The organism is Mycolicibacterium lacusdiani (assembly GCF_021916785.1).
GTDB classification, from domain to species: domain Bacteria; phylum Actinomycetota; class Actinomycetes; order Mycobacteriales; family Mycobacteriaceae; genus Mycobacterium; species Mycobacterium lacusdiani.
In genome coordinates, this window is the sequence record NZ_JAKCFC010000004.1 from 504,149 (window position 1) to 596,067 (window position 91,919).

Annotated in this window: 90 protein-coding genes and 1 pseudogene (1 of these 91 cut by a window edge); 37 read left to right on the plus strand and 54 right to left on the minus strand. The window is 68.8% G+C overall.

Annotated features, from left to right (window positions below):
* Window positions 1-1,112, plus strand: partial view of a cellulase family glycosylhydrolase gene (locus tag LOK44_RS16080; protein ID WP_237571058.1) — the 3' portion only. The gene continues 13 nt to the left of window position 1, outside the view; 1,112 of the gene's 1,125 nt are visible here — the last part of the coding sequence; its start codon lies beyond the left edge, outside the window; its stop codon occupies window positions 1,110-1,112.
* A gap of 1 nt (window position 1,113) precedes the next feature.
* Here LOK44_RS16080 and LOK44_RS16085 read toward each other — a convergent pair whose 3' ends face one another.
* The 3 genes from LOK44_RS16085 to LOK44_RS16095 form a co-directional block, all read right to left on the minus strand.
* A complete protein-coding gene (locus tag LOK44_RS16085) occupies window positions 1,114-1,803 on the minus strand; it encodes an SDR family oxidoreductase (RefSeq protein WP_237571059.1) in 690 nt (229 codons plus the stop codon).
* A 103-nt stretch (window positions 1,804-1,906) separates the two neighbouring features.
* A complete protein-coding gene (locus tag LOK44_RS16090) occupies window positions 1,907-2,341 on the minus strand; it encodes a hypothetical protein (protein ID WP_237571060.1) in 435 nt (144 codons plus the stop codon).
* Window positions 2,342-2,343: 2 nt separating this feature from the next.
* On the minus strand, window positions 2,344-3,093 hold the full coding sequence (locus LOK44_RS16095) for a cutinase family protein (protein WP_283817826.1): 750 nt from the start codon (window positions 3,091-3,093) through the stop codon (window positions 2,344-2,346).
* Window positions 3,094-3,307: 214 nt separating this feature from the next.
* On the opposite strand from LOK44_RS16095, the gene LOK44_RS16100 reads away from it, so the two are divergent.
* Entirely contained in the window at window positions 3,308-4,123 is an 816-nt protein-coding gene (locus tag LOK44_RS16100) for a pyridoxal-phosphate dependent enzyme (protein ID WP_237571062.1), read from the plus strand.
* Window positions 4,124-4,216: 93 nt separating this feature from the next.
* On the opposite strand, the gene LOK44_RS16105 is transcribed toward LOK44_RS16100, so the two are convergent.
* The 4 genes from LOK44_RS16105 to LOK44_RS16120 form a co-directional block, all read right to left on the minus strand.
* Window positions 4,217-4,951 (minus strand): cutinase family protein, encoded by a 735-nt coding sequence (locus tag LOK44_RS16105; protein WP_372481251.1) that lies wholly within the window; start codon window positions 4,949-4,951, stop codon window positions 4,217-4,219.
* Between the two features lie 139 nt (window positions 4,952-5,090).
* Window positions 5,091-5,630, minus strand: a complete 540-nt coding sequence (locus LOK44_RS16110; protein WP_237571200.1) for a cytochrome b — start codon at window positions 5,628-5,630, stop codon at window positions 5,091-5,093.
* A gap of 8 nt (window positions 5,631-5,638) precedes the next feature.
* Complete coding sequence (locus LOK44_RS16115) at window positions 5,639-6,721, minus strand: catalase family peroxidase (RefSeq protein ID WP_237571063.1); 1,083 nt, start codon at window positions 6,719-6,721, stop codon at window positions 5,639-5,641.
* 102 nt (window positions 6,722-6,823) lie between these two features.
* Window positions 6,824-7,717, minus strand: a complete 894-nt coding sequence (locus tag LOK44_RS16120; protein WP_237571065.1) for a helix-turn-helix transcriptional regulator — start codon at window positions 7,715-7,717, stop codon at window positions 6,824-6,826.
* Between the two features lie 170 nt (window positions 7,718-7,887).
* On the opposite strand from LOK44_RS16120, the pseudogene LOK44_RS16125 reads away from it, so the two are divergent.
* The 6 genes and pseudogenes from LOK44_RS16125 to LOK44_RS16150 form a co-directional block, all read left to right on the plus strand.
* Window positions 7,888-7,986, plus strand: a pseudogene (locus LOK44_RS16125) (aldo/keto reductase); the annotation flags it as partial.
* A 43-nt stretch (window positions 7,987-8,029) separates the two neighbouring features.
* Window positions 8,030-9,019, plus strand: a complete 990-nt coding sequence (locus LOK44_RS16130) for an aldo/keto reductase (protein WP_237571066.1) — start codon at window positions 8,030-8,032, stop codon at window positions 9,017-9,019.
* A gap of 176 nt (window positions 9,020-9,195) precedes the next feature.
* Window positions 9,196-9,705 (plus strand): (2Fe-2S)-binding protein, encoded by a 510-nt coding sequence (locus LOK44_RS16135; RefSeq protein ID WP_249783658.1) that lies wholly within the window; start codon window positions 9,196-9,198, stop codon window positions 9,703-9,705.
* Between the two features lie 4 nt (window positions 9,706-9,709).
* On the plus strand, window positions 9,710-10,687 hold the full coding sequence (locus LOK44_RS16140) for an FAD binding domain-containing protein (RefSeq protein ID WP_237571068.1): 978 nt from the start codon (window positions 9,710-9,712) through the stop codon (window positions 10,685-10,687).
* On the plus strand, window positions 10,684-12,858 hold the full coding sequence (locus LOK44_RS16145; RefSeq protein ID WP_237571070.1) for a xanthine dehydrogenase family protein molybdopterin-binding subunit: 2,175 nt from the start codon (window positions 10,684-10,686) through the stop codon (window positions 12,856-12,858). The genes LOK44_RS16140 and LOK44_RS16145 overlap by 4 nt, the downstream gene beginning before the upstream one ends.
* Before the next feature lie 22 nt (window positions 12,859-12,880).
* Window positions 12,881-13,528, plus strand: coding sequence for a trimeric intracellular cation channel family protein (locus tag LOK44_RS16150; protein ID WP_237571071.1), 648 nt, complete (start codon window positions 12,881-12,883; stop codon window positions 13,526-13,528).
* Window positions 13,529-13,551: 23 nt separating this feature from the next.
* On the opposite strand, the gene LOK44_RS16155 is transcribed toward LOK44_RS16150, so the two are convergent.
* From LOK44_RS16155 to LOK44_RS16185, 7 genes are all read right to left on the minus strand, one after another.
* Entirely contained in the window at window positions 13,552-14,292 is a 741-nt protein-coding gene (locus LOK44_RS16155) for a glucose 1-dehydrogenase (RefSeq protein WP_237571073.1), read from the minus strand.
* A gap of 4 nt (window positions 14,293-14,296) precedes the next feature.
* Complete coding sequence (locus tag LOK44_RS16160; RefSeq protein WP_237571075.1) at window positions 14,297-15,514, minus strand: NADH:flavin oxidoreductase; 1,218 nt, start codon at window positions 15,512-15,514, stop codon at window positions 14,297-14,299.
* 43 nt (window positions 15,515-15,557) lie between these two features.
* A complete protein-coding gene (locus tag LOK44_RS16165; RefSeq protein ID WP_237571076.1) occupies window positions 15,558-16,736 on the minus strand; it encodes an MCE family protein in 1,179 nt (392 codons plus the stop codon).
* On the minus strand, window positions 16,729-17,775 hold the full coding sequence (locus LOK44_RS16170; protein ID WP_237571077.1) for an MCE family protein: 1,047 nt from the start codon (window positions 17,773-17,775) through the stop codon (window positions 16,729-16,731). The genes LOK44_RS16165 and LOK44_RS16170 overlap by 8 nt, the downstream gene beginning before the upstream one ends.
* Before the next feature lie 66 nt (window positions 17,776-17,841).
* Window positions 17,842-18,294 carry a GreA/GreB family elongation factor gene (locus LOK44_RS16175; RefSeq protein ID WP_237571078.1) on the minus strand — a complete coding sequence of 151 codons (453 nt, stop codon included), beginning with the start codon at window positions 18,292-18,294 and terminating at the stop codon, window positions 17,842-17,844.
* Window positions 18,295-18,376: 82 nt separating this feature from the next.
* A complete protein-coding gene (locus LOK44_RS16180) occupies window positions 18,377-19,630 on the minus strand; it encodes an NAD(P)/FAD-dependent oxidoreductase (protein WP_237571079.1) in 1,254 nt (417 codons plus the stop codon).
* A gap of 84 nt (window positions 19,631-19,714) precedes the next feature.
* Window positions 19,715-21,259 (minus strand): PucR family transcriptional regulator, encoded by a 1,545-nt coding sequence (locus LOK44_RS16185; protein WP_237571081.1) that lies wholly within the window; start codon window positions 21,257-21,259, stop codon window positions 19,715-19,717.
* A gap of 74 nt (window positions 21,260-21,333) precedes the next feature.
* On the opposite strand from LOK44_RS16185, the gene LOK44_RS16190 reads away from it, so the two are divergent.
* Entirely contained in the window at window positions 21,334-21,903 is a 570-nt protein-coding gene (locus LOK44_RS16190; RefSeq protein WP_237571082.1) for a TetR/AcrR family transcriptional regulator, read from the plus strand.
* A 5-nt stretch (window positions 21,904-21,908) separates the two neighbouring features.
* Here the strand turns inward: LOK44_RS16190 and LOK44_RS16195 are convergent, their stop codons facing one another.
* The 3 genes from LOK44_RS16195 to LOK44_RS16205 all read right to left on the minus strand — a co-directional run bounded on the left by LOK44_RS16195 (window position 21,909) and on the right by LOK44_RS16205 (window position 25,118).
* Window positions 21,909-23,156 (minus strand): DUF2252 domain-containing protein, encoded by a 1,248-nt coding sequence (locus LOK44_RS16195; protein ID WP_237571201.1) that lies wholly within the window; start codon window positions 23,154-23,156, stop codon window positions 21,909-21,911.
* A gap of 115 nt (window positions 23,157-23,271) precedes the next feature.
* Window positions 23,272-23,955, minus strand: coding sequence for a PAS and ANTAR domain-containing protein (locus LOK44_RS16200; protein WP_237571083.1), 684 nt, complete (start codon window positions 23,953-23,955; stop codon window positions 23,272-23,274).
* A gap of 143 nt (window positions 23,956-24,098) precedes the next feature.
* Window positions 24,099-25,118 (minus strand): nitronate monooxygenase, encoded by a 1,020-nt coding sequence (locus tag LOK44_RS16205; RefSeq protein ID WP_237571084.1) that lies wholly within the window; start codon window positions 25,116-25,118, stop codon window positions 24,099-24,101.
* Between the two features lie 193 nt (window positions 25,119-25,311).
* On the opposite strand from LOK44_RS16205, the gene LOK44_RS16210 reads away from it, so the two are divergent.
* Both LOK44_RS16210 and LOK44_RS16215 read left to right on the plus strand, forming a co-directional pair.
* Window positions 25,312-26,481: an acyl-CoA dehydrogenase family protein gene (locus LOK44_RS16210; RefSeq protein WP_237571086.1), complete on the plus strand. Its 1,170-nt coding sequence runs from the start codon at window positions 25,312-25,314 to the stop codon at window positions 26,479-26,481.
* Between the two features lie 7 nt (window positions 26,482-26,488).
* Window positions 26,489-27,592, plus strand: coding sequence for an acyl-CoA dehydrogenase family protein (locus LOK44_RS16215; RefSeq protein WP_237571087.1), 1,104 nt, complete (start codon window positions 26,489-26,491; stop codon window positions 27,590-27,592).
* 6 nt (window positions 27,593-27,598) lie between these two features.
* Here LOK44_RS16215 and cynS read toward each other — a convergent pair whose 3' ends face one another.
* The 3 genes from cynS to LOK44_RS16230 all read right to left on the minus strand — a co-directional run bounded on the left by cynS (window position 27,599) and on the right by LOK44_RS16230 (window position 29,813).
* Window positions 27,599-28,054 (minus strand): cyanase, encoded by a 456-nt coding sequence (gene cynS / locus LOK44_RS16220; protein WP_237571088.1) that lies wholly within the window; start codon window positions 28,052-28,054, stop codon window positions 27,599-27,601.
* Window positions 28,051-28,908 (minus strand): formate/nitrite transporter family protein, encoded by an 858-nt coding sequence (locus tag LOK44_RS16225; RefSeq protein WP_237571090.1) that lies wholly within the window; start codon window positions 28,906-28,908, stop codon window positions 28,051-28,053. Before LOK44_RS16225 ends, cynS begins: the two co-directional genes overlap by 4 nt.
* Window positions 28,909-29,039: 131 nt before the next feature.
* Window positions 29,040-29,813 carry an enoyl-CoA hydratase/isomerase family protein gene (locus tag LOK44_RS16230; protein WP_237571091.1) on the minus strand — a complete coding sequence of 258 codons (774 nt, stop codon included), beginning with the start codon at window positions 29,811-29,813 and terminating at the stop codon, window positions 29,040-29,042.
* A gap of 160 nt (window positions 29,814-29,973) precedes the next feature.
* Between LOK44_RS16230 and LOK44_RS16235 the strand changes: the two genes are divergently transcribed.
* Window positions 29,974-31,545, plus strand: coding sequence for an alanine/glycine:cation symporter family protein (locus LOK44_RS16235; RefSeq protein WP_237571092.1), 1,572 nt, complete (start codon window positions 29,974-29,976; stop codon window positions 31,543-31,545).
* A gap of 1 nt (window position 31,546) precedes the next feature.
* Here LOK44_RS16235 and LOK44_RS16240 read toward each other — a convergent pair whose 3' ends face one another.
* Window positions 31,547-34,084: a DEAD/DEAH box helicase gene (locus tag LOK44_RS16240; RefSeq protein ID WP_237571093.1), complete on the minus strand. Its 2,538-nt coding sequence runs from the start codon at window positions 34,082-34,084 to the stop codon at window positions 31,547-31,549.
* Between the two features lie 132 nt (window positions 34,085-34,216).
* Between LOK44_RS16240 and LOK44_RS16245 the strand changes: the two genes are divergently transcribed.
* Entirely contained in the window at window positions 34,217-34,795 is a 579-nt protein-coding gene (locus tag LOK44_RS16245; RefSeq protein WP_237571204.1) for a hypothetical protein, read from the plus strand.
* Window positions 34,796-34,869: 74 nt separating this feature from the next.
* On the opposite strand, the gene LOK44_RS16250 is transcribed toward LOK44_RS16245, so the two are convergent.
* Window positions 34,870-35,874, minus strand: a complete 1,005-nt coding sequence (locus LOK44_RS16250) for a mechanosensitive ion channel family protein (RefSeq protein ID WP_237571094.1) — start codon at window positions 35,872-35,874, stop codon at window positions 34,870-34,872.
* 206 nt (window positions 35,875-36,080) lie between these two features.
* On the opposite strand from LOK44_RS16250, the gene LOK44_RS16255 reads away from it, so the two are divergent.
* Complete coding sequence (locus LOK44_RS16255) at window positions 36,081-36,749, plus strand: DUF4396 domain-containing protein (protein WP_237571095.1); 669 nt, start codon at window positions 36,081-36,083, stop codon at window positions 36,747-36,749.
* On the opposite strand, the gene LOK44_RS16260 is transcribed toward LOK44_RS16255, so the two are convergent.
* Both LOK44_RS16260 and LOK44_RS16265 read right to left on the minus strand, forming a co-directional pair.
* Window positions 36,722-38,296: an FAD-dependent oxidoreductase gene (locus tag LOK44_RS16260; protein ID WP_308192755.1), complete on the minus strand. Its 1,575-nt coding sequence runs from the start codon at window positions 38,294-38,296 to the stop codon at window positions 36,722-36,724. The genes LOK44_RS16255 and LOK44_RS16260 overlap by 28 nt on opposite strands.
* Window positions 38,293-39,093: a carotenoid biosynthesis protein gene (locus LOK44_RS16265; RefSeq protein WP_237571097.1), complete on the minus strand. Its 801-nt coding sequence runs from the start codon at window positions 39,091-39,093 to the stop codon at window positions 38,293-38,295. Before LOK44_RS16265 ends, LOK44_RS16260 begins: the two co-directional genes overlap by 4 nt.
* An 88-nt stretch (window positions 39,094-39,181) precedes the next feature.
* Here LOK44_RS16265 and LOK44_RS16270 point away from each other — a divergent pair, with 88 nt between their 5' ends.
* On the plus strand, window positions 39,182-40,315 hold the full coding sequence (locus LOK44_RS16270) for a glycosyltransferase family 2 protein (protein WP_237571098.1): 1,134 nt from the start codon (window positions 39,182-39,184) through the stop codon (window positions 40,313-40,315).
* Window positions 40,312-41,856: a phytoene desaturase family protein gene (locus tag LOK44_RS16275; protein ID WP_237571100.1), complete on the plus strand. Its 1,545-nt coding sequence runs from the start codon at window positions 40,312-40,314 to the stop codon at window positions 41,854-41,856. Before LOK44_RS16270 ends, LOK44_RS16275 begins: the two co-directional genes overlap by 4 nt.
* On the opposite strand, the gene LOK44_RS16280 is transcribed toward LOK44_RS16275, so the two are convergent.
* Window positions 41,765-42,427, minus strand: a complete 663-nt coding sequence (locus tag LOK44_RS16280) for a CDP-alcohol phosphatidyltransferase family protein (RefSeq protein ID WP_237571101.1) — start codon at window positions 42,425-42,427, stop codon at window positions 41,765-41,767. The genes LOK44_RS16275 and LOK44_RS16280 overlap by 92 nt on opposite strands.
* A 45-nt stretch (window positions 42,428-42,472) precedes the next feature.
* Between LOK44_RS16280 and LOK44_RS16285 the strand changes: the two genes are divergently transcribed.
* The gene (locus tag LOK44_RS16285; protein WP_237571102.1) at window positions 42,473-43,285 is read left to right on the plus strand and encodes a YhjD/YihY/BrkB family envelope integrity protein; all 813 of its coding nucleotides are present in this window, start codon (window positions 42,473-42,475) and stop codon (window positions 43,283-43,285) included.
* A 19-nt stretch (window positions 43,286-43,304) separates the two neighbouring features.
* On the opposite strand, the gene LOK44_RS16290 is transcribed toward LOK44_RS16285, so the two are convergent.
* Together LOK44_RS16290 and LOK44_RS16295 are read right to left on the minus strand one after the other, a co-directional pair.
* On the minus strand, window positions 43,305-45,176 hold the full coding sequence (locus tag LOK44_RS16290) for a S9 family peptidase (RefSeq protein ID WP_237571103.1): 1,872 nt from the start codon (window positions 45,174-45,176) through the stop codon (window positions 43,305-43,307).
* Between the two features lie 92 nt (window positions 45,177-45,268).
* Window positions 45,269-45,850 carry a TetR/AcrR family transcriptional regulator gene (locus LOK44_RS16295; RefSeq protein WP_237571105.1) on the minus strand — a complete coding sequence of 194 codons (582 nt, stop codon included), beginning with the start codon at window positions 45,848-45,850 and terminating at the stop codon, window positions 45,269-45,271.
* A gap of 167 nt (window positions 45,851-46,017) precedes the next feature.
* Between LOK44_RS16295 and LOK44_RS16300 the strand changes: the two genes are divergently transcribed.
* Window positions 46,018-46,734 carry an NUDIX hydrolase gene (locus tag LOK44_RS16300; RefSeq protein ID WP_237571106.1) on the plus strand — a complete coding sequence of 239 codons (717 nt, stop codon included), beginning with the start codon at window positions 46,018-46,020 and terminating at the stop codon, window positions 46,732-46,734.
* A 10-nt stretch (window positions 46,735-46,744) separates the two neighbouring features.
* Here LOK44_RS16300 and LOK44_RS16305 read toward each other — a convergent pair whose 3' ends face one another.
* Together LOK44_RS16305 and LOK44_RS16310 are read right to left on the minus strand one after the other, a co-directional pair.
* A complete protein-coding gene (locus LOK44_RS16305) occupies window positions 46,745-48,169 on the minus strand; it encodes a sensor histidine kinase (protein WP_237571107.1) in 1,425 nt (474 codons plus the stop codon).
* On the minus strand, window positions 48,166-48,858 hold the full coding sequence (locus tag LOK44_RS16310; protein ID WP_237571109.1) for a response regulator transcription factor: 693 nt from the start codon (window positions 48,856-48,858) through the stop codon (window positions 48,166-48,168). The genes LOK44_RS16305 and LOK44_RS16310 overlap by 4 nt, the downstream gene beginning before the upstream one ends.
* A 129-nt stretch (window positions 48,859-48,987) precedes the next feature.
* Between LOK44_RS16310 and LOK44_RS16315 the strand changes: the two genes are divergently transcribed.
* Window positions 48,988-49,530, plus strand: coding sequence for a hypothetical protein (locus LOK44_RS16315; RefSeq protein WP_237571111.1), 543 nt, complete (start codon window positions 48,988-48,990; stop codon window positions 49,528-49,530).
* Window positions 49,531-49,537: 7 nt separating this feature from the next.
* Here the strand turns inward: LOK44_RS16315 and LOK44_RS16320 are convergent, their stop codons facing one another.
* Window positions 49,538-50,464, minus strand: a complete 927-nt coding sequence (locus LOK44_RS16320; protein WP_237571112.1) for an NAD(P)/FAD-dependent oxidoreductase — start codon at window positions 50,462-50,464, stop codon at window positions 49,538-49,540.
* 112 nt (window positions 50,465-50,576) lie between these two features.
* Between LOK44_RS16320 and LOK44_RS16325 the strand changes: the two genes are divergently transcribed.
* Window positions 50,577-51,419, plus strand: a complete 843-nt coding sequence (locus LOK44_RS16325; RefSeq protein ID WP_237571114.1) for a cutinase family protein — start codon at window positions 50,577-50,579, stop codon at window positions 51,417-51,419.
* 10 nt (window positions 51,420-51,429) lie between these two features.
* Here LOK44_RS16325 and LOK44_RS16330 read toward each other — a convergent pair whose 3' ends face one another.
* Window positions 51,430-52,524, minus strand: a complete 1,095-nt coding sequence (locus LOK44_RS16330) for a spore photoproduct lyase family protein (protein WP_237571115.1) — start codon at window positions 52,522-52,524, stop codon at window positions 51,430-51,432.
* Window positions 52,525-52,642: 118 nt separating this feature from the next.
* Here LOK44_RS16330 and LOK44_RS16335 point away from each other — a divergent pair, with 118 nt between their 5' ends.
* Window positions 52,643-53,329 (plus strand): GAF and ANTAR domain-containing protein, encoded by a 687-nt coding sequence (locus tag LOK44_RS16335; protein ID WP_237571116.1) that lies wholly within the window; start codon window positions 52,643-52,645, stop codon window positions 53,327-53,329.
* A gap of 7 nt (window positions 53,330-53,336) precedes the next feature.
* Here the strand turns inward: LOK44_RS16335 and LOK44_RS16340 are convergent, their stop codons facing one another.
* Together LOK44_RS16340 and LOK44_RS16345 are read right to left on the minus strand one after the other, a co-directional pair.
* Window positions 53,337-53,627 (minus strand): hypothetical protein, encoded by a 291-nt coding sequence (locus tag LOK44_RS16340; protein ID WP_237571117.1) that lies wholly within the window; start codon window positions 53,625-53,627, stop codon window positions 53,337-53,339.
* Window positions 53,628-53,631: 4 nt separating this feature from the next.
* Complete coding sequence (locus LOK44_RS16345) at window positions 53,632-54,348, minus strand: GAF and ANTAR domain-containing protein (protein WP_237571118.1); 717 nt, start codon at window positions 54,346-54,348, stop codon at window positions 53,632-53,634.
* Between the two features lie 159 nt (window positions 54,349-54,507).
* On the opposite strand from LOK44_RS16345, the gene LOK44_RS16350 reads away from it, so the two are divergent.
* The gene (locus tag LOK44_RS16350; RefSeq protein WP_237571120.1) at window positions 54,508-54,645 is read left to right on the plus strand and encodes a hypothetical protein; all 138 of its coding nucleotides are present in this window, start codon (window positions 54,508-54,510) and stop codon (window positions 54,643-54,645) included.
* Window positions 54,646-54,652: 7 nt separating this feature from the next.
* Here LOK44_RS16350 and LOK44_RS16355 read toward each other — a convergent pair whose 3' ends face one another.
* From LOK44_RS16355 to LOK44_RS16365, 3 genes are all read right to left on the minus strand, one after another.
* Window positions 54,653-55,813: an NAD(P)/FAD-dependent oxidoreductase gene (locus LOK44_RS16355; protein WP_237571121.1), complete on the minus strand. Its 1,161-nt coding sequence runs from the start codon at window positions 55,811-55,813 to the stop codon at window positions 54,653-54,655.
* A 56-nt stretch (window positions 55,814-55,869) separates the two neighbouring features.
* Window positions 55,870-56,160 carry a GlsB/YeaQ/YmgE family stress response membrane protein gene (locus LOK44_RS16360; RefSeq protein WP_237571123.1) on the minus strand — a complete coding sequence of 97 codons (291 nt, stop codon included), beginning with the start codon at window positions 56,158-56,160 and terminating at the stop codon, window positions 55,870-55,872.
* Between the two features lie 99 nt (window positions 56,161-56,259).
* On the minus strand, window positions 56,260-56,979 hold the full coding sequence (locus LOK44_RS16365; protein ID WP_237571124.1) for a TetR/AcrR family transcriptional regulator: 720 nt from the start codon (window positions 56,977-56,979) through the stop codon (window positions 56,260-56,262).
* An 80-nt stretch (window positions 56,980-57,059) separates the two neighbouring features.
* Between LOK44_RS16365 and LOK44_RS16370 the strand changes: the two genes are divergently transcribed.
* Both LOK44_RS16370 and LOK44_RS16375 read left to right on the plus strand, forming a co-directional pair.
* Window positions 57,060-57,323: a hypothetical protein gene (locus tag LOK44_RS16370; protein WP_237571125.1), complete on the plus strand. Its 264-nt coding sequence runs from the start codon at window positions 57,060-57,062 to the stop codon at window positions 57,321-57,323.
* Window positions 57,324-57,465: 142 nt separating this feature from the next.
* Complete coding sequence (locus tag LOK44_RS16375; RefSeq protein ID WP_283817829.1) at window positions 57,466-58,173, plus strand: cutinase family protein; 708 nt, start codon at window positions 57,466-57,468, stop codon at window positions 58,171-58,173.
* On the opposite strand, the gene LOK44_RS16380 is transcribed toward LOK44_RS16375, so the two are convergent.
* Complete coding sequence (locus tag LOK44_RS16380; RefSeq protein ID WP_237571126.1) at window positions 58,170-59,141, minus strand: DNA polymerase domain-containing protein; 972 nt, start codon at window positions 59,139-59,141, stop codon at window positions 58,170-58,172. The two genes, LOK44_RS16375 and LOK44_RS16380, sit on opposite strands and share 4 nt — an antisense overlap.
* Window positions 59,142-59,232: 91 nt before the next feature.
* Between LOK44_RS16380 and LOK44_RS16385 the strand changes: the two genes are divergently transcribed.
* The 3 genes from LOK44_RS16385 (at window position 59,233) to LOK44_RS16395 (ending at window position 62,719) form a co-directional block, all read left to right on the plus strand.
* Entirely contained in the window at window positions 59,233-61,446 is a 2,214-nt protein-coding gene (locus LOK44_RS16385) for a molybdopterin-containing oxidoreductase family protein (RefSeq protein ID WP_237571127.1), read from the plus strand.
* A gap of 71 nt (window positions 61,447-61,517) precedes the next feature.
* The gene (locus LOK44_RS16390) at window positions 61,518-61,844 is read left to right on the plus strand and encodes a pyridoxamine 5'-phosphate oxidase family protein (protein WP_237571128.1); all 327 of its coding nucleotides are present in this window, start codon (window positions 61,518-61,520) and stop codon (window positions 61,842-61,844) included.
* A 122-nt stretch (window positions 61,845-61,966) separates the two neighbouring features.
* Window positions 61,967-62,719, plus strand: coding sequence for an alpha/beta hydrolase family protein (locus LOK44_RS16395; RefSeq protein ID WP_237571129.1), 753 nt, complete (start codon window positions 61,967-61,969; stop codon window positions 62,717-62,719).
* Here LOK44_RS16395 and LOK44_RS16400 read toward each other — a convergent pair.
* The 6 genes from LOK44_RS16400 to LOK44_RS16425 form a co-directional block, all read right to left on the minus strand.
* A complete protein-coding gene (locus tag LOK44_RS16400; RefSeq protein ID WP_237571131.1) occupies window positions 62,691-64,481 on the minus strand; it encodes a BCCT family transporter in 1,791 nt (596 codons plus the stop codon). The genes LOK44_RS16395 and LOK44_RS16400 overlap by 29 nt on opposite strands.
* A 179-nt stretch (window positions 64,482-64,660) precedes the next feature.
* The gene (locus tag LOK44_RS16405) at window positions 64,661-65,455 is read right to left on the minus strand and encodes an IclR family transcriptional regulator (protein WP_237571132.1); all 795 of its coding nucleotides are present in this window, start codon (window positions 65,453-65,455) and stop codon (window positions 64,661-64,663) included.
* Between the two features lie 84 nt (window positions 65,456-65,539).
* A complete protein-coding gene (locus tag LOK44_RS16410) occupies window positions 65,540-66,715 on the minus strand; it encodes an aromatic ring-hydroxylating oxygenase subunit alpha (RefSeq protein WP_237571133.1) in 1,176 nt (391 codons plus the stop codon).
* Window positions 66,712-67,854, minus strand: coding sequence for an N-methyl-L-tryptophan oxidase (gene solA, locus LOK44_RS16415; RefSeq protein ID WP_237571134.1), 1,143 nt, complete (start codon window positions 67,852-67,854; stop codon window positions 66,712-66,714). Before solA ends, LOK44_RS16410 begins: the two co-directional genes overlap by 4 nt.
* Before the next feature lie 28 nt (window positions 67,855-67,882).
* Window positions 67,883-70,327 carry a GcvT family protein gene (locus tag LOK44_RS16420; RefSeq protein WP_237571135.1) on the minus strand — a complete coding sequence of 815 codons (2,445 nt, stop codon included), beginning with the start codon at window positions 70,325-70,327 and terminating at the stop codon, window positions 67,883-67,885.
* Between the two features lie 92 nt (window positions 70,328-70,419).
* Window positions 70,420-70,857, minus strand: a complete 438-nt coding sequence (locus tag LOK44_RS16425) for a VOC family protein (RefSeq protein ID WP_237571203.1) — start codon at window positions 70,855-70,857, stop codon at window positions 70,420-70,422.
* A gap of 125 nt (window positions 70,858-70,982) precedes the next feature.
* Here LOK44_RS16425 and LOK44_RS16430 point away from each other — a divergent pair, with 125 nt between their 5' ends.
* Window positions 70,983-72,098: an aldo/keto reductase gene (locus LOK44_RS16430; protein ID WP_237571136.1), complete on the plus strand. Its 1,116-nt coding sequence runs from the start codon at window positions 70,983-70,985 to the stop codon at window positions 72,096-72,098.
* 116 nt (window positions 72,099-72,214) lie between these two features.
* Window positions 72,215-73,093: an alpha/beta fold hydrolase gene (locus LOK44_RS16435; RefSeq protein WP_372481256.1), complete on the plus strand. Its 879-nt coding sequence runs from the start codon at window positions 72,215-72,217 to the stop codon at window positions 73,091-73,093.
* Here LOK44_RS16435 and LOK44_RS16440 read toward each other — a convergent pair.
* Entirely contained in the window at window positions 73,090-73,515 is a 426-nt protein-coding gene (locus LOK44_RS16440) for a cupin domain-containing protein (protein ID WP_237571141.1), read from the minus strand. The genes LOK44_RS16435 and LOK44_RS16440 overlap by 4 nt on opposite strands.
* Before the next feature lie 38 nt (window positions 73,516-73,553).
* Window positions 73,554-74,132: a sigma-70 family RNA polymerase sigma factor gene (locus LOK44_RS16445; protein ID WP_237571143.1), complete on the minus strand. Its 579-nt coding sequence runs from the start codon at window positions 74,130-74,132 to the stop codon at window positions 73,554-73,556.
* A 185-nt stretch (window positions 74,133-74,317) separates the two neighbouring features.
* Here LOK44_RS16445 and LOK44_RS16450 point away from each other — a divergent pair, with 185 nt between their 5' ends.
* Window positions 74,318-75,214, plus strand: coding sequence for a LysR family transcriptional regulator (locus LOK44_RS16450; protein ID WP_237571145.1), 897 nt, complete (start codon window positions 74,318-74,320; stop codon window positions 75,212-75,214).
* Here the strand turns inward: LOK44_RS16450 and LOK44_RS29985 are convergent.
* The 5 genes from LOK44_RS29985 to LOK44_RS16475 form a co-directional block, all read right to left on the minus strand.
* Entirely contained in the window at window positions 75,211-76,323 is a 1,113-nt protein-coding gene (locus LOK44_RS29985; protein ID WP_237571147.1) for a GGDEF domain-containing protein, read from the minus strand. The genes LOK44_RS16450 and LOK44_RS29985 overlap by 4 nt on opposite strands.
* A gap of 112 nt (window positions 76,324-76,435) precedes the next feature.
* Window positions 76,436-77,194, minus strand: coding sequence for a class I SAM-dependent methyltransferase (locus LOK44_RS16460; protein ID WP_237571149.1), 759 nt, complete (start codon window positions 77,192-77,194; stop codon window positions 76,436-76,438).
* Complete coding sequence (locus LOK44_RS16465) at window positions 77,187-78,173, minus strand: methylenetetrahydrofolate reductase C-terminal domain-containing protein (protein WP_237571151.1); 987 nt, start codon at window positions 78,171-78,173, stop codon at window positions 77,187-77,189. The genes LOK44_RS16460 and LOK44_RS16465 overlap by 8 nt, the downstream gene beginning before the upstream one ends.
* Window positions 78,161-79,030 (minus strand): SDR family NAD(P)-dependent oxidoreductase, encoded by an 870-nt coding sequence (locus tag LOK44_RS16470; protein WP_237571153.1) that lies wholly within the window; start codon window positions 79,028-79,030, stop codon window positions 78,161-78,163. Before LOK44_RS16470 ends, LOK44_RS16465 begins: the two co-directional genes overlap by 13 nt.
* Window positions 79,027-79,581, minus strand: a complete 555-nt coding sequence (locus LOK44_RS16475; RefSeq protein WP_237571155.1) for a hypothetical protein — start codon at window positions 79,579-79,581, stop codon at window positions 79,027-79,029. The genes LOK44_RS16470 and LOK44_RS16475 overlap by 4 nt, the downstream gene beginning before the upstream one ends.
* Window positions 79,582-79,718: 137 nt before the next feature.
* Here LOK44_RS16475 and LOK44_RS16480 point away from each other — a divergent pair, with 137 nt between their 5' ends.
* The 3 genes from LOK44_RS16480 to LOK44_RS16490 all read left to right on the plus strand — a co-directional run bounded on the left by LOK44_RS16480 (window position 79,719) and on the right by LOK44_RS16490 (window position 82,720).
* Window positions 79,719-80,867: a zinc-dependent alcohol dehydrogenase gene (locus LOK44_RS16480; RefSeq protein WP_237571157.1), complete on the plus strand. Its 1,149-nt coding sequence runs from the start codon at window positions 79,719-79,721 to the stop codon at window positions 80,865-80,867.
* A gap of 12 nt (window positions 80,868-80,879) precedes the next feature.
* Entirely contained in the window at window positions 80,880-81,365 is a 486-nt protein-coding gene (locus LOK44_RS16485) for a hypothetical protein (RefSeq protein WP_237571158.1), read from the plus strand.
* Window positions 81,366-81,568: 203 nt separating this feature from the next.
* Entirely contained in the window at window positions 81,569-82,720 is a 1,152-nt protein-coding gene (locus LOK44_RS16490) for an alpha/beta hydrolase (protein WP_237571160.1), read from the plus strand.
* Between the two features lie 12 nt (window positions 82,721-82,732).
* On the opposite strand, the gene LOK44_RS16495 is transcribed toward LOK44_RS16490, so the two are convergent.
* On the minus strand, window positions 82,733-83,185 hold the full coding sequence (locus LOK44_RS16495) for a Rieske (2Fe-2S) protein (protein WP_237571161.1): 453 nt from the start codon (window positions 83,183-83,185) through the stop codon (window positions 82,733-82,735).
* A gap of 198 nt (window positions 83,186-83,383) precedes the next feature.
* Between LOK44_RS16495 and LOK44_RS29990 the strand changes: the two genes are divergently transcribed.
* From LOK44_RS29990 to LOK44_RS16515, 4 genes are read left to right on the plus strand one after another with little or no spacing between them, the layout of a single operon-like run.
* Window positions 83,384-84,367 (plus strand): NAD-dependent epimerase/dehydratase family protein, encoded by a 984-nt coding sequence (locus LOK44_RS29990; RefSeq protein ID WP_237571162.1) that lies wholly within the window; start codon window positions 83,384-83,386, stop codon window positions 84,365-84,367.
* Window positions 84,367-85,512 (plus strand): flavin-containing monooxygenase, encoded by a 1,146-nt coding sequence (locus tag LOK44_RS16505; protein WP_237571163.1) that lies wholly within the window; start codon window positions 84,367-84,369, stop codon window positions 85,510-85,512. Before LOK44_RS29990 ends, LOK44_RS16505 begins: the two co-directional genes overlap by 1 nt.
* A 48-nt stretch (window positions 85,513-85,560) precedes the next feature.
* On the plus strand, window positions 85,561-86,052 hold the full coding sequence (locus LOK44_RS16510; protein ID WP_237571164.1) for a MarR family winged helix-turn-helix transcriptional regulator: 492 nt from the start codon (window positions 85,561-85,563) through the stop codon (window positions 86,050-86,052).
* A gap of 26 nt (window positions 86,053-86,078) precedes the next feature.
* Window positions 86,079-86,510 carry a DUF5313 domain-containing protein gene (locus tag LOK44_RS16515; protein ID WP_237571165.1) on the plus strand — a complete coding sequence of 144 codons (432 nt, stop codon included), beginning with the start codon at window positions 86,079-86,081 and terminating at the stop codon, window positions 86,508-86,510.
* A 7-nt stretch (window positions 86,511-86,517) separates the two neighbouring features.
* Here LOK44_RS16515 and LOK44_RS16520 read toward each other — a convergent pair whose 3' ends face one another.
* The 3 genes from LOK44_RS16520 to LOK44_RS16530 form a co-directional block, all read right to left on the minus strand.
* Window positions 86,518-88,710, minus strand: a complete 2,193-nt coding sequence (locus tag LOK44_RS16520; RefSeq protein ID WP_237571166.1) for an MMPL family transporter — start codon at window positions 88,708-88,710, stop codon at window positions 86,518-86,520.
* 89 nt (window positions 88,711-88,799) lie between these two features.
* The gene (locus LOK44_RS16525; protein ID WP_237571167.1) at window positions 88,800-90,389 is read right to left on the minus strand and encodes an acyl-CoA carboxylase subunit beta; all 1,590 of its coding nucleotides are present in this window, start codon (window positions 90,387-90,389) and stop codon (window positions 88,800-88,802) included.
* On the minus strand, window positions 90,382-91,919 hold a 1,538-nt coding region (locus LOK44_RS16530), incomplete at its 5' end, for an HNH endonuclease signature motif containing protein (RefSeq protein WP_237571168.1). The genes LOK44_RS16530 and LOK44_RS16525, both read right to left, overlap by 8 nt.

The window sequence follows — 91,919 nt, forward strand, 5'->3', positions numbered from 1 at the left end:
CAGCCCTCAAACTCCCGCTCATGGTCGCCGCCGGCGCAGCGCTGTCGAAGGTGCCGCGCGCGCAGGCCGAAGGCGTCCGGTGGACGGCCGAGCGCGCCAACACCTGGTATCAGGCCCAAGGTTGGCTGGTCGGCCCGAACTACATTCCCGCGACCGCGATCAACCAGCTCGAGATGTTCGGGCCCGGCACGTACGACCCGCAGCGCATCGACGCGGAGCTGCGCGTCGCCCAGCAGGTGGGATTCAACACCGTCCGGGTCTTCCTGCACGATCTGCTGTGGGCTCAGGATCGCGCAGGGTTTCAACGCCGTCTCGCCCAGTTCGTCACGATCGCGGCCAGCAAGGGCATCAAGCCCATGTTCGTGTTCTTCGACTCGTGCTGGAACCCGCATCCCAAGCTCGGACGCCAGACGGCACCGTGGCCAGGGGTCCACAATTCGGGCTGGGTGCAGAGTCCCGGCGCCGACCGCGTGGACGACCCCGTCTACGCAGCGACGCTGCGCGACTACGTCACCGGCGTCATGACCCAGTTCCGCAACGACCAGCGGGTGCTGGCGTGGGACCTGTGGAACGAGCCGGACAACCCGGCGAAGGTGTATCAGAAGTTCGAGCGCACCGACAAGGAGCGGGCCGTCGAGGCGCTACTGCCACAGGTCTTCCAGTGGGCCAGGGCGGTCGACCCCATCCAGCCCTTGACCAGCGGCGTCTGGCAGGGTAGCTGGGATCCCAAGCAGCGCAGCACCATAGCAGGCATTCAGCTGGACAACTCCGACATCATCACCTTCCACAGCTATGCGGATCCTGCGGACTTCGAGAAGCGGATCGCGGAGTTGGCCCCGCTGGGCCGACCCATCCTGTGTACCGAGTACATGGCTCGCGACGAGGGCAGCACCATCGAGGGCATCCTGCCAGTCGCCAAGAAGCACGACGTCGGTGCGTACAACTGGGGTTTCGTCGCGGGCAAGACGCAGACCTACCTGCCGTGGGATTCCTGGGACAAGCCGTACGAATCGGTGCCGAAGGTGTGGTTCCACGACCTGCTGCGGCCCGACGGCACGGCCTACCGCGACAGCGAGATCCAGACCATTCGCAAGCTGACCGGCAAGGTCTGACCTAGGCCGGTGCCGACAGGTTGGCCCTGGTGTTTCGGGTCAGGTCGTCGCCGAGGATCTCCGGCTCACCGGCGAACAGGCCGTCGAGCGCCTGCCGTGCGACTGCGCCCGGATCGGTCTTCTGGTCGGCGGGGATGTAACTGACCATGTCGGTGTCCATGTAGCCCACGTGCAGTGCAGCGACGTGAATTCCCCTCGGCGCGAGTTCGGTTCGCATCGCGTCTGTCAGCGCCCACGCCGCCGCCTTGGCAGCCGAGTAGGCACCGCTGGTCGGCGGATGCAGCCAGGACAGCACGGACAGGACGTTCAGAATGGCGCCACCGCCCGCGGCGGCACCGTTGCGCTCGATGACCGGCGCGAACGCCCGGATCATCTGCAGCGTGCCGAAGTAGTGCGTCTCCATCTCGAGCCGGACGTCGTCGAGGGATCCCTCGAGCAGATTGGCCCGGGTCGAGACGCCAGCGTTGTTCACCAGCACGTTGACGTCGCTGGCTTGCTCGGCTGCGCGGCGGATCGATTCGGGGTCGGTGATGTCGAGCGCGATGGGTACGACACCGGGGATGTCGATGGTCTCGGGCCTGCGCGCGGCGGCGTAGACCTTCGCTCCCCGAGCGACGAGTTGCTCGGCGAAGCGCCGACCCAATCCGCGGTTGGCACCGGTGACCAGTGCGACGACGTTGTCCGTATTCATGGCCGTTCCTCCTTCGGTCCGCCCCGTGCGGACTCACTGGACGGAACGCACCCCTGCCCGGGAGCAGTCCCCGATCGACCGAAGATTCCGGCTAGCAGGTATCTCAGGTGATGCCCAGTACCGCCCGGTTGCCGAGCGGTGCCCGCAGTGGAAGTTCCAGCGTGCCGGTCAGACCGATCGCGATGCAGGCCCGTCCGACGGCGTCGGGTCGCGTGCCTGTTCGCAGTTTCACTGCGACGACGTCGGTGGTTTCCTGGACGTCGGCGGTGGCGCCGTAGCACTCCGGCGTGCCGGTAGCGAAGTGCACGGCGATCGCGTCCTCGGTGGGTAGCCTGCTCCACGACTCGATGGTCTGAGGGCGGGCGTCGACGATCGCCGGGTCGTTGGTGAACGGCGTAGTGCCCGTGGGCGCCGGGCGCTCCGGCAAAGTCGTGACGACCGGCGGCGGGGGAGGTTCGGCCCCCGCGGTTCCCGAGGAGAGCAGCGGCGCCGCGGTACAGGCGGCGATGGCGACCGCGAGGGTCAGGCGGCATCGCACGGCTAGCCACCCGCCCGAGCGGTCGTCGCGTCCGAGCGGGACTTCGTCAACTTGCTCGCCACGTAGTCCGCCGCCTGATCGGTCAGCCCGGTGGCCATGTAGGCGCCGTGGGACCCGTTGTTGCCCCCGCCGCCGGGCGTGCAGACGGGGTCGCCGACGTTGCACAGATCGAGCGTCTTGCCCGCGTAGCGGGACCCGACCGTGATCGGCGGGGCGCCGGTGTAGATCATCTGGAGGAAGCCGCTCGACGGCTTGCCGAACAGTGCCACGGCGGCGACGTGATCGGCGACCGACGGCGGCATCGGGCCGGTCAGGCCCGGGGGCAGCGGGTAACCGACGGGGATCTCGTCGGCGGTGATGTAGGCCGCAACTGCCGCACCCTGGGAAAATCCGCCGAGCACGATGTCGGTGTCCGGGCACCTGGTCGACATGTCGCGCACGCGGTTGCTCGCGTCGATCACACCGTCGGCGGCCGTCGCGAAGTCAAGCGACGCAGGGTAGTTCACCGCGTAGACGTCCACCGAGCGGTCCACGGCACGCGCGCGCAGGGCGTCGACGAACGCCTGGCCGGTTCTGCCGATGCCGGGAGCCTCGAACGTCCCGCGCGCGAAGACGACCTCGACGTCGGGACAGGATGCCGGGGGTTCGGGTTCTGCTGATGCGGGCGCTGCGGTGAGGGAGGATCCCGCCATCATCACCGTTGCGATGCAGGCTGGCCCTGCGGCTGCCAACCACCGACCCATTCGCTTCATTCCATCCACCGATCTTCATCGTTGCGCCGGGGGCCGACACGAAGCTCCCCGACGAGCGGCGTGTGCCTCCCCGGGCGATCTCGTACACAACCGAGGAGTACTGAGGAGAATACTGCGCTCAGCGGGTAGACGACGACCCCACGATTTCCTCGAAGGGACCCGGATGCCTCAGACACCCACGCAGCGAACTACTCTCGCGACCTGGCCAACGCCGATGGAACCGGCACCGCGGCTCGCCGAGGCCGTCGGCCTGCGACCCGAGAACCTGTGGCTCAAGCGGGACGACCTCACCGGCCTGGCTGCCGGTGGCAACAAGATCCGCAAACTCGAGTGGACGGTCGGTGCGGCGGTCGCCGACGGCGTGGACACACTCATCACGACGGGTGCGCCGCAGTCCAACCACGCCAGGCTGACCGCCGCGGCCGCTGCGCGACTCGGCCTGGACGTGGTGCTGGTGTTCCCCGGTGCACGGTCGGCGCCGGAAGGTAATCTGCTGCTCGACGACTTGCTCGGCGCCGACGTCGTCTGGGCCGGGGAAGGATCCCTCGACGCCGTTGCCGCCGAGGCGGCCGACCGGTGCCGTGCGAGGGGCCGCCGGCCGAGCATCATCCCCTTCGGCGGATCCAATGCCGTTGGCGCGCACGGCTATCGGATTGCCGCCCAGGAGATCGTCGACGACCGTCCCGACGTCGACCACGTGGTCTGTGCGTTGGGCTCCGGTGGAACGATGGCGGGTCTGGTCGCCGGACTCGGGGCAGACCGCGTGCTCGGGGTGCACACCGGCGCGGTCTACGATCCCCGTGTCCAGGTGGCCGGGCTGTTGGCCGACATGGGAGAGGTCATCGACCCCGCGGCGCTGCGGATCCGTTCCGATCAGGTTGGGGACGGCTACGAGGTCCTCACCCCGGGCTGGTCGCACGCTCGTCATGGCAGCACGGTCCGAGGCGCTCGTCCTCGACCCGACCTACACCGCCCGTGCCCTCGCCGGACTCGTCGCGGCGGTGCGCGATGGCTCGATCGGTCCCGGTGAGGACGTCGTATTCCTCGTCAGCGGTGGGCTTCCCAGCCTGTTCGCCCACCCCGGCGTGGCCGGAGTGGGCGAAAGGCGGTGAGGCTGGCGTGTTTACGTGCTCGACGCCGACGTCAGCTGGTTGACCGCGAAGGCGGCCGCCTGGTCGGGCATGTCATTGGTCTTGTAGGCGCTGTGCGCGGAGCGATCCAGGCCGCCGGGTGAGCAGACCGGGTCGCCGGGCACGCAGAACTGCATGGTCTTGGCGGCGTACTGACTGCCGATCGCGATCGGCGGCGCGCCGCGGTCGACGAGGCCGAGGAACCACGGGTCCGGCGTGCCGAAGAGCACGACTGCCGACACGTGACTGGCGACGGCAGGCGGCATCGGACCGGAGATTCCCGCGGGCAGGTTGTAGTCGGCAGGCACCGTATCGGCGGTGGTGTAGCCGGCCACCGCGGCGCCCTGGGAGTAACCGCCGAGGATGATCTTCGTGCTGGGGCAGGTCGTGGCGATCGACTGAATCCTGTTGCTGGCGTCGACGATGCCGTCGGCGGCGCGCTGGAAGTCCAGCGATGCCGGGTAGTTCACCGCGTAGACGTCGACGCTCTTGCCGCCCAGCCGGTTGTTCAGCGAGTTGACGAATGACTGGCCCACGTCACCGACGCCGGCCTGCTCGAACGTGCCGCGGGCGAATACCACCTCGGCGTAGGAACAGGCGGGGTCGGCTTCTGCGGCGGCGACTCCCGTGGCCTGTGGGCCCAGTAGCGCGGTGACGGAGAGGACCGTGGCGGCGAGCCACCCGAACATCCGTGATCGGGACTTGGCGGGGGAGCCGGTGTTCTTCATGGTCGAACCTTTCCGAGAAGCTCTGTACGGGTGAGACAAGAGTCCCGTGGCGGCGGCTTCGGCACATCGGTGCTGGCACCGGGTACCAGCGACCGCTGCCGGGCACTGTGTGTACCTGCTAACCGGTAGAAGGTGATCTTCATTCCTTGGTTCGCGTGGCGGCGCGGCCGATCGTCATTCGCGACGCCATCCCGTCCCGCAGGGTCACCGTGTGCAAGATCACTGCGCTGACGTGCGCAGCGATGACGACGACCAATGCATAGGCGAGAACCGAGTGCAGCTGCCTCAGGAGGGAGTACGCGTCGGCGTCGAACGGCGCAATGCCGGGCAGCCGCAGAGCCCCGAACACGACGACCGGGCTACCCGCCGCCGACACCATGGCCCAGCCAATGATGGGCTGGGCCAGCAGCAGCGCGTACATCGACACCTCGGAGCCGATCATCATCCGATGTTCGAGGCGTCCGACCGTGTCGGGAAGTGGGGGCGTGCGGTGAGTGAACCGGTTGGCCACTCGCGCCACTGCGATCACCAGGATGGTGAGGCCCAGTGTCATGTGGATCGCGATCAGTGTGGCGTACGACCCGATCGAGTTGACCATCGCGAACCCGATCAGCAGTGTGCTGAACACCAGAACTGCGCTGAGCCAGTGCAGGATTCGCGTCCGCAGCGGATAGCGCACGCGGCTACTCACGGCGCCACCCGATCGACCTGGACCGCCGACGGCGACTTCGGCTCACCAGTACGTGCCCGGTAGGAGGCCGCGTACACCGACGAGCGCGCGCTGAGCAGTGGGTCGTCCGAGGGCTCGATGCCGTCGGGCAGGACCAGTGGGTCGAAGTTGACGTCCCTGGCGTTGCGCGGCCCTTCGGTGACGGCGGTGGTCAGCGTGAGGGTCCCCGCGTCGACGGCCCGCCGGTCCGCAGGCCACGGCAGCGTCGCGTCGGTCACCTGATCGGATGGTTCTCCGACGGTCAGGCGCAGCTGGTACCGCAGGGGTCCGGCGCGCATCTGCCGGACCAGTGCGTCGAACAACGCGTCGGCGCCCTCTGCCCTGGCGGGCATCGAGCCCTGCTGCGGGACGAACGCCCACCGCACCGGGGTGCGGTGACCGGCGCCGTCGACGAGGTAGAACGCGTTGAGGCTGGAGAAGGTGCTGTCTGCGAAACCCGCGGTCGGCGGGTGCTTCTTGATCAGGGCCATGGCGGCGGCGGTCTCCGGGTGCATCGAGAGGAAGCGCGCCATCGCCCCCGGATCGGGGGTGGTGGTGCCTGGGACTGGCTTGGACGCCAGCGTGCGCTCGTAGAAGCCGCGCGGTGAATTATCTGGAAAGACGGGCAGATTCAGGGTGGCGGTTCGCCACTGGTCGCGTCCAGGCAGGTCGAACGCCAACGCGAGGCCTCGAGCCGCCGAGGGGGTGTCGGTGACGTAGGGGTTGCCGCCGGTGAGGGAGAACCGCCCGAACACCGGGGTGCGACGAGCGGAGAGCACTGCGGCCGTAGACATCTCGCTCGCGTTGCCGGTGCCGTCGAAGTACCCGGTCACCGCGACGCCCTTGGCGTGGTTGCGGCGGAAGCCGGGGTGACTGCCGAACACGGTGCGGAAGCCGTCGAGGAACGTCTCCCGGGTGAACGCGTCGTTCCCCGCCCATCCGTTGGCATAGGCGACGGCGCCCAGGTCGATCGCAAGGAAGGCGCCCACGGCGCCGATGCCTCGGAGGATCGACCGCCGGGTCAGGTGGGTACCACGCCAGGACAGGCCATCGTCGGGCATGAATACGACTGTCGTCGCGGCGGAGGTCCGGGTCATTGGCGCTGGCGCCAGTCCGCGCGGCCGGTAGCCCTACCCGGTACTACCGGCTAGCAGGTATCGACGTCAGCCCGAGGTCGGGAGCTTCTCCGACGGCAGCGACTCCTGGCTGGCGGCCCAGGACGCCAGTAGGGCGAGACCGTCGGCGGTGGGGCTGCCCACCGGTGCGGTGTAGACGTTGAGCTGCAGACCCGGATCGCCGGGCAGTTCCATCGACTCGAAGTCGAGATCGAGTTGGCCGACGATCGGGTGGCGCAACCGTTTGCGTCCCGAGCGATGGAAGAGCACGTCCTGGGATGCCCAGCGCTGCCGAAAGAGTTCACTGCGCGTTGACATCTCGCCGATGAGGGCGATGAGTTCCTCGTCGTGCGGGTTGCGTCCGGCCTCGAGGCGGAGCATCGCCGCGGCGTCGCGGGCGATCTTGTCGTAGTCGACGAAGAACTCCTCGGCGGCCGCCGGATTCAGGTAGACGAACCGGGAGGTGTTGGCCGGACGGCGCGGGTCGGCCAGCACGGGGGAGTAGAGCGCGCGCGCAAGTTGATTCATCGCCAGCACGTCGTGGCGACCGTTGCGAATCCAGGCGGGGGCATGGGTGATGGCGTCGAGTACCTGTTGCAGGGCCGGTCGCACGGTCGCCGACGTCCTGCGTCGTCGCCGCGCGGGTTGCGGGCCAGATTCCCTGGCGAGGTGGAAGAGGTGATCGCGCTCGGCCTCGTCGAGCTGCAACGCGGCGGCGAGACCGTCGAGCACCCCGTCGGAGGCTCCGGCCAGGCTGCCCCGTTCCATCCGCACGTAGTAGTCGACCGAGACGCCGGCGAGCATCGCGACCTCCTCGCGGCGCAGGCCCTTGACCCGGCGGTTGCCCCCGTAGGCGGGCAGGCCGGCCTGTTCGGGGGCGATGCGCGCCCGCCGCGAACTGAGGAAGTCGCGGATCTCGTTGCGTAGATCCATCGTGGCCATCCCTCCACGGTAGGCACACCGCTCGGTGGGTGGGAGGTACTGCCGGTACCCCGCTGATCAGGCACTCCCAGGTGGCCGGAGCGCCGCCTACCGTCGTGGACATGAGCGTTCCCACCTTCACCCTGAACAACGGCGTCGAGATCCCCGCCCTGGGCTTCGGCGTCTTCCATGCCGCGATCGACGCGCTCGACACCGGCGTCCGTGGCGGGCCGGAGCCCGAGGCCATCACCCGCGAGAACTACGGCATCGACATTCCGGAAGCCGACTGATGAGCGCTTGCGCGAAGAAGAAAGAGAACTGAGGAGGCCCACAATGCACACACGCACACTCGGCCAGGGACTGAGCGTCTCGGCCATCGGCATCGGCGCGATGGGGATGTCGCAGAGCTACGGCCCCAACCCCGGTGACCGCGACGACATGATCGGCGTGCTTCGGTACGCGGTGGAGCAGGCGGGGGTCACGTTCGTCGACACCGCCGAGGTCTACGGGCCCTACGTCAACGAGGAACTCGTCGGCGAGGCGCTCGCGCCGCTACGCGGTCAGGTGGTGATCGCCACCAAGTTCGGCTGGCACATCGAAGACGGCAAGATGGTCGGCACCGACTCCCGGCCCGAGCAGATCAAGCGGGTCGCCGACGCATCCCTGCGTCGGCTCCGCACCGACGTGATCGACCTGTTCTACCAACACCGCGTCGACCCGAACGTTCCGATCGAGGACGTCGCAGGCACTGTCAGCGAGCTGGTCCAGGCGGGCAAGGTGCGCCACTTCGGGCTCTCCGAGGCCGGTGCCGCGACCATCCGGCGGGCGCACGCCGTCCATCCGGTCACCGCGCTGCAGAGCGAGTACTCGCTGTGGACCCGCGATCCGGAAACCGAGGTGCTGCCCACGTGCGCGGAACTCGGCATCGGGTTCGTCCCGTTCAGCCCGCTGGGCAAGGGGTTTTTGACCGGCACCGTCTCCAGCGCAACGGAATTTAGTACCGGCGACGTGCGGGCGACCATCCCCCGATTCGCCGGGGAGAACATCACCGCCAACGAGGCGCTGGTGGGCCAGGTCCGCGTACTCGCCGAGTCCAAGCGCGCCACCCCCGGTCAGATCGCACTGGCGTGGCTGCTCGCCCAGCAGCCTTGGATCGTGCCGATCCCGGGCACCCGTCGTCGTGAGCGGATCGACGAGAACAACGGTGCCACGCAGGTCGCGCTGTCGGCCGACGAGGTCGCCGACCTCGACGCGCTCGCGGCCCGCGTGGGCGTCCAGGGCGACCGGTACAACCCGGTCGGCATGTCGATGGTCGGGCTATGACCAAAGTGTGAGTTCCGTATGCGTTCCGAGCGTTGCGCCGATCGGCTACCTACGGTCGAGTCGAGTAACCACGAAAGGCGTGTGCCGTGACTGACCAAGACACCAGCTTCGAGGTGAACCGACGAACCTTCGTCGGAGCCACCGCAGTCATCGGCGGGGTGGTGGTGACGAGTTCGATGCTCGCCGGCTGCAGCGACGACGATGACTCCTCGCCCGATGCCGCCGAGTCGTCGACGGTGCGCCTGAAGATCAATGGCGAGGACCGCGAGATCGACGTGGACAACCGCACCTCGCTGCTCGACATGTTGCGTGAGCGCGCCGGTCTGACGGGCACCAAGAAGGGGTGCGACCAGGGAGCGTGCGGCGCGTGCACGATCCTCCTCGACGGTGTCCGCGTGAACTCGTGCCTCACGCTGGCCGTGATGCACGACGGCGCCGAGGTCGAGACCATCGAGGGTCTGGAGCGCGACGGTCGGCTGCACCCGTTGCAGCAGGCGTTCATCGACAACGACGGCTTCCAGTGCGGCTTCTGTACGCCGGGCCAGATCATGTCGGGCATCGGCTGCATCCGAGAAGGTCGCAACCGCACGCCTGAGGAAACGCGGGAGTGGATGAGCGGGAACATCTGCCGGTGCGGGGCGTACACCAACATCGTCACCGCCATCTCCGGCGTCAGGGAGGCCTGAGGTCGTGTTCCCCTTCACTTACACCAAGGCGGCCGACGAATCGGCCGCGCTGTCGGCGGGAGCGTCAGGCGCCAGGTACGTCGCGGGCGGTACGACTCTGGTCGACCTCATGCGCGAAACGGTCGAACGGCCGGGAGCGGTCGTCGACATCAACGCCCTGCCCTACCGCGGCATCGACTTGAACCGGTCCCTGCTGCGCGTCGGATCGCTGGTGCGAATGTCGGACCTTGCGGCCCACCAGGGCGTCCGCGAACAGTTCCCGGTGATCGTGCAGGCATTGGAACTCAGCGCTTCCGCACAACTTCGCAATATGGCATCCATCGGCGGCAACCTGCTGCAGCGACCCCGGTGCCTCTACTTCCGGGACGTGAGCGCCGCGTGCAACCGGCGATCACCCGGGGCGGGATGCTCGGCGGTCGGGGGACGCAATCGCACCCACGCCATCCTGGGAGCGAGTGACGCCTGCGTCGCGACCCACCCGTCGGACCTCGCCGTCGCCCTCACCGCGCTCGACGCTGCCGTCGTGCTGCGTGGGTCGGACGGGGAGACCAGGATGCCCCTCGCCGACTTCTATCGGCTGCCGGGAACCACGCCCGACCGCGAGAACAACCTGCCCGCGGGAAGTTTGATCACCGCCATCGAGGTACCCGTAACCGCCGAGGCACGTCGCTCCGGGTACCTCAAGGTGCGCGACCGCGAATCCTACGAGTTCGCCTTGACGTCAGTGGCCGTCGGCATGGACGTCCGCAACGGCGTGGTGCGTGCGGCGCGGGTCGCGGCAGGCGGGGTCGGAACGGTGCCCTGGCGGCTCCCCGCCGTCGAGCGCGCGCTGATGGGAAAGCCGGCCAACACCCGGAATTGGAGTGCCGCAGCAGCGTTGGCCGCAGAAGGCGCCCGCCCTCTGTCGGAGAACGGGTTCAAGGTGGAACTGCTCCGGCGAGCGGTCGAACGGCAATTGGCCACCGTGGCGGCACTACGATGACGTACCCCGCCGCGGCTCCCCGCTTCACCGGCCAACCCGTCACCCGCGTCGACGGACGGCTGAAGGTGACCGGTGCGGCGACGTACGCCGGGGACAACGGCTTCGCGGATCTGGCCCACGGGGTCCTGGTGTGCAGCACCGTAGGCGCCGGTCGCGTGGCAGGCATCGATTCTGCTGCGGCGCAGCGATACCCGGGAGTCGTACGCGTCATCACCGACTTCGGTGGCGTGACGCTCCCGTACGACCCCGCCCAGATCGCGGCCTTCGGTCAGCCGGTCGCCGTCGTCGTCGCAGACACCCTGGAGGCCGCGGCTCACGCCGCTGGGCTTGTCGACGTGCGCTACGACGCGACCGAGCCGACGACCGACATCGACTCCCCTCGCGCGATCGCCGAGCCTGGATCGTCGGCCCGGGTCGCCGACTACGAGCGCGGTGATGCGGACGTCGCACTGCGCGCCGCAGCAGTCGTCACCGATCTGGAGTACTCGCTCGCCCGGAACAACCACAATCCGATGGAGTTGCCCGCCACCGTCGCGCGCTGGGACGGCGACCGTTTGACGGTGTGGGACAAGACGCAGGGCATCACCTCGTCGCAGGGGGCCTATGCGAAGGCATTCGGGATGACGCCCGACCGGGTGCACGTCATCTCGCCCTTCGTCGGCGGCGCCTTCGGATCTGCCGGCAAGACCTGGCCGAACGCGCTGTTGGCTGCGTTCGCCGCTCGGCAGGTTGGACGCCCGGTGAAACTGACGTTGTCCCGCAAGCAGTTCTACAGCGTGGTCGGCTATCGCCCGGTGAGCAAGCACCGACTGGCCGTCGGAGCCGACCGCTCCGGTCGGATAGGTGCGATCGTGCACGAGGCACGCGTCGAGAATTCGCGCTACGACGGCTTCGAGGACAACGTCACCGAGGTGCCGCGGTTTCTGTACAGCTCGCCCAACATGCGGTCGGTCTACCGCTCGGTGCATCTCGACGTGAACCCGCCCACCTACATGCGTGGCCCCGGAACGACCAGCGGCGTCTTCACCATGGAGTCCGCCATGGACGACCTCGCCTTCCGGCTCGGCATGGATCCCATCGAACTGCGGCGGCGCAACGAGCCAGCTCGCGACGAATCGGAGGACCTCCCGTTCTCGACGCGCCGGCTCACCGAATGCTTCGCCCGGGGCGCTGACGTCTTCGGCTGGTCTCGGCGGAATCCGGTGCCCCGGTCGACTCGTGAGGGCGATCTCCTCATCGGAATGGGCACCGCTGCAGGCACTTACCACGCCCTGGCGAGTCCGTGCACCGTGTCGGTACGGATGAACCCCGATGGCAGCGCGGACGTGGCGACCGGAGCCAGCGACATGGGCCCGGGCACCTACACGTCGATGACGCAGGTGGCCGCCGATGCCCTGGGTCTGCCGATGCAACGGGTTCGGTTCTCCCTCGGCGACTCACGGATGCCGCAGGCGCCCATCCACGGCGGAAGCCAGACCATGGCCAGCGTCGGTTCCGGCGTCATGAACGCTGCCGCTATGCTCCGCGACCGGTTCGTCCGCACGGCAGTCGTCGACCCCGGTTCGCCGCTGTCCGGGCTGCGTCCCGACCAGGTCACGGTCGCAGACGGTCGCATGTACGCCACCGACGACCCGCGTCGCGGTGAGTACTACCGGGACATGTTGCGTCGCAAGGGGTGGGGACCGCTGGACGCCGAGGAGACCTGGACGCCGAACGACGCCGAACACGAACGATTCTCCATGCACGGCTACGGCGCAGTATTCGCCGAGGTCGCGGTCGACGAACGTCTCGGCACGACGAGGGTGCGGCGGATGTTCGCGGTGTACGACGCCGGACGGATCATCAACCCGATGCTTGCTCACAGTCAGGCGATCGGCGGCATGGTCGGCGGCATCGGAATGGCGTTGCTCGAGGCGACCGAACTCGACCATCGCGACGGGCGGATCGTCAACGCGAACATGGCCGACTACCTGGTGCCGGTAAACGCCGACATCACCGCACTCGACGCCGAGTTCCTCGCGGGGGAGGATCTCGTCACCGACCCGCTGGGGGTGAAGGGCCTCGCCGAACTCGTCTTCGTGGGCGTTCCCGCGGCGATCGCCAACGCGGTGTTCAACGCCACCGGGCGCCGTGTCACGGACCTGCCGATCACGTTGGACAAATTGCTCTGATCGCCGGGGTATAACCTGCCCCATGTCCACCGCTACGCCGCTGCTGCTGGTGCTCGACCTCGTCGGCATCTTCGCGTTCGCGCTCAACGGCGCGCTGGTGGCGGTGCGCGCCGAGCGGCTCGACGTCTTCGGCGTCGTCACGGTCGGCATGTTCACCGCGCTCGGTGGCGGGGTCATCCGAGACGTGCTGCTGGACGCACTTCCACCGGCCACGTTCGTCGACTGGCGGTATCTCGCGCTGGCAGCAGGAGGCGGGCTGATCGCGTTCGCAGTGGGTCACCTGCTCGAACGTCTCGGCCCGACCATCAACGTCCTCGACGCCATCGGGCTCAGCGTGTTCGCCGTGCTGGGTGCCTACAAGGCGCTCGATCTAGGGTTCGGTGCGCTGCAGGCGATCATCGTCGGGACGATCACCGCGGTGGGCGGCGGAACGATCCGCGACGTGATCATCGGCCGGGTCCCCACCGTGCTGCGCAGCGAGCTGTACGCCATCCCCGCCATGATCGGGGCGGGTTGTGCCGTCGCGCTGAACGCGCTGGACGTCTACGGTCTGCCCGCAACGCTGGGCGCGGCGGCAGTGTGCTTCGTCATTCGCATGGTCGGCGTTCGGTTCGACCTCAACGCCCCGCACCCGCGGCGAGCGGGCAACGGCACCGCCGACGAGCGATGAATGGTCAGAATGACCTGCGTCGGTCAGGACGTGCGGTGCGGAACCCCACTCAGTAGCCCGCCATCGACCACGAATTCCGAGCCAGTGCAGTAGGACGACTCGTCGCTCGCCAGAAACAGCACCATCGCAGAGACTTCGGCTGGGTCGGCGCCGCGACCCAGTGGAATCGAGAGGAAGTCCTCGGGGATGCCCGCGGTCATCGGCGTGCGGATGAACCCGGGGTGTATCGAGTTCACCCGAATGTTCTGCGATGCCAATTCCAGGGCCGCTGACTTTGAGAGTCCGCGGACCGCGAACTTGGTCGCGGTATAGCCGTGCAACCCCGGGCTGCCACGGAAGCCCTCGACGGACGACACGTTGACGATCGAGCCGCCACCCGAGGCGGCCATGGCGGTGACGCTGGCGCGGATTCCGAGGAATGTGCCGGTCAGGTTGACGTCGAGAATGGCACGCCATTGGGCCACGTCGTACTGGTGAATGAGGTTTCCGTTGACGATGCCCGCGTTGTTCACCAGGACCGAGAGCGAACCGTATCGGTCAACCGTTGCCTGGACCGCATTGGACCAACTGTGCTCGTCGGTCACGTCGAGGTGGACGTAGGTGGCGTGATCGCCGATCGCTTCCGCGACGGCGGCACCCTCGTCGTCGAGTACGTCCGCGATGACGACGGCTGCGCCTTCGGCCGCCAGGACACGGGCATGCTCCGCCCCCATCCCACGCGCCCCACCAGTGATGAGGGCAACCCGCCCGTCCACTCGGCCCACGAGATCAGCCTTCCTTCTCGACGTCGCGCTCGCGCAGCACGCACCGGGTGCCGTCGTAGATCGTCGCCATGCACTTCGTGCAATGCACGCAGAGTCCTTCGCGCGCCGACCCCTGCCGGAACTTCTCGACGAGCATCGGATCTCGGAGAAGCGCCCGGCCCATGGCCACGAACTCGAAGCCCTCGGCCATGGCGGTGTCGACCGTCTCCATCGTGTTCACACCGCCGAGGAGGATCAGCGGCATGGTCAATGCGTCCCGGAACTGGCGGGCCAGCGGCAGGAAGAAGGCCTCTTCGAACGGGTAAGTGCGGAACATGCGCGGGCCGACGATTCGTAGACCCAGGCCGACGATGGCCGGCTGAGAGGCGATGAACTCCGCCATCGGCACGTCGCCACGAAAGTAGTACATCGGGTTGAGCAGTGAACTGCCGCCGGTCAATTCGAGTGCGTCGAGATGACCGTCCGACTCCAGCAACCGCGCCGTCGGCAGGCTGTCGGTGAGCCAGAACCCGCCGCGAACACCGTCGTCCATGTTGAACTTGGCGGTCACCGCGACGCCGTCACCCGCCTCCCGGCGGACGCGTTCGACCACCCGCCGGGCGAGTTCGGCTCGACGCACGGTGTCGCCGCCAAACTGATCGGTGCGCTTGTTCAGGTTGGGGCTGAAGAAGGAACTCACCAGGTACCCGTGTCCCAGGTGGACTTCGATGGCATCGAAGCCGGCCTCGACGGCGTTGCGGGCGGCCGTGCCGAAGTCGTCGATCACCTCGGTGAGCTGTGCGACGGTGGCGGCACGGACCAAACCCATTGCCGGGGCGCTGATTCGAGTCGACGGCGCCAGGGTGGCCATTCGGTTCGATCGTGTATTGGCGACGAGGCCCGCATGCCCGATCTGCGCGCACACCAGCGTGTCCTCGGCGTGCACGGCGTCGGTGAGACGTTGCAGATCGCCGGCCCGCCGCCGGTCGAGCACCATCGTGTCGCGATGTACCCGCCCCCCGGGTGACACCGCGCAGTACGCCACCGTCGTCATGGCTGCGCCGCCGCGCGCCACCTCGAGGTGGAAGTCGACGAGGTCGTCGGTGACCTCGCCACGGGGCATCCGGCCCTCGAAGGTCGCAGCCTTGATGAAGCGGTTCTTCAGGGTGAGCGGGCCAAGCGTCGTCGGCGTGAAAGCCGCCGAAGCGGTGTGGGCGGTCTGCACTACGGTTTGCGGTACCATTGGTATCGAAATGTAGCACGTTGGTGCGCCCGCCAGGAGGGGGCTAGGGGCTCTCGTGCTGGGTGGCCGTTCCCGCGGGGATCTGGAAGGGGTCGGCGGCCTGGCCCGACAGGTTGGCCATGGCTCCGGTGAGGAAGTCCGGTGGGGTGACGACCTCGCTGAGGTGCTTCATGTTCGGGTCCAGTCCCAGTGACGACGTGAACAGCGACTCCCCGGTCCGCCGGACGGTGAGGTCGAACGTGGAGAACACGTTCAGGTAGTCGCCCCGGACCGCGTTGCGCAGGTACTCGTAGTGGAACGGGAACGTCGGCAACAGCTGCAGATCGTCGATCAGGTCGTCCGCATTGTCGTTGAACGCCTTGACGACCGGGAAGAGGTCCTTGAGGTCTGCGGCGAGATCGGTCTTCGTCTGGGCCAGCACCCGGGAGGCGACCGTTGCGAAACTGCGCAGCGCCGCGAAGGCCTCGACGATGGTGGCCCTGTTGGCATTCAGTACGCGAACTGCTTCGGGCAGCGTGGCCAGGGTTCGGCCGAGAGCGTCGCTGCTGCGGGCCAGGATGCCGGTGAATCGATCGAGGCCTGCCATGGCGGCGATGATGTCGACCGTTTGCCGATCGAGCGAACTCGCGAGTTCGGCGAGTCTGGGCACCAGGTCCGAGAAGCTGCCTGCCCGGCTCGCCACAGCGGCATACAGCTCGTCGGTGACGTCCTGGAGCGCGCCGAGATTGCCCTTGTTGACCACCACTCCTAGCGACGAGAGCACCTCCTCGGTGCTCGGATAGCGGCCGGCGCGACCGGCCGCGATGCGGGACCCGTCCGCCAGTCGACCCCGAGCCGTCTCGTCGGTCGGCGCGGACAGTTCGACGTGTTGGGAGCCGAGCAGGGAAGTCTGCGCGACGCGCGCGGTTGCGTTGGCGGGCAGCTCCACCTCGCCATCGAGCGACAGTCGAACTGCCGCGTAGATCGTGCTGTCAGGCCGCTGGACGACGTCGATACCCGACACGCTGCCTAAGGTCACGTCGTCGATCATCACGGGCGAGTTTTGCGGAAGCGTAGCGACGTCGGGCAATTCGATTATGACGGAGAAGGAACCCGGGCCGTGTCCGGCCGTCCCGGGGAGGTCGAGCGCGTTGAGGTCGCTCTGGCAGGCCGTGAGCACCGCGCAGGCACAGCCAATGGCGGCCGCACGCCGCGTGATTGGCGTCGCTCGGGGCTCACCCATTGTCCGAACACCGTCCGCGCGAAGGGTCCGGCGGCCCGCCGAATGGGATGAGTATGTCGCTGCCGGCCGGCCCGTTGATCTTGATCCTGGTGGAGCAGAAGTAGACGTTGAAGAACGATCCATATGCGCCAAGGGCGTTGAGCCGCAAATAGTTCTCGGCGAGGGGCTCGAGCACCTTGTTGACGTCTCCTCGGCGCTCGTCCAGGCGTTCGGCCAGGGGACGCGCGTTCTCGATCACTCCCTGCAGCGGTCGCCTCGCGCCCTGGAGCATCTCGGTGAGGTCGACCTCGGCCGCCGCCAACGGGTCGAGCGCGCCCGCAATCGGATCGCGGCCCGCCGCAAGGCCCGTCAGCAGCTGCTGGAGTTGGTCCACACTCGCGTCGAACTGCGCGCTCTTGTCGTCGACGGTGGCCAGCACCGCGTTCAGGTTGGTGATCACGCCGCCGACCAGTTCGTCGCGCGCGGCGAGTTCCTGGGTGAATGAGCCGGTACTGGCCAGCAACGTCGACAGCGCGCCGTCCTGCCCCTGCAGCAGCTCGATGACCGCATTGCTGACCTCGTTCAGCTTCGCTCCGTCGAGCCCCTTGAGCACCGGCCGCAAACCACCCAGCAGGGCATCGAGGTCCAACGCGGGTTCGGTGTTCTCCCGCGGGATGGTCGAGCCGGGTGGGAGTCTCCGCAGCTCGCCGGGGCTGAACTTCAGCTCCAAGTACCGGTCGCCGACCAGATTCTCGTATCGGATGAGCGCCTTGGTGGACGTATAGAGCTGGTAGCGGTCGCTCACGTCGAAGGAAACCGCGACGGTGTTGTCGGAGTTCAACGCGACCGACGTCACGGTTCCGACTGCCATTCCAGCCATCCGGACGTCTTGCCCGGCCTTCAGTCGCGCCGCGTCGGTGAACGTGGCGTTGTAGACATTGCCCGACGCGAAGCGGAATTGCCCGAAGACGACGATCAGCATCGCCCCCACCGTCGCCATCGCGACGGTGAAGATCGCTACCTTCCACGCGGTGGGGTTGCGTAGGTGTTCCGATGCCATTGGTATCGAAATGTAGCACCGGGTTCCGAGGGGCGGAAGGGAACCGGCCGGGCGTTTCTGGCGCAGCTAGACGTGCATCCCGTAGGGCACGGCCTTGAGCAGGGTCACCGGCATCGTTGCGCCACTGGGTACCGCGAACTCTCGTTGGTCGCCGACGCGTGCGCCGGCCAGCGCCGACCCCAGCGGTGACTTCACCGAGTAGACCTCGAGTTCGCCGTACTCAGCCCCTCGGACGCCGAGCAGGAAGGTCTCCTCGTCGCCGGTCGAGTCGAAGCGAACGGTCAGCACCATGCCCGGTTCGGCAACTCCGTCGTCGGGCGGGCATTCGTCGATGACGGCGCCGAGCAGCAGGTCGAGGATCTGTTGGACCCGGCTGCGACGGGCGCTCTGCACGGCCACCGAGTTCTCCTGGTCGTCGTCGGGCGCCGCGCTCGCGATGAGGGTGCGCAGCGTCGTCAGCTCATCCTGCAGGCGGCGGTACGCCACCGGCGTCATCCAAATCCGTTGTGCGGTAGTCATGGTCGTCCTTCCGGGTTGGGAGGGTCGTCGTCAGGGGCGGGTGTGGTGCCGCCGCCCCTGACGACTCGATGCGGGTCTGGGGTCAGCGCAGTGGGTCGACCGCACGCAGCGCGGCGGGTTGCTTGCCGGTGGTGATCTGCTCGGCGAGCAGTCGACCGGTGACCGGGCCGTGGGCCAGCCCCCACATCCCGTGGCCGCCCGCAACGAAGACATGGGGTGAGACGGCACCGATCAGCGGCCGACCGTCGGCGGAGACCGGTCGCGACCCCACCCACTCGTCGGTGCGATCGGTCCACCGCACGCCGTCGAGGAGTGGTCTGGCCGAGGCCACGATGGCGTGGACGCGTGCCGGAACCGCAGGCTCGTCGGGGCCGCGGAACTCCATCGTGCCCGCGACGCGCAGGCCGCCCTGATACGGCGTACACGCCACCCGTGCCTCCGGCAGGTACACCGGACCCGGCAGCGGCCGGTCGACCGGCACGGTGAACGAGTAGCCACGGCCGGCCCGCACCGGCGTACGGAGCTGCCTGCCCACGAGGTGCGACAGCCATGCGCCGGTGGCGATCACCACGGCGTCGGCCCGCAGCGGTTCTGCGGCATCGAGGTCCACCCTGGCGCCCTGCCCGTACCGATGAACGCCGACCGCGGCGGCGGTGTGGATCGTCGCGCCGCGCGACGTCACTGCGTGTGCCAGTGCATGCGTGAACCGCCCTGGGTCGACGAAGCGCTGACCCTCGACGCTGATCCCCACCGCCACTTCGTCGGAGGCCAGCGGAACACTCTGGCGCAGTCGGTCTCCCTCCAGGCGGCGATAGGACAGGACCTGTCCGAGTCGGCGCAGGCCCTCCAATTCGTCGACGAGGTGCGCCGCGTGGGGCTCGGCGGCGAACAGTGCGGTGATCGGCACGTCGGTGGTCGGCGCATCGACCCCATTCGCGGTCAGCACGTCGAACGCCTCGAGGCACTCCTCGTTGAAGGGGAGGTTGGCGGCGACGGCCCGGTCCCACGAGGACCGGCGACAATTGGCCGCGAAGCGGGTGAGGAACGACCACAGCTTCACGTCGGCACGGGCCGGAACGTGCAGCGGTGCGGCGGGGTCCGCCAGCGACTTCAGCCCGTAGGCCAGTACGGACGGCTGGTTCAGCGGGATGGTGAGCGCGGGCGCCACCCAGCCGGCGTTGCCCCACGATGCACCGGCGGCGACGCCGCCCCGGTCCACCACCGTCACGTCCACGCCGCGCTCCTGCAGGAACCACGCGGTGGAGAGGCCGACGATGCCGGCCCCCACCACGATCACCGAGCGCGGACCTCCGTCGAGCACATGGTCGTCGACCACTACGCCACCTCCTGAAGTTCGCGTGTCTTCATCGATGGTGGCGAAGGATCGGGTGCTAGCCGTTGCGCTGCCGGGCCAATCGGCCTACCGGAATTTGTCGTCTCCGAACAACGTGGTCATGTCGTCGTCGGTAGCGGCCAACTCGACCGTCATCGCCAGCCGTTTGCGCACGTTGGTCAGGTCGAGGACCGTGACCTCCGACATCTTCCGCAGGCGGTAGCGAACGGTGTTCTCGTGCACGCCGAGGCGCTCGGCCGCCTGATGCAGGTCGCCCTGAGCGGCCAGCCATGCCCGCAGCGTGTCGACGTAGCGGGTCGCATGATCGTGGTCGTGGCGCCGCAACTCGGCCAACGGTCCGCGGCTGGGCGCCCGTCCCACCCGGGCCGCGATCCGCAGCCGCCGCAGCACGATGTCATCCCACGACTCGTCGTAGGCAGGAGCATCGCCTGCCGCAGCCCGCAGCTCGTGCAGCGCCAGACATTCGTCGGCCTCGTCGCGAGCAGTACGCAGCTCCAGCACCGTCGCCGTGCTGCTGACGCCGGCCACGACGGTCGCCCGCTCCGGCAGTGCGGCCCGCAAGGCGTCGACCCAGCGCCGTGCCGTGGCCGCATCCTCGCTCGGCAACACGGTGTAGATCGTGGTGTCCGACAGTGTCGTACGCCCCGGTCGCGACCAACCGAAGCCCGTCGTCGCCTGCTCGAAGACGAGGAGCAGAGCGGCGTGCAACTCGTCGTCCAAGCGCGCCCGAACGGCGATCACGCGCAGGCCCGACGGCGGCAGCGCCAGCCTGCTCATAACCGTGCCCGCGTCGAGCGTGCCGTCGAGCAAGCCGATCACCAGATCAGACTCGACCTGCCGCTCGAGGTCTGCGCTCGCGCGGGAGCGCAGCAGGTGCAGCGCCACCATGCGGGCGCCGTCGGTCAACGCGCGCAGCGGCTCACCGTGCATCTCGTCGGCACACGCGACCCACACCGATCCGAGCAGTTCGCGACCCGCGCGGGCGGCCACCACCATCCGGCCCGCCAACCCCTCATCCCACGCGGCGGGCACGAACATCGGCGCGTCGGAGGAGGCCAGGTGCCTGACGACGCCGTGCGCGGTGAACAGAGCCCGCAGCCGCTCGGGCGCCTGCCTGCCCAGGATCGTCTCGGCGCGGGCCGCGTCGGCGTGCTGCTGCAGCCGCGAATACGCCAGCACGCGCCAGTGGCGGTCCTCGATCGTCACCGCGGCGCCCACGGCGTCGGCGAGGCTGTCGGCGAGTGCGAAGAGGTCGGTCGGGCCGCGGCCGGATTCGGTCTCCCGGCCTTCCAGGACCAGCCCGAACACGACGGCGGCCAGCTCGCTCCACGACACGTCGGGGTCCACCGTTAGCACCGCGGGACCGTCCGGGAAGGCGCCGTCGAACTCGTCGTCATCGCGCACCAGCACTGCCACCGCGCGTGCGGCACGTGCCCACTCGAGCGCGGTGGCGACCGAATCCGCGCCGACGGCGAGCAGCACGTCGCCGATGACCTCGCGGTTCTCGCGGAGGACGACCGAACGCAGTTCGCTCGAGCGCGGCACCGTGCCGACCTTGAGTCGGACGCCGTAGCCGCCGAGCACGTTGACGAGTCGGTCCAATGTGACCATCGAAGACTCCCCACGCCGGCCGTCGGGACTCAGCCTAGGGGACCCGACGGGACGGTCTGCTGTTGAATCGACGGGTGCAGGACAATAAGGCAGCGGGTCGACCCAGGGATCCCTCGATCGACGAGCGCGTCTTCTCGGTGACCCGTGAGCTGCTCGTCGAGATCGGCTGGGACGAACTCAGCATGCGGCAGATCGCCGCCCGGTCCGGCGTGAGCCGCTCGAGCATCAACCGGCGCTGGTCCTCCAAGGCCGAACTGGTCCTGCACGCGATCCTGGGCGCGACGCCCGATCTGGACCTGTTCGCAGGCACCGATCGGCGCGGCTGGGTCGACGGCGTCGTGCGAGGCAGCCGAGAGTTGTTCGCGCGTCCCGAAGTTCGCGCCGCGGTGCCCGGTCTGCTGCTCGCCATGTCCGAGAACGAGCAACTGCGGCAACGACTCTGGGCGGACTTCAGCGGACCCGCGGTCGGGTTGTTCACCGCCGAGTCCACCGACGGCACGGTCGGTGACGGGGATGCGCGGGCAGTCATCGCCATGGCGGCCGGCGCCGCGCTGTTCCTGAGCACCATCGCCGCCGAGGACGACACCGATGCGCTGCACGCCAGGATCGCCGAACTACTCACCCGGGCGGTGCTCGGAGGCTGACGAACTCAGGTCGCGCTGACGCCGGGTATCCGGCCTTCGCGGAACGCCTCGACGAAGTGCCGGTGATCGTCGCGCACGATCGCGGCGTAGTCCAGACCGAATGCGACCATGTCGGAGACGAACTCGGCATCGCGGTCGCCGATGACCCCAACTATGGCCTCCTCGGTCTGGAACGGAACCAGCGACTGGTCGCTGTCGGTGTCGCTGACGCAGTGCACCTTGGCGACCGCTCGGCCCAGCTGCTCGATGACCTCCACGAGTTCGTCCGGCTCGGTCAACTCGCTCCAGTCGAGATCGGCCTCGTACGGCGAGATCTCGCTGACCACGAAGCCGACGCCGTCGATGACGGTGTAGCCGAGAAGAGGATCGGCGTGGGCCTGCAGTGCTCGCTGCGACACCGCGGTGCGGTGCCCGTGATGCTGGAAGTACCGGTGGACTTCGGCGTCGTCGACCACGCGGCTGGGTGCGGCCACGTTGCCCTGCTTCATCGACAGCACCACGTCGTTGTCGAGCGCCTGGTTGTAGCCCTCGATCAGCACCGTGTAGGCGGGAAGTCCCGCGCTGCCGATGCCGAAGCCGGTCTTGGCGACGACGTCCTTGACGTCATAGGCGATTCCGCGGAAGCGCTGTGTGTCCGGGATGGTCTCGAGGTACTGGCCGAACGCCGCCTCCACCTTCTCCCGCTCCGCGTCGTCGAGGCGTCTGACACCGGACAGTTCGCGGAACCGACGGTCGTTCTCGCCGACGACGGTCATGCGGTCCAGCATTCCGGCACGGGTCGACAGCCGGGCCGACTCCAACGCCGTGAGCACCGCGCCGCGTGCGGTCAACAGGTTCAGGGAGAACGAGGAGTCGTCCTCGACGTCGACGAACCACCGCACCTGCTCCACGTAGGCCCGGACGAAGGCCTCGATCAGCGTGGTGATGGCGCCGTCGGAAAGCGCTTTCTGCCAACACATCAGCGCGATGCTCGCCGCGAACCGCTTCAGGTCCCAGGTGAAGTGCCCGACGTAGGCCTCGTCGAAGTCGTTGACGTCGAAGATCAGCACCCCCGCGCCGTCCATGTACGTGCCGAAGTTCTCCGCGTGCAGGTCGCCCTGGATCCAGACCCGGCTGGTGCGCTCGTCGGCCCACCGGTCCTCGCGAGCGGCGACGTCGGCGTAGAAGATGCACGCGCTGCCGCGGTAGAACGCGAACGGGTCGGCGGCCATCTTGCGGAACTTGGTGCGGAACGAATCGGGATCGGCCGCCATCAGATCCGAGAAGGCATCGACGAGGCTGGACACGATGAACGACTCGCGGTCGTTGCCCGACGGGTCGGTCAACGGTCACACCGGCGAGGAATCTGCATGCCCCACCTTACGGCGGTTACCCGCCATCGCCCTTCAACGTCATGAGGAGCCGGTTGATCGGGTTCTGGGCGTGATCACGGACGGCGAGCAACCCCGGCACCTGAGCGACCAGCTCGGTCGCGATGTCGTAGAGCTTCACGTTCATCTCCTGCGAGCGCCAGCGCATCACTTCGAACGCGGCGTCGTCGGAGATGTCGTAGATCGCCATGAGCATGCCCTTGGCCTGGTCGATGACGGCGCGGTGAGCCACGATGTTCTGCAGTTCGTCGGTGACGCCCTTCTGCACGTCCTCCTTCACCGCGGCGGTGACGTCGACGAAGAAGCCTCGTGTCGCGACGACCTCGCCGTCGTCGTCCTTGGCGACCTCGCCGACCACGACGACGTTGCGGATGTCACCGGCCTTGGTGACGATCCGATGCCTGCCGCTGAACGGAGCCTTCGTCTTCGTCAAGGAGGCGGTCACGTTCGCGACGTCCTCGGGGTGCCGGTGCCGGAGCATCAACTCCGTGGTCGGCTCCACTTCGCCCGGCTCATAGCCGTGCATGCGCGCCACGGCGTCCGACCACGTCCACGTGTCGGTGCCGTAGTCGTACTGGAACCGCCCTACCCGCTGAGACTTCCCGGCAAGGAGCGCTCGGTCCAGGTCGCCGGGAGCCTCGTCATCGGTGTCGCTATCGGGCGGCGAGAGATCGTCGTCCATGCTTCGCACAGTCAAAGATATAGCCGATGGCGCTGCTCACGTGGTCCGATGGTCATGATCGCGACGCCTTTCGACCTCGATCCGTGCGTCGAACGGCTTGACATTCGCATGTCGGACGGGGCTCGTGCGCCCGCCGGACCGCGTCACCCCGCCAGGCGGCTGAGGATCTGCTCCGTCGAGCCCTCGCGGGCATCGCGGTAACCGGTGCCGGCCCACAGGTGCACGAGGTCCGCCTCGCCGGCCGCCGCAGCGGCCTTGCGCAGCGGGCTGGTCAGGTGATGGATCGCCGGATAGCCCAGCGGTGCGGACAGGTGTTCGTCGATGAAGCGGTTGCGCAGGCCGCGTGCCGGTCGGCCGGTGAAGGCGCGGGTGATCGCGGTCTCGGTCCGAAGGGGATCGCGCAGCGCGGCGCGGTGGGTCGCGGACGCGCCACTCTCGTCGGCGAGCAGCAGCGCGGTGCCCACGGCGACGGCCTGCGCGCCGGCTCGGAGTGCGGCGGTGACGGCCTCGGTAGTGGACACCCCGCCCGCAGCCATCACCGGCAGCGATACGCCGTGGGTCACCTGCGCTACGAGTTCGACCAGATCGAGGGCTTCGACCGGGCGGTCCGGGGTCAGGGTGCCCGAGTGGCCGCCGGCCGCGCTGGCCTGCACGGCCAGCACGTCGACACCCGCCGCCTCGGCTCGTTCGGCCTCCAGGCGCGACGTGACGGTCTGCACGACGACGCTTCCCGCCCTGCGCAACGCACGGATGACGTCGGGCTCGGGAATGCCGAAGGTGAAGCTGACGAGCGGCACCGGGTCCGACAGGAGCAGCTCGATCTTGGCGTCGAACGAGTCGTCGTCGTCGACCGGCTCCGCGGGCACGACAATGCCGAATCGGTCCGCGGTGCGTTGCACGTCGTCGGCATACCTGCGGTAGTCGTCGAGTGCGATCGGGACCGGGTTGGGCGCGAAGACGTTGACGCCGAACGGAACCCGCGCCCGACGTACTGTCTCCATCTCGCTCTGCACGGCCGCGGGCGACTTGTAGCCTGCCGCCAGGAACCCGACACTGCCGGCCCCGGCTGCGGCAACCACCATGGCGGGCGTGGTCGGGCCTCCTGCCATCGGCGCGGCGAGCACCGGGTTGGTCACGCCGAGGTCCGCAAGGGGTGACGTCATGATTCCTCCTCGTCATCGACTCCTCCCAGTGCAACGATCGTGCGTCACGGAGCTTCCCCGCGCCCACGATCGACTTCCTTCCTGCTGGGAGGCGGTGGCTCGCACCGGTGAGGCGAACCTTCACGAGTGGCGTCGTGGGCGACGGGGTAGAACTGATCTCGCGCGGCAAACCCCGGAAGGATTGAGGTAGTCCATGAAGTTGGCCTTGAGCGACGACGACGTCGCATTCCGGGAGGAACTCCGTCGGTTCTTCAGCACCGAGATCCCGGCCGAGATCCGCGACCGGATGAAGGCCGGACACCCGGACTTTCCCGGTGACATGGTCACGACGCAGCGGATCCTCAACGCCAATGGCCTGGCCGTTCCCGGCTGGCCCAAGGAATGGGGTGGCCAGGACTGGTCGCCGCTGCGCAAGCAGATCTGGGCCGACGAGATGCAGCTTGCAGGGGTTCCCGAGCCACTGGCCTTCAACGCCAGCATGGTGGGCCCCGTGATCGCGCAGTTCGGCTCCGAGGAACTCAAGCAACGGTTCCTGCCGCCGACGGCCAACCTCGACATCTGGTGGTGCCAGGGTTTCTCCGAGCCGGAAGCGGGCTCCGACCTCGCCTCGCTGCGTACCACCGCCGTGCGTGACGGCGACAGCTACGTGATCAACGGCCAGAAGACCTGGACGACGCTCGGCCAGTACGCCGACTGGATCTTCGTTCTGGCTCGCACCAACCCCGACGCCCCGAAGAAGCAGGCCGGCATCTCGTTCATCCTGGCGGAGATGTCCACACCGGGCATCACACTGCGACCGATCAAGCTCGTCGACGGCAGCTACGAGGTCAACGAGGTCTTCTTCGACGACGTGCGGGTACCCGCCGACCAGCTGGTCGGCGAGGAGAACGCCGGATGGACCTACGCCAAGTTCCTGCTGAGCCACGAACGCTCCGGTATCGCCCGCATCGGGCTGACGAAGCGGTGGCTCGCCCAGGCCAAGCAGGCCGCGTCCAAGGTCGCCGTCGGCAACGGCACGCTGCTCGACGACCCGCTGTTCGCCGCGCGCGTCGCCGAAGTCGAGAACGAGGTGCTGGCGTTGGAGATCACCCAGCGGCGCGTCAGCGGCTCCGAGGCCGACGGCAAGCCCAATCCCGCGTCGTCGATCCTGAAGCTGCGCGGTAGCCAACTGCAGCAGGCGGCCACCGAGCTGCTGCTGGAAGTGGCTGGGCCCGATGCCATTCCGGTCGACACCGGCGACGACGCGCTGTCCGCCGCGCACGAAGCCGCACCGCGATACCTGAACTACCGCAAGACGTCGATCTACGGCGGAACCAACGAGGTGCAACGCACCATCATCGCCTCCACGATTCTGGGATTGTGAGCCGCACATGGACTTCGACCTGACCGAAGAGCAGCAACTCCTGGGCGACACGACCCGCGAGATCCTCACCCGCGCCTACGACGTCGAGAAGCTGAACCAGGTGATCGACACCGACCTGGGGTGGAGTCGCAAGGTGTGGGGGCAGATGGCCGAACTCGGCATCCTCGGCCTGGGGTTCGATCCCGAGGAGTCCGGCCCACTGGAGATCATGGTGGTACTGACGGAGTTCGGCGCACGACTCGCGCCCGAACCGGTCCTCGAAGGTGCGGTGCTGCCCGGCGGGCTGATCGCCGAATTGGGCACCGACGAGCAGCAGGCCGTGCTCGACGACGTCGCCTCTGGTGAGCGGCTGCTCGCGTTCGCGCACCTGGAGACGGGCATGCGTCCGTTCGACGCGCCGTCGACTCGCGCTGAGCGGCAAGGTGATTCCTGGTCACTCACCGGTCGCAAGGCGTACGTGGCCGCCGGCGATGCCGCCGACGTCATCGTCACCAGCGCCGCGCTGCCCGACGGTGGGACCGGCCTGTTCCTGGTCGACGCGAGTGCGGTGACTCGGCGGCCGTACCGCACATTCGACGGCCGCCGAGGCGCGGAGATCGACTTCGACGGCGTCACGGCCGAACCGCTCGGCGGGGGAGGCGATGCGGCAGTGCACGTTTCCCGTGCCCTAGTCCGCTACCAGTCGGCGTTGTGCGCCGAGGCCGTCGGCTCGATGGCCGAGGCGCTGCGGCTCACCACCGAATACCTCAACGCGAGAAAGCAGTTCGGGGTGCCGCTGAGCAAGTTCCAGACGCTCACCCAGCGCGCCGCCGACATGTACGTCTCGCTCGAGTTGGCGCGCAGCATGAACTTCTATGCCGCCATGTCGATCGCCGACGGCAACTTCGACCCCGTCGTCGCGGCGCGGGCGAAGCTGCAGATCGCTCGATCGGGCAGACACATCGCACAAGAGGCCATCCAGATGCACGGCGGCATCGGCGTCACCGCCGAATACCCGGTGGGGCACTACGCCGCCCGCCTCACCGCGATCGGCAACACCCTCGGCAGCGCGGATGACCAGCTGCGCACGCTGATCGGTCAGATCTCGTCCTACGAGACCGTCGCGCTGTAGCGGCTCTCAGCCGTCGGACGACGTCCAGGCATAGGGCAGGAACTTGCCGTCCAGCGTCACCACCACCCGGTCTCCGTCGGGGTGCGGCTTGCGCTCCACGTCCAGGCTGAAGTTGATGGCGCTCATGATGCCGTCGCCGAACTCGGAGTGGATGAGTTCCTTTATCGCGCCGCCGTAGACCTGCAGCACCTCGTAGAACCGGTAGATCGTGGGATCGGTGGGGACCGCGGTGGGCAACCCGCCGCGCATCGGCACCGCGGCCAGTACCGGCACGACGGATTCGTCGAGACCCAGCAGCCCGGCGAGCACTGCGCCGTTCTCGGGCGGGATCGGGTGTTGACCCAGCAGGGCCGCGATCGTCCACACGACCGGCTTGTCGACGGCCTCCGAGAGCTGCTGCCAGGTCAGCCCCTTTGCCAACCTGGCAGCAACGATTTCGGCGGTGATCTCGTCGCGGGTCACGCGTTCACCTTGGCGGGGATCTCGAAGTCCTGGATCGGCGTGCTGGGACGGCGCCATTCACCGCCGGTGCGGGCATGGGTCGCGTACAGCGTGAGGCCGACGAACGCCAGACCGCCGACGAGATTGCCGATCACCGTGGGGATCTCGTTCCACACCAGGTAGTCCGCGATCGAGAAGTCGCCGCCCATCATCAGCCCCGACGGGAACAGGAACATGTTGACGACGGAGTGTTCGAAGCCCATGTAGAAGAAGAGCATGATCGGCATCCACATGGTGATGACCTTGCCGGACACCGACGTCGACATCATGGCGGCGACGACACCGGTCGACACCATCCAGTTGCACAGCACGCCGCGGATGAACAGGGTCAGCATGCCGGCGGCCCCGTGCTCCGCATAGCCGACCGTGCGGGTCGAGCCGATCTCGCCGAGCCGCTGACCCACCTCGTTCGGGTCGACGGTGAATCCGTAGGTCAGGGTGACGGCGATCATGACCGCGACCGTGACCGCGCCAAGGAAGTTGCCGACGAAGACCAGGCCCCAGTTCCGCAGCATCGACCCGACGGTGACGCCGCGCCGCTTGTCGAGCAGCGCGAGCGGCACCAGCGTGAAGACGCCGGTCAGCAGGTCGAAGCCCATCAGGTACAGCAGGCAGAAGCCGACCGGGAACAGCACCGCGCCGAGCAGTGCGTTGCCGGTTTGCACGGTGATCGTCACCGCGAACGCTGCCGCGAGGGCGAGGATGGCGCCGGCCATGTAGGCGCGGATGACCGTGTCCCTGGTGGACATGAACACCTTGGCCTCGCCGGCGTCGATCATCTTCGTGACGAACTGTCTGGGGTCCACATAGGACATGGCGGTGGGTTCTCCCGTTCGGTTGAGCTGGAACGGGTGCCAGACTGCGTCTCGGCCATGTCGCCGAGGTGAAGCGATTGGAAGGTCTGCGTCACGTTCTCATCACCGGGGACGGGCCGCCCCTGTGAGGACTACTCGCCCCGCCAGTGGGGCTTGCGCTTCTCCCGCCACGCCGTGATGCCCTCCACCACGTCGGCCGTCGCCCCCGCCACCTTGCGCATCACCTCGCCGAACCGCACCGATTCGACCCACCCCATGTCGGCGGTGCGCCACGCCACTTCCTTGGTCGCCCGCTGGGCCAGCGGCGCCGCCTCGGTCAGGGTCTCGGCCCACGCCCGCGCGGTCGACTGCAGATCGACCGGTTCGACGAGTCGCCACACCAACCCGACCTCCTTGGCCCGTCGGGCGCTCATCGGCTTCCCGGTGAGGAGCAGTTCCATCGCGTCCGCCCAGAGCAGCCGTTGCGGCAGCCGGATCGCGCCGACGATGGTGGGCACCCCGATCCGCACCTCCGGGAACGCGAACGTAGCCTCCGTACTCGCGATCACGAAGTCGCAGAACAGGACTCCTGTCAGGCCGTAGCCGATGCACGGCCCCTGGACCGCCGCGATGGTCGGCTTGAACAGCTCCATGCCACTCTCGAAGGAGTTGATCGTCGGCTTTTCCCAGAACGTGCCTGCGAACGTCCCGACCGCCCCCTCGCCGTCCTTGAGATCGCCGCCCGCGCAGAACACCCGGCCATTGGCGGTCAGGATCGCCACCCACGCGTCTTCCTCGTCGCGGAAGCGGTTCCATGCTGCGTTCAGCTCCTCGCGCAAGGCACCGTTGATGGCGTTGCCCGCCTCGGGACGGTTGAGGGTGATCGTGGCGATGTGATCGCTCAATTCGTAGGTGACGAGGCTCATGGGCAAACCCTAGGGCGATTCGTCAAGCGCACGAGCATCTGCTCACGGTAACGCCAAAGTCACTGCCTTAACGCAGATGTCACACACCTCGTGATCGACTGTGAAAGCATCTGTAGCCGCCGGACCGATCGAGTGCGCCACGACTGAACGGAGAACCACCGTGAGAGATCTGCTCGACACGATCAACGGTTATGTCTTCAGCAACGCGCTGGTCTACCTCTGCCTCGGCGCAGGCCTTTACTTCTCGATCCGGTCCCGCTTCGTCCAGGTCCGCCAGGTCAAGGAGATGGTGCGGCTCATGCTCAAGGGTGAGAAGTCGCCCTCCGGAGTGTCGTCGTTCCAGGCCCTGACCATGTCCCTGGCTGGCCGCATCGGCACCGGCAACATCGCGGGCGTCGCGACCGCCATCGCGTTCGGCGGCCCGGGCGCCCTCTTCTGGATGTGGGCCGTGGCCTTCCTTGGCGCCTCGACGTCCTACGTCGAGTGCACGCTGGGTCAGGTCTACAAGACCAAGGACGATCTCACCGGCGAGTACCGCGGCGGACCTGCCTACTACTTGAGCCGGGCCATGGCGCACACCCGCGCAGCGGGGGCGTTCAAGGTCTACGGACTGGTCTTCGCCGCGGTCACCATGCTGGCCTGCGGCATCCTGCTTCCCGGCGTGCAGGCGAACTCGATGGCATCGGCGATGAGCGGAGCCTGGGGCATCTCACCCTGGGTGATCGGCGTCGCGACCGTCATCGTGCTGGCGTTCGTGATCATCGGCGGCGTGAAGCGCATCGCGGCGTTCGCCTCGGTGGTGGTGCCGTTCATGGCGGTGGTGTACATACTGCTGGCCCTGGTCATCGTGTTCGCCAATGCGGGCGAGGTGCCAGGCATCCTCAAACTGATCTTCGAGAGCGCATTCGGCCTGGACGCCGGTTTCGGTGCGATCGTCGGGTCGGCGGTGCTGTGGGGCGTCAAGCGCGGCGTGTACTCCAACGAGGCAGGGCAGGGCACGGGTCCGCACGCCGCTGCTGCCGCAGAGGTCTCGCACCCCGCCAAGCAGGGTCTCGTCCAGGCGTTCGCCGTCTACGTCGACACGCTGTTCGTCTGCACCGCAACGGGATTCCTCATCCTGTCGACCGGTGCCTACCGGGTGTTCGAGGGTGAGAGCGAGACCGGTGCAGTGCTCGCCGAGGGCGGCGACTTCCTGCCCGCCGACGCCGCGGTCGGGCCGTCCTACGCGCAGGCCGGGTTCGACACGCTGTGGAACGGGGCCGGCTCGACCTTCATCGCGGTGTCGCTGGCGTTCTTCTGTCTGACCACGATCATCGCGTACTACTACATGGCCGAGACCAACCTCCGGTTCCTGCTGGGGAAGTTCAACACCATCGAGATCCCCGGCATCCGCAGCACCCTCGGCGGAACTGCGACACGCGTCCTGCAGGCCATCATCCTCGCCGCGGTCGTGCAGGGTGCCGTCTCCACTGCCACCGAAGCATGGACGCTGGGCGACATCGGCGTCGGCTTGATGGCATGGCTCAACATCATTGGCATCCTCATGCTGCAGCAGCCCGCCTACAAGTGCCTTCGCGACTACGAGCGCCAGAAGAAGGCAGGTCTCGATCCGGCTTTCGACCCGCTCGCCCTGGGCATCAAGGGCGCCACGTTCTGGGAGAACTACGACGCCAGGACGGGCAAGGAGCGGGTGCCCGCGGGCGACCGACAGTCACCCACGACGCCGGATTGACCTAGTCCATGCGGCCGGCGTCGACGAGTCGCAGGATCGCGGTTCCCGCCTCGTCGGACTCCTCGAGGTCGACCTCCACGTCGAAGCCCCAGTCGTGGTCTCCCGCCGGGTCGTCGAGGATCTGCCGCACCCGCCACACGTCGGGCCTGCGGTCGACGATCAGCAGTGCCGGTCCGCGCGCATCGGGCCCGGTGCCCACGTCGTCGTGCTCGTCGAAGTACTCCTCGCCGACGTCCTGCCAACGCTCCGCCGTCCATCCCGACTCGGCGTCCAGCTGACCCAGGTCGTACCAGCGGCGCCGGGCGAACAGTTCGACCCGACGGAACAGCGAGTTGCGGACCATCGCGGTGAACGCGCGCTCGTTGCCCGTCACGGGGCGCGGGCGCGCCGGCACGGACACCGGGACGTTCAGCGGCTCGTCGGGGCTGGTGAGTTGCTCCCACTCGTCGAGCAGGCTCGAATCCACCTGTCGCACCAGCTCACCCAGCCACTCGACGATGTCGGTGACCTCCTCGGTGCGTGCGGCGGTCGAGATCCCCGACCGCAGGGCCTTGAAAGCATCGGAGAGGTAGCGCAGCACCGCACCCTCGGAGCGGGTCAGGCCGTAGACGCTGACGAACTCGCGGAACGTGAACGCCCGCTCCCACATCTCCCGCACCACCGACTTCGGCGACGGCCGGACGTCGGCGGCCCACGGGTTGCTCTGCAGGTACGTCTCGAACGCGGCTGCGAGCAGCTCCTCGAGTGGCTTCGGATAGGTGACGTCCTCGAGCAGGACCATCCGCTCGTCGTACTCGATGCCCTCGGCCTTCATCTGCGCGACGGCCTCGCCCTTGGCCTTGTTGAGCTGTGCTGCGAGTATCTGGCGGGTATCCTCGAGCGTCGCCTCCATCACCGAGACCACGTCCAGCGCATGGGTTTCCGACTCCGGATCGAGCAGTTCGATGGCGGCCAGCGCGAACGTCGACAGCGGCTGGTTCAACGCGAAGTCGGGTGGCAGGTCGACGGTGAGGCGGTAGCGCCGCCCGTCTGGGTCGGCCTCGTCGAGCCGCTCCAGGACGTCGGCCTGCAGCAGCGAGCGGGCGATGCCGACCGCCTCGCGAATCAGCTTGAGCTGGCGCTTGCGGGGTTCGTGATTCTCGGTCAGCAACCGGCGCATGGCGAAGAACGGGTCGCCGGGCCTGTCGACGACGTCGAGGATCATCGCGGTGGATATCCGCATGTGGCTGGTCAGCGGCTCCGGCGCGGCCGAAACCAGCCGGGTCATGGTCGACTCGCTCCACGGCACCATGCCCTCAGGCACCTTGCGACGCACCAACTTTCGGCGCTTCTTCGGGTCGTCGGCGACCTTCGCGAACTGCTTGAGGTTCTCCACCTCGTGCTCGGGTGCCTGAACCACGACGGTGCCCGCGGTGTCGTAGCCCGCTCGGCCTGCCCGACCCGCGATCTGGTGGAACTCGCGTGCGCTGAGCAGCCGGGTGCGGGTGCCGTCGTACTTCGACAGCGCCGAGAAGACGACGGTGCGGATGGGGACGTTTATCCCGACGCCGAGGGTGTCCGTGCCGCAGATGACCTTGAGCAGACCTGCCTGGGCGAGCTGCTCGACCAGCCGCCGGTACTTGGGCAGCATGCCCGCGTGGTGCACGCCGATCCCATGCCGGACGAGTCGCGACAGCGTCGTGCCGAACGCCGACGAGAAGCGGAACGCGCCGATGAGGTCGGCGATCGCCGCCTTCTCTTCCTTGGTGCAGACGTTCACGCTCATCAACGCCTGCGCGCGTTCCAGGGCCGACGCCTGGGTGAAGTGCACGACGTAGATCGGCGCCTGCTTGGTGCCCAGGAGTTCGCCGATGGTCTCGTGCATCGGCGTCGTGGCGTAGGAGTAGAACAGCGGGACCGGACGCTCGGCGTTGGCCACCAGCGCGGTGGGACGGCCGGTGCGGCGCGTCAGGTCTTCACGGAGGAACGTGACGTCGCCGAGCGTCGCCGACATCAGGAGGAACTGGGCGCGCGGGAGTTCGAGCAGGGGGACTTGCCACGCCCAGCCGCGGTCCGGATCCCCGTAAAAGTGGAACTCGTCCATGACGACGAAGCCGATGTCGGCGTCCGCACCCTCCCGCAGCGCGATGTTGGCCAGCACCTCCGCGGTGCACGCGATGATTGGCGCCGACGAGTTCACGGCGGCGTCGCCGGTCAGCATGCCGACGTTCTCGGCGCCGAACACACCGCACAACGCGAAGAACTTCTCGCTGACCAGTGCCTTGATCGGGGCGGTGTAGTAGCTGGTGCGACCACCGGCCAGCGCGGCGTACAGCGCGCCGGTCGCCACCAGGGACTTGCCCGATCCGGTCGGTGTCGCCAGCACGACGTTGGAGCCGCTGACCAGTTCGATCAGCGCCTCCTCCTGGGCCGGATAGAGCGCTGTGCCGCTCGCCTCGGCCCAGGCCGCGAACGACGCGAACAATTCGTCGGGGTCGGCGCCCTTGGCGCGCAGCACCGACAAGTCGCTGGGGTCGTCGAGGAGCGGAGTGGGAGACATGTCGAGCACCAGCCTGCCTGACGGACCCGTCCCGCCTACAGGTGGCGCTCCCTCTACGGCCGGGGTGGCCTGACGTCGCGTGTCTTCATGAACGCGATGGTTTGAAGTGCGAAACCTGGGTATGAGCGCCTCATGATCACGAAATCACGAATTACGGGAATGGTCCTGACCGGTGCTGCCTCCGCGTTGCTCGCGGCGGGGCCGATGGTCGGGGCGGTGACGGTCGGCAGCACTGCCGGCGTCGCACCGGGGGCTTCCTACGTGGCCGGTGGGCCCGCCGGGTGCATCGACCCCGAAGGCACGGGCTGCGCGGTGGCCGGTCCGGGTGGCGCCGGTGCGGCGGTCCCGGGGGCAGGTGCGCAAGCGGGTCCGGGTGGCGCCGGTGCCGCGGTCCCAGGTGCGGGTGCGGTGGCCGGTCCGGGTGGCGCCGGTGCGGCGGTCCCGGGGGCAGGTGCGCAAGCGGGTCCGGGTGGCGCCGGTGCCGCGGTCCCAGGTGCGGGTGCGGTGGCCGGTCCCGAGGGTGCAGGCGCCTTCGTGCCGGGTGCGGGTGCGCAGGCCGGTCCGGATGGCGCGGGTGCCGTGGTTCCGGGTGCGGGTGCGCAGGCAGGTCCCGGCGGTGCCGGTGCCTCGGTGCCGGGTGCGGGTGCCCAGGCCGGACCTGGCGGTGCCGGTGCGTGCGTGCCGGGCTTCTGCGTCGGCGCCGGCGGCTAACCGAACTGCGAGACGACAGCCACGCCGGTGGTCCTCACCACCGGCGTGGCTTCGTCATGTCGGCGGGGCCACGTTCAGCGTCGGTTGGGGTCTGACGGTCCGCCGAAGCCGCCGGGATTGGTGCTGCCGGGGTTGGAACCGTAGCCCGGCTGGCCGTATCCGCCCTGGCCGCCGCCCTGATACGGGTCCTGGCCGCCGTACGGCCCCGGCTGGCCATGTTGCGGGCCATAGGGGTTGGGCTGGTACGGCGCCGTCTGCGGGCCGCCCTGAGGCAGCTGCGGCGACGGCGCGGTGTACTGCTGGGGTGGCTGGTCCTGGCCGTACTGCGGTGGGCCGCTCTGCGGGTAGCCGCCCGGAGTTCCGTAGCGGGACTGGTCGGCGGGCTGAGGCGGCCCGCTGGACTTCCGGTCGGCCAGCTGCTGCCTGACGTTGCGGCCCTCCTCCTCGACCTTGTCGAGGTAGTTCTCCCACCGCTGCTGCATCGGCTTGATCAGACCGCCACCCACGCCGACGACGAGGATGCCGCCGATGGTGGCGAGGATCGCCACGAGCACCGGCAGCGTCACGGTCAGTGCGATGCCCACCTGATTCAGCGCGGCGATGATGCCGAGGCCGAGGATGAAGATGCTGGCGAGATTGGCGAGCATGCGGCCATAGGACAGGCCGCTCAACGCATTCGACACCAGATCCCGTACGGCCGCCGCGATCGCCGACGCGACGACGACGATGATGAGCGCGACGACGAGCTTGGGCAGGAACGCGATGACGCCCGACAGCAGATCGCTGATCGGATTCTGGCCGAACACGCCGAACGCCAGCTGCAGGACGAACAGCAGCAGTGCGTAGTAGACGAGCTTGGAGACGATCGTGCTCGCGTCGTAGTCGCTGCGGGCGAGCGCCTTTCGGACGCCTCCGCGCTCCACCGCGCGGTCGAAGCCCACGCGTTCGAGGATCTTGTCGACGGCCTTCGCAAACAGCTTGGCGACGATGATGCCGATGACGAGTATGAGAATGAAGGCGGCCAGTTTCGGGGCGAACGTCGCCACCGACCTCCACATGTCCTTCAGTGCGTCTTCCACGGGTGCAGCCTTTCGTTAGTGCAACGGCGCCCCCGCGGCCGGCAAGTCGAACAACGCGGGCGGGATTCCCGCGTGCTTCCCGTACAAACGGCGTCCGTCAGGCCTTCGTGCGTTTGCAAGGAGCGCACTTGTGCGAGTCGCGGAACGGGCGTACCGTCCCGTATACCCCCAGGGGGTATACGAACCAACGGAAAGGACGTCGCATCGTGACCACTCCGTCGCATCACGATCAGCACCACGATCAACACGCCGGACACGAGCATCACCACATGGGCGGCAGCACGAATGCCATGGCTCTCAGCGCGACGCTGCACTGCCTCACCGGCTGCGCGATCGGCGAGATCGTCGGACTACTCATCGGAACGGCGCTCGGCCTGAGCAACGTCGCGACGATCGCGTTGGCCGTCGCCCTGGCGTTCTCGTTCGGTTACACACTGTCGACGCTGCCGCTGCTGAAGGCGGGCCTGGCGGTTGGCGCGGCGCTGCGCGTGGTGCTGGCCGCCGACACGCTGTCCATCCTCACCATGGAGATCGTCGACAACGCCGTCATGGCGCTGATCCCGGGTGCGATGAACGCCGGCCTCGTCAACGTCGTGTTCTGGGTGGGCATGGCGATCGCGCTGACCGCGGCCTTCTTCGCCGCCTACCCGGTCAACCGCTACCTACTGCAGCGTGGCAAGGGGCATGCGCTCACCCACGAGTACCACCACGCAAGCGGCACGCCGACGGGGGCGCGGCGCTTCATTCCGTCGCTGAGCACCGGCGCACTCGTCGCCGCGATCGTCGCCTTCATGCTGGGCGGTCTGGTGGTCGCGATCGCCGACGAACTCGCCGTCGACTCCTCGGCTCACGCCTTGGTGGCGCCAAGGGGTTGACGGCTCGCCTTGCCGATCTTCGGCACGCCCGCCAGCAGGCCGCGCTGCGGCACGCCCATGATGGGCTCCGCCGCGGCGCCGAGTTCTGCGAGCACGTCGTTGGCCGCGAGGGTGCCCGACATCGACGAGCGCTCCATCAGCCCGGAGAGATAGGGGAGTTCGATGAAGTCCCCGGCCAGGCGCAACCCGCGGGCGTCGGTCCGCACGCCCGGCCGCGTCCCGGCCGACCCCGGCGGGAACGCCGGCGCCGTCGCCTCGAGGCGGTCGTGGCGGTGCAGCACCGTCGCGCCGGTGACCTCGGGCCACAGGACCGCCAACTCGTCGAACATCGCCTTCGACGCGGTGTCGGCATCGTCGAGACTGCAAGAGTAGGAATGCAATTCGATCACCGAACCGCCGGTGGCGCGCGCCCACTGCTCGCTGGGCTCCTCCAGGCGTGAGTACACCGCTATGGAATCGAGGTTGGGCTGGCCGCTCACCGCGCTGAACGGGGCGCGCTCGGCGGCGACGTCGCGGTCCAGCCAGTACCTGCTCACCGCGAACGGCGGTGCCACCCGCAGGCTCTCGCAGCGCTGAGCCAGCAGCGGCGCTGCCGCGGCGGTCTCCGGGGATGCGGCGATCATCGACCGCAGCGCCCCGGGGTCGAGCGCCACGATCAGATGCCGGGTGGCCAGCCTGCCTGCACTGGTGTCGACGTGCCAACCGGTTTCGGTCGGCGCCACCGATGTGACGCGCGTACCGGTCCGGACGTCGCCGCCGTGGCGAAGCAGGTTTTCCCGCAACGGGTTCCAGATCGCCGTCGCGTGGTCGGTCGACGGCACGTCGAAGCCGATGCCCTCGGGGTTGCCGAGGAAGTAGTAGTGGAACATCGCCACCAGTTCGGCGGCCGACAACTGACCTTGGTTGCAGAAGAACGACCTGGCGAACGCCTCGAACAGCATGGTGCGCGTGCGTGCGCTCATGCCGAGTCCATCGAGGAAGGTGGCGGCGTCGACGTCGTCGAGTTCGGCCGTCGTCGTGGCGCGGTCGTAGGCGAGCAGGGCGCGTCCCGAATCGGGGTTGGCGTTGACGAAGTCGTGCCTCGACAGGCTCTTCGACCGCAGCGCCAGCGCAAGGAGATTCAGCGGCGGCGCGGCCGGCAGGCCCGACAGGTCCTCCGGCGGCCAGTCCGCTGAGATCACGGGGTAGCTCTGCACCGGCGCCAGGAACGACAGGTCCGCGTCGGCGCGCCGCAGGATCGACCGCCACGTGTAGTAGTGCCGGAAGAACGCGTGGAAGCCGTGCTCGATGTTCTGCTCGGTGCCGTCGGGCAGGCGTTCGGGCCACGCACCGAGCCGCCCGCCGAGGTGGTCGGCCGCCTCGAGCACAGTCACCCGCACGCCACGCTCGGCCAGCACCACCGCAGCCGAGACGCCTGCGATGCCGCCGCCGACGATCACCGCCTCCGAACCCGGCGGGACGTCGTGCGGCAGCATCGGATCGGGCGTCACGAGGCGGCGCGGCCGCATGCGGAACGGCGCAGCGCGACTGGTCATCGGATCGCTCACGAGGTACCTCCCTGGTAAGTACGCCCGCGTCGGCGGGCAAGGGTCAAGGCGAACGGGATGGCGATGGCGCCCATCAGGACACCGCCGGTCACCGCGGATCCGGGCAGGCCGAAGAAGACCGCGTGGGCGAGCACCGAGGAGAAGTAGACCCACAGGTAGAGCGCGGCCGCGGGAGCAGAGGGACCATCGGTGCGGGGGAGTGCACCGTTGAGGATCGTCATCACCACGGCCGACACCACCAGCCAGCCGAGGTAGTTGGTCAGCGGAATGCCCGGGATCAGGGGAAGCCCCGGCTCGGGGTGAAACCACGTCCAGTGCCCGGCCGCCACCATCTGCGGGTCGAGGAACACGTCCCACGCGGTCAGCGCCGCCGCTCCGACCGCGACCACGGCGGGACCCCGCGTGGCGAGGGTTCGAGCCACGATGAGGGCCGGCCACGCCATCATGACCCAGGCCATCGGGACCACGACGGGCACGCCGATGATCTCCGCGCCGAGCGTGCCGGTGTAGGCGTACTGCCCGAACGGCCAACCCGTCGCGACGCCGATCGACTCGGCCGCCAGACCGCCGCCGCCCGCCACGGCGACCAAGGCGGCGGCGCCTCCGAGTCCGTGCACCCGGGCGGCGTCGGCGACGGCGGCGAGGAAGAAGACGACCACGCTGGTGACGGTCACCTCGGTGCGCCACGCCTCGGGCATCAGGGGGTACGCGATCTGGACGAGGATCGCAGCAGCGACCAGCGTCCAGACCGCCGCGTGCATGGAGCGCACGGGCGCTTCGGGCACGGCGAACGCCATGCGTGATACCTCCAGCGTCGAGGAACTTGTAAGCCGACGCCCGTGCCCGCCGACTGTGCGGCGGGGCGAGACTCCGTAGAGTTTGCAGGTGCCCGATGCGCGCTTGTTGAAAACCCTACGCGCCGCCGTGGCCGCCGGCTCGACCCTCGCCTGCATCGGCACCGCCCATCAGCTCGTCAATCAGCGCCTGCTGCGCCGGCCGCCTGCGGACCCGCCGCCCGTGACGACGGCCGTCTCGCTGCTGGTGCCCGCTCGCAACGAGGCGCACCGCATCGGGCCCACCATCCGATCCCTGCTCGACCAGCGCGGACTGGCCGATGCCGAGATCCTGGTGCTCGACGACTGCTCGACCGACGGGACCGCCGGCGCAGTGCGCGCCGAGGCCGGGTCCGACCCCCGGCTGCGAGTGCTCGCGGGCGCTCAGCCTGCGGCGGGTGCGCTCGGCAAGCCGAACGCCTGCGCCCAGCTCGCCGCGGCGGCACGCGGCGACACCCTGGTCTACGTCGACGCCGACGTGGTCCTCTCGCCCGACGCGGTCGCTGCCGCGATCGCCGTGCTCCGCGGTCCCAGGCCGTTGGATCTGCTGTGTCCGTGGCCGCGGCAGGTCACCGCGGGCCTCGTCGGACGGCTGGTGCAGCCGCTGCTGGCGTGGTCGTGGCTCACCACCCTCCCGCTGCGCGTCGCCGAGGGGTCGCGGCGGCCGTCGATGGCGGTCGCGAACGGTCAGTTCCTGCTCGTCGACGCCGAGGCCCTGGCGCGGGCAGGCGGATGGCAGGCGGTGTCCGGCGAGGTGCTCGACGACATCGGGCTGGCCAGGGCCGTGCGCGCGAGTGGGGGTAGCACCGGTGTCGCAGACGGCGCTGATCTCGCGACCTGCCGCATGTACGCCACCGGACGCGACCTCGGTCAGGGCTATCGCAAGTCGCTGTGGGCCGCGTTCGGGTCACCCGCCGGCGCCGTCGCGGTGGGAACCGCGCTGACCGTCGTCTACGTCGTGCCCGCCGCGGCTGCGGTGACGGGCTCCGCCGTGGGCGCGCTGGGGTACGCCGCCGCCGTGGTGGGCCGGGTGGCCGCCGCGAGGTGGTGCGGCCGACCAGGGTGGAGCGCCTTCGGAGATGCCGCCGCCCATCCCCTCTCCGTGCTGGCGCTGCTGGGGCTTCTTGTCTCGTCGTGGGTCGGACGGGTGCGGGGGACGCTGGAGTGGAAGGGGCGGGGGTTGTGAGCGAGCGTGCGAGCGAGGCGATCGTGATCGGCGCCGGCCTGGGCGGTCTCGCCGTCGCAGCCCGCCTCGCCGCGGCGGGCCACCGCGTCACCGTGTACGAGAGCGGCCCGACGGTCGGCGGCAAGCTCGGCCTGCTTCAGCGCGACGGCTTCACCTTCGACACCGGACCGTCGCTGCTCACCGTGCCCGACGTACTCGAGCAGCTTTTCACCGAGACCGGCGGGCCGTCCGGCCTGCACCCGGTGGCCGTCGACCCGGCGTGTGGGTACCGCTTCGCCGACGGCACCGAGTTCGCGATGCCGCACGATCCCGCGCACGTGCCTGCTGCGCTCGACCACGCGCTCGGCGCCGGTGCGGGAGCGGCATGGCAGCGCCTGCACGACCGGTCGCGCCGACTGTGGGAGCTGGTCGGCGAACCCATTCTGCGTCAACCCATTTCGCTGCCCGCGCTGGCCCGGATGAGTCTGCGTCCCGCCGACCTCCTAGCGGTCGCGCCGTGGCTGACCATCGACCGTCTCGGACGTCGGATGCTGCCCGACCCGCGGCTGCGGACCTGGCTGAACCGCTACGCGACGTACTCCGGCTCGGATCCACGCCGCACGCCCGCGGTCCTCGGGGTGACGTCGTTCGTCGAGCAGGAGTTCGGTGCGTGGTACGTGCCCGGCGGGCTGCGCCGCATCGTCGACGCCGTCGCCACGCGCTGCACCGACCTCGGCGTCGCGATCCACACCGGCACCGAGGTCGAGGCCGTCTTGATGTCGGGCGGGCGCGCCAGCGGCGTCCGGGTCGACGGCCGCGACGCCCACGCCGACGTGGTGGTCTGCAACGCCGACGCCGCGGTCCTGCACGAACGGCTGCTGCCGCCAAATGCCATGCGTAAGCCGCGCCGAGCCCCGCGATCGATGGCCGGCTTCGTCCTGATGCTCGGTCTGTCGGGTCGACGCCCGGGGCCCGCGCACCGCGTCTACTTCCCTGACGACTACGACGCGGAGTTCGACGCGATCTTCGGGCGCAGGCCGGAGCCCGTGGCCGACCCCACGGTGTACGTGCACGCGCCCGACGACCCGGCGCTGCGACCCGATGACGAGTCCGAGGGGTGGTTCGTCCTGGTGAACGCGCCGGCCCACGACCCGGGTCGAGGGGTCGACTGGGATGCGCCCGGTCTTCGCGAGCACTACGCCGACCACGTGCTCGACGTCCTCGCCGACCGCGGCGTCGACGTCCGGCCGCGAATCCGGTTCACCGAGACCATCACGCCCGCGGACCTGCAACGGCGCACCGGCGCCCCCGGCGGGGCGATCTACGGCACGGCATCGCACGGCCCGAACGCGGCGCTGCGCCGCCCGGCGAACCGCAGCCCGATCCCCGGCCTGTACCTCGTCGGCGGCTCGGCCCATCCCGGCGGCGGCATCCCGCTGGTGCTCATGTCGGCGGAGATCGTCGCCCGGCTCATCGGACCGGCGGGAACTCCGGGGGCATCGAGCGCCGGACGCCGTACAGCAGCTGACCCATTCCCACGACTCCGACGGCGGTCCACGTGACGGCGAACGACACGCCCCACCCCCACCCGATCGGCGGCACGCCCGCCGGGAACACGGCCGCCCCACCTGCGGCCATCGCGACGACGATGAGCCGCGTCGGCCGCTCGGCCACGGTCACCGCCCCGACCCCGGGCATGCCGACCGCCTGCGCACGGGCGCGGAGGTACTCGAGCAGGAACACCAGCCCCACGGCGGCCAGCACCCAGCCCAGCGGCGCACCGAGCGCGAACAGGATTGCCCCCAGCGCGACGTCGCCGAGGCGGTCGGCGACGGAGTCGACGACGGCGCCGAGCGGGCGGGCCCGTCCGGTGCGCAGTGCCACCGCGCCGTCGAGCCCGTCGAGTATTCCGGCGGCGAGCACCAGGGGCACGACCAGCCCGGGCCAGCCCAGGCCGGCGACGCAGGCCCACGCCCCCACCAGCACGAGCACCCCGGCAGCCGACAGCACGTCCGGCGGTATCCGCGTGACGGGCCCCGACGTCAGCGCCCGGATCAGCCGCAGCCACCCACGCACCACCGGCGACGGCTGGACACCGCCGTGCAGCTCCGACCATCCGGCGTCGTCGGTCATGTGGCCAGCCTGCCAGGACGGCCGCGGTTTCGACGGGGAGGCGCGATGAGTCGGCTCGGCGACATGGCGTCCGGAGTCCGCAAGACGTTCCCGGGCAGTGACCTCGCGCTGTGGGCGGCGGGCGCCACCTACTTCGGCGTGATCGGCCTGGTGCCACTGGCGCTGGCGTCGCTGTGGGCGGTCGGCGCGATCGCCGGCCACGACACCGTCACCGCGGCCATGGAGGCGGGCATCAGCGGCCTACCCCAGGGGCACGGCACCCCCGAGGCGCTGCGCACGCTGACCTCGGTGGCGCTGTCGATGTCCTGGGTGCAGGCACTGATCGTGCTGTTCCCGGCCAGCCTCTACGGCGAGGGCCTGCGCCGCGCGTTCGTCCAAATGTCGGCGGCACGGGACACGTTGACGGGCTGGCGCGGCCGGGCCGGCCTGCTCGGCGTTGCGGCCGTCGCCCCCTTGCTCGTCTTCGCCGTGCTGGTGTCGGCGCCGTACGTCGGTCCGCTGTACGCAGGCACGGGCTGGTCCCTGGTGTGGGGTGTGGTGGTGGCCTTCCACGTCGTGTGGCTCGCGGTCTCGACCGCCCTGCTCGGCGTCTTCGGCCTGATCGGGCCCGGCCACATCCGCCTCAAACCGCTGTTCATCGGCGCCTTCGGAACGGGCGCGATCCTCGCCGGTTTCCTGCAGGGCTTCGTGCTGTTCCTCGCGATCCCGATCCCGTGGTCGGCGCCATTCGGCGGCCTGCCGATCATCGGAGCGGTCTCGGCGCTGGCACTGTGGCTGTTCCTGCTGCACATCCTCGTGCTCTGCGGATTCCGCGTGACGGTGGTGCTCGACGAGGTGATGCGCGGCCGGGCGAGCTAGCCACCCGGCCGCGCACGCATCAACCCGCCCTGCCGCCCAGATGCTCGGCGAGGAAGCGCTCCACGGCGTGATACATGTCGATCTGGTTGTCCGGGTTGAGGAATCCGTGTCCCTCGTCGTCCTTGACCATGTACTCGACCTCGACGCCGCGGTCGCGTAGCGCCGCGACCAGGTTGTCGGACTCGGCCTGCACGACGCGAGAGTCGTTGGCGCCCTGGACGACCAGCAGCGGTGTCTTGATCCGGTCGACGTAGGTGATGGGCGAACGCGCCAGCATGTCCGCCTCCTGTTCGGGATCCGATGGATTGCCGACGAACGCGTGCCAGTTGTTGGCCAGGAACGGGCGCGCGACGTTCGGCAGCGTCCGCATGAAGTTGGCCAGGCTCGAGATGCCGACGTAGTCGATCGCGGCTGCGAAGACGTCGGGGGTGAACGTGACGCCCACCAGCGCGGCATAGCCGCCGTAGGAGCCGCCGAAGATCGCCACCCGCTCCCGGTCGGCGTAGCCCTGCGCGACGGCCCAGTCGACGGCGTCGATGAGGTCGTCGTGCATCTTGCCTGCGAACTCCCCGACGGCAGCCTTGACGAAGGCCTTCCCATATCCGGTCGAACCGCGGAAGTTGACCTGCAGCACCGCATATCCGCGGTTGGCGAGCAGTTGCACCTCGGCCGCGAAGCCCCAGGCATCGCGCGCCCACGGTCCGCCGTGCACGAGCAGGACCATCGGCAAGCCGACCGGCTCGACACCCACCGGCAGCGTCAGATACGAGTGCAGGGGCAGCCCGTCGCGAGAGGTGATGGTCACCGGCGTCATCGGAGCCAGCGCGTCGGGGTCGAGGTGCGGCAGCGGACGGAACAGCAGCCGGCTCTCCCCGGTGTCGTGGTCGTAGAGGTAGGTGGCGCCGGGGTCGCGGTCGCGGTTGAAGCTGACGATCCACCGCCGTCCGTCGTCGTCGGAGCGCAGCGCGGTCACGTCACCCTCGGCGAGCTTCTCGACGTTGGCGAGCACCTCGGCGAACCGCGGATCCAGTGCGTGGATCACCTGGCGCTCGCCGACGTATCGAGCGCCCAGCAGCTCGCCGGAGCGATTGTCGAGGATCAGGGGTGCCGCCAGTCCGAGCGGGCCTGCGAGGTCGAACTCCGGGTGGCTGTCGACCTCGGTCTCTTCTCCAGTTGCGACGTCGATGCGGACCAGCCGGGTGCGGTCGGTGTCCCGGTTCGAGCCGATCCAAATGCCGCTGCCGTCCGGGGTCACCTGGACGGGCCAGATGCCGAGCGGGTAGTCCTTGCCGTCGTAGGTCCCGATCAACCGCATGGATCTGGTCGACTCGTCCCACTGGGAGATCTCGAGGTCGCCGTCGACCGTCATGGCCGTGCCGAACAGCTTGCCGTCGTGACTGCTCATCCAGCTGACGATGTTGCCGGGGTTCTCGGCACGCATGGTGAGTTCCCCGGTGGCTATGTCGAGTTCGTAGGCGTCCATCAGTTCCGGGGTGCGCTTGTTCATGTGCACGATCGCCCGGCCCGGCATGCCAAGGGGTTGTTCGAAGTCGCTGCGGACGCCGGGGTAGGGGGTGAGGTCCACCGCGGCCGCGTTTGGGTCGTCGAGGTCGATGCGGTGGACGTGCCAGTTCTCGTCACCGTTGGTGTCCTGCATGAACAGCATCCAGCGCGGGTCGGACGTCCACTGGAACATGATGATGCTGCGGTTCTCGTCGGCAGTCACGCAGCGCGGTTCGGCGTCGAACTCGGCGTCGGTGACCCAGACGTTGAGCCGGTTGCGCCACGGTGCCAGGTAGGCGATGCGCTTGCCGTCGGGTGAGATCGACGCGGCCGCGCGCTCGGGTGGGCTGAACAGGTCTTCGACGCTGATGAGGTCGGGCAGTGCCATGATGGTCCCTTCGTGTGGTGGCATGGGGTATTCGCCGCCGGGATTCCATCCCGGTGGTCGGTGGGTGAGTCATTCGGTTGTGGGTCAACGGTTTACGGGATGACGGGCCCTCCCAGTCGGCCGTTGGTGGCTTCCCGGATGGCCTGATCGATGAGCGCGAGTGTCTCGGCCTGGGTGACGGTGCGGCCCTCGACGATGACCGCCCGGCTCACGTCCTCGTCGATCACGCGGAACGCCCCGGTGACGGCGGCCGCGCACAACCTGACGGACAGGTCGTCGTCGGGCAGTCGCAGCCGCCGCGCCAGGACCGGGACGAAGCCGCGTTCGAGTTGGTCGTGCACCATCAGGTACGCGGTGCGCAGGGCTGGTTCGTCGGCGGTCATGGTCGCGATCCGCATGCCTGCGATCTCGTCCTGGACGTCTTCGCCGAAGATGGGATGTGCGATGACGTCTGCCGAAATGTGTTCGCCCAGCGACAGTTCGAGTGGCCAGCGGTTGAGGACCTCGATGAACCGGTCGGTCGTCTTGGCCAGCACGGGTTCGACGCAGCTCTCCTTGGTGCGGAAGTACCGCCAGATGGTGCGGGTGGAGAGTCCGGCGGCGGCGGCGATGTCGTCGCCGCTCGTACCGGCGACGCCACGCTCCCAGAACAGCGCGCAGGCGAGCCTCGACACGGTGAGCCGTGCCTGCGCCTGTTTCGTCGTGGCTGCCGAGTCGATGAGAGCACTCCCTTCCGGTCGCTGTCACTTAGTGACAGCACCACTGTGTCACTAAGTGACAGTCGACGTCAAGGACGTGGCCGCCGCACCTGTTCACCAGGGCGCGTGCCTATGGTCGAGCGGTGACGACCACCTATGACGAGGCGCTTCGCGAACGGCTCCGGACGAACCTGGCGGCGCACGACCGCCGCGTAGTGACCGACCCCACCAAGCGCCACGCTGCCGTCGCGGTGGTGATCGTCGACTCCGAACTCGGCGAGGACCGGGTCGACCCGGCGCCGGTCGACGACTGGATTGCGGGCCGACCGATGGAGGCCGGGCTCGACGGGCGCATGGTCGGGGTCTCCGGAGGTGCGGCTTTCCTGCTCTGCCGCCGAGCATCTCGCCTGTCTGCCCACTCCGCGCAGTGGGCGCTGCCGGGTGGACGCATCGACCCGGGCGAGACGCCGATCGAGGCCGCGCTGCGCGAGACCGACGAGGAGGTCGGCGTACGACTGCCCGAATCCGCGGTACTCGGACTGCTCGACGACTACTCGACGCGGTCCGGCTACGTGATCACCCCGGTCGTGGTTTGGGGCGGTGGCAGGCTGGAGCTGCGGCCCTCACCCGCCGAAGTGGTAGCGGTGTATCGGATCGGCCTGCACCAACTGCAGCGCGAGGATTCACCGAGATTCATTGCGATCCCCGAGAGCCCGCGCCCCGTGGTGCAGATCCCGCTCGGCAACGACCTCATCCACGCGCCGACGGGTGCGGTGCTCCTGCAACTGCGCTGGCTGGGCCTCGAGGGTCGCGCCGATCGCGTCGACGAACTCGAACAACCTGTGTTCGCCTGGCGGTAGATCGGCACGTCTAACGGGGCAGGGTCAGCCGGAACCGGGCACCCGTCTCACACGGGAGGTTCATCAGCTCGCCGCCGTGCGCACGCGCGATCGACAGCCCGAGGCCGGCACCGCCGCGGTCCCGATCGCGCGCGTCGTCGAGACGGACCAGTCGCTCGAAGATCCGGTCGCGGTCGCCGTCGGCGACACCGGATCCACTGTCCGTGATCGTGATTCGTGCATGCGACCGGTCGCCATCGACGTCGATCACCATCGAGCCACCGGGCGGTGTGTGCCTGCGCGCGTTGTCGGTAACGTTGGCCAGGATCTGGCCGACCCGAACGGGATCCGCTGACACCGTCAGCGACGGCACGCCCGTGACCGTCACCTCGACCGAGGGCGCCAGCATCGCCGTTCGCGCACGCTCGGCTTCGGCCAGCGACACCAGGTCGCACACCTGACGTTCCAACGGCACACCGGCATCGATGCGACTCAGGTCCAGCATGTCGGCGACCAGCCGACCGGCGCGACGGGCCTCGGCCAGTACCAACTCGGCGCGATGGCGCTGACGCGCGGAGTCGGTGTCGTCGTCCTGGCTGGCCGCCGAGACGATCTGCTCGGCGCCCGCATGGATGCCCGCGACGGGCGTGCGTAGTTCGTGCGCGGCATCGGCGAGGAAGCGCCGCGTGGACTCCTCGGCTCGCGCGGCGGTCAGCGCTGCCGTCCGTGCGTTCGCCTCCGAGGACTCCAGCGCGTTCACCATCGTGTCGAAAGCGGCTGCGGCGCGACCAAGTTCGGTGGTGGGCCGGTCGGGGTTCAGGCGCCGGCCCCGGTCCCCGCCTGCGATCGACTCCGCGACGTCGGTGAGCCGGTTCAACGGTCGCATGGCGGCGTGCACCAGCACGGCGCAGGCACCCGCCGCGAGCACCAGCACGGCGATGCCCGAGACCACCATGATCGTCCGGAGCTGGCGCAGCAGTGCCGTGGTGGCGGTGGTGTCCGCCACGAGCACCAGGCGGCTGCCGTCGGTCAGGCGGTGCTCGATCACGGTGGCGGTGGCGTCGCGGGGAGGACGTGGTGGCGGGGGAGGGCCTGGCGCGCCAGGCGGCGGCGGCGCACGCGGCGGTGGTACCGGTGGCGGGAGTTCGCCCGTCGGGTTCGCGATGAGACCCGGATCGCCGTAGGTGGTGCCGTCGGCCGTGACGAGCAGGGCCCGGATGCCGCCGCCGTTGACTTCTGCTGCCAGTTGAGCCGGCGGGGCGCCTGCCTCGGTGAGCGCATCGGCCCTGGACGCACTCGCCATCAACCGGTCGTGTAGATCCCGACCGGCCTGAGCGCCGATCAACACGTCGATCGTGATGCCCAAGAGGACGAGCAGCACCGTCAGCAGGCCGAGGACCGCGATGACGACGCGCCGCCGCAGCGACGGGGTGAGCGTGCCCCCGTCCGCGGTCACGGCCGCTGCGCCTGCAACCGGTAGCCGATGCCACGCGCGGTGTGGACAAGGCGCGGGCCGTGGGCCTCCAGCTTCTTGCGCAGACTGCTGATGTGGACGTGGATCAGGTTGTCGTCGTACGACGAGTAACCCCAGACGGCGTTGAGGATCTGCCCGGCGCTGACCGTCCGGCCCCGCTGATCGAGGAGGTACTCGAGCAACCGGAACTCGGTGGCGGTCAGGTCGAGGGGTTGACCGGCGCGGGTCGCGACGCCTGCGCCTCGGTCGACGAGGAGATCGCCGATCGTGACGGTGGCGGGGATGCGCCCGCGCCGCCGCAGCACCGCGCCAACCCGCGACGTGAGTTCGGACAGCTCGAACGGCTTGACCACGTAGTCGTCGGCGCCGCCGTCGAGACCGCGCAGCCGGTCGGGTAGCGCGTCGCGTGCGGTCAGCATGATGAGGCCCGCGTCTCCCCAGGCGCCGATCACCTCGGCGAGGGCGAAGCCGTCGCGGCCCGGCAGCATGAGGTCGAGGACCACCAGATCGGGCCGGTATCCGTCGAGCGCGGCTTCGAAATCGGTTCCGTCGACGAGGCCGTGGGCCGTGTGGCCGGCGGCGGTCAGCGCCTCGACCACCATCTCGCGGATGGCGTCGGAGTCCTCGACGACGAGAACGCGCGCCGGCGACCTGTCTGCGTCCGGTGCCATGACCCCATTCTGTCGTGTCGCACCTGAAGCCCAGCTGAAGATTGGGTCGCACGCCCTGGCCTTCAGGTTGGCTTCATCACGGCTGGTTAGCGTCGCCCTCATCGGACCACGACACGATGGGAGCGCAACATGACCGAACACGTACGCACACAGGATGATTCGAACCTCAACCGCGACGGTGACGACACCGAGGTGATCGAGCAACGCCCGGTGGACCAGGCCCCTGTGCCGCAGCAGAGCAGGTGGAGGGCGGTGCGCGAGCCGGCGCGGCGTCACCCCATCGGCGTGGCAGTCGGCACGGCGCTCGCCGGTCTCGTCATCGGCTTCGGGACCGGGGTACTGGTCGACGCGCACCCGATGATGGCGCTGACCGTGGGAACGGACCCCATCCCTGCCGCCCCGCAGCACGGTCCAGGGTGGGGCGGCGACGAGCGGCCCGTGCCGCCACCGCCGCCGGGGGGACCCGGTGCGCCGCACGGACCGGGCGGGCCAGCGGGGCCTGGTGGACCGGGTGGACCGGACGGACCCGGGGGACCGGGTGGGCGCGGCGGTCCGGAGGGACCTGGCGAGCAAGCGCCGCCGCCACCCCCGCGCGGCGAACAGGCACCCCCGCGCGGCGAACAGCCACCAGCGCCCGCCGAGCAACCGCCGTTGCCTGCCGAGCGCGGCTGACGGTTCGCTAGCGGAGCCGGGCCGCGAGTTCGACGCCCAACGCCCGGCCCGACAGCCAAGCCGACTCGACCCTCGGCGCACCCGATGGACACCAGGAGTCGCCGCAGAGGCCGAGGGGCCGTCCGCCCCGCGAGGTGAGCCCGAAGGCGTCGTCGCCGTGCGTGCCCGACGGTTTGGCGTAGAGCCAGCGGTGCGCGTGCGTCCACTGCGGTTCGACGTCGACGCCCAAGGCCCGGCGGAGCGCCCCGATCACCGGGGCCGCTGCGTCGGACGGGTTGTCGAGGTGCGCCCGCGCACGCTGGGCGGTGGTGTGCGCGACCAGCACGGCAGCGCCGTCGCCACGCCGTGAGCCGTCGTCGGCGACGAAGGCGACGTCGGGATCGTCGTTGACGAACGCCGCATCCGGCATCGGCCAGCAGCGCCGGTCCCAGCCGGCGGCGACGGCGATGACGGGTTCGTAGGCGACCCAGTCGGCGGTGTCGGGTGCTAGTCGCGCTGCTTGCGGATCGGGCATCGCCAGCACCACGGCGTCGTGATCCAGCTCGTCGAGGGAGGCCACCTCCGTGGTGAGGCGGATCTCGTCGGGCAGCGTCGCCCGCACCAACGAGCGGAGCCCGTCGGGCGTCGCGTAGCGCGTCGGCCCCTCCGACCTGCGGTGCCCGTCGGAGGAGAACACGTCGAACGCGTCGGTCCACGGCCGAGCCAGACCGTCGGTCACCCACCCCTCGACCACGGCACTGAAGAGGGGCTCCTTGGCGGTGAAGTAGGCCGCACCCACGTCGACCCGCCGCCCGTGAACGGTGGGCGACGCCATCCGCCCGCCCGGCGCCCTGCCCCGCTCGATCAGGTCGACCGCGACGCCGTGATCGAGCAACGCCTGCGCGCACGACGCACCCGACAGACCTGCTCCGACGACCGCGACACGTGGTGACACGAGTCCACGGTAGACACCTCCTGTAACACCAGAGCGGCAAGTCGACGATGAACCGTCTGACGCGGCAGCGCCAATGAGCATCGCCTGCCGCCAGGGTTGGAGGGAACTCGAAGTGATTCGTCGTCTTGGCATGGCCGTCGTCGTGGCAGGCCTGGCCCTTGGTGGGCTGGCCACCGGCACCGCCGCCGCCGCACCCGCCGCACCGGCCGGTTGTGCCGACTTCCACTGGATGGGCGCCGCAGGATCCGGCCAGCGCGACGGCGCGGGTCTCAGCGCCAACGGCGGCATGGGCGACGTGATCTACCAGTCATACGAGCAGCTCGAGTCCGAACTCGCTGCCAGCGGCTACACGATGACGGCCGAGGCCGTGCAGTACCCGGCGGCGCCTGTCCCGCTCGAGGGCGGCATCGGCGGCTGGCTCGGCTTCCTCGACAGCGTCGACGTCGGCACCGAAGCGACCGCCGCACAGTTCGAGGCGTTCACCGAGCGGTGCCCGACCACGAAGGTCGTGCTCGCCGGCTACAGCCAGGGCGCGATGGTCGTCCACCGCAACCTCTACGACCTGGCCGACGACCCGCGCGTCGCAGCGGCACTGCTCGTCGCCGACGGCGACCGGCTGCCCGTCGACACCACGATCCCGATGGGTTCCGCTGCCGCGGCCCCGGGCATCGGCAAGGGCGTAGCGCAGGAGCATTCGTTCCTCGCCGACGCAAACACCTCACCGCTGCCCCCGACCATCGGCGCACGCACGATCAGCGTGTGCGACGTGGGCGATCCGGTCTGCGACTACGACCCGGCCTCGAGCGAGCTGACGGCGACCGACCTCGCGATCCACACCGCCTACGCGCCCGCCGACAGCGGCGCTCACGCATGGGGTGCACCGCTCTACCAGCTGGTGATGAACGCCGCTGCCGCGCCGAGCGCTGACGTGTCGCTGAGCGCCCACGGCGGCTGACCCGCTCCGGTCAGGTCCAGTACAGCGTCCGAGCGGCCGGCAGCGTGGCGGCCAGCTCGGCTGCGAACCACGACTTCAGCTCGGCCATCGTGTCCTTCGGATAGACGTACTTGGCCGTGCCGTACTTGCCGAACTTCCTGGTGCGCGACGCTTCGTCCATCTCCAGCTTGGTGCGGGGATACCAGCTCGTCAGCACGTCCTTACTGCCTGCCGTGAACCGGTGCGTGATGCACTCGACGGTCAGATCGAGGTCGGGGACGTCGGCCACCGCGGCGGCGACGTCGGCGAGCAACCGGCCGTAACCGTCCCGCCAGTCGGCGACCGGCATGATCGGGGCGATGGTGAGCCCCACCCGGTAGCCCGCCAGCGCCAGGCTGCGCAGCGCGGCGATGCGCCGGGGCAACCGTGCCGTTCCGCCCTCGAATCGGCCCGCGACCTCGTCGGCGTTCACCGATACCCGCACCCGGGTGCGGCCGTGATGCGGCAGGTCGAGCAGCGGTGCGACGTTGTCGTACTTGGTCGTGAAGCGCAGCCCGACCGGGGAGGCCCAGTCGTGCTCGCCGACGTGTGCGATCGTCGTCGACAACGACCCCGTGAGGTGCTCCAGTGCGAGGGGGTCGGTGTAGCAGGACGCCTCGAAGGTGGTGCCCTCGTCGGCGCGGTCATCGGATGCCGACGTGATGGTGCCGCGGCCGACGTGCCCGTCCATCTCCGTGAGGATCTCCGGCAGGTTGGCGTAGACGCGGGTGATCGGCGGCCCCGACAGCGAGCCGGCCAGGTAGCAGTACTGGCAGTGCCCGGGGCATCCCTCGGCGAGGTCGATGCGCCAGTCCGCGCTGGGCGGGATGGGTTGCAGCTTCCGCTTCGACGGGGGCGCGACCACGACCGCCAGCGTGCGCTTGGCCAGCGCGTAGGTGGCCCGGTCGTCCTCGCCGCGAGACGTCGGCAGCCGATCACCCGACAGCAATTGGATGTCGGGGACGCCTGCCGCCTCGCACCGCGCCACGATCTCGGCGCCGTGGGGCAGTTCGGCGGCCGACCGGGTCACCAGGACGCGGGCCGGGGTCCACAGGGTCGGGGTGGTCGACGTGGTGGCTGAGGTCATCGTGCCTGGTTCAACGAGTGTGATCTTGACGTGATTCCGGTGTCGCCTGTGGCGTGCGCTACCCGGATGTCACCGGTCGCGGTGTTTGGAATGGCGAAGTGCGGGCAGCCTGCGACTCATGTCCGAGCCCACTAGCCAGGATCTCGCCGTGCGCATGGCCGAGCTGGCCCGCTCCGTCGCGGCGCCCCGCTCGGCCGAGGACATCTATGCCGAAGTGACCAAGGCCGCGGTGGAGCTGATCCCCGGCGTCGACACGGCAGGCATCCTGCTCATCACCAAGGGCGGCAAGTTCGAGTCCCATGCCGGGACCACCGACCTGCCGCACGAACTCGACGAACTGCAGGACGTCCTGCAGGAGGGGCCGTGCATGGAAGCGGCACTCGACGATGTCGTGGTTCGCACCGACGACTTCCGTGAAGAGACCCGGTGGCCGGCCTACTCGGGCGCCGTCGCGAAAGCCGGTGTGCTGAGCGGGATGTCGTTCCGCCTATACACCAATGAGCGGACCGCGGGCGCGCTGAACCTGTTCGGATTCGAGCCGACGGAATGGGACTCCGCTCGTGAGACCACCGGGCTGGTACTGGCCGCACACGCCGCCGCGGCAGTCATGTCGAACCGTCAGGGTGAGCAGTTGCAGTCCGCGCTGTCCACCCGCGACCGCATCGGCCAGGCCAAGGGCATCATCATGGAGCGCTACGGCGTCGACGACATGCGCGCCTTCGACATGCTGCGGCGACTGTCGCAGGAGGGCAACACCCCGCTGGTCGAGATCGCCGCACGAGTCATCGAGACGCGCGGCACCTAGCCGTGCCTCATGGCTCATCCCCGTTTTCGGTCGGGCTTTCGAGGCCCGCCTGCATGAAGTCGTCGCTGTACGGCGCGCGAGGCGGGGCGATCTCGTCGAGTCGTTCGTTGATCACGTGTGCCACGACGTCGTGCTGGATCGGTGGCAACGCGATGGCTCCATTGAGGTAGGCATCGAGTTCGAAGCGTCCAGCTTCCCCGCCCATGCTGAAGTACCGGAGCCACAGTTCGTCGACGGTCAGGTCGGCCGCCTCGAGTGCCCGTTGGAAGCGTGCGTTCAGGCTGTTCTGTGTGGTCACGCGATCACTCATCCGTCGAGGAACCAACGATCGATTCGGCTACGTCACGCAACGATCGTCGGGCCCTGTGCGATTCGGTCATGAGCTGGCGGAACGCCTCTTCGGGACCCACCCGAGCGCGCGCCATCACCATGCCGCGCGCCATCGCGACCATGTCGCGGGTGCGCAGCGTCTGCTTCAGGTCGTCGCTGAGGCGCGTCGCGGCCTCCACGGTCTGGACGTTCCCGACGAAGATCGCTGCCTGCTCGCCGAAGCGGCGCAACAGGTCTTCATCTCCTTCCTCGAAGGCGTCGACCTGCGTGGAGTACACCTTCATGGCGCCGTAGGCCTTGCCGGCGTGGATCAGGGGTGCGCTGAGGAACGACCGCATGCCCAGCTGCTGAGCACGCGGAACCCATGCAGGCCAACGTCCTTCACCGGGTCGCCCATCGGAGCGGAACACCGCCAGCTCCCGCCACGAACTCAAGCAGGGGCCCTGATCGAGTTGGTACTGCAGGTCGTCGAGGCGCTCGACCAACGGATCGGTAGCTGCCGAGGTGGTGCGCTTGCCGTCGACGCTCAGGAGGCTGACGCCGGCGCCGATGCTGTTGGGGATGGTGTCGGCGGCCAAGGACGTGAGGGTGTCGAGAGCACTGGCGACCGTCTCCTCGGTGAGGAGAACCCCCGACAGGTGCGCGAAGACCCCTGCCAACTCGTCGGCAGGGCTGGGTTCTACAGTCACTGATCGATCATCTTTCTGAACTCTCGGTGTTCGTCCGCACGTCCGGGAAATCGCGAGACGGGGGTGTACCACGCCCGCGGCTCCGCAAACGTCAGGGCGCGTTCGTCTTTGAGGGACGTCGATCGAGGGTAATACCAGAGGTGACGAAGGAGAAAGTTCATGCCGAAGGATTCAGCGCACGACGAACACGAGGCCAAGATCGACCCGCCCGGGCCCGTGGATCACGGCCGTGAGGGCGGCATGGCGACTCGAGAATTGGCGCCGGAACTCACCGAGGTAGACCGCGACGACGAGTAGCCGGTATCTAGACCCGGCCCTTCAGGATCAGGTTCCAGTACGTCTGGGGCAGGCCGTAGCGGTCGAACGCCCACGCGACGCGCCTCGGCTTCAGCGGATCCACGAACGAGGGCAGCGACGACGTCACCTCGCCGGAGCGGTCGAACTCGCCCGCGATGAGCAGGTGCGCGTCGGTCGCCACCGGGGCGACGGTGTAGCCGTCGTAGGTGTCCATCGATCGGCCCGATCGAGCAGCGAGCACGTTGCCCACCAAGATCTTGACCTGGCGGCGCAGTGCCCCGCCGGAGGGGTCCGTATCGACCCCGGCACCGTCGCCCACCGCCCAGACGTCGGGGTGGGTGCGGTGCCTGAACGTGCCGGGGTCGACGTCGATGACGCCGTGCCGGTCGGAGTCGGTGAGACCCGAGTCCGCGAGCCACGTCGGCCCTCGGAACGGGGGAACCAGGTGCAGCAGGTCGTAGGGAACGAGTCGTTCACCGTCCGGCCCCGTGACCGTCAGTTCGTTCCGTTCTGGATCGACGGCGGTGACCGAGGTGCGGTGCAGCACCTCGACGTTCAGGTCGTCGAGGCAGCGGCCCAGGCGGTCGTCGAGGTCGGGCACGTCGACGAGACCGGCCCGGTCGACGATCAGGGTGATGTCGATGTCGCCGAGGCGCCCGGCGCGCTTCCAGTGCGCGGCAGCGAGGAACAGCGGCTTGATGGTGGTTCCGGTGCAGCTGACCGGCGCTCGGGGAACGGTGAAGACCGCTCGCCCCGACCGCATCTCACGGACGAGGTCCCAGGTCTTCTCGGCATGGTCGAGGTAGTTGCTCGCCACGGCCGGGCTGTGCAGCGCTTCGGCGATGCCGGGAAGCGCATCATCATCGGGCACCAAGCCGGCGCCCAGTACGAGGTCGCGGTACCCGCACGTCCGGCCCGACGCGAACGTGACCATGCGCGCCTCGGGGTCGACGGCGACCGCAGATTCCTGAATCCACGTGCAGCCCTTGGGCGTCACCGAGCGCTGCGTCCGCTCGGCGGTCCGCAGCGCGGCTTGGCCGCCGCCGACGTAGGACAGCAGCGGCCGGTAGGTGTGGACGAGCTGCGGTTCGGCGACGGCAACGCTCGAGACGCCCTTGCGAAGGAATCGCGCCGCAGCGCTGATCCCGGCGTTGCCGCCGCCGATCACCAGGACGTCCGACCACCCGTCAGGGCGGGTGGCCGACGTCTCGTGGGAGCTGATGCTCAGCGCCGCACGGTGTTACCGCGGCTACTGCGCTTGCCGGTGATACCGAGGTAGCCGGCGATGAGGATGATGGCGAAGATGATCCCGACCAGGAACGGGATGATCTTGAAACCGCCGTTCTGGTTCGAGTAGCCCAGCTTGTAGGCCACCCAGGTGCCCAGGAACGAGCCGACCGCACCGAGCAGGACGGTCATCACCACACCGATGTTCTGCTTACCTGGCATGACCAGCCGGGCCAGGGCGCCCACGATGAGTCCGACGACGATGGCGCCGATGATTGTTCCGATCACGACATACTCCTGAAGGTAGGTCAGCGGAACCGCTCCGCTGTGCAGGCACGGAAGTACCCGGTTTCGGGGCCAGGTACCCCTGCTCGAGCAAAAGTGTTTTCAGGCGGCGCCGTCGCTCGAGCCGCGGGCCATGGCGGCGAGGCCGGCCATGATCAGCTCCAGCGATGCCTCGAACGACGACTCGACCATCATCGAACGCAGGTGCGGGGCGGCGGCTTCGGCGTGCGGCGTGTGATCGGGCGTCAGTCTGTCGGGCAGTGCGCGCCACGTGTCGTGGTCGGCGTCCTGGATCTGCTGCGGTAGCGCGGTGAACGCGCCGTCGAGCATCGCCTGACCGAGCAGGAAATCCGATAGCGAGCGGAACCACCGCGTCGCGGTCTCCACGTCGAACCCGCCGTCGCGCAACAGTCCGATGGTGATCTCGACCGCGCGTATCTCGTTCGGGAGCCCGGTCGTTCGCGTGGCGATCGCCGTCCCGGTGAGAGGGAATTCGTTGGCATACACGCGGTACAGCGCCCTCGCCAGGTCAGCCAGCGAGGTGAGCCAGTGGTCCGTGGGCGTCCAGCGGTCCAGCGCAATGCCGATCATCCGGTCGGCGACCGCGAGCAGGACGTCGTCGATCCCGGTGAAGTAGCGGTAGAGCGCCGTCGGGTCGGCCCCGACGGCAGAGGCGAGCGTGCGAGCGCTCAGCACGCCCACGCCGCGCTTCTCGATGAGGTTCACCGCCGAGTCGATGTATACGTCGCGGGACAGGTCGGTCCCGGAGCGCGTCCGCCTGCGCCGCTTGCCCGCAGCGGGCTGCCGAATCGGCTTCGTCATCTCGCCCCCTTATGTCAACACCGTTGACCATAAGACACCCGGTGCCGGAATGTGGTCGAGACGACTAGGGGGCCGTAGCAGTGGACGACGCACGCGTACGCGAGATCGAGCGCATCGCCGGCGAAGGCGGATACGTCAGCTACCGCGTCCGGCTCCATACCCCGGCGGGCCCGCGCGACGTGACGTTCAGCGGCAACATCTTCGTCGGTCCCGTCGCCGTCACCGAGGACACCGACGGGCACTGGGCCGACGAGGTGATCGACGACCCCCGCCGGTTCGGCGAGTTCTACTCCCCGGAGTGGGTGCGGCGCTTCGTCGCGACCCGGCTGCAGGCAGCCGGCTAGCTCGCGTTGCTGCCCGCGGTTGGGGGTCTCGAGCGGACGACGTCACGCGCCGGACCGCTGCGCGCGGTTTGACCAGTTCAGCCTCGGGTATTGATCGCCTGGGCGGCAGTCGCCGCCGGAATGCGTGAAGAGGAGTTCCCGAATGACAGGTCGACGATTCGTTCGCTCACTGGCGATGGCGGCCACCGGTGCCTGGGCCGTGACGCTGGGTGCGCTCGCTCCGGCGGCCTCCGCCGAGCCGGTGGCCTGCCCCGACGCCGAGGTGATCTTCGCCCGCGGTACCGGTGAGCAAGTAGGCGTGGGTGGCGTCGGCCAGCAGTTCGTCGATTCGGTGCGTGCCCAGGCCGGCGGCCGGTCGGTCGGCGTCTACGCGGTCAACTACGCCGCGGGCAGCAACTTCGACGACCGCGAGGCGTTCGCGCGGACCGTCATCGACGGCGTCCGCGACGAAGGCCAGCGCGTCGACTTCATGGCGGCCAATTGCCCCAACACCCGGCTGATCCTCGGCGGCTACTCTCAGGGCGCCGTCGTCACCGGATTCACCACGTCGGCATCGGTGCCCGCGGGCGTGCCCGCCGATCTGGTTCCTGCGCCGCTGTCGCCGGAGGTCGCCGACAAGGTCGCCGCAGTGGTGCTGTTCGGCAAGCCGTCGGGACAGTTCCTGGACAAGTACGGCGCGCCCGCCATCGAGATCGGCCCGCTGTTCCAGCCGAAGACGCTCGATCTGTGCAACCCCGGCGACAACATCTGCGAGGGCAACTTCAACGGCCTGCCCTCGATCTCTCACGGTCTCTATGGCGTGAACGGGCTGGTGAACCAGGGCGCCGCATACGCGGTCGGCCGCCTCTAGTCAGAGGTCTCGGAGTCGGCGGCCCGTCGGGCCCGGGCGCGTCGTTTGCCCTCGTGCATTGCGGCCACCCGGGCCACCGGGATCCCGCGCCCCTGCTCGATGAGGTCGTCCGGCAGTCGCTGTGGGGCGGGCATCGCGTCGTTCCACGGATCGCGATCGCCCAGCGCGGCAACGGCCGTGTGCACGGTGAAGTCGGCCGGTGACACGTCGTCGATGTCCGACCAGTCCAGTGGGAACGACACCGGCGTGCCCGGCCGTAGGCGGGGGCTGTAGGCGGCGGCGACGGTGGCGCCCCCGGCACGCGTCGAGTCGACGAACACCTTGCCCTCGCGGTCTTCGACGATGAATGCCGTCGTCGCGATCCTCGGGTCCAGCGCCTCGGCCCGGGCCGCCAACGCGCGCGTCGCGGCCGCGACGTCCTCGACGGGTGCCGCATCGTCGATGGGCACGAAGACGTGAATTCCCTTGGCGCCACTGGTCTTCACGGCACCCTCGAGCCCAGAGTCCCGGAGCGCCTGGTGCACCAGGTGCGCGACGGCGACGACCGCGCTGAACGGTCCGTCGCCCGGCGGGTCCAGGTCGAGCACGAGATGCGTTGGCCGGTACACGTTGTCCGCCAACCCGAGCGTCGGGTGATACTCGATCGCCCGCTGATTGGCCAGCCACAGCAGGGTCCGCCGGTCGTCGCACAGCGGGTAGTGCACCTCGCGGTGTGATGCCTCCGCCCAGATGGTCACCGTCTTGATCCAGTCCGGCGTGTACTTCGACGCGTTCTTCTGCATGAACGGCGCCCTGCCGCGCAACGCCCGCAGCACCGTCAACGGCCTGCCTGCGAGCCCAGGCAACATCCGGTCGGACACCGCGTCGAGATAGTCGACCAGGTCCCGCTTCGTAGCGCCTGCGTCGGGACCCAGCGTCTGATCGAGGTTGGTCAGGTCGACCCCGGCGCGCTGCTCGGACACGCTCATCGACCCAGGGTAAGCCGGTCCAACGAACCCGAGTGTGACGACGCGGCCGATTCCACCACTGCGTGCTGGGCACTCGCCTAGCATCGCGCACATGAGCACGCCAGGAACGACCACGCGGCCGGGCATTTGCCGCATCTGCTCCGCACACTGCGGGGTGCTGGCCACCGTCGTCGACGGCAGGCTCGCGAAGGTGACCGGCGACCCGGACAACCCGATGTTCAAGGGCTACACCTGCAGCAAGGGCCGGGCGCTGCCGGACATCCACAACAACCCGTCACGCCTGCTGCACAGCCAAAAGCGCCAACCGGACGGGACGTACGCGGCGATCGACGCCGAACGCGCGACCGACGAGATCGCCGAACGGCTACGGCACCTCATCGACGCCTACGGGCCGCGCTCGGTGGCGCTCTACATCGGCACGAACTGTCTGCCCTACCCGGCGAGCCCGCTGACCGCCAATGCCTTCATTCGCGCCATCGAATCACCGATGTTCTTCACCGCCAACACGATCGATCAGCCGGGCAAGCAGATCGCGCTGGCCGCCCACGGGCACTGGCTGGGCGGGGACGTCCCGTTCGACGAGGCCGACAGCTGGATGCTCGTCGGGACCAACCCACTGGTGTCCAAGGCGATCGGCATTCCCGGCCAGAACCCGGGCCAGAATCTGCGGTCCGCCATCGGCCGGGGGATGAAGCTCGTCGTGATCGATCCGCGCCGGTCGCAGACCGCTGCGCGCGCGGCCATCCACATTCAGCCCCGCCCTGGCGAGGACGTCACTATCATTGCGGGGATGATCAATTGGATCATCCGAGAGAATCTGTGCGACAACGACTTCCTCGCCGAGCATGTCGCGGGCTTCGAGGAGTTGGCCTCGGCCGTCTCGGGGTTCACGCCGGAGTACGCGGCCCAGCGCGCCGACGTCCCGGTCGAGCAGCTGATCGACGCGGCACGACTGTTCGCCACGTTCGGCGACCGCCGCGGCATGGTGAACGCCGGTACGGGCGCCAACTTCGGGCTGCACGGCAACCTGCTCGAGTATCTGTGTCTGTCCTTGACGACCATCTGCGGTCGATGGCAGCGCGCCGGCGAGCGCGTCACCCGCCCGAACACGTTGATGCCCGCCTACACCGCCAAGGCGCAGGCGCACCCGCCCTACGAGGGTTGGGGTTACGGCGAGCGGCTGCGCGTCCGCGGGCTCACCGACACGGTGGCCGGGATGCCGACCGCCGCGCTGGCAGACGAGATCCTGTTGGAGGGCGAGGGTCGGGTCAGGGCATTGATCTGCGTCGGCGGCAATCCGATGGCAGCCTGGCCGGATCAGCGAAAGACCCACCGCGCGTTGGAGTCTCTCGACCTGCTGGTCACGCTCGACACCGAGATGTCGCTGACGTCGCGGCTCGCCGACTACGTCATCGCACCGATGATGCAGATGGAGACGCCGGCCATGACCCAGGGCAGCGAACTCATCAAGTACTACGCCAGCGGCACCGGCATCCCGGCCGCCTACGCGCAGTACGCGCCGCGCCTGGTCGACCCTCCCGAGGGCAGCGACCTGATGGAGGAGTGGAAGTTCTTCCTGGGCTTGGCCAAGCGCATGGAACTGCAGATGTTCTTCGTCAACTTCTTCGGTGCCGGTGGCGGCCGGTTCATGGAGTCGGCGCCCGTGGTCGTGACCATGGACGGCGACACCCAGCTCACGACCGAGGAGCTGTTCGAGGAGATGTGCGCGAACTCCCGCGTCCCGCTCGCGGACGTCGCCGCCCACCCGCACGGCAAGGTGTTCGACGTCGACGCCGTCGTCGCCGAGCGTGATCCCGGCTGCACCGATCGCCTCGACGTCGGCAACGCCGTCATGCTCGCCGAACTCGCCGACGTCATGGCCGAGGACTTCGACGCAGCCCGCGGCGACACGGCGTTCCCGCTGCGGCTCATCCCGCGACGGCACGGCAGCTTCATGAACTCCTCGGGCACCAACCTCGCCAAGCTCAACGGCGGCAAGCCCTACAACCCGGCGTACATGCATCCCGACGCGATCGATGCGCTGGGCCTGGTGTCCGGCGACCTGGTGACCGTCACGTCGCCGCACGACTTCATCCCCAGCGTCGTCGAGGCCGACGACACCCTGCGCCGCGACGTCATCGCCATGCACCACGCGTTCGGCGGCTTGCCGTCGGAGGACAGCGAGGTCCGCGAACGCGGAAGCAACGTCGGACGGCTGGTCCCCACCGACGTCGAGTACGACGCGATCTCCGGCCTGCCACGCCAGGGCAACATCCCGGTGCGCGTGACCCGTCGTACCGGCTGAGCAGCGCCGGGAATCGGGCGGTTCCGCTGTGGGTTGCATCACACGACTGCCGACAGCGAAGGGGATCGACGATGGCGAAGATGACCGGCGAGGAGCGCGAGGCGTTCCTGGCGGAGCTGCACGTGGGCGTGATCGCCGTCGAGCGGCAGGACCGTGCGCCGCTCGCGGTGCCGATCTGGTACGGCTACGAGCCGGGTGGCGATGTGCTGCTGTGGACCGCCGAGGGCCCGGTGACGTCGATCGACCCCGCCGACGAGGCCACTGCCCTCGCGATCGCCGTCCGCTACCTCGGCGAGGATGACGGTCGGGCGTTCGTCGGCGGGAGCCTGAACCCGAACTCGGTGATCATCCGCATGCGCCCCGAGCACTGGTTGAGTAGCGACTACTCCAAGGAATAGGGGGAATAGCGCGCCGAGTGTGAACGTCACGACGGTTTACCCGCGTAAAGCGTCGTGAGTTTCACACTCGACCGTCGAGAAGTCGCGGCGCCCACGCCCACCCCCGGTGAGAGGATGTCCGCGTGGCCGAGCGCGTTCGATTCCCCAGCACCACCGGCCCCGAGTTGGCCGGCACCATCGACGTGCCCGCGGGCGAGGTCCGCGGGTGGGGCGTCTTCGCGCACGGCTTCACTCTCGGCAAGGACTGCCCCGCCGCGAGCCGCATGTGCAAGCAACTCGCGAGCGAGGGCGTCGGCATGCTCCGCTTCGACAACCTCGGCCTCGGCGGCTCCGACGGCGACTGGGGTGACGGGTCGTTCTCGCACAAGGTCGCCGACACCGTGCGCGCCGTCGAGTTCATGAACGACTCCGGCCGCGAGGTGCGGCTGCTCGTCGGGCACTCATTCGGTGGCGCGGCAGCCATCGCCGCGGCCCGCGAATGCGACACCGTCGCCGCGGTCGCCAGCATCGGGGCGCCCTACGATCCCGCGCACGTCGAGCACAACTACGACGCCCTGCTCGAGCGGATCGAGGCAGAGGGCGAGGCGCCGTTCCCGGTCGGCGGCAAGGCGCTCACCCTCAAGAAGCACTTCATCGAGGACGTCCGCGCCGCAGACCTCACCGAGAAGATCAGCACCCTGCGCCGGGCGCTACTGGTGATGCACTCGCCGACCGACAATACCGTCGGAATCGCCAACGCCAGCGACATCTTCCAGGCGGCGCGCCACCCCCGCAGCTTCGTCTCGCTCGAAGGCGCCGATCACCTGCTCACCGGCAAGAACCAGGCCGCACGTGCGGCCCGGATCGTCAGCGCGTGGGCTGATCCCTACCTGTAGTCGGATCGGGCTCGCGGGACTCGGCGGTGACGAGTTCGAAGTCGTCACCGTACTGACCTGCGCCGGTCACCACGGCACGCTCGACGAGTTCGGTGCTGCGCCTGTCGACGGCGACGATGCGGTCGGTGCGAAGGTCCTTGTAGAGGGCCACGCACAGCAGCACCATCACGAGCACGAACGGAACCGCCGCGACGATCGTCAGGTTTTGCAGGCCCGTCAGCGCATCCGCTCCACCACCGCCGATGATCAGCATGATCGCCGCGACCGCCCCGGTCAGCGTGCCCCAGAACACGACGGTGCTGCGCCGCGGATCGTGCGAGCCCTTCTCCGACAGCGAGCCCATCACGATGGACGCGGCGTCGGCGCCCGAGACGAAGAAGATCGCCACCAGCACCATGACCAGCACGGTCGTGATGCCCGCCAGCGGCATCGTGTCGAGCAGCTTGAACAGCGAGCCGGTGCTGTCAACGGCACCGTCGGCGTCGACGAGATCGCCGAACGTCCGCTGCCGCTCGATGGCCGAGCCGCCGAAGATCGCGAACCACACCAGGCTGACCATCGTCGGGACCAGCAGCACGCCGGTGACGAACTGACGGATGGTGCGCCCGCGGCTGATCCGCGCGATGAACATGCCGACGAACGGCGTCCACGACACCCACCAGGCCCAGTAGAAGATCGTCCAGCCCGAGAGCCAGCCTGCCAGTTCGGCGTCACCGTTGGCGTCGGTGCGCGAACTCATCGCGACGAAGTCCCGCACGTAATCGCCCAGCGCGCTGGGGATCAGGTTGAGGATCAGCAGCGTCGGGCCCGCGACGAACACGAACAGCGCCAGCACGAGTGCCAGAACCATGTTGATGTTCGACAGCCACTGAATGCCCCGCGCGATGCCAGACACCGCCGACAGCACGAACGCGATCGTCAGCACGGCGATGACCGTGACCAGGATCGGCGTGCCGACGGTGCCGACCCACCCGTTGAACACGAGGCCGTCGCCGATCTGGAGGGCGCCGAGGCCCAGGGAGGCGGCAGACCCGAACAGCGTCGCGAAGATCGCGAGGATGTCGATGACCTTGCCCGCCGGGCCGTTGGCGCGGTCGCCGAACAGCGACGTGAACGCCGCGGACAGCAGACCCGAGCGACCCTTGCGGTACATGCCGTAGCCGATGGCGAGGCCGACCACCGCGTAGATCGCCCACGGATGCAGGCCCCAGTGGAACATCGTGGTCGCCATCGCGGTCTGGAACGCCTCGTCGGACTGCGCCTCGCTGGTGCCCGGCGGTGGTGTCACGAAGTGGTTGAGCGGCTCGGCCACGCCCCAGAACATCAGGCCGATGCCCATGCCCGCGCTGAACATCATCGCAATCCAGGACACCGTCCGGAACTCGGGTTCCTCGTCGTCGCACCCCAGGGGGATGCGGCCGTACTTGCTTGCGGCGAGCCACAGCACGTAGATCACGAAGAAGCTCGCGGCGAGCACGAAGAACCAGCCGAGGCTCTTGATCAGTGAATCCTTGGCGTTGGCCGACACCGTGGAGAGGCTGGACGTGTCGAGCAGCCCCCACAGCACGAATGCGATGGACAGCACGCCGGTGACGCCGAAGACGACCCAGTCGCGGCCGGGATGCGCATCGGCCGGGGCGATCCGCTCGGTCAGCGGTTCCAGCGGGTGTCGTCCGCTACCGACCGACCCTGGCCCGGCGGGCCCACTCTCCGTGACGGGGACGGACTTTGGTTCGGAGGCGCTGTTCGTATCTAGCGACATGTCGTACTTCCCTCGAGTCCTGTCAGCGGTTGTGCGACGTACAGGCGGCAATGCGACGCATGCGGATGCATTCGTTGCTCATTCAACATTGAACGGGTACTGAACGCCCGGCAAACGCGAGATCCGACCTTGCTCCGCGGGGCAGTCGGTGTCAACTCGGGCGTTTGCGTCGATGATCTCTATCCCACGTGTCCGAGACGTCTGCTGACCGCGGCGGCCGATGCGACGGTCATCTCCGCGACGAGTTCGAAGCGGGAGGGCTCCAGGCGGTAGGCCGGGCCCGAAACGCTCATCGCCGCAACCACATTGCCGGTGTGGTCGCGGATCGGCGCCGCCACTGCATTGAGGCCGACCTCGAGTTCCTCGCGCACACTGGCCCATCCGACTTCGCGGACCAGGGCCAACTCCTCCTCCAACGCGCCGATGTCGGCGATGGTGTTGGGCGTGAACGTCTCCAGTGCGTGCGGCAATAGTGCGCGCAGCTCCTCGGCGGACAGTGCGGCAAGAAGGACCTTGCCGCTCGACGTCGTGTGCGCCGGGCAGTTCTGGCCAACCCAGCTGCGCAGCGTGATCTCGGCCGGGCCGTGGGACTCGACGACGTTCACGATGCGGTTCCCGTCGAGTACGGCGACGTTGGTGGTCTCACCGCTGCGCTCGGCGAGGTGGGCGCAGATCGCCTGACTTTCCTTTGCCAGGTCCATCTGCGCGCTGGTCGAGCCCGCCAGTCGGACGATTGCGAACCCCAGGCGGTACTTGCCACGGTCGTACAGCTGTTCGACGAATCCGCGGGACTCGAGGACCGCGATCAACCGTGACACCGTCGACTTGTGTACGCCCAGTTCAAGGGCAATTTCGGTAACGCCGGCGGTGCCCAGCTTGCCCAGGATCTCGAGCACCGTCAGCGCGCGGTCGACCGATTGGACGGCGGCAACGGACTTCTCCCGAGGCGCGGATTGATCGCTGAGCCGGGGCATGTTCCGTTCAGTGTAGGCAATCGTCATTTGCTCTCCGCCCTGTGCCGGTCTTCTCCTCGCGCAAGCGCTCGTCAGTCGCCGCCCTTAGCCGTGCAGCATGGCGACCACCCAGTCATGGAATTCGCCGATGTGGTGCTCCGACGGCACCAGCACGCCGCCCGCCCGGTAGCCCCGCGACGACATGGCGGGTTGGGTGCGTTCGCAGGCGTCGAAGTCCTGCAGATTGACCCGGTGGAACAGCTCGACGGACCGGTCGAGGTCGCGGCCTTCCTCGACCACCTGCGGCAGGTAGAGCCAGTCGCACTCGACCACCGTGCGGTCGGCGGCCATGGGATACATCCGGTGGAAGATCACGTGGTCGGGCACCAGGCTGACGAACACGTTCGGCCGCACCGTGATCGCGTAGTAGCGGCGGTCCTGCTCGGCCGTCACGCCGGGAATCGGGTCGAGTCCCGCGCTGCCGTCGACGGTGAAGCCCTCGACGTCCTCGCCGAACAACGCGCCGTGGCCGACGAAGTACTGGGCGGCGAGACCGTCGGCGAACTCGGGCAGCACCTCGGTGAGTTCCGGGTGGATCGTCGCGCAGTGGTAGCACTCCATGAAGTTCTCGACGATGAGCTTCCAGTTGGCCTTGACGTCGTAGACCACCCGACGACCGACCGACAGTTCCGGGATGCCGTAGCCCTCGATGGCCTCCGGGCGCCCGAGGCGTCGCGTGACGGTGCCGATGACGTCGTTCTCGAACGACGGGGGTTCCGCGGCCAGGCACACCCACGCGTATCCGAGCCACTCCCGCAGCGCGACCTTGATCAGGCCGTACTCCGTACGGTCGATGCGCGCCCCCGTCGCATCGGTGAGTGAGCCGAGATTCGGTGCGGCGGCGAGCTTTCCGTCGAGTCCATAGGTCCAGGCGTGGTACGGGCACTTCAGGTGGCGCTTGGCGACTCCGAAGTCCTCGGTGCACAGCATGGCGCCACGGTGACGGCAGACGTTCAGGAAGGCATTGAGCGTGCCGTTCCGCCCGCGGACGACGAGCACGCTCTCGCGACCGACCTGAACCTTGCGGAACGCGCTCGGCTCGGGCAGATCTGCACTGCGGACCGCACAGAACCACATGCGTTCGAAGATGAGGTCCTGTTCGGCGTCGAATTTCGCTGGGCTGCAGTAGTAGTCACCGGCCAGGGTCGGTACCAGTGAACTGCCGGTCGGGGCGACGGCGGCGGCCAGGCCGGTCGGTTGGGGGTCGTCGATGGTCGTCACGTGGTCACCAGCCGTCGCGGGTCGAAGAGTCCGATGGGATGGGCGGTCGCGCCCGTGGTCGCGAGGTCGGCCAGCACTTCGCCGACGACGGGCACGAACTTGAAGCCGTGGCCGGAGAACCCGCATGCGACGGTGACGTTGTCGTAGTCGTGTGGGCGGGTGATGACGAAGTGCTCGTCTGGGGTGTTGGAGTACATGCAGGTGGCCGTGTGCACGGCGGGGCCCGACAGGGCGGGCAGCAGTTGCGTCACCCGGTCGCGCATCTCGTCGACTTCGCCGGCGCGCACGGTCCGGTCGATGGTGTCGGGGGTGCACACCTGGCCCTTGCGGAAGAACGCGGTCTTGACGCCGCCCGCGGGCCCGTCGATGGCCGGGAAGCCGTAGATCTGTTGGCCGCTGGCGTTCTCGTCGATGTAGATCGGGTGGTCCTCGAACGGCCCGATGCCCCCGGCGGGGTCGAGCCAGTAGAGCACCTGCCGCTCGATGGTGATCGGGATGCCGAGGTCGGTGAGCAGCTCTGGTGCCCACGCGCCGGGGCAGATCACCAGCTGGCCTGCGGTGTACGTGCCGGATCCGGTGGTCACGGTGACGCCCCGTGGCCCGTCCGACCAGCCCGTGACCTCCTCGCCGAAGCGCAGGGTGGCGCCCTCGCGCGCGGCGAGGTCGATGTGCGCCTGCACGGTCATCTCCGGTCGGGCGAATCCGGCCTTGGACTCGTAGACCGCGACGTCGTCGGTCCCGGGCGTGAACGTGGGGAACCGCCGGCGGACCTCGCTCGCGTCGAGCACCTCGTGGTCCAGCGACCACTCCCGGGCCGCACGGAGGCTGCCCGCCACGGTGAGGCACTCGGGCGGACCGATGAACAGGCCGCCGGTCATCTTGTAGACCTCGAGCCCGCTGAGCCCGGCGAGTTCCTCCCAGAGCTCATAGGCGCGCAACAGCAGCGGCACGTATGCGGGGTCCTCGAAGTAGGACTGCCGGATGATTCGGGACCCGCCGTGACTAGACCCACGATCATGCGCCGGGGTGAACTTCTCCAGCCCCAGTACCCGGGTGCCGCGTCGTGCCAGGTGATAGGCGGCCGCGCTGCCCATGCCGCCCAGCCCGATCACGATGACGTCGTATGCGCTTTCCTTCATCGGGGTCCTCTGCTCTTCGCGCAAGCGCTCATCGGCGAATCAGCTTCATCTCGGGATCCACCACCGGTTCGGAATGCACCGTGGCGCTGTAAGTTTCGGTCAGATAGTCGACGCGCACCGCGTCGCCGACCTTGACGTCGGCCGGGAGCCAGGCGTAGGCGATGCTGCGGCCGACGGTCGCGGAGTAGCCGGCGCTGGTGACGTAACCGACCGTCGCGCCGTCGGCACCGGCGAGGGTGACGGGTTCCTTGCCGAGCACCACTGCGCTTGGGTCGTCGAACACGATGCTGCGCAGCACCTTCGACGGCGGCACGGCGGCGTCGAGCGCCGACTTGCCGAGGAAGTCGCCCTTCTTGGCCGACACCGCAAAGCCGACTCCCGCCGCGCCGGGCTGGTGTTCGGTCGTCATGTCGGTACCCCACGCGCGGTAGCCCTTCTCCAGCCGCAGGCTGTTGAAGGCAATGCGTCCGGCCGCGATCGCGCGGTGGTCGCGTCCCGCGTCGAACAGCAGGTCCCACAGCTTCAGGCCGTGCTCGGCGGAAGCGTAGATCTCCCAGCCCAGTTCACCGACGTATGAGACGCGCATCATCGTCACCGGCACCGAGCCGATGAACGTCTGGACGGCGCGGAAGTAGCCGAACGCCTCGTGTGAGATGTCGGCGGCGCACAGTGGCGCGACCACGTCGCGGGCCCTCGGGCCCCACACGCCCACGCAACAGGTGGCGCCGGTGACGTCGCGGACGGTGACGCCGCTGGGCGGCAGGTGCCTGCGCAGCCAGTCCATGTCGAGGGGACCGTTGGCGCCGACCTGGAACAGCTCGTCGCCGAGCCGGGCCACGGTCAGATCGCTTCGGATGCCGCCGGTTTCGTCGAGCATCAGCGTGTAGGTGACCGAGCCCGTGCGCTTGTCGACGTTGTTGGTCGTCATCCGCTGCAGGAATTCGCAGGCGCCGGGTCCACTGACCTCGTAGCGGGTCAGCGGCGTCATGTCGTACAGCGCGACGTGCTCGCGGGTCCAGCGCGCCTCGGCGATCGAGATCGGCGAGTAGAACCGGCCGGACCAGTCGTCGCGTTCCGGGAAGTCGACGCCGGCAGTGGCCAGTTCGTCGACCAACTCGGCGTTCGCCTCGTACCAGGCGGGGCGCTCCCAGCAGCCACCTTCGAAGAAGTGGGCGCCGAGTTCCTCTTGGCGCCGGTGGAAGGGGCTCACGCGCAGATTGCGCGGGTCGCTGCGGTACTGGTGCGGATGGAGGATGTCGTACACCTCGACGAAGGCCTGCGAACTCGTCTTCAGGATGAACTCGGGGCTCTTCGCGGGCTCTTCGAATCGGTACAGGTCGCACTCGTGGACGTCGGTGGTCGGGGCGCCGTCCAGGATCCACTCGGCCATGGCCTTGGCCACGCCTGCGGAGTGAGTCACCCACACCGCCTCGGCCACCCAGAACCCGGGAAGGTCGCGGTGCTCGCCCATGATCGAGAACCCGTCGGGGGTGAACGAGAAGATGCCGTTGAAGCCCTCTTCGACCTTCGAATCACCAAGTGCAGGAAGCAGATCCGCACTGGCCGCCCAGCCGGGTGCGAAGTCGTCGTCGGTGAACGGCAGCATCGACGGCATCGCTTCGCCTGCCGAATCGGTCAACAGCGTCGTCATGTCCACCGGCATCGGGCGGTGGCCGTAGAAGCCGATGCCAAGCCGATCGCCGTGCTCGCGGTAGTAGAGGTCCTGGTCCTGATGGCGCAGAATCGGCAGTCGCGGATCGTCGTCCGACCCGTCGCGGCGCAACTCCGGCAGTTGACCGGTCTTGGCGTACTGGTGAGCCATGGGGACCAGCGGCACGGTGAGTCCGACCCGGGCACCGAGTTGGGCGCCCCAGAATCCTGCGGCCGAGACCACGACGTCGGCGTCGAACTCGTCACCGGCAGCGGTCCGCACGCCGACCACCCGGCCGTCCCGGTCGAGGACGTCGGTCACCTCTTGATGGGAGAGGAAGCGCGCGCCGCGGCTCGTGGCCCGGTCAGCCTGCGCGGTGGCAGCGGTCAGCGCCCTGGCCAGTCCGTCGGTCGGGGTGTGGAATCCGCCCAGGATTCGGCTCTCGTCGAGGAGCGGGTGCAGTGCCTTGCAGGCCGCGGGGTCGATCAGCTCGCCGGGAACGCCCCAGGCCCGCGCCCAGCCGTGCCTGCGGTGCAGTTCGGTCCAGCGAGCCTCGGTGGTCGCCACTTCGAGGCCGCCCACCTGGTCGAATGCGCCGAGTTCGACGAACTTCTCCACGGTGTAGCTGGCGAACTCGGTCATGGTCTTCGAGCCGTTGGTCTGGAACACCAGGCCGGGGGCGTGCGAGGTGGACCCGCCGGTGGCGAACATCGGGCCACGGTCCAGGACGGTGACGTCGGTGCATCCCCTGGAGGTGAGTTCGTCGGCCAGCGACGTGCCGACGATTCCCGCGCCGATGACGACGACCTTGGGCTGGGCCATGACCTGCTCCTGTTGCGTATAGAGCAACTAATGCGTACTGCGCAACAGTAAGCGGTGTGCTGACATGCCGCAACAGGTGTGGCCCCGGCGTGTCAGCGCCCGGGAAGGCGCGTCGTCACCTCCTGCAGGAGCCACTGATTGCCGTCGGGGTCGTCGAACGAGGCGAAGGAGCCATAGCTGTTTCGCTGGGGATCGGGACCGGGCACGCGTCCGGCGGTTCCGGCGCGGTGGAACACGCCGTTCGAGTCGTGGAAGACCTCACTGACGTCGACGCCGCGCCCGGCGAGTTCGGCGCGCGCCTGCTCGACGTCGGAGACGACGAGGTGCAGCCCGGACGTCGACCCCGGTGCTGCGGCGCTGGTGCCCGTGCCGAAGATGACCGACGCCGACGACCCGGGCGGGGTCACCTGGACGACGCGGAAGTCCGGCCCGGTGCTGAAGTCGGCGTCGAGGCGCCAGCCGAGTGATTCGTAGAACGTCTTCGCGCGGTCCACGTCGGCGACGGGGATGACGATGACTTCGAGTCGCATGTCCACGAGCAGGTCCTCTTTCAATCGATGCGACCGGCGTCGCGGTCGCCTGTGCCGTGCAACGCCGAGCGACGCGAACTGATTCACTGGGTGACGAGTGCGCCGGGGTGAATCGAATGCGGCGCATGGGCGTTTCACCGGGCATGGCACTCGATCGCTACTACCTCCTCGGCCGCTCCGGACTACGAATCAGCCCGCTGTCGTTGGGCACCATGAACTTCGGCACTAGCGGCTACCACGCCGCGTACGGCAAGACCATCGACGACGTCCGTCCCATCTTTCGTCGTTACCTGGAGGCGGGCGGGAACTCCATCGACACGGCGGACTTCTACACCGCAGGCGAGAGCGAGACGATCCTCGGGGCGCTCATCGCCGAGACGGGGGCGCGTGACCGGATCGTTCTCACGACGAAGTTCACGAACGCCGTCGACCCCGGCGACCCCAACTCCGGCGGCAACGGACGCAAGCACATGGTCCGTGCGCTCGAGGACTCGCTGCGCCGCCTGGGCACCGACTACGTCGACCTGTTCCTGTTGCACACGTGGGACCGGATCACGCCCGTGCAGGAGGTGATGCGTACCTTCGACGACCTGGTTCGAGCGGGCAAGATTCGCTACGCGGGATTCTCCGACGTACCGAGTTGGTATGCGGCCCATGGACAGACCTTCGCCGACGCCCATGCGCTCACGCCGGCGGTAAACGTGCAGTTGCCCTACTCGCTGGTCGATCGGACGATCGAGACCGAACACGTCGCGATGGGTCAGGTGCTGGGCATGGGCATCTCGGCGTGGAGCCCGCTGGGCGGTGGCTTCCTCAGTGGCAAGTACCGGTATGACGGCAAGGGCGCTTCGGGGGAGGGACGGTTGAGCATTCCGGGGACGTCGGGGCTGTCACTGACCGAGCGTGAGTGGGGCATCCTCGAACCGCTCGGCGAGGTCGCGGACGAGCTGGGCGTCTCCATGGCGCAAGTCGCCATCAACTGGGCAGCCACCCAGCCGGGTATCGCGTCGGCGATCGTGGGTGCGAGCAGCGTCACCCAACTCGATGCGTCGATCGCCGCGATGGACGTGGAACTCCCCGCCGAGCTGCGTGCCCGCCTCGACGCGGCCAGCGCCGTGCCGCCGCAGTCGCTCTACCGGATGTTCACTCCCGAGTACCAGCACCAGCTCATCAGCCCGGCGGTCAGGGTCGGCGACAAGCCCTCCGGCTACCGCCCCAGCGTGTTGAACTGGGCATCGTGATCAACAGGCGAGGATTCGCTGCGATGGTCGGGCTCACCGCGGCGGGAACGGCCACCGCCCTCGCAGCTCCGTCGGCGGCGGCACCAGAGTCCCTCGGCAATACCGGCTTTCGGTCCATGGGCCGGATTCAAACCGGTGTACTCGACGTCGGGTACGCCGAGGACGGGCCGCCCGACGGTCAGCCGGTGATTCTGCTACACGGGTGGCCGTACGACATCCACAGCTTCGTCGACGTCGCACCGTTGCTCGCTCAGCGCGGCTTTCGCGTGATCGCGCCCTACGTACGAGGATTCGGCAGTACGCGGTTCCTGTCGGACACGGCGATGCGCAATGGCCAGCAAGCGGCCGTGGCGAGCGACGTCCTCGCGCTGATGGACGCGCTCGACATCCCGGACGCGATTCTCGCCGGGTTCGACTGGGGCGCCAGGTCGGCCGACGTGGTCGCCGCGCTGTGGCCCGAGCGCGTTCGCGCGCTGGTCGCCGTCAGTGGCTACATCGTCGTGAACCTCGAGGCCAACCTCGAACCGTTGAATCCCCAGGCCGAGTACGGCTGGTGGTACCAGTACTACTTCGCCACCGATCGGGGCGAGAGGGGCTACAGGGCGAACACCCGCGACTTCAACCGGCTGATTTGGCGAAACGCCTCTCCGCTGTGGTCATTCGACGATGCGACGTACGACCGCACGGCTGCGTCCTTCGACAACCCCGACCACGTCGACGTCGTCATTCACAACTACCGGTGGCGGCAGAGTCTCACGCCCGGCGAGCCGCAGTACGACGACCTCGAGCGCCGCCTCGCGGCCAAGCCGGCGATCACCGTTCCGACGATCACGGTGTCCAGTGACTTCGACGGGCCGGCCAAGGACGGCAGCGCCTACCGGCAGCGGTTCACCGGTAAGTACGCGCACCGGGTCCTCGACGGCATCGGACACAACGTGCCCCAGGAGGCGCCGCGTCGGTTCGCCGACGCCGTCATCGAGGTCGCCGGCTACTAGTGCGACGCGACGAGTGGCTGGCCTGTCGGGATCACATACGTCGACAGCATCATCGTCGCAACGTCGCCGACGTTGATCGCGTCGTGGATCACGCCTGCCGGGACGAGGAACGGATCGCCTGTGTGGAGGTTCTCGGCGGGCCGGTCGTCGAAGACGATGTCGACCTCCCCTGCGACGATGTACCCGATCTCGGGACCCGGATGCGAATGCCGCCCCGACTGCTTGCCGACGGGGATCTCGACTCGGGTCTGCACGATGTCGAATCCTGGGGTGGGAGCCGGGGTGCGCTGCAATTCGACTCTGGTGACGCCGTCGGTGCCACCATCGTCGCTGCGGGCGATGCCCGCCTCGTAGACGCAGGCGGCGGCGGTGATGGCGGCAAGGGCGGTGACCGCCGCCATGCGGACGCGGGGGTTGGTCATGGTGCTCCTCTTCGTTCGGGGTTCCACGCGGGGCTTGGTCATGCCGCGGTGGCGGAGTCTTGCGCGGCGTTGGGTGTCGGGGCGAGGTCGCTCAGGGCCAAGCGCAATTGCTTGCGCGCCCGGTGGACTCGCGACATCACGGTTCCGAGGGGGATGCCCTCGATCTCCGCGATCTCCTTGTAGGCGTACTGGCCGACGTCGGCGTAGTAGACGGCCCGCGACAACGTGCCGGGCAGTGCGGCGAACGCCTGACGCAGCCGCCCGCCGGGCAATCCCTGCAGCGCTTCGACTTCGGCCGACGGGCGAGCGGAGGACCGGTCCCGAGCCAACTGCGCATCGCTGAAGGTGTCGGTCAGCAGTTCCTTCGGTCGCCGTTCGGTCCGGCGGTGGCCGCTGATCCAGGTGTTGACCATGATGCGGAACAGCCAGGCCCGCAGGTTGGTGCCCGGGTCGAACGACCCGAACCCGGTCCACGCCTTGGCGAGCGTCTCCTGGACGAGGTCCTCCGCGTCGTGGGCGTTGCCGGTGTAGCGGCGTGCGACGCGTTGGAGTTCGGCACGTATCGGACTGACCACGCGTTCGAATTCGGCTGTCTGGCTGAGGGGCGACGGTGTCACCACTTCATGACAGCAGCGCAGTGCCATCGCGTCCAACGATCGTTTTCGATGATCGTCATCGTCAGTGCAGATGACCGAGACGCCCGGGCGAATCCACGACGCGGCGCCGGCGTTGTAGTCAGATGCATCGCACACGTCGATCAGGGTCCAGGGAGGTCATCACGACGGCTGATAACTTCGTCGGGGTGGAGCTGCGTCAACTCGAGTACTTCATGGCCGTCGCCGACGACATGAGCTTCACTCGGGCCGCGCAACGCGTCCACGTCGTCCAATCGGCCCTATCGACGTCGATCAAGAAGCTGGAAGAGGAGTTGGAAGTCCAGCTGTTCGACCGCTCCCGCCAGCAGATCCGATTGACCCCGGCCGGCGAGGAACTCCGCAGGCACGCGCGCCAACTGCTACGCAGTGCCCGACTGGCGAAGGACGCGCTTCACGACTACCGCGGCCATCTCACCGGCACCGTGGACTTCGGCTCCCTGGTGACGTTCGGGGCGCTGGACGTACCCAAGGTCCTCGGCGACTTCCACTCCGCGCACCCACATGTGCGAATCAGGTTGCGGCTCAGTCAGACCGGATCGTCGTCCTACATGACCTCCATTGCCGACGGCGCATTGGACCTCGCGCTCGTGTCGGCACCCAACCGGTTCCCGGCGGGTATCGACCTACACCTACTCGCCCAGGAGCAGATGGTGTTCACCTGTCGCGCCGATCACCGGCTCGCGGCCCGGAAGCGGGTCGACATCACGGAGTTGGCGGACGAGAACCTGGTCGGCTTCCCCGAGGGTTTCGGCATCAGGAGGTTGGTCGACGACGCATTCGCCGCGGCAGCGCTGACCCCTCGCACCCTCTACGAGGTGCCCGCCGACTTCACCGTCCCCGCGGCGCTGATCCGCAACGCCCTTGGCACGGCGTTCATGCCGGTGAGCGAACTCGCCCGATTCGACGATCTGGTCGGCATCCCGCTCGCCACGCCCATCGACTGGCAGATCTACCTCGCCCGCCCGGAACGTACGGACATCAGCCCCGCGGCCGCCCGACTGGCCGACATGTTGGTGGCCGCCGCCGAAGCACCAGACCTCTAGACCGAGGGATTCTCGGGAGGTTCCAGCACCGTCAACCGCGGCGCCAACACGCACCGAATCTGATTGCCGCCCGCGCGGCGGGCGTCGAACATCGCCGTCGTCGCGATGGTAAGCAGCTCCTCGAGCACGTCGGCCTCGGGATATCCGGCCAGCGGGAGCAACGGCGTGCTGACGACGCCGAGGCTGGCGGTCAGTCGCAACGGTGCAGTCGCGATGGCGCCGCGGATCCGCTCGACCAACGGCGTCGGGTCGAGATCGGTGAACAGGTCGCCGACCAGGAACTCGGCGTCGCTGACGTGGGCGAGCACCGCCTCCCGCCGCACGGTCTCGCGCAGTGCCTGAGCGACGACGACCCTGGCCTCCTCGCCGCCCGCCGCTCCGCGCAGCCCGGTGACGAGGGAGAAGCTGTCGAGGTTGACGACGGCGATGACCAGGTAGCGGTCGTCCTCCCTGCTGCGGGCGCTCAGCGAGGTGGCGATCCGGTCGTCGAACCCGCGGCGGTCCAGCAGGCCGGTCAGCGGCTCCACCTCGCCGTGCAGGACGTCGGAGTCGATCACGCGGATCGCCGTCCGGCACGCGAACGCCACGAACCCGCACATCAGCGCCACCGTCAAGGTGCCGCTGATCGCCAGGGCCGGGTCCGCCGAGCCGACCCGAACGGCAAGCACCACCAGCGTGACCAAGGCGACCGCCAGCGTGAACGTCAGCAGCCGCACGGTGTGGAAGAACGCAATCAGCGCGATCAGGATCGCGAAACTCGTCGCTCCGAGCAATCCGGCGGCGGGGCTGGGACCGATGAGACACGCAACGGAGATGCAGACCGTGGCGGCGATGGCGCACGCCACCGACTGGGTCCTGCTGGGCCACCGGCGTCGGGACCACAGAAAGACGATTCCCGCGCCGCCCACGGTGACGAGGATGGCGAGGACGACGTGCAGGGTGTCGCGCGGTCCGCCGGTGCCGACCATGACCAGCAGCGGCATCGTCGCGAGCAGGGCCACCACGGTGACGACCGCGCGCTGGGTGGCGCGTTGCAAACCCCGGGCGGCGAGGAAGGACGTCAGCCAGTAGTAGTGGTCGGATGTCCGGTATTCAGATCGCACGCCCACGTGGGAACCTTTCTGGCGGGCGCAGCTGTCCGCGGTCCGGTCCGTCGCCTAGATCATCAAACTATCGCAAGCGTCCACTCGGGCAAACGTGATCGGAGACTTCTGCCTCGGCTCAACCGTGCCGCAGGCTGACCAGCGCCCCGGAGATCTTGCCCTCGTCGAGCAACCGCCCCATCCGGCCGGACTGCTCTTCGGCCACCTGCCACAGCCGCTGCCCGCCGTAGCGCTGCTCCAACGCGGAGTCGACTTCGTCGAGGCTGTTCTGCCAGGGCTCGGGAATGGCGGGGAGGTCGGCCGTGCTGATCCAGTCCTCGATGCGCAACCCTGCCGCGTCGACGTGGCCCACGAGCGAGCCGGCCGTGGGGAAGTGGTTGCCCTCCGGCTGCTCGTCGTCGGAGATGGATTCGCGGGCCAGGAACACCAGCAGGCCGATGCGCCCGGGCGACCGGACCACCCGGCGCAGTTCGGTGAGCAGGGTCAGGTGGTCGCTCATCGTGCACATGACGCCGAGGGACCACGCCGCATCCACCGATTGGTCGGCGAACGGTAGTGCGGTCGCGCTGCCTTGAACCACCGGATGCCCGAAGAGGGTGCGGGCGGCACGGCAGGCGCCGGCTTCGGGCTCCACCAGCACGGGCGCCGCCGATCGGTGTTCGGCCGCATAGGCACTCGGCCCGCCGACCCCGGCCCCGCAGTCCAGCAGGGTGTCGCCTGCGCGCAGCGCCAACCCCTCCATCAGCCAGTCGAGTGCGGCGGGACTGCCACTGCCCCGGCATCCCGCGGGCACGTAGAAGTCCTCGCCCATGTCGACGGCCACCTCGGCAGTCCACTCCGCAACGGTCCCGAACTCCGCCGACATCGCGTCACCCACCGTGTACCTCCGCTCGAATCCGTCTGCCGACCTCGGCCTTGATCTCGGAGCCGATGCGTCCGCCCGCGGCCGACGCGAGGCCCGAGACGTTGACGCCCTCCACCCCGTCGATCGACAGCAGTGCGCGCGCCTCGGCGCAGGCGGCCTCGATGCCGGCCTCGATTGGGTCGGCGGCACTGAGGATTCCGTCGACGATCGCGTCGTCCAGCGCCAGCCCGGGCAGACCCGCCAACACGGCCGCCGACCTCTCGTCGGTGACCACCGCGACCGCGGCGACGACGGGAATGACGAGCCCGGCCGCACGCGCAGCAGCCATGAACTCGGCCACCATCGCCGGGGATGCAACGTGATTCAGCACCGCAAGGCTCGCGCCTGCCCGCTGCTTCTCGACCAGCCGTGTGGGCCTGCCCGCGACTGGTGGCGCCGTCGGCGTCTCCGGAACCGCGGCCGTCATGCCGACCGACGCCGCCAACGACACCAGGCGGGGGCCGTCGAGGTCGAACGTCTGGGTGACGTCGGGGCGCACGTCGTAGCCCCGCCCGTCACCCGTCACGCACAGCACCGTCGGCACTCCGAGCAGCGAGAGCCCCCGCAGTTCCTGTTCGAGGACGATGCGATTGCGGTCGCGGCACGACAGCGTGATCCACGGTGTGGCACCCGCATCGAGCAGCATGCGGCTCATCAGCGTGGGCGGGAAGTCGGGCCGGTTCTGGTGCTCACCCACCAGCACGGCATCGCACGACGGGCCGAGGATTCCCGCGGTGGCCTCGACGTCCTCGGGGTCGAACGGGACGCAGCTGAAGTCGGTGAGGATCAGTGGTGCCGCCACCGGCGCAAGATCGGGCACGACGCCGGTCCACGTCACGGGTGCAGGGAAAACGCATGGGCCGGGCCGCATCTCGCACTGGCCGTCGGGCCGCACGCCGCCGCACGGCCCGAAGTGCATGCGCTTGGGGCACTGTTCGGTCACCGGGTGCATACGGCCTCGCTGGGCGCGACGGCGTTGCCCGTCATCGGTTCCTGCCGTTCACGACGGAAGCCGCCGAGGCGGAGCAGTGGTCCGACCATGACGTCGAAAGCCCTTGGCAGCGCACGGTATGCGAAGAGCATGGGGCGGTTCACCAGACCGACCTGATGCTCGCTCGAACGGCTGGAGTCGGTCGCGGCGACGATGGCGCGGGCCATCTTGTCGGGCCCGTCCTTCACGGGCAGGACCCTGGCGCGGCGGCCGAAGAAGTTGGCCGAACGTGGGTAGATCGGCGTGTCGACGGCGCCCGGGTAGATGCCGTGCACCGCGATGCCCGGCGTCCGCCTGGTCTCCTGCCTGAGCATGCGCACCATGGCGGTGATCGCGAACTTGCTCATCACGTAGGCGCCCATGTACGGCACCGCGGCGTGTCCGAGCAGTGAGCCGATCACCACCAGCTGCCCCCGGCCGGTGGCACGGAAGTGCCGCATCGCGGCGCGGGACACGTTGGCCGCGCCGTTGACGTTGGTGCGGATGACGGAGTCGAACACCTCCGCAGGCAGGTCGGTGAACTCACCGAAGGCGGCGACGGCACCGTTCTGCACGACGACGTCCACCGACCCGAAGCGCTCGACGGCGGCGCCGAACGCGGCGTCGACCTCATCGGCCGCACCGATGTCGGCCGACTGCACGAGGACGTCGGATGCGCCCTCCGTCGTGCATTCGACCTCGACCGAACGGAGTTCGGCCACGCCGCGCGCCACCAGCGCCAGCCGGCAACCTCTCGCGGCGTACCGCAGCGCGGTGGCCCGCCCGATGCCGCTCGAAGCGCCGGTGATCAGGACCGTCGGCCGCGGCGATGCCGTCACGAGGTGGGCAGCAACCTCTGCACCAGACCCTTCGATACTTCCTCGGGCCGGTATTGCTCGGCCGCGAAGGCTCCGATCGCTACGATTCCGCCGGTCAGGGCAGGCACGGCCCACTGCAGCACCGCGAGCTGCTTCTGCGCGCTGGCAACCTCGGGCGGGGTGGTCGCGTTGGGGGTGGTGCCGTCCTCTGCGGGCACGGCGTGGTGCTCGGAGACCTTCTTGCCGAGCACCCGGCTGTAGGCGGTCACGCCGAGCGCCGCGACGGTGAGCACCGTCTTGGTCACGGCCATGCTCGGCACGCCCTGCTGGACCTTCGCCCGGCCGAGGTCGTGCTTGAGCAGTCCGGCCGCGCCGATGAGGTGAACGCCGATCGCCGCGGCGTTGACGGGGGTCCACTTGTCCCAGCCGGCGTTGGCGACGGCGCCGACGCGCGTCGAGATGCCTGCCTCCGACGAGGCGGGGTTGAGTGCTACGGCGTTGGCCAGCGTGCCGCCGAACCAAGCGGCGATACCGACGTCGTGCATCTGATGAAAGATCGTGGCGCGTGCCATGAGGAACTCCTGAGGTGGGGTGGCTGTGTCGTATCCGTGCTGTTGTGACCGTGGTACCCAACGTCGCTGGCGCAAAACCGTTTCACCGGGCCGCGCTCGGGTAGCAGTCGGGAGCCACCAAACCGAGGAGTGAGCTGATGCGCGCAATGGTCTACCGGGGCCCGTACAAGATTCGTGTCGAAGAGAAGGACATGCCTCCGATCGAGCATCCAGGAGATGCGATCGTGCGCGTGACGATGGCGGCGATCTGCGGATCGGACCTGCACCTCTACCACGGGATGATGCCCGACACCCGGGTCGGCATGACGTTCGGCCACGAGTTCATCGGCGTCGTCGAGGAAGTCGGGTCGTCGGTGGAGAACCTGAAACCCGGTGACCGGGTCATGGTGCCCTTCAACGTCTACTGCGGATCCTGCTACTTCTGCGCGCGGGGGCTGTACTCCAACTGCCACAACGTGAATCCCAACGCCACCGCCGTCGGCGGGATCTACGGCTACTCGCACACCTGTGGCGGTTACGACGGCGGACAGGCCGAGTTCGTCCGGGTGCCGTTCGCCGACGTGGGCCCCGCGATCATCCCGGAGTGGATGGACGACGAGGACGCCCTGCTGTGCACCGACGCACTCGCCACCGGCTACTTCGGCGCGCAACTCGCCGACATCGTCGAGGGTGACACCGTCGCGGTGTTCGGCGCCGGTCCCGTGGGCCTGTACGCCGCCAAGTCGGCCTGGCTCATGGGCGCAGGCCGGGTCATCGTGATCGACTATCTGGAGAACCGGTTGGAGAAGGCGCGGACGTTCGCCCACGCCGAGACCCGCAACTTCGCCGAGTACGACGACATCGTCGTCGAAATGAAGAAGGCGACAGGGCATCTCGGTGCTGACTCGGTCATCGACTGCGTGGGCGCCGAGGCCGACGGCAACTTCCTCCAGCACGTCACCGCGGCGAAGTTCAAGCTGCAGGGCGGTTCACCGATCGCCCTGAACTGGGCCATCGACTCGGTGCGCAAGGGCGGCACGGTCTCGGTGATGGGCGCCTACGGACCGATGTTCAGCGCGGTCAAGTTCGGTGACGCGATGAACAAGGGGCTGACCCTGCGGATGAACCAGTGCCCCGTGAAACGGCAGTGGCCGCGGCTGTTCTCCCACATCCAGAACGGCTACCTCAAGCCCAATGACATCGTGACGCACCGAATCCCGTTGGAGCACGTCGCCGAGGGGTACCACATCTTCTCGGCCAAGCTCGACGACTGCATCAAGCCGATCATCCTCCCCAACGCCAGCTGACAGGAGCGCGTCATGGTGTACACGAAAGACCATCCCCCTATCCCGGACAGCGACGAGTTGCGGGCCCGCATCCCCGGGTGGGGCGCCGACCTCGACCCGAAGGACCGTCCGGCGTTCCCGAAATTCGACACCTCGCCGACGGGTGCGCACTGGGACTTCCCCGAGCGGCAGGTGGAGAAGTGGCCACGGGAGCGCTCCATCGAGCACGCGTTCCTGACGCCGGTGTTCGGCACGTCGAGCCCGCCGCGCGGGCTGTCCGGCGTGATCCGCAAGTACGCCTACCGCCGCTTCAGCGAGGGCCGCGCCGCGCATTGGCTACTGCTGATCGGCGCCGATCGGGTTGACGCCATCGAGAGCCACCTGGCGTCGTTCGCCACGCTGCGGCCGGACAACCCGATCACCGAGACCGGGATCAAGAGCGAACTCACCCACAGGCCGTGGGTGCTCGCAGGCGCGCTGCTGGTGAAGGCGGGGCGCCGGGCGACCCGGCGGCGGTGAGCCGGCGACCGTCGCGGGTTTCGTCCGGCAAACGCCTGGGTATCTCTGCACGACGCTGCAGAAGGTCGGCGGATTGGCTCTTCGAGAGGTAACCCGATGATCGACTTCATCTGCCCGACCTGTGGCACGTTCGCATTCGACGGTCCGACCTGCAATTCCTGTGACGGTCGCACCGACGACGCCCTGCCCATCGCGAGCTGATCATGGTGCTCGACGCCGCACGCCGGCTGATCGAACTGCGTCCGACGGACCTGGTTCTTGCGTCCACGCGGATGTATTCGTCGCTTCCAGTGGTGGGCAAACACCTGGAGCCCTTCGCAGGTCTCACGGCGATGGCGATGTATGGCGGGCACTATGCGCCCGCCGCCATCCGGGCGGCGTACGGCAGGCATAGCGGTGTCAGCGCGGTGGTCGCAGGGGCTGCCGAAACCATGACGCCCGACGCTGCCGCGGAACTCGCGGTCAAGGCCGGTGGCAATCGCATGCCGCCCTTCGTGCGGGCCCGTGCGCAGCGCAAGCGCTGCCTCTACCGCAGCTCGATCCAGTACGGCGACCACCCGTCGCAACTCCTCGACGTCTGGCGCAAGCCAAACCTGCCGCCCAACGCGCCCGTGCTGCTGTTCGTCCCCGGCGGCGCCTGGGTGCAGGGCACGCGCGTTCTGCAGGGGCACACGCTGCTGTCGCACCTGGTGAAGCAGGGCTGGGTGTGTCTGACCATGGACTACCGCGTCTCGCCGGTGAACCGCTGGCCGCGCCACATCGGCGACGTAAACGCCGCGATCGCATGGGCCAGGGCACACGCGCACGAATACGGCGGTGACTCGGACTTCGTCGCCATCGCCGGTTGCTCGGCCGGTGGCCACCTCGCTGCACTCGCGGGCCTCACGCCCGGTGACCCGGCGTTCCGCGGCGAACTGTCCGCCGATGCCGACACGACGGTCGACGCGGTCGTCGGAATCTACGGTCGCTACGACTGGGAGGACCGCTCCACCTCGACGCGCAGGAGCTTCCAGAGCTTCCTCGAACGCGTCGTCGTCGGACGGCGGCAGTCCCGCCATCCCGAGATCTTCCGGGCCGCTTCGCCGATGGCACGCATCCACGCGGACGCGCCACCGTTCTTCCTCATCCACGGCGAGCACGACGCGATCATCCCGGTCGACGAGGCACGCCAGTTCCACGCCGCGCTGCAAGCGGTTTCACGCAACCCGGTCGCCTACTCCGAGGTGCCCCGCGCCGGACACGCGTTCGATCTCGTCGACTCGTCGCACGCGCGGCGCTGTGCCGTCGAGGTCGGGCTCTTCCTCAACGGAGTCCGGGACGCCCACGTGGGGCGCCGGACCGCCGCTGCCGTCTAGCGGATTCGCCGTCTAGACGAGCCAGATGGCGCCGTTGCGCACCTCGACGTCGAAGGTGCGCAGCTTCGCCACGTTGCCGAAGAGCTTGATCATCGAGGAGTAGGGCTTGAACCCGAAGATGCGCCCCTTGGGCCCGTTCTTCATCGCTCCGCTCGTCACGTCGTAATCGGCTCGGTGCCAGGGGCATTGGAGGCAACCGTCGTCGGTCACGCGGCCGCGGCCGAGCTTTGCGAACTGGTGGCGGCACAGGTTGCTCGTCGCGAACGGCGTGCCGTCGGGCGTCATCCCGACCGCGAGCACGCCGTGGTCTTGGGTGTCCACCTCGATCACCCGCCGTTCGTCGAGTCGGTCGACGTCCACCAGGCGGCGACCCTGGGCGGTGACGGGATGGTCGTGGGTGACCGGCGGGATCAGGCTGTGGGTGTCGACACCGCGTTCGTGCGGCTCGTTGCGAAGATTGGGCATGGCTCGGAACTACCCCTGGCCATCGCGCCAAAACCAGGCCAGGGGTTTGAAGCGTCGCGGGCAGGCAACTCGTCGCTCGAGGTCTTCTAGTGGGAAGTGTGAACATGCGCATCGTCATCACCGGGGCATCCGGCAACGTCGGGACGGCGTTGCTGCGCCGACTCATCGAGTCGGGGAACCGATCACGAACTCGTCGGCGTGGTGCGGCGCCCGCCCGAGCAGACCGGCGTATACGCGAAGGTCCGCTGGCACGAGCTGGATCTCGCGGAGCCAAGTGCGACAGCGCAATTGCGGACGATCTTCGACGGCGCGGACGCTGTCGTCCACCTCGCATGGGGCTTCCAGCCCACTCGCAACGTCGACTACCTGTCCCGCGTCGGCGTTGGCGGAACCTCCGCGGTGCTGGAGGCCGCACATGCCGCGTCCGTCGGCCACCTGCTGCACATGTCGTCGGTCGGCGCGTACGCGAAGGGTCGCTACGGTCAGCGGGTGGACGAGTCGTGGCCCACGACGGGCATCTCCACGTCGCCCTACAGCAGGCACAAGTCGGCCGCCGAGTCGATCCTCGACGACTATGAGCGCAAGCACCTCGACGCCGGTGTGCCGATCACCAGGATGCGGCCCGGGTTCATCGTGCAGCGCGCCGCGGCGAGCGGACTGATGCGGTACGCGTTGCCCGGCTACGTGCCGATGATGGCGGTGCCCCTGCTGCCGCTGCTGCCACTCGACCGGCGGCTGTGCATCCCACTGATCCACGCCGACGACGTCGCGGACGCCTTCGTCAGCGCCATCGAGCGTCGTGCGGCCGGCCCGTTCAACCTGGCGGGGGAGCCGCCCCTGACGCGTGAGCACGTCGCCGAGGTGCTGGGCGCCAAGTCACTGCACGTGCCGTCCGGGGTGCTGGGGGCGCTGGTCGACGTCAGCTGGCGCGCCCGTCTGCAGCCCATCGACCGCGGCTGGCTCGACCTGGCCTTCAGCGTGCCGTTGCTCGACACCACCCGTGCCCGAGACGAATTGGGCTGGGAGCCGAAGTGGTCGTCGGTCGAGGCGCTCAACGACGTCATTCACGGCGTCGCGCAGCAGGCGCACACCGACAGCCCGCCGCTGCGCCGTCGATCGCTGCTCGAACAGCTGCAGCGCGACCTCACCAAGGGTCTGCTGACCACCAGGCACCTGCCGTAGTGTCCCGACGAGGTCACGCACCGGTCGTCGTCATCGGCGCCGGCCCGTGCGGGCTCGCGATCGCTCGCCAACTGCTGCACGAGCAGGACGTCGAGGCCTCGATCCTGGACCGGGCCTCTGCGCCGGCGTCGACGTGGCGGGCCCGCTACGACGGGTTCCGGTTGAACACCTGCGGGTTCTGGTCGCATCTTCCCGGGCAACGCATCCCGCTGTCCCGCGGCCGCTGGCCGACGCGCGACGACATGGTCGCCTACTTCGACGACTACGCCCGCCGGCAGGGACTGCAACCCGAGTTCGGCGTCACGGTGAGCCGGGTGGATCGCAGCGACGGTCTCTGGGAGCTGACCACCGGTGGCGAAACCCGCACTGCCGCAGCGGTTATCGTCGCCACTGGCAACTATCACACACCCGACCTGCCCGCCTGGCCGGGCATGGAGGGCTTCACCGGTGACGTCATTCACTCCGCCGATTACCGGAATGCGAAACGCTTTTCGGGCCTCGACGTCCTCGTGGTCGGATCGGGCAACTCGGCCGCCGACATCGCGCTGCAGCTCTGCGACGGCGTCGCAGCAAGCGTCACGATGGCCGTGCGGGCGACGCCGCACTTCGTCCCCCGGGCCGCGGCAGGGATCCCGGTCGATGCGTTCAGCCCCGCGTTCAGTCGGCTGCCGGTTCCGGTGCTCGACCGTGCGGCGGCCGTGATGCAGCGGGCGTGGTTCGGCGATCTGAGTGACCGCGGTCTGCCGACACCCACGGACGGCATCTACACCGCGCTGCTCTCCGACGGCCGGATCCCGACCATCGGCGATCAGCTGGTGCCGCGGATCAAGGACGGTCGTGTCCGGGTCGTCGGGGCCGTGGAGTCGTTCGACGCGAACCGGGTGCTGTTGGCCGAGGGCACGTCGGTCGCGCCGGACGTGGTGATCGCGGCCACCGGCTACCGTCGCGGGCTCGAGCCGATGGTCGGCCACCTCGGCGTGCTCGACGCCGATGGCGGGCCGGTGTCCAACGGATTACCAAGCGCCGCACCGGGACTGTGGTTCGCCGGTTACGACGAGCCGCTGATCGGACCGCTGAAGTCCTTTCGGCTGGAAGCGTCGCCACTGGCGGCCGACGTGGCCCGGTACGTCGCCGCGGCGGTGTGACCGTTCAGACATGGTTAGGGCCCTAACCATTAGCGTACGATCGAAGGCGTGTCCACCACTACGACGGTCGAAGCCGACGCTCTCGCGCTCGAGCAGCAGGTGTGCTTCGCGCTCGCGGTCACCAACCGCGCAGTGCTGTCGATTTACCGCCCACTGCTCGAACCGCTCGGGCTGACCCACCCGCAGTATCTGGTGATGCTCGCGCTGTGGGACCACCGCAAGGCATCGTCGGACGGCGCTGATCCGATGTCGGTCAAGCAGATCGCGACGGCGTTGCAGCTGGATTCGGCCACGCTGTCACCGATGCTCAAGCGCCTCGAAGCGCTGGGTTTCATCACCCGGACCCGTAGCGCGTCCGACGAGCGGACCACGCGCGTGGAGCTGACCGAAGCCGGCGTGGAGTTGCGCGAGCGGGCCCTGGAGATTCCGCCCGCCGTGGTGGAGCGACTCGGCGTCGATCTGTCCGAACTGCACGAGCTGCGCCGTGCGCTCACCCGCGTCAACTCAGCCGCGCTCGCGGCGGGTGCGCTGAACCGCTGACCACCACCCGACCCTCAGGAGTGAACATGACCGCCGACAAGGCGTCCGCCGACAAGCCCAACCTCTGGCAGTACCTGACGTACTGCTACGGCCGTCGACTGCCGACCTCGATGAACCGTTGGGTCGCCGAGGATCTCGCAGGCGACGGTGCCGTACGCAGGCACGTCATCCGCATGGCGATACCGCCGCTGCTGGTACTCGGTCCGCTGTGGCTGATTCCCGCCTCGTTCTACGTGCACCTGGAGATGACGGCACCGATCTACATCTGGGCCGTGATCATGGCCGTCGCGCTGAACAAGGTGTGGCGGCGCCACCGCCTCGCGACGCACGGCATGGACCCCAACCTGGTCGACGTGATCAAGCGCAAGCGCGATGCCCACATCCACGAGGACTACGCCCGCCGCTTCGGACCCCGTCCCGAAGAGGCCAAGTGGCAGCAGAACAGCAGCCCGTTCTAGATCCTGGTCAACCGACCGGGGCGGGCTCCTCGCGCCGCTCCAGCTTGTTGCCCTCGATGTCGACGTCGGGCACGTACTTGGCGAACCAGCGGGAGTGGACCCACGCCTTGCTGCCGAGCATGGCCAGCACGGCCGGGATCAACGTCAGGCGCACGACGAAGGCGTCGAGGAACACACCGACCGCCAGCGTCAGACCGACCGACTTGATGATCGGGTCGCTGCCTGCGAGGAACGCGATGAAGACGCCGAACATGATCAGCGCCGCCGCGGTCACGACGCGGGCGGTGAGCCCGACGCCGTCGCGCACGGCCTGCTTGGCGTCGTTGGTGTCGCTGCTGTACTCCTCCTTGATGCGGGACACCACGAACACCTGGTAGTCGCTCGACAGGCCGAAGATGATGGCGAGCACGATGATCGGCAGGAAGCTGATCGTCTCGCCCGGCGTGATGCCGAGAAGATCTGCGGCCCATCCCCATTGGAAGACGGCGACCTGTACGCCCATCGCGGCGAAGACCGACAGCAGGAAGCCGACGATCGACGTGATCGGCACGACGGCCGTGCGGAACGCGATCGTCAGCAGGACGAACGCCAGCCCGACCACCACGACCAGGAAGATCGGCAGGGCTGCGGCCAATTTGTCGGAGGTGTCGATGTTCGACGCGGTGGTGCCGCCGACCAGGATCGTGGCGCCGGTGTCGGCCACGATGGCGTCGCGGTCGGCGCGAATCCGCTTGACCAGGTCCGCCGTGGCGGTGTCGTTGGGTCCGGTCGACGGGATCACCTGGATGATGGCGGCGCCGTTTTGCACCATTGCCGGTGCCGAGACGACGACGCCCTCCTCACGCTTGAGGTTGTTGGCGATCGTCTGCACGGCAGCGGGATTGGGTGCGTTGGAGAGGTCGGCGACGACGAGCAGCGGGCCGTTGAATCCTGCGCCGAGGCTGTCGGCGGTCAGGTCGTAGGCCTTGCGGGAGGTGTTGCTCTCGGGCTGTGAGGCGCCGCTGGGCAGGCCGAGGTGCATGCCGAGGGCCGGCAGACCCGTGACGATCAGGGCCGAGACGCCGGCGATGAGCAGTGGGACGCGGAACCGCACGACGAAGCGCGCCCACGCGGCGCCCGCGGTGCGGCGCGGGGTGTAGGCGGCGACGAGCGCGGCTTCCTTCGGGCGCTGCGGCTGCAGGGGCGCCTTGATGAACTTCGACACCCGGTTGCCCGCGAAGCTGAGCAGCGCGGGGAGCAGGGTGAGGGCGATCAGCAGGGCGACCAGGACCGAGACCGCTGCGGCGATGCCCATGTAGGTGAGGAACGGGATCCCCACGACCGCTAGACCGCACAGCGCGATGATGACGGTGAGCGCGGCGAAGACGACGGCGCTGCCCGCAGTGCCGACGGCGAGGCCGATCGACTCCTCGCGGGGTTTGAGCAGCAGCAGGTTGTTTCGGTAGCGGTTGAGGATGAACAGCGCGTAGTCGATGCCGCAGGACAGGCCGAGCATCAGTGCGAGTGACAGTGCGGCCGATGGCATGTCGACGAATGCGGCAGCGGCGAAGATGCCCAGCGCGCCGATGCCAACGCCGATACTGGCGGTCAGGATGGGCAGCCCGGCGGCGACGACCGCGCCGAACGTGACGAGCAGGATCAGGAACGCGACGGCGATGCCGATGATCTCGGGCAGGTGCGGGACGCTGACCTTGTAGCCGGGGAACACGCTCCCGGAGTACTCGACCTGGACGCCCGCGGACTGGGCGGGTGCCATGGCGTCGGTCAGGCCCTTCAGTGCCTGGTCGTTCACCTCGCCGGGCGCGGCCTTCCACTGGACGGTGCCGAGGGCGACGCGGCCGTCGGGGGAGACGAGGCGGGTCTGGCTCGGCCCTGCCGCGGCGGCGACGTCGGGCTGCCTGCCGAGTCCGGCGATGGCGCTGTCGATGGGCCCTGCCAGGGCGGGGTCGGCGAGGGTGCGGCCGGCGGGTGCGGCGAACGTGATCTGGGTCTGGGCGCCGCTGAAGGCGGGAAGCTTCTGCTTGAGCTGCTCGACGGCCTGTTGGGACTCGGTGCCGGGGATGCTGAAGTCGTCGCTGGGCTCGCCGCGCAGACCGATGCCCGCGGCGGCGACGATGCCGAGCAGCGCCAGCCAGCTGACCAGCACCAACCACCGGCGGCGGTAGCCGAAGCGTCCGAGGGCGTAGAGATAGCGCGACATCACGAGTCCTTGAGATGACAGTTTCAGGGCAAGTGTCTACATGCCCACTCGTCATCGATTCATTCGTGTGATGTCCGCCGCAACGGCTCTCACCAGGTGTCGACGAACCTCCGCGGCAGGTCGGGCCGGGGATGGGCCGCGGCGGCGGCCAGTGTGCTCGCGATCACGCCGCGGGTCTCGGCGGGGTCGATGACGTCGTCGATCTCGAACAGCATGGCGGCGTTGATCGCCTTGGCGTTGTCCTGCGCTGCGGCCGTGGCCTGGGCGACGATGCGCTCGCGTTCGGCGTCGTCGGCGATGGCCTCGAGTTCCTTGCGCATGCCGAGCCGGACGGCGCCTTCCAGACCCATCGGCCCGAGGTGGGCACCCGGCCACGCCACGGTCAGCAGGGGTTCATGCAGGCTGCCACCCGCCATCGCCTGTGCGCCGAGACCGTAGCCGCGGCGCAGCACGACCGCGATCAACGGCACCGTCAGCGACGCACCCGCGACCAGTAGGCGTGAGCCGCGGCGGACCAGGCCCGCGGCTTCGGCGGCGGGACCGACCATGTAGCCCGGGCAGTCGATCAGAGAGATCACCGGCAACCCGAACGCCTCGCACAGTTGCAGGAAGCGCGCGGCCTTGTCGGCGGCGCCCGCGGTGATCGCGCCCGCCATGACGCGGGTGTTGTTGGCGATGACGCCGACCGGTCGGCCCTCGATGCGGGCCAGCGCGGTGACCATCTCGGGGGCGAAGCGCTCGCGGAGGAACGTGACCGTGCCGGTGTCGGCGAGGGTTTCGATGATCGGGTTGACGACGTAGGCGCGGCGGGCGCGTTCCGGTACGAGGGTGCGCAGCGCGGTCTGGTCGGCGGCCGGTCCGGGCGTGGTGGTGCCCTGGAAGTAGCCGATCAGCGTCTTGGTGACGGCCACGGCTGCGGCCTCGTTTGGGACGACGACGTCGACGACCCCGTTGGGGGCCTGCGTCGAGATGGGTCCCACCTCGTCGGGGTGGACGTCGCCGAGGCCGCCGCCCGCGATCATCGCGGGCCCGCCCATGCCGATGGTGGCGTCCTCAGTGGCCACGATCAGGTCCGAGCAGCCGGCGATGACGGCGTTGCCCGCGAAGCACCTGCCCTTGACGATCGCGATCCGCGGCACCAGTCCCGACAGCTTCGCCCACAGTGCGAATGCCCGGACGTCGAGCGAGGATACGACGGGGTGGTCGGTGTCCCCCGGCCGTCCGCCGCCGCCTTCGGCGAAGAAGACCGTGGGGAGGCGAAGCCGCTCGATCAGTTCGAATAGGCGGTCCTTCTTGCGGTGGCCGAGGACGCCTTGGGTGCCTGCCAGGACCGTGTAGTCGTAGGAGAGCACGGCGCAGGAGCTGCGTTCGCTCCCGAACCGGTCGCCGTTGATGCGCGCGGTGCCGGCGATGAGCCCGTCGGCGGGCGTGCGCGCGATGAGGTCGTCGACCTCGCGGCGATTCCGCTGGGCTGCTATCGCGAACCGGCCGTACTCGACGAACGAGCCGGGGTCGACGAGGTCGTCGAGGTTCTCCCGCGCCGTCCGGCCGCCAGCCGCGTGTCTGCGCTCGACCGCCTCGGGCCGGGCCTCGTCTTCGGTTAGTCGTCGGCGGTGCAGCAGATGCCGGTGGTCGTCGCGGAGCGAGTCGTCCGGCTCCTGAGAGTCGTGTTCAGCCATGGTGATCGAACTGTATGCGGCGGAGGTCTTCCTCTTCGTTGAGGCGGCGGTCATCGGCGACGCGTTGGGCGCGGTCTTGGGTGCGGGTGCGTTGGCGGCGGGGCATGGTGAGGGCTGGGTTGTGTTGCGCGCGTGCTCGTTCGGCTTCGTCAGCGGTGATCGTGACTGGTGCGGTGGGCGCGCAGAGGCTGGGGAAGAGCAGCTTGCTGCCTGGCTCGGTGACGTAGGTCCGGCCGTGTGGTGAGGTCCAGACGATGGTGCCGTCGGGGAGTTGTCGGTCCCGCCATCCGTCGGGTCCGCCCCAGAAGGTCTTCAACAAGTGGTGGTGGCGGCATAGGCATTTCAAGTTCGATGCGCAGGTGGGGCCGATGGGCCACGCGATGGTGTGGTCGATGTCGGTCTCGGTGGCTGGTTGCGAGCAGCCGGGGAAGCGGCAGGTGAGGTCTCGACAGCGCACGAACTCGGCCAGTCTCTTGGAGGGTGTGTAGCGCGGTTCCGGTGGGCCGTCGCCGGGGTGGACGACCTTGCAGGTCTTCGCGGTGAGTGCGAAGCGGCGGGCGAGGGCGCCGGGGAGGAACGGGCCGCCGATGATCGCGCCGGGGCGGGTGGCGGGGGAGTCGCGATTGCCATCGGCGGCTGGTGGGTTCGAGGGGCGTGCGTCATCCGCTGCGCTGCCCTGGTCTCGCCCGTCTGACGTCTCGGCTTCGGACTTCACACCCTGAGCGACGTTGGTATTGCCGCTCAGTTCATCCCACGTCGTGATCTCGGCCAGGGGCTTGTCGAATAACGGATCCGGGTCGCCGTCGAGTGCGGCGTCCTGCTCCTTGGCGGCATCGGACGCGTCGTCGAGGGTGTCCTCGTTGACCACCACGTAGACCACCGCATCGCCCTTCGGGGCTGTGGTGGGTCCGGGGCAGTCGTCGCTGCCGCACAGGCACGGCAGGTAGTCCAAGCCGTGAAGAACGGAGTGGATCGAGTCGGCGCGGCGCTGCTCGACCGTCCGCGGATCGCCCGGGCACACCGTCCGAGCCAGGACATTCAACCGCTTCTCGACGGCCTTGCCGTGGGTCGCGAACAGAGTGCCGAACATCGTGGCCATGCCCGAACCGTCGTAGTCGAACTGAATGCTGCGGCCCTTGCCGCTGAGCTTCGTGCGATACACACCGTGCGGGTCGTGTTCGGCGACGATCGCGTCGATGGCGGTGTTCAGCTTCTCCTCCGACAGCGGCGCCCACGCGGTCAACACCTCGGCGAACGCCTTGTCCACGGCTCGCTGCGCGGCCGGGTCGCGCACCAGGGCGGTGCGTGTCGTGATCGCCGACACCACGCGGTAGGACACCAAACCCTCGGCGAACAACGCCGCCACGTGAGGCAGCCGATCGCGCAGTGCGGTGGCGATCAACAGCTGATGCGACGCCGCGCCCTGGGTGATGTTCTGCTCGGCGCCGATCTCCGCGGAGACCGCACCCCAGTTGTCGAGGTACCACTGCTCGCGGTCGGCGGACCCGTCCGCGGCGTAGGCCTGATCCA

Coding starts and splice junctions, on each gene's coding strand:
- LOK44_RS16525 (WP_237571167.1), bottom strand. CDS start 90,389: ATGGCTGAACACGACTCTCAGGAGCCGGACGACTCGCTCCGCGACGAC.
- LOK44_RS16330 (WP_237571115.1), bottom strand. CDS start 52,524: ATGACCTCAGCCACCACGTCGACCACCCCGACCCTGTGGACCCCGGCC.
- LOK44_RS16495 (WP_237571161.1), bottom strand. CDS start 83,185: ATGCCCAATCTTCGCAACGAGCCGCACGAACGCGGTGTCGACACCCAC.
- LOK44_RS16240 (WP_237571093.1), bottom strand. CDS start 34,084: ATGTCTCCCACTCCGCTCCTCGACGACCCCAGCGACTTGTCGGTGCTG.
- LOK44_RS16400 (WP_237571131.1), bottom strand. CDS start 64,481: ATGTCGCTAGATACGAACAGCGCCTCCGAACCAAAGTCCGTCCCCGTC.
- LOK44_RS16135 (WP_249783658.1), top strand. CDS start 9,196: ATGCTCGCCGGCTGCAGCGACGACGATGACTCCTCGCCCGATGCCGCC.
- LOK44_RS16425 (WP_237571203.1), bottom strand. CDS start 70,857: ATGCGACTCGAAGTCATCGTCATCCCCGTCGCCGACGTGGACCGCGCG.
- LOK44_RS16420 (WP_237571135.1), bottom strand. CDS start 70,327: ATGGCCCAGCCCAAGGTCGTCGTCATCGGCGCGGGAATCGTCGGCACG.
- LOK44_RS16230 (WP_237571091.1), bottom strand. CDS start 29,813: ATGAGCCTCGTCACCTACGAATTGAGCGATCACATCGCCACGATCACC.
- LOK44_RS16150 (WP_237571071.1), top strand. CDS start 12,881: ATGTCCACCGCTACGCCGCTGCTGCTGGTGCTCGACCTCGTCGGCATC.
- LOK44_RS16200 (WP_237571083.1), bottom strand. CDS start 23,955: ATGGACGACGATCTCTCGCCGCCCGATAGCGACACCGATGACGAGGCT.
- LOK44_RS16245 (WP_237571204.1), top strand. CDS start 34,217: ATGATCACGAAATCACGAATTACGGGAATGGTCCTGACCGGTGCTGCC.
- solA (WP_237571134.1), bottom strand. CDS start 67,854: ATGAAGGAAAGCGCATACGACGTCATCGTGATCGGGCTGGGCGGCATG.
- LOK44_RS16390 (WP_237571128.1), top strand. CDS start 61,518: ATGGCGAAGATGACCGGCGAGGAGCGCGAGGCGTTCCTGGCGGAGCTG.
- LOK44_RS16210 (WP_237571086.1), top strand. CDS start 25,312: ATGAAGTTGGCCTTGAGCGACGACGACGTCGCATTCCGGGAGGAACTC.
- LOK44_RS16350 (WP_237571120.1), top strand. CDS start 54,508: ATGCCGAAGGATTCAGCGCACGACGAACACGAGGCCAAGATCGACCCG.
- LOK44_RS16115 (WP_237571063.1), bottom strand. CDS start 6,721: ATGCCCGACGATGGCCTGTCCTGGCGTGGTACCCACCTGACCCGGCGG.
- LOK44_RS16195 (WP_237571201.1), bottom strand. CDS start 23,156: ATGGCGGCCGATCCCGATTCGTTCCGCACCAAGTTCCGCAAGATGGCC.
- LOK44_RS16375 (WP_283817829.1), top strand. CDS start 57,466: ATGACAGGTCGACGATTCGTTCGCTCACTGGCGATGGCGGCCACCGGT.
- LOK44_RS16490 (WP_237571160.1), top strand. CDS start 81,569: ATGGTGCTCGACGCCGCACGCCGGCTGATCGAACTGCGTCCGACGGAC.
- LOK44_RS16515 (WP_237571165.1), top strand. CDS start 86,079: ATGACCGCCGACAAGGCGTCCGCCGACAAGCCCAACCTCTGGCAGTAC.
- LOK44_RS16465 (WP_237571151.1), bottom strand. CDS start 78,173: ATGCACCCGGTGACCGAACAGTGCCCCAAGCGCATGCACTTCGGGCCG.
- LOK44_RS16385 (WP_237571127.1), top strand. CDS start 59,233: ATGAGCACGCCAGGAACGACCACGCGGCCGGGCATTTGCCGCATCTGC.
- LOK44_RS16520 (WP_237571166.1), bottom strand. CDS start 88,710: ATGTCGCGCTATCTCTACGCCCTCGGACGCTTCGGCTACCGCCGCCGG.
- LOK44_RS16480 (WP_237571157.1), top strand. CDS start 79,719: ATGCGCGCAATGGTCTACCGGGGCCCGTACAAGATTCGTGTCGAAGAG.
- LOK44_RS16290 (WP_237571103.1), bottom strand. CDS start 45,176: ATGGCACTGCCCGACCTCATCAGCGTCGAAGACCTGTTCAGCCCACCC.
- LOK44_RS16335 (WP_237571116.1), top strand. CDS start 52,643: ATGTCCGAGCCCACTAGCCAGGATCTCGCCGTGCGCATGGCCGAGCTG.
- LOK44_RS16170 (WP_237571077.1), bottom strand. CDS start 17,775: ATGGCATCGGAACACCTACGCAACCCCACCGCGTGGAAGGTAGCGATC.
- LOK44_RS16165 (WP_237571076.1), bottom strand. CDS start 16,736: ATGGGTGAGCCCCGAGCGACGCCAATCACGCGGCGTGCGGCCGCCATT.
- LOK44_RS16405 (WP_237571132.1), bottom strand. CDS start 65,455: ATGCCCCGGCTCAGCGATCAATCCGCGCCTCGGGAGAAGTCCGTTGCC.
- LOK44_RS16280 (WP_237571101.1), bottom strand. CDS start 42,427: ATGACCGACGACGCCGGATGGTCGGAGCTGCACGGCGGTGTCCAGCCG.
- LOK44_RS16440 (WP_237571141.1), bottom strand. CDS start 73,515: ATGACCAACCCCCGCGTCCGCATGGCGGCGGTCACCGCCCTTGCCGCC.
- LOK44_RS16435 (WP_372481256.1), top strand. CDS start 72,215: ATGGGCCGGATTCAAACCGGTGTACTCGACGTCGGGTACGCCGAGGAC.
- LOK44_RS16120 (WP_237571065.1), bottom strand. CDS start 7,717: ATGGCCACGATGGATCTACGCAACGAGATCCGCGACTTCCTCAGTTCG.
- LOK44_RS16475 (WP_237571155.1), bottom strand. CDS start 79,581: ATGGCACGCGCCACGATCTTTCATCAGATGCACGACGTCGGTATCGCC.
- LOK44_RS16380 (WP_237571126.1), bottom strand. CDS start 59,141: ATGAGCGTGTCCGAGCAGCGCGCCGGGGTCGACCTGACCAACCTCGAT.
- LOK44_RS16145 (WP_237571070.1), top strand. CDS start 10,684: ATGACGTACCCCGCCGCGGCTCCCCGCTTCACCGGCCAACCCGTCACC.
- LOK44_RS16185 (WP_237571081.1), bottom strand. CDS start 21,259: ATGGTCACATTGGACCGACTCGTCAACGTGCTCGGCGGCTACGGCGTC.
- LOK44_RS16485 (WP_237571158.1), top strand. CDS start 80,880: ATGGTGTACACGAAAGACCATCCCCCTATCCCGGACAGCGACGAGTTG.
- LOK44_RS16175 (WP_237571078.1), bottom strand. CDS start 18,294: ATGACTACCGCACAACGGATTTGGATGACGCCGGTGGCGTACCGCCGC.
- LOK44_RS16365 (WP_237571124.1), bottom strand. CDS start 56,979: ATGACGAAGCCGATTCGGCAGCCCGCTGCGGGCAAGCGGCGCAGGCGG.
- LOK44_RS16095 (WP_283817826.1), bottom strand. CDS start 3,093: ATGAAGCGAATGGGTCGGTGGTTGGCAGCCGCAGGGCCAGCCTGCATC.
- LOK44_RS16315 (WP_237571111.1), top strand. CDS start 48,988: ATGACCGAACACGTACGCACACAGGATGATTCGAACCTCAACCGCGAC.
- LOK44_RS16265 (WP_237571097.1), bottom strand. CDS start 39,093: ATGGCGTTCGCCGTGCCCGAAGCGCCCGTGCGCTCCATGCACGCGGCG.
- LOK44_RS16130 (WP_237571066.1), top strand. CDS start 8,030: ATGCACACACGCACACTCGGCCAGGGACTGAGCGTCTCGGCCATCGGC.
- LOK44_RS16160 (WP_237571075.1), bottom strand. CDS start 15,514: ATGGTACCGCAAACCGTAGTGCAGACCGCCCACACCGCTTCGGCGGCT.
- LOK44_RS16310 (WP_237571109.1), bottom strand. CDS start 48,858: ATGGCACCGGACGCAGACAGGTCGCCGGCGCGCGTTCTCGTCGTCGAG.
- LOK44_RS16085 (WP_237571059.1), bottom strand. CDS start 1,803: ATGAATACGGACAACGTCGTCGCACTGGTCACCGGTGCCAACCGCGGA.
- LOK44_RS16285 (WP_237571102.1), top strand. CDS start 42,473: ATGAGTCGGCTCGGCGACATGGCGTCCGGAGTCCGCAAGACGTTCCCG.
- LOK44_RS16100 (WP_237571062.1), top strand. CDS start 3,308: ATGGAACCGGCACCGCGGCTCGCCGAGGCCGTCGGCCTGCGACCCGAG.
- LOK44_RS16105 (WP_372481251.1), bottom strand. CDS start 4,951: ATGAAGAACACCGGCTCCCCCGCCAAGTCCCGATCACGGATGTTCGGG.
- LOK44_RS16225 (WP_237571090.1), bottom strand. CDS start 28,908: ATGTCCTATGTGGACCCCAGACAGTTCGTCACGAAGATGATCGACGCC.
- LOK44_RS16430 (WP_237571136.1), top strand. CDS start 70,983: ATGGGCGTTTCACCGGGCATGGCACTCGATCGCTACTACCTCCTCGGC.
- LOK44_RS16205 (WP_237571084.1), bottom strand. CDS start 25,118: ATGACGTCACCCCTTGCGGACCTCGGCGTGACCAACCCGGTGCTCGCC.
- LOK44_RS16215 (WP_237571087.1), top strand. CDS start 26,489: ATGGACTTCGACCTGACCGAAGAGCAGCAACTCCTGGGCGACACGACC.